This is a genomic window from Thermithiobacillus plumbiphilus, assembly GCF_038070005.1.
Lineage (GTDB): Bacteria > Pseudomonadota > Gammaproteobacteria > Acidithiobacillales > Thermithiobacillaceae > JBBPCO01.
In genome coordinates this window covers 55,374-160,548 of the sequence record NZ_JBBPCO010000007.1, presented here as the reverse complement: position 1 = coordinate 160,548, position 105,175 = coordinate 55,374, and the positions used below count along the sequence as shown (strand labels likewise).

Genomic DNA, 105,175 nt, shown 5'->3' with positions numbered 1-105,175 from the left:
ATGCCGTCGGTGCTCACCACACCCACACACTTCACTCAACCAGTTTGTTAAAGAGCCGAATCCTGTGTTGCCGTTGCATCCGCCTTTCGGCTATCGCTGCAATGTGGTGGGCATTATACGCGGCCGGAGCCCTTCGTCAACCCTTTTTCAGAATTTTTTCGAAATCTCGAAAAATACTGAAAAATCAAAGGATTAACTGATAACCAAGCGGGCGAACTGGCGCTTGCCCACCTGGGCCACCCAGGTTTCTCCCGCCTGCAGCTGCAGAGTGGTATCGGTGATCCGCTCGCCATTGAGACGCACGGCACCTTCACGGATCTTGCGGAAGGCCTCGCTGTTGCTGGCCGTCAGACCGGCCCTGGTCAGGGCCGTGGCGATGCCGAGACCGCCACCTTCCGCATCAAGGTTATATTCAGACAACTCTGAGGGTATCTGGTTCCGCTGGAAACGCGCGATGAAATCCCGCTGCGCCTCGTCTGCCTTGCCAAGGCCATGAAAGCGCTGCACGAGTTCCCAGGCCAGCAACATCTTGATGTCGCGGGGGTTGCGAACCCCGTCCTTTGCTTCCTGTTGCCACTGGTTCAGCTCAGCAGCATCGCGATCAGACAACAGGACAAAGTAGCGCCACATGAGTTCATCGGAGATCGACATCAGCTTGCCAAACATCTCCGCGGGCGCCTCATCGATCCCGATATAATTGCCGAGCGACTTCGACATCTTCTGTTTGCCGTCGGTCCCTTCGAGCAGGGGCATGGTCATGATGACCTGAGGGGCTTGTCCATACTCGCGCTGCAACTCGCGCCCCATCAGCAGGTTGAAGCGCTGGTCGGTACCCCCAAGCTCGAGGTCCGCCCTGAGGGCGACGGAGTCATAGCCCTGCACCAGGGGATAGAGAAATTCGTGAATGGCGATGGGCTGGCCACCGGTGTAACGCTTGTGAAAATCTTCGCGCTCGAGCATGCGGGCCACGGTCTGGCGGGCGGCGAGCTGAATGAGATCCGCCGAACTCATGGCATTCATCCAGGTGGAGTTGAAGGCCACGGTGGTTCTGTCGGGGTCGAGCACCTTGTAGATCTGCCGGGCATAGGTGTCGGCATTGGCCTGCACTTCCGCGCGCGTCAGGGGCTTGCGGGTGACATTCTTGCCGGTCGGGTCGCCGATCATGCCGGTGAAGTCGCCAATCAGGAAGATGACCTCGTGACCGAGCTGCTGGAACTGGCGCATTTTCTGCAGGAGCACCGTGTGCCCCAGATGCAGGTCGGGCGCGGTGGGGTCGAATCCGGCCTTTACCCGCAGGGGCCGGTTTTCGCTGAAGGAGCGCTTGAGCTTCTCCTCGAATTCCGCCTCGACGAGCACATCCACGGCGCCACGGCGCAGGATGGCGAGACTTTCTTGCAAACCCTCCATGAGCATTCCTTTGAAAGTGTGTGCGGGCCTCGAAAGGCCCTTTGGCCCGATCGGCGCTATCTTAACATGCCCGCTGTGCCGATTGGACAAGTGGAATATGGATAAAAAAAGACCCCCGATGGGAAACCGGGGGCCGAAAAGGTTGGCGGGCTAGCACGGGGAAAGACGCAGCATGGGCTGTCGAATTGCCCGCCAACTGCACTACGCGACTCTTGAAGCACGATGCGTGCCAGTCTAGAAGATAAAGTTGACCTGAGCGCTGAAGCGGTCACCAATGGCATCGGAGATGGCAAGGGCGTTCTGGCGCTGGGCCGCCTGGGTGATGGCACCGGGATTAGGGACTTCCTGGTCGCGGAACTCATAGTTCAGGGTCACGCGCGCCTTGGGGCTGAAGTGATACTGAGTACCGAGGGTCCAGGTGGTGAACTGGCGTTCCTGGGCGGCATTGTTGCTGAGCCGGTCGAAGGTGTCATAACGCAGGTCCAGTTCCAGTTTGGGCATGACGAAGTAACCGGCTTCGAGGTACCAGCCGTCGGCCTTGTTTTCCGTGCCCAGGGCCATGGTGTTCGTCGGCGACTGAACGCCATCCACGGTGGGGGTGGCATCGAAACCAGTGTCATTGAAGGGCGGGTTCAGGCCAGTAAAGATCATGCCCTTGCCGCGCATGTATTCGCCGGACACCCGCAAGGGCTTCTGCCAGTATTTGAAACCCAGCCCCTCGCGCACGCGCCGGTAACTGTTGCCGTCGAAAGTGCGGTTACCCTGCTGGCGCCAGATCCAGCCGGTCAGATCCTCGCGAAAGACACCGGCACCGCCAAAGATGTAGCTCGCCTGCAAGCGTGCGGTGATATCCCGGTCGCCATTGTTGTCCGTGGTGTTGATGCCGCTGCCATTGCTGACCATGGCGGCATAGGCATATTCCATTTTGCCCTTCGTGAACCAGTCGTATGCCTGCATGCCAATGTCACGGAATGCGCTGGAGCTGCCGACGACATTACCGCCCACGGTACCCGCAGGTGGTGCCGCGTATAAATTTCCGGCCTGACCCGGTGCGCCATTCGCCACCATGAAGCGCTCCAAGACCAGACTATCGAGCACACTGGTGAAGTTATTATAGGCGTAGACGATCGGTACGGACTGCAGGCCTTCCTCGGCATGGGCAGCTTGAACTGGCCAATCCGGATGCGGGCACCCGGAATGTAGTTGAGCGTCACCGAGGCATCGGCCAGTGCCACGGCATCCTCGCGAGTGATACCGTTCTTGCCGAATTCCGCCATGATGAAATAGTTGATCCGTTCATCGATGGGAGACATCACGCCACGCACGCCGACGCGCGCACGACGCAGGAAGAAACTCGATGTACTGGTCTGGTCGGGCGCCACCTTGTTGAAAACCGGATCGCGGCCATTGAAGTTCGCGTTTGCCGCGCCGCTGACGCCATCCCCGGTGTAATACTCGAAAGCAGGCTGCATGAAACCCCAGATCTTAACCGGGGCAGCAGTACCGGGTGCCTCATTGCCCTGCAGGGCAAACCAGTTGGTGGCCTGCGCCGCCTGCGGGACGGCAGCCAATATCACTGCTCCTCCGATGATCAGCTTTGTAATTGTTTTGTTCACTTGTTTTTCTCCTCGAGCGGTCATGTGATGTGTATTCAGGGACGAATATAGAGCCAGCCCTGTTTTTCGCGTTTCAGGATGTAGACGATGCCCGCAGGCGTGGTCTTGACCGCCGGGTTCAGGTCGGCCTTGACCTTGTTCATGGCTTTCATGGTGTTTTCACAGGCAAGGAAGTTGATTCCTTGAGCGGCGAGATCCTGGATGCGCTGCGCGTTTACATTGTCCTTGAAGAACAGTCGCAGGCCTGGCCCATAGGCGACCACGTCGATGGCGACCATGTCCGGACCAAAGTACTTGAGCAGGTTGGCAACGTTGTTGAGGATCAGGGTCTGCTTCTCGGCACTGCCATCACTGGCCTGAATCACGGTTTTGTAAGTGGCCAGGCTGTCATCGGGGGGCATGCTGTTGATGCCCTGGTCCGAAGTCTCGGCAGGGGCTTCCGTCGCGGCCTGCACGGGTCCTGTCAAAAGCAGGCCGGCACAGGCGAGCGCGGCCATTGCGCCTGATAGGAAAGACGGCTTCATGTTGTCTCCTTAAGCTGATGAAGGCTGTTGAAAGGCTCCAAGCGCTTAATACAAGAAGCATGCCGCCAGAAAGTCAGAAAAAATGCAGTCCCTTTTGTCTCAGGACTGCATTTTGCAAGTGTCGATCATCTGCCGCGGTGCAATTTGCAATCACCCGCTTTTCAGCAAACCCGAGCCTGGCGGCGTGGGGAGGTCCTTGAGCTTGCGCCAGAGGGTGGTCTTGTCGATGCCGAGAATGTCCGCAGCGCGCTTGCGTTCACCACCAACCAGCCGCAGCACATGGGCGATGTAGCGGCTTTCGAGTTCGGCGAGTGTGACCAAGGACTCTGCTGGCAGCTCGGCATTGAATCCGGGCGTGTCCGCCGGCTCGATCTCGGGCAGGTCCGCAATGTCCAGCGGACACCCGGGCTCGGCCATGATCACGGCACGCTCGATGACGTTGCGCAGTTCGCGAATATTGCCGGGCCATCTTGCCTGAGAGAGCACCTGCAGGGCGGTCGGCGTGAAGCCCGGCACATTGCGGGCATACTGCTGGGTGAGCTCGGCAAGAAAGTGTGTGGCCAGCCGGGGAATGTCCTCCACGCGCTCGCGCAAGGGCGGCAGGCGAATGTCCACGACGTTGAGGCGATGAAAGAGGTCATGTCGAAACTCGCCCTGTTTCACCATCTGTGTCAGGTCCCGGTTGGTTGCAACGATGAAGCGCACGTCGATATGCACCGGCTGCAGGCCACCGACCCGGGTGAGCTGGCCTTCCTGAATGACCCGCAACAGCTTCATCTGCATGGCGTCGGAGATATTGCAGATTTCATCCAGAAACACCGTGCCACCACTTGCGGCTTCAAGCAGGCCGCGCTTGCGGCTCACCGCGCCGGTGAAAGCCCCCTTTTCATGGCCGAACAGCTCGGATTCCAGCAGGGTATCGGACAGGGCGCCGCAGTCGATCACGACAAATGGCTTTTCCCGACGTGCGCCACTCTGATGAATGGCCTGCGCGACCAGTTCCTTGCCGGTACCGGATTCGCCGCTGATGATGACGTTACAGGCAATGTCGGCCACCTTGCGTATGCGGGCAAACACCTGCTCCATCGCCGACGACTGGCCAATCATGCCGAGATTGCTCCAGTCGGGCATCGCACGCCTGAGCAGCGCATTTTCCTGCTCAAGACGCGACTTTTCCAGGACACGCTCGATGACCAGGGCCATTTCATCGAGATCAAAGGGTTTTTTGATGAAATCCGCGGCACCCGCCTTCATGGCATGAATGGCATTATCCAGCGAGGAGTGGCCAGTCACGACCAGTATAGGCACTTCCGGATCGATGCCTTTGAGGCGGTGCAGCAGTTCAAAGCCGTCCATCCCCGGCATGCGCAGGTCGGTGACCACCAGGCAGGCGCCCTGACAGGCAAAGGCATCGAGTGCTGCCTGGGAATCCTCGAAGACTTCGCTGGGATAGGGCAACATGCGGCCAAAGCGGCGCAGCATGCTGGCGGCAACGGGATCGTCGTCAACGAAGAGGATCGGCAACTTAACCGGCATGGCGAAATACCTCCTGAAGACCAGTGACGTTCCTGACTGCTTGGCTGGCTGCTTCCTGAGCGGCCCGTGGCAGCTGAATCTTTATCCGGGCACCGCCAAGCACCGGGCTTCTGTCCATCCAGAGCTCTCCTCTGTGGCGTTTCACGATACCGAAACTCACCGACAGTCCAAGACCTGTACCCTGCCCTTGGGCCTTGGTGCTGAAAAAGGGATCGAAGATGCGCGGCAGCAGTTCTTCCGGCACGCCCGGCCCGCTATCCTCGACATGAACCCGCAGGTTCTCCGGGTCTTCGAAGGCCATGATCAATACCTGCCCCTGACTCGGGCAGGCCTGAATGGCATTCAATATGACATTGATGAGCACCTGGAGGATCTGGCCGCGGTCAGCCCTGAGCCGCAGATCGCCTGCCACCTGCAGCTCCAGACCGACACCAGCGGACTGGGCCTTGCGCCGTAGCAAGGAAACGGCTTCCTCCAGCAGGGCTTGCAGGGAAAATTCATCATAATTGGGCTGCATGCAGCGGGAAAAATTGAGCAGGCCCTGAATGATGTCGGCAGCCCGTTCGCACTCGCGGCGCATGGTGACCAGATCCTCCTGCAACCAGGCCGGCAACTGGCCGGCACCCTCCCGCTCCATCAGCTTGGCAAGGGCCAGCATGTTGTTCAGCGGATTGTTGATCTCATGGCCAAGACCTGCCGCCAATTCCCCAACCGTGGCCAGTTTGGCGGCCTGACAGGCGAGCACCTCGGCCCGATCCCGCTCCTGCGCCGTGGCATCCAGACGCTGGACCATGTAGTTGAATGCCTGGGCAAGCCTGCCCAGCTCATCCGTCCGCCGCAGTTCCAGCGGAAAGTCCCGCTCCCCATCGGCATACCCCTTCAGCTTGGCCGCCAGCAGGCGGATGGGATCAGCAAGTTGCTGGGCCAGCCAGCGCGACAGCACCAGGCTCAGGACCAGCAGCAAGGCTGCCAGCAGGAGAATACTGCGCTGCATCTCGGCAACCGGCGCGAGCAGGATGTCACGCGACACCCGGACAGCAACGATCCAGCCAGGATTTCCCACGCCACCCGGGTCGAATCGCTGGAAAAACAATCTCTCATTGCGATCCGGCAGGGAAATGACGCCTTGGCTTCGCGCACCGAGCTGCTGCCAGACAGTCTGCCCCAATACCGACTGAACCCGATAATTCCTGCCGGTCTGGTCGCCAAAGCGCAGGCGCCGATCCGGATGGTACAGGAATACCCCATCCCGCCGGGCATCCCGGGGATCCAGTTCGGCCACGAAGACCTGTCCCTTGCTGCGCCGCGCGATCCGTGCGAACAACTCGTCGAAGCGTTTGCCCCAGGTGTTTACCGCCAGAAAGGCCCTTACCTCACCATTGACGCTCAGCGGAATCATGTAGCGGATCATGGGCGGGCAGAAATCTTCCTCAGGCCCGGCCTGCCCCATCTCGAAACGGGACATGCCAAGTTCCCCGACCTTGAGATTGTCCCGCACCCAGTGAAAGAAGGGCTGATCGGCCAGGTTGCCGACATAAGCCCGCCCGTCCGCCAGGTGCAGCTTCGGTTCGACCAGCGAGCCTTCCTTTGACTTCAGGAGATTGATGCCATCCCGATCGATCACCCGGATGGCCTGTATACCGGGCTGTTCACGCTGGAAGGCCAGCATGAAGGCGGCAGTCCGGTCTGCCTGCTGCTGGTAGGCAAGCGGATCACGCCCATCCATGACCCGCACGAAATCCTCGAATACCGGCACGGTGGCCAGGGCGCGCACCATGGCCTGGTCGGAGGCCACTTCCGCACGGGCATCCTGAATGCTCTGGCGCACAGCCAGGCTGATTTCCTCCTGCACCTGGCTTTCCAGACGCTTGGCGTTCTGGGATACCACCACGCCCAGGACGACCAGCAAGGGCACAATGCTGGCAAGGGCAAGCACGACAAAGAATTTGCTTTGAAGGCGCATAGGTTGTTCCGGATGATGGACTCTGCCCAAAGACATACAAGATTCGTTCCATTTCGGAATCGATGCCTGGGTTTGACAAAATCCGCCGCTGGCCAGAAGATGCCGGCGCGGGACACAGGAGAACACATGGGCGTCGAGAGAGCCAAGAGAAGCAGCATTTCACGCGCGCATCTGGAACGCGTGCTAGAGGCCCTGGACAAGCAGGATCAGGATGCCCTGCGCGCCCTGATCGAGGATCATCACCCAGGTGATCAGTTGCTCCTGCTCAATCTGCTGTCTCCGCTGGATCGACGCGCCATCTACCCCGTGCTCGATACCGAGGAACTTGCCGAACTCCTGCCGCTGGCGGACGAGGTGATCGCGCAGGAAATGCTCGACAGCTTGCCGCAAGATCGCATTGGTGCCGCCTTGGCGCTGATGGACACCGACGATGCCGCCGACGTGCTGCAATGGGAGGACGACGAGGCCCGCCGCCAGGATCTGATCGCGTTCCTGCCCCAGGCGGATCAGGCTCATGTGCGCGAGTTGCTGAGCTATCCCGAGAACAGCGCCGGCGGCCTGATGCAGACGGAACTGTTCTCGGTGCCGGCCAAGTGGCGGGTCAGGCGGGTGCTGGAAAAGCTGCGGCGCGCGCCACTGGATCTCGAAGACATCCACGACATCTATCTCGTGGACAACCGTGGGGTGCTCAACGGCGTCATCAGCCTTTATCAGGTGCTGCGCCTGGATCCCGAGCAGCCGGTCATCGAAGGCGCCGATACCGATCCGGTCAGCGTCACCCCGGAAGTGGATCAGGAGCGCGTTGCCCATCTGTTCAAGCAGCATAATCTCGCCAGCATGCCGGTGCTCGACGAGGGCGGACACATCCTGGGACGCATCACCGCCGACGACATCTTCTACGTGCTGGAAGAGGAAGCCACGGAAGATCTCTACCGCCTGGCCAATCTCGGCGAGGCTGGCGACCTGCACGAGGCGGTCAGCCGCACCGTCGCCAAACGCTCGAGCTGGCTCATGCTGAATCTGGGCCTGTCCACGCTCACTTCCATGGTGGTCGGCATCTTCGAGGACAGCATCAGCCGCATGGCAGCCCTTGCCGTGCTGATGCCCATCATTGCCAACGTCGGTGGTGTTGGTGGCATCCAGACCTTTACCATCGTCGTGCGTGGCATCGCCCTGGGTCAGATCAACCTGAGCCTGGGGCTGCGTACCATTGGTCGCCAGGCAATCGTCGGATTGCTCAACGGTCTGATCATCGGTGCCGTGCTGGCCCTGGTGACCTGGTGGCGTTTTGACAACGCCATGCTGGGCGCCCTGATCGCCATTGCCATGCTGGTCAGCCTGATCATGGCCGGCCTGGTCGGCTCTGCATTGCCCATCGCCATGCGCCGCCTCAATCTCGATCCACCCCTTGCTTCCGGCCTGGTCACGACAGTCACGGACATGACCGCCTTTTTCACCTTCCTTGCGTTGGCCACTTTTTTCCTGATTCAATAAGCAGGGGCTGAAATATCAATTTTTGCGCATCTACAATGATTTTCATGAATCCTGTTGCGCATGCGCAACAGGATCAGCCAGCATCCAGACCAAAGTCCCGGACCGCATGGCGCTTGAACTTTGCTGCTGGATGAACTAAGGTTTCATTGATTTGGTTCGCGAAAACGCGGCTTCCCTTCCTGGATCAGGTTGCGGGACAGCTGGAGAAAACGATGAAAAAACACCATCCGGACATCCTCGATAGCATGCTTCCCACCGCCTCCGGGCCTGAAAAAACCAAATACCGGCGGAAACTCGTTCTCTCCCTTTCCATGGCAGCCATCGTATTCGGTCTGGGGTACAACCTGACCGGCAGCGCCTACAAGGCACCCACCCCGGACCTGATGGCGCTCAGTGTCAACCCGCTCACGCTACCCACCCCGCCGGATGCGAAAAACCCCCAGCTTTCCCTGCCAGACACCCAGCTCGAAATGCCCGAACTCAAGGTCCCGGAGTGGGAGCTGCTGACCCTCAAGAAGGGCGATACACTCTCGACCCTCTTCTCTCGTGCCGGGCTCGATCCGCGGGTCGCCCTGCCCATCGCGGATGCCAGCCGGTCGGTCTACTCCCTGCGCAAACTGCGTCCCGGCGACAAGCTGGAAGTACAGAAGGGGGCCGACAACACCCCGGAGAAAGTGCGGGTACATCTCAGCCCGGTGCGAACCCTGACCATTCAGGCCCAGGGCGGCCGCTACAGCGCCAGGATCGATGAAAAGCCACTTGAAACCCGGCGCCAGCGCAGCACCGTGGCGATCAAAAGCTCCCTGTTCGAGGATGGCCAGCGCGCCGGCTTGAGTGATGCCGCCATTCTCGCTGCCGCGCACATCTTCCGCTATGACGTCGACTTCGCCCGCGATCTGCATCCCGGCACCACCCTGACCCTGATCCATGATGCCCGCTACGATGGCAGCCACAAGATCAGCGATGGCAACATTCTGGCTGCCGAACTCAAGCTCGACGACAAAACCTACCGCCTGATGCGTTTCGAATACCCGGATGGCAGCATCAAATATGTGGACCCCAATGGCCGACTGACCGAAAGGGCCTTCATCCGAACCCCGGTGGCCTTCTCACGCATCAGCTCCAAGTTCACCAAGGCGCGCTACCATCCGGTGCTTGGCAAGTGGCGGTCACACAAGGGTGTCGATTATGCCGCGCCCACCGGCACCCCGGTGGTGGCCACGGCCAATGCCACGGTGGAAATGGCCGGACGGGGTGGCGGGTATGGCAACCTGATCGTATTGAAATACGACCGGCGCATCTCGATGGCCTACGGCCATCTCTCCCGATTCGCCAAGGGCATCAGACCAGGCGTCAAGGTGAAGCTCGGGCAGACCATCGGCTTTGTCGGACAGACTGGCCTGGCCACCGGCCCCCACCTGCATTATGAAATTCGCGTCAATGGCGTTGCCAAAGACCCGCTCAAGGTCGCCCTGCCCAATGCCGAGTACCTGCCTGAGAACTATCGCAAGCGCTATCGCAGTCAGGCTACCCAGTATCTTGCCCTGCTGGAGGGCAAGGAAGCCGCCTCGCAGGTTGCAATGCGTTAATATCAAATGACGATCTGGCACGCCATTGGCATCATGTCGGGCACCAGCGCCGATGGCATCGACGCCGCCCTGATCCGTCAATCAGACAAGCATATCGAACTGCTGCATCACAGTAGCCAGCTCTTCCCGGGCGCATTGCGCCAGAGCGTGCTCTCCCTGAATCAGCCCGGACCCGACGAGATCACGCACATGGGCCGCTGCGCCCGTCAGCTCGGGCGGGCCTATGCAGGTATCGTCGATACCCTGTTGCAGACCAGCGGCTTTTCCAGGGATCAGATCGACGTGATCGGCTGCCATGGCCAGACCATCCGGCATCAGCCCGCGGGCAGAGATGGCTTTACCCTGCAGATTGGCCAGGCCGAGGATATCGTCGAATCGACCGGCATCACCACGGCAGCCGATTTTCGCCCGCGCGATCTGGCCGCCGGCGGACAGGGCGCGCCCCTGGTGCCCCCCTTCCATCAGGCACTGTTTCAGACCCATCAGCCGCGCATCATCCTCAATCTCGGCGGCATGGCCAACCTCACATGGCTACCGCCGCAAGCATCCCAGGACGAGCCCGTGGCCTTCGACACCGGTCCGGGCAATGTCCTGCTGGATGCCCTGTCGCGACAGCTCAGCCAGGGCGCGAAGCACTTTGACGCGAATGGCGAGATCGCCCGGCAGGGGCAGGTGAACCAGGACATCCTCTCCGCCTGCCTGCAGGCGGACTATTTTCAGGAGCCTCCGCCCAAGAGCACGGGTCGGGAACTGTTCGGGGAAGACTATCTCAGCCAGCTACAGGAGCGATGGCATTGCCAAGGGCCGGACCTCATGGCTACCCTGGTGGCGCTCACCGCCGAATCGGTGGCGCAGGCCATCAGGCGCTGGACCGCCGTTGCACCGGAAATGCTGGTATTTGGCGGTGGTGCCGAAAATGCTGTTTTGATGCAGGCCTTGGCCAAGGCACTGCCGGAGATGCGCATCCTGCGCGGAGAAAGGGAAACCGGCATTCCGAGCCAGGCACTCGAGGCCATGGCCTTTGCCTGGCTGGCCCTGCGCAGCGTCATGGGGTTGCCCGGCAACCTGCCCGGCGTCACGGGCGCGCGCCGGGGCGTGGCACTCGGCGCCATCCATCCCGGCGACAACTGGGGCAAGTTGCTGCAGAAGGTGACCCGGGCAGGATAGACCATTCCGGGCGCAAAAGCCCGGAATGATGCCGGTCAGACTGCTTCCGGGCCCTGCTCCCGCAAGCCGAGCGGGACGTACTCGCGGCCGTGTTCGCCGGTATAGACCTGGGTCGGGCGGAAGATCCGGTTGTCGCCCAGTTGCTCGCGCCAGTGCGCCAGCCAGCCCGCGGATCGGGCCATTGCAAAGATTGGCGTAAAGAGATCCGGCTTGATGCCCATCTCGTAATACAGCACGCCCGAATAGAAATCCACGTTCGGGAATACGCCCTTAGCACCCAACCGCTGCTCGGCGGCCTTCTCCAGCGCAAGGGCCGTTTCAAAGAGCTGGCTGTGACGCAAGCCGCGCTGATCGGCCAGCCTTTGCATCAGACCCTGCAGAATGGTCGCGCGAGGATCCTTGGTCTTGTACTCGCGGTGGCCAAAGCCCCAGATCTTTTCCTTGCGCGCCAGCTTTTCATCCAGCACTTTTCCCACGTGCTTCGCGTCGCCGATCTCCGCCAGCATCTCGACCACTTTCTCGTTGGCGCCACCATGCAGAGGGCCAGACAGGGTCCCCACCGCCCCGGCAATCACGCCATAAGGGCTGGCCAGGGTCGAGCCCGCCACCAATACCGCGAAGGTCGAGGCATTGATGGTGTGCTCGGCATGCAGGATGAGACAGACATCCAGGATACGCGCCAGCAAGGGATCCGGCTGCTCGCCCTTGAGCATGTACAGGAAGTTCTCGGCGTGAGTCAGGTCGGTGCGCGGCGGGACCGGATCATTGCCGCAGCGAATGTGCTCCCACATCGTCACCAGGGTCGGCATGCGCGCGATGATGCGCACCGACATCTTGTGCACGTAATCGAGATCATTGCGCGGCCCGCCGCTCAGGAGATCATAGGCCGGATAGAACATGCCCAGGCTGGCAACGGCGGTCTGCAGCATGTCCATAGGGTGACCGGTCACGGGCATGAACTTCATCATTTCCCGCACGTTGTACTTCACCCGCCGGGCACTGCGCATGGCCTGATCGAACTCCTCCAGGGCCGCGGCTTGAGGCAGTTCGCCATCGAGCAGCAGCAAGGCCGTTTCCTCGAAGGTGCTGTGCTCCGCCAGTTGGGCGATCGGATAGCCCCGGTATTCCAGCAGGCCCGCCTGGCCGTCGATGTAGGAAATATTCGAACGTGTGGCCGGCACGCCTTCGAGGCCCGGCAAGTATTCCGGCAGTCTGTCCCGCATGATCTCTCCTCAGCCGTTTCGCAACAGCAAAAAGGGAGGCCGAGGCCTCCCTTGGGTCCTGCATGGATTTTAGCAGATCAGGCGGAAAAAGAAGAACCGCAGCCACAGGTGGTGGTGGCATTGGGATTCTTGATCACGAACTGCGCGCCTTCCAGGCCCTCGCTGAAATCGATTTCCGCGCCCGCCAGATATTGGTAGCTCATCGGATCGATCAGCAGGGTCACGCCGTGCTGGTTCACTTCGGTGTCACCTTCCTGGCCGTTCTCGTCAAAGGTGAACCCATACTGGAAGCCGGAACAGCCACCGCCCGAGACGAACACGCGCAACTTGAGATCCTGGTTGCCCTCTTCCTCGATGAGGCCCTTGACCTTGTTGGCCGCATTCTCCGTCAGGGTCAAAGCTGCCGGGATTTCTTCCACTTCCTGGGTCATCGTGCTCATATGCAGTCTCCATCAATCAAGGTTCATGTATTTCGGGCAAGCGGGTCAGCCCAATATTACCCGACTATTTTCCTCGGACATTCTATCCGGCGTCAAGTTCAAAAAATCAGGGCAGCAACGCCAATGCCCCAAGCCCGGCATCTTCCGGCAGACCAAAGAGCAGGTTCATGTTCTGCACCGCCTGCCCGGATGCCCCCTTCACCAGGTTGTCGATCACCGACAATACCACAATCTGGCCCGGACGCGGCTGATGCACCGCAATGCGGCAGACATTGCCACCGCGCACGCTGCGGGTGGCCGGATGCGAACCGGCCGGCAAGACGTCGACAAAGGGCTCGCCCTGATAGCGCGCCTCAAAGAGCGCCTGCAGTTCCGCAGTATCCATGGGGCTGCTCAAGCGGCCATAGAGCGTGGCATGAATGCCGCGGATCATGGGCGTGAGGTGCGGCACGAAGGTGAGCAGGACTTCCTGCCCGGCCCAGACTGACAGCTCCTGCTCGATCTCCGGCTGATGGCGATGCCCCGCCACGGCATAGGCGCTGAAACTGTCTCCGGCCTCGCAAAAGAGATTGGGGATCCTGGCCGTCCGCCCTGCCCCGCTCACGCCGGACTTCACATCGGCAATCAGGCCCTGGGCATCGAGCAGGCCCCTTTCCAGCAGGGGCAGGAAGCCAAGCTGCGTGGCCGTGGGATAGCAACCCGGATTGGCGACCAGCCGCGCCTCGCGGATTTCGTTGCGCCGGGTCTCGGGCAGGCCATACACCGCCTGCGCCAGCCAGTCCCGGCTGCGATGGTCCATGCCATACCAGCGGGCGAAGCTCTCAGGGTCGCGCAGGCGAAAGTCCGCCCCGAGATCGATGACCTTCACGCCGCGCTCGAGCAGTTGCGGCGCCAAGTCCATGGCCACCCCATGCGGCGTAGCGAAAAAGACGACATCACAGGCATCCGCAAGCCGCAATGGGTCAGGCTCGCTGAAGGCCAGATCATAAAAGCCGCGCAGGTTCGGAAAGAGCGCATCCACCCGCGTACCCGCCTCACCGCGCGAAGTGATTGCGGTGACGCGCGCCTGGGGATGTTGAGCGAGAATGCGCAACAGCTCGACCCCGGTATAGCCGGTGCCACCCACGATACCAACCCGGACTTTCATGTTTTACGACTCCTCAAGAACCTGACCCGGCCTAAGCTGACTGTTTCGGGATATAGCGCACGCCGGGCAGGCCCGAAAAATGCGCATCGGAACTCACCAGCTCAACGCCTGCCTGGCGGGCCGTGGCATAGATGATAGCATCCGCCATGGCGAGCCGACAGGAAGCCGCGAGATCGGCTGCCAGCAAGGCCAGGGATGTATCGAGCGGGACCACCTGCCCACGCTCCGTGACACCCAGGACCTCCAGCGCGAAACTCTCATCCCGCTCCCGGCAGATCCACTTATATAACTCATATTGCAGGACAGTGGGTACCAGCAGGACTTCCGGATCACTGAACCATGGCTGAAATGCATCGGCCAGGGCACCATCCGTCAGCCATTCGATCCAGCCGCAGGTGTCCACCAAGACCATCAGATACGATCCTGCCTGTCCCTGACATCGTCGGTATTCGCGCCACGCAAGCTGCCGCGCAGCTCGGCCATGCTGCGTTGCGGCACGAGCGCAATGGTATCGCCCCTGGTGACGAAGATGAAACGCTGGCCCGCCTTGAGATGCAAGCGCTCGCGGATGGCCTTGGGGATGCTGAGCTGAAATTTGGAAGACAAGGTGACTTCGTGCATTTTACCATCCATGGATCGATGAATAAAGAGTAAGATAACACTCGGATGACACAGCATCAACCGGATCACAAAGCCTGGGAATCGCTCTCCCACAACAAAAAAACCGCCCGGGCGAACCCGGGCGGTCAGCGCCCCGAAGGGCGGCGTACAGCCTGTTAACCGCTTCTTAGAAGGCGACCTGCAGACGGGCTGCGAGGACGTTCTCGACGGCGTCGCCAGTAACCTCAGTACCACGGCCGTCATTCAGCAGGGTAGTGGTATAACCGGCTTCCGCATCACGGATCATGTAGTTGAGCGCGACATTGGTGCCACCGCGCTTGCCCTTCCTGGCGAAATAGTACTTGGCGCCAAGATCGATGCTGTCGAACTCCGGCTCGTCACTGACCCCGGTGGCTTCAAGCTTCACGGTCTGGTAGCGGGCCATCAGATCCAGAGCGGGCATCACGGTATAGACACCCATCGCATACCAGCCCTTGGTTTTATCTTCGCCCGCAGCACCGGCATCCGCCTTGCCCTGATAATACTCGGCACGGGCCAGCAGCGGGCCGGCATCATAGGCCGCGCCCAGGGTCCAGGCGCTGCGCTCATCTTTCGCCGCGCCTCCCGTCACGTTATCGGCGCCGCGGTCGTTGTTCATATACCCGCCATTGAGCTTCACGCCCGGCATCGGCATCACGAAGAGGTTGGCGGTGTACATGAAGTTGTTGTTGCCGCCAGTGCTGATACCATTCTCATCCACTGGCGCATCACTGCCGGTCATGCCCTCACCCTGGAACACACCCAGGGCATAGCCGGCACCCATGCCGCCCATGTCCATCTTGCCGGAGAGTTGCACGCCCTTGTCGCGGAAGCCGCTGCCGGGATTGATGCCATCGGCCACGAGATTGGTGACATCGGTGCGGTCCATGAAGGGACGCACGGCAGAGGACTCGCGACCTTCGATGTCGAACTCATACTTGAACTGGCCCACGGTCACCTTGGCCAGGGGATTGAAGTTCAAAGTGGCGAACATGTCGCGGAAGATGGTATTGCTGGAGTTGTCGCCCTGGAGCGTGACACCGTAGCCGATCAGGTCATTGACCTTGCCGCTCACGCCAACACGGGCGCGACGCATATTGAACTCGTGCTCACCATACCCTTGTGCCGTGTTCGCATCATTCCCGTCACCCAGACGGTAGTCGGCCTGCACATAACCACTCACCTTGACGCTGGGCTTGCTGTCGGCAGCAAAGCTGGCGGCGGGCATCATGACAGCCGCGGCAATGGCGGCAGCAATAATTTTGTTCATGTTTACTCTCCTCAGAGTTAAAGCAGTGTTTGTACCTGCTGTGTATCTATATAGCAGCACAAAAAGCACTTTGCAACATTTCTGCAACATTTCCTGTTGCCGAACTTTGACGCGACCTTGGTCGGAGCCTGCAAAAATGGGTATATCACTTGCATTGAGGAGAGGAGACAACCTGAAAAGCAGAGTGGAGACAGTTGCGGGATATCCACAAAAAGCAAGGGCCCCGGTTTCCCGGGGCCCTGACTCGGCCGGGGCGCGGCATGGCCGCGCCCGGACTCAGGCAAAGAACACCTTACTGCGCAGCAGCAGGGCTCTCGGTGGGGGCGGCAGTGCCTTCGGCACCAGCAGCGCCCGTGCCGGCAGCGCCGGTGTCGCCACCGGTGGCAGCGGCATCACCAGCCGGGGCAGCGCCGGTCATGCCAGCATCGCCAGCCGGGGCAGCGCCGGTCATGCCAGCATCACCAGCCGGGGCAGTCTCGGTGCCGGTCATGCCAGCATCGCCAGCCGGAGCAGCGGCATCAGCCGGGGCTTCGGTGCCGGCGGGGGCTTCGGTGGATTCTTCCTTCTTGCCGCAAGCGGTCAGGACGAGCATGCCAGCAGCGATAGCAGCCAAAAGCTTCAGGTTCATTTCTATTCTCCTTGGGTCCAAAATCAAAAAGCGATTTTGTTTGCGCAAACATCATCGGCTTATTTTACTTGCCCGCCCCCATCCTGGGAGCGGATTCGGGTATTTTACATACGCGCACAATCTATACAAGTACCAGAACCCAATTCCTGCAGAAAAGTTCCGTGATGGCGGGCAGGAGACTTGAAAAGCTGCAGCCAGATGACCTAGAATAGCGCAATCGCTTGGGGGATCGTCTAGCGGTAGGACTACGGACTCTGACTCCGTCAACCTAGGTTCGAATCCTAGTCCCCCAGCCATTTCCTTCCCGAAGCACTCCCGAACTCCCCGGAAATCACAGCACCACCCTCGCGCAGGCCCGGCCTGTGGTCCAAAGCCCGGCAAACCGTCCTGGGCGACCAGAAAACAAGAAAGCCGCCCCTGGGGCGGCTTTTTGTCTGGCTGGCAACAGATCAACGCTTGGAGAACTGAGTGCTCCGACGCGCCTTGTGCTTGCCGACCTTCTTGCGCTCGACCTCACGCGCATCGCGGGTCACGAACCCCGCCTTGCGCAGGGTTCCGCGCAGGGCCTCGTCGTAAACCATGAGCGCGCGGGTGATACCGTGGCGAATGGCGCCGGCCTGGCCACTGGCGCCACCACCGGCCACATTGACCATGATGTCGAAGCGGTCGGCGTTGCCGGTCAGCTCCAGCGGCTGGCGGACGACCATGCGGGAGGTCTCGCGCCCGAAGTACTCTTCCAGGCTGCGCTTGTTGACGATGATCGCGCCCTTGCCGGGCCTGATATAGACGCGCGCCGTGGAGGTTTTCCGGCGCCCTGTTCCGTAATATTGCTGTTCGGCCATAGTCCTGTTCCGTTATATAGTCAGGTTTTGGGGCTGCTGGGCGCTGTGCTGATGCTCGGATCCGGCATAGACCTTCAGCTTTCTGTACATGGCCCGACCCAGGGGATTCTTGGGCAGCATGCCCTTGACGGCGATCTCGATGACCCGCTCCGGATGGGTGGCGATCAGCTTTTCAAAGCTGCTGGTCTTGAGATTGCCGACATAGCCAGTATGATGATGATACATCTTGTCGCGGGTCTTGTTACCCGTTACACGGACCTTTTCCGCGTTGACCACGACGATGTAATCGCCGGTATCGACATGGGGCGTGTACTCAGGCTTGTGCTTGCCACGCAGGCGCTTGGCAATTTCCACGGCGAGACGACCCAGCACCATGCCAGAGGCGTCGATGAGATACCAATCGCGCTTGACCTCGTGGGCCTTGGCGGAAAACGTTTTCATTCTGGAACTCCAAACATCTGTCGTTTGAGTAGAGGCGGAATCCTATAGGCAGCCGCACACTTTGTCAAGGCAATCCCGGCTTCAATGGCTTCGCCCCGGAAAAGCATGATCAGCCGGGCGAGCCTGCTTGATCAGTGCAGCATTTAGACATATTCTAAAATACATCGCCACCCCACAAAGACAGGAGTTTAGCATGACATACGACAAACCCTTACCCAGCGCTGGCAATTCCCGCAAGGGCGCCTTTGTGCTTGCAATGGGTGGAGCCCTGCTGCTGGGGCTCGCGGGCTGCGGCCAGCAGCAGGATCAGGATAAAGAGACCGGGAGTACGGCAAGGACCGAGAGCGTGCCGCAAGCTGACAACAAGCAGGCGAAAGCCCCTGCCGGACCGCTGGCGGGCTTCATCCTGCCTGCCAAGGCGCCGGTTCCGGCCGACAACCCGATGACCCCGGCCAAGATAGAACTCGGCAAGCAGCTCTATTTCGATCCGCGCCTGTCACGCACCGGCACGGTATCCTGCAATTCCTGCCACAACGTGATGGCCGGCGGCGATGACGCGCGCCCGACCTCGGTCGGCATCGAGGGGCAACTTGGCGAGCGCTCGGCCCCGACGGTCTGGAATGCCGCCTTCCTGAGCGTGCAGTTCTGGGATGGCCGCGCGCCCACCCTGGAAGAACAGGCCAAGGGCCCGATCACCAACCCGGTCGAGATGGGCATGCCCAAGCACGATCTGGCCGTGCAGCGGATCAAGTCGATTCCGGGTTACGGGGAGGCATTCCAGCAGGTGTTCGGCGGCCAGAACCCCGTCAACATCGACAATATCGTGAAGGCCATCGCCAGCTATGAACGCACCCTGATCACTCCCGACAGTGCCTTCGACCGTTATGCCAAGGGCGATCAGAACGCACTGAATGCCTCAGCGCAGCGCGGCCTGAAGCTGGTGCAGGAAGTCGGCTGCACGTCCTGCCACAGTGGACCGAACTTTGCCGGACCGCAATTGCCGGTGGGCCAGGGCTTCTACATGAAGTTTCCCCGCTTCCCGAATGACTATGTGCAGAAGTACGATCTGACTGCGGACCTTGGACGCTTCAATGTGACAAAGAAGGAAGAAGACCGGAACGTCTGGCGCGTGGCCCCCTGGCGCAATATCGCGCTGACCGCTCCTTATTTTCACAACGGTTCGGTGCCGACCCTGGACGAGGCGGTGCGCGTGATGGCGAAGAGCCAGCTGGACAAGACCCTGACCGATCAGCAGGTGGCCGATATCGTGACCTTCCTGAACTCTCTGACCGGTGAGTTCCCGCAGCAGACCATGCCGCGCCTGCCAGATGTGCTCAATGCGTCCCTGATTCGATAGCCGGCGCAAAGCGAGGGGCGCCCGCTCCTCGCAACAGGCACAAAAAAGGCGCGGAGGATATCCGCGCCAATAAACCACCAAAGGAGGAAGGAACAAGCTTTTCCTGACTCCTTGCGGAGCACAAGCATAAGCTAGGGATAATATTCTTATTTCAGGACGAGAAAGTCAACTATTTGACACCACTCAGACCAGCAGCCGACGACGCACCAGCACCACGGCCAGGTAGTAACCAACCCCCGCGTAAGCCAGCAGCACCCCCAGATGAACCCAGAAGTCCTGTATGCCGCCGCCGGCCAGCAAGGGTCGCAGGATCGCGACGGCATGGGTCAGGGGCAGAATCTGGGCAAGCACCTTCAGCAACGCGGGCAGCGTATCGATGGGATAGAACACCCCGGAAAAGAGAAACATGGGCGTCAGGACCAGGGTGAAGTAGTACATGAAGAAGTCATAGCTCGGCGCCAGCGCGGTCATCACCAGGGCGGGGCCGGCAAAGGCGAGACCGGTAAGAAAGATGATGGGGATGGCCCAGGGGGCAGCCGGATTCGTGACGGCACCCAGCAGGGTGGCGACGATCAGGATGGCGGCTCCACTGATCAGGCTCTTGCTGGCACACCAGAGCATCTCCCCGGCGAGGATGTCATCCACCTGCAAGGGTGTGGCCAGCATGGCGCCATAGGTCTGCTGATGGGTCATGCGGGTGAAGGCGGAATAGAGCCCTTCGAAGGTGGCCGTGTTCATGGCGCTGCTGGCGACGATGCCGGAGGCCAGGAACACGAGGTAGGGCATGCCGGCCATGCTGCCGATATAAAGACCGAGGCCATAGCCCAGGCCCAGCAGATAGAGAAAGGGATCCCCGAAGTTGCCGATCAGGCTGGGCAGCATGAGCTTGCGCCAGACCAGGGCATTGCGGCGCCAGACTGCGAGGCTGCGCAGGCGCGGTCGGGGTGGACGCCAGTCAAGCATGTTTCCTCCAGCGAGCGGTCAGCACCGGTCAATCGCGCAGGTCGCGCCCGGTCAGTTTGAGAAAGACGTCTTCCAGGGTGGCCGGACGCATCAGCGCGCTGATCCCGGGCACCTGCCTGACCGCTTCCAGCAGGGGCCCGGCCGAGTCGAGATAGAAAAAGGCGGTATCAGCAACGATTTCCCGGTCGCGGTACAGTTGCGCCGGCAGGCTGTCGAGATCCGGCAGCTCGCCGGCATGATTAGCCCGGATTTCCACGACTTCAGGCGAGACGTATTGATGGATCAGGCTCTGGGGCGAGCCCTGGGCGAGGATGCGGCCGTTGTCCATGACGATCACTTCGTCACAAAGCCGTTCCGCCTCTTCCATGTAATGCGTGGTCAGGACCAGGGTCTTGCCGGCCTGACGCAGGCTGCGCAGACGCTGCCAGATGAGGTGGCGAACCTGGGGGTCGAGACCGGTGGTCGGCTCGTCGAGCAGAATCAGCTCAGGATCGTTGATCAGGGCGCGCGCCAATGTGAGACGGCGCTTCATGCCGCCGGAGAGTGCAGCAATGGGTGAGTTGGCTCGGTCGGTCAGCTCGGCGAAATTCAGCAACTCGGGAATGCGCTGCGCGAGCTGAGGCGCGGGGATGCCGAAGTAGCGTCCATAGATGCGGAGATTTTCGTAAACGGTGAAGTCGGGGTCCAGGTTGTCTGCCTGGGGCACCACGCCAAGGCGCGCACGGATGTGTTCGGCGCGCTGGGGCATGGGCTCGCCGAAGACCTCCAGGCTGCCGCCGTCAGTCGGCGCCTGCCCCAGCATCATGCGCATGGTGGTGGTCTTGCCAGCGCCATTGGGGCCGAGAATGCCCAGGCACTGGCCAGCCGCGATGCGCAGGTCGATGCCATCGACCACGACGCGATCGCCGTAGGCCTTGCGAAGCGCCCTGGCCTGCAGGACCACCCCACCGGGTACTAGAAGCATGTCAGGGGAAGGGCTTCGGGCGCATCCTCGGCAAGCGCATCCAGCAGACCACTGCGCAGCACGTTCAACTGTCCATGGAAAAAGTGGTCGGCGTCCTTGAAGCAGAGCAGATCGGGCGCGCCATCATGGGCCCGGACCCAGCGCTCGACGTCCTCACACGGCACGATTTCGTCCCTTTGGCCCTGCACCACCAGCCAGGGGCAGTGCGGCGCGGGCGCCTCGCCAAAGTCAAAGAGATTCACCGGTGGAGCAATCGTGATCAGGCGCCGTATCTGTGGCCGGGCGCGGGCACTGCAATAGGCCACATAGGCGCCAAAGGAAAAGCCGGCGAGCCAGATGTCGAATCCAGGGCGCCTATCCAATGCCCAGTCGATCACCGCCAGCAGGTCTTCACGCTCGCCCCGGCCACCGTCATAGCTTCCTTCGCTTTGGCCCACGCCGCGAAAGTTGAATCGCAGGGAGGGGATGCCAAGTTCGTTGCAGGTGCGGCTCAGATAATGCACGACCTTGTTGTGCAGGCTACCCCCGTAGAGCGGATGCGGGTGACAGATGACCGCAACCACGCCGCGAATGTCCCCTTCAGGCGGACAGGCGGTAATGCCTTCGATCCTGCCGGCCGGACCGTCTATGCTGACCGTCTCATTGACGCAGGTGAAATCGCTTTCCAGGCCATCGTAGCGTTGCAGCTTGTCGGTGGGGAGCATGGAAGTCCTAGATTTTCAGGCGTTCAACGACCACGCCGTCCTTGAGGTGGGAGTCGACGATTTCAAGCACATCCTCGGCATCCACGTAGGTGTACCACACCCCTTCGGGATAGACGAGAGCAATGGGTCCGCTGGCGCAACGGCCCAGGCAGCCGGCCCGGTTGACCCGGACCCCGTCAGGACCATGGATGCCCAGATCCTTGGCCCGCTGCTTGGCAAGCTTCGCCATGGCATCGGCCACGCCCGAATTGTTGCAGGCCGCCTTGCCGCTTTCGCGCTGATTGGTGCAAAAGAAGATATGCCTTTGATAATAGGGTTTTTCCACAGGGACTCCTTCCGGCAGCACCGAACTGTGCCATAATAGCCAAATCGGCGGCCGCTTGCGAATCCAGCCTTGGAAGCAGACGCCATCCTGGCGGCGCTCGACCCGAACGACGGATGACTTGACCGACATGGGTGGTTTATTTTAAGTAAATTCCTCATCCGAAGCCCATCGCCAGGAGTCCAATCGTGAAAAGGATATCTGCCTTTGCCTTCGGTTTGCTTGGCACCGTGACACTCGCAAACACCGCCCTGGCCCAAACGGCCGGCAATCCGGAACGCGGCAGGCAAATCGTCCTGCAGGGAGGCAATGGCCTGCAGGCCTGCGCGACCTGTCACGGCCAGCATGGCGCAGGCCAGGATCAGGCCGGCTTTCCGCGGTTGGCGGGACTGAATCCTGAATATCTTTTCAGGCAGATCGAGAACTTCAAGACCGGACAGCGGCAAAACCCGGTCATGCAGCCCATCGCCAAGGCCCTGTCCGATCAGGATGCCCGCGACGCGCTGGCTTACTATGCCAATCAGAACCTGCAGATGACCCCTCGGCCCTATGGCAAGGATCCTGATTTCAGACTTGGCGAAAGCTTGGCGCTGAACGGTAACTGGGACAAGAAGATACCCGCCTGTGTCTCCTGCCATGGGCCACAGGCCGTAGGGGTCGGCGTCAACTTCCCCCGACTGGCGGGCCAGCAGCCCACTTATCTCGTCAACCAGATCGAGAACTGGAAGAAGGGCTCGCGCAAGAATGATCCGCAGGGGCTGATGCGAGTGGTGGCGGAGCGTCTCAGTCCCCAGGAGGCGCTGGCAGCCGCACATTATCTGTCCAGCATTCAGCCCGGCAAGGTGCCCCCGGGTCAGGCCGCGCAGGAAGGTGGCGCACCCGCGGCCGGCAAACCAGCCACACAGGGCGCGGCAAGGTAAGCGCAGCAATTGTCATTCAGGCAGAGACGATGCACACTGAAATCTTTGGGCCCCTCAGGAATTGCCATGCAACGCCACAGCTCCCCCCTGGATCGTCTCGTTGGCCAGTTTGATCATGCACTACGCACCCTGCACGGGGTGCAGCGGGGAACCGGCAAACCTTCGCCGGCTGCGGCACTGGATGACACCCTGGTCGAACCCAGCGAGCGGGTTCGCGCCGGGCGCCTGATGCGGGTAGACCATGCTGGCGAGGTGATGGCGCAGGCGCTCTATCAGGGCCAGGCCTTCATGAGCCGGGAGACGCCCTTGCGCGCGCATCTGGAACAGGCGGCCCGGGAAGAGGCCGATCATCTGCACTGGTGCGAGGAGCGGCTGCGCGAGTTCCGGATGCGCCCCAGCCTGCTCAATCCGCTCTGGTACATGGGGGGCTGGCTGATGGGCGCGAGCGCCGCCAGGCTTGGGCGCAGCACGAACCTGGGCCTGGTCGCCGAAGTGGAAAGGCAGGTGGAAGCACACATCGAGGACCACCTGCAACAGCTCCCGGCGGACGACATACGGTCCCGCGCCATCCTGAACACCATGCAGGAAGAAGAGATCCAGCATGGGCAGAACGCCATGTCTCTGGGGGGGCGCAAGCTTCCCCTGCCCGCGCGGCTTGGCATGCGCCTGCTCTCCCGTCTGATGACCCGCGGAAGTTTGTGGGTCTGAAAAACCAACTTGTAATTAATATATCGGTGTCCTATTATCCTCATTAGCCAGAAGGTAACTTCCTGGCAGGAAATGCCCTCGGAACTTAAAAGGATAAGAGGATAAGGATATGAACGATCAAACGACTGCAGTAAATCACCGCTTCCTCGGTGTCGTCATCGTGTCGCTGGTAGTACTTGGCTGGGCCAGCCTGATCTCGGTGCTGCTCGGTTAGGAATGCAGGGCTGCCGCGCCGGAAAAAGGCGCGGCAGCTGCGATCATCCGGCCAAAGGCGGGTGGTGGATCAATTGAACGGTAATGCCTGCCGGGTCCTCACAATAGAAACTGCGGGCGCCATCCCGATGGGTACGCGGTTCGGTCTTGATGCTGACTCCGGCGTCCTTCAGAAAAACAAACCAGGCATCGACATCCTCGGGACTTCGCAAGACAAAGCCGATGTGGTCCAGCTTCTGTGAGCCGGGATCGGCATATCCAGCGCCCGCCTCGACCAGTCGATGCAGGGCCAGGTTATCCCTGCCGCCAGTCAGATAGACATTGTCCGGGTCCGGGCGCCACTCCACCCGCATACCCATGAGATCGACATAGAAATGCTCCGCCGCGGCCAGGTCGGGAACGAACAAGGCCACATGATGCAGGCCAATGGGTGCTGCAGGTCTTGGCAACATTGAATTTCTCCTGGGAGACTAGCTGTTGCAGGCTTCCGCCGTCAGCCCTGCCGTGGGTAGTTGCAGGCGATAGCGCCCTTCCCTGACCGCCGCGGCCATGCTGCCGATGGTATGCTGTCCCAGCATATCCATGACCTGTGCCTTGAGCGGCTTCCAGTGGTAATGCACCGGGCAGGCGGTCTTGTCACTGCACTTCTTCAGACCCAGCACGCAACCCTCACCAAAATGACGTCCCTCGACGATTTCCAGCACATCGATGATGGGCATGTCCAGGGCTTCCGGACGCATGACGAATCCGCCCCCCCGCCCCTTATAGGAACTCAGCACATCATTTTTGGCAAGGTCCTGCAGGATCTTGGCAAGGTACTGGGCTGGCACGCCGAGATAGCTGGCGACTTCGCGGCTCAGGCGCGGCTGGCCCGGGGGCTGGGTTGCCAGATAGATGAGTGCCTGCAGTGCATATTCGCTGGTTCTCGACAGCAGCATCGAATTCTTCCTTTTTGCCTGAACAGGCAAGCTCGGTTCAGCGCCCTGGCTCGGTCAGTCCACGGGCCTTACTTCGAAGTCGTGTGTGATCTCGGCAGTCTTTTCCAGCATGATGCTGGCCGAGCAATATTTCTCGGCGGAAAGCTGAATGGCCCGTTCGACGCGGCCAGGATCAAGGTTGCGGCCGGTGACGATGTAGTGCAGGTGAATGCGGGTGAACACCTTGGGATCACTCTCTGCCCGCTCGGAATCGATCTCGACCACGCAGTCGTGAATGTCCTGGCGCGAACGCTTGAGGATCAGCACGACATCGAAGCTGCTGCAACCCCCGAGTCCCATCAGCACCAATTCCATGGGACGGGGACCGAGGTTCCGCCCGCCGGCATCCGAAGAGCCGTCCAGCACCAGGGCATGGCCACTGCCGGATTCCGCCACAAAGGCCATGCCATCCTGCCCAAGCCATTTCACTCTTGCCTTCATACCACCTCCAGATTTGAATATATCATTATGTCTCGCGAAAACCTAAACATGGTGATCATACCTTGCCGGAATGAAACAAGGACTGCAAGGCCGCACCAGGATCAGGCTGGCGCATGAAGGCCTCGCCCACCAGAAAGGCGTGAATACCGGCGGCCTGGAGCCGGGCGACGTCCGCGGCCGTGTGGATGCCACTTTCACTGACCAGCAGGCGGTCGGGGCCCAACAGGGGCAGGAGTTCCAGACTGTTTTCCAGCCGGGTCTCGAAGGTGCGCAGGTCACGATTGTTCACTCCGATCAGGGGCGTCCTGAGCTGCCGGGCCAGCGCCAGCTCCGCGGCATCATGCACTTCCACCAGCACTCCCATCCCCAGGGCGTGCGCCTGAGCCTCAAGTGCCACCAGCTGTTGCAGCGACAGCGCCGCGACGATCAAGAGGATGGCATCAGCGCCGATGGCTCGCGCCTCCCAGACCTGATAGGGATCGATGATGAACTCCTTGCGCAGCACCGGGAGATCACAGGCTTCCCGCGCAGCGGTCAGATAGGCATCGGCACCCTGGAAGAAATCGACATCCGTCAGCACGGAAAGACAGGCCGCACCATGGCTGGCATAGGAGCGGGCGATTTCGACGGGATTGAAATCCGGCCGGATGAGTCCCCTGGAGGGCGAGGCCTTCTTGATTTCGGCAATGACGGCGGGCTCGGGATGCGCGGCGCGTGCCCGTTGCCAGAGCGCACCGACGAAATCACGCGGCGGGGACGCCATGCTCACGGCGGACTGCAGGGTTTCCAACGGCTGGCGGGCCTTGCGCTCAGCCACTTCCTGGGCCTTCCGGGCGAGAATGCGGTCGAGGATATCAGACTGGCTCATGCGGGCAGTGCCTGTGTCCATTGCGCGAGCTCACGCAGCTTGGCCAAGGCCCTGCCACTGTCCAGGGCCTCGCGGGCGCGCTCGACCCCGAGCGCCAGTGTTGCGGCAAGCCCGGCGACGTAAATGGCGGCACCGGCATTGAGCAGGACCACATCCCGCCTTGGCCCCTGCCCGCCCTCCAGCACTTCCAGCATGACCCGCAAGGCGGACTGCACATCAGCCACCTGCAGCGCCGACAGGGGCGCGCATTGCAGGCCAAAGTCCTCCGGCCGGATCTGATCGCGGATGATGCGCCCATCGCGCAGTTCGGCAATCTCGGTGGGACCGCTGATCGTGATCTCATCGAGCCCGTCGCTACCATGCACCACCAGCACATGCCGGCTGCCCAGCTCCCGCAATACCTCGGCCAGGGGCGTGAGCCAGCGTTCGGCGAATACCCCGACCACCTGGTTCGGCGCACCGGCAGGGTTGGTGAGCGGCCCCAGCAGATTGAACAGGGTACGGATACCGATATCCCGCCGCGGCCCGATGGCATGCTTCATGGCGCCGTGATGGGCAGGCGCAAACAGGAACCCGGCGCCGACCATCGCCATGCAGTCCTGCGCCTGCTGCGGCGAGAGCGCCAGGCGCAGGCCGGCCGCCTCCAGCACGTCGGCACTGCCGCAGGTACTGGATACCGAGCGGTTGCCGTGCTTGGCCACCACCGCACCGGCCGCGGCCGCCACCAGCGCGGCAGTCGTGGAGATGTTGAAGGTATGGCGGCCATCACCCCCGGTGCCGCAGGTATCGACCAGGTGCGGTACATCAATATTGACCCGGCTGGCCATGGCACGCATGACCTGGGCCGCGCCCACGATTTCCTCCACCGTCTCGCCCTTCATGCGCATCCCGACCAGCAGGGCCCCAACCTGGGCGGGCGTGGCCTCGCCGGACATGATCTGCTGAAAGACCGCGCGGGCCTGCTCGCGCGACAGATCAGCGCCTTCAACGACCTGCTTGATGGCTGTCTGGATCATGCGCTGTCCGCTCCGGCAGGCTGTTGCAGGAAGTTGTTCAGCAATTCCTTGCCATGCGCGGTCATGATTGATTCGGGATGAAACTGCACGCCCTCGATGGCCAGTGACTTGTGACGCAGCCCCATGATGTCGCCCTCGGCAGTCCAGGCAGTCACCGCTAGGCAATCCGGCAGGGTCTCGCGCTCGACCACCAGGGAATGATAGCGGGTGGCCTCGAAGGGGACCGGCAATGCCCTGAACACGCCCTCCTGTTGATGCAGGATCGGGGAAGTCTTGCCATGCATGACTTCCCTGGCGTGAATGACATGGCCACCAAACACCTGGCCGATGGCCTGATGACCAAGGCAGACGCCGAGGATCGGCAGACGTCCGGCAAAGTGGCGGATGACGTCCATGGAAATTCCCGCTTCATTGGGCGTGCAGGGGCCCGGCGAGATCACGATGCGCTCAGGCGCCAGCGCCTCGATCTCGGCCAGGGTGATCCGGTCGTTGCGGTGCACGGCGACATCCGCGCCCAGTTCGCCAAAGTACTGCACGAGGTTGTAGGTGAAGCTGTCATAGTTGTCGATCATCAGGAGCATGGCCGTTCTCCTTGCTGCGTTTCGGTCAGGCCGGCCTCGGCCAGCGCGACGGCCCGGAAGGTCGCACGGCGCTTGTTCAGGGTCTCTTCCCATTCCAGCGCGGGCACGGAATCCGCCACGATGCCGCCCCCAGCCTGGATGTGCAGCATGCCTGCCTTGATGACCGCGGTGCGGATGGCAATGGCGGTATCCATGTTGCCCGTCCAGGACAGGTATCCCACCGCGCCGGCATAGATGCCCCGCTTGACCGGCTCCAGCTCGTCGATGATCTCCATGGCGCGGATCTTGGGCGCCCCTGAAACGGTGCCGGCCGGAAAGGTTGCACGCAGGACATCCATGGCATTGAGCCCCTGCTTCAGTTGCCCGGTGACATTGGACACGATGTGCATGACGTGCGAGTAGCGCTCAATGGCCATGTTCTGGGTGACCCGCACCGAGCCGGTCTCGGCTACCCGGCCCACGTCGTTGCGTGCCAAGTCGATCAGCATCAGGTGTTCGGCGCGCTCCTTGGGATCGGCCAGCAGCTCCGCCTCCAGCGCCTGATCCTCGGCCGTGGTGCTGCCGCGTGGCCGCGTCCCGGCAATGGGGCGGACCGTTACCTCGCCGTCTTCCAGGCGCGTCAGGATTTCCGGGGAGGCCCCGACGATATGAAATTCGTCGAGATCGAAGAAGAACATGTAGGGTGAGGGATTGAGCCCGCGCAAGGCACGGTAGAGGTCCAGGGGGGCGGCGGCAAAGGGAATGGACATGCGCTGGGAAGGCACCACCTGCATGACATCGCCTTCGCGGATATAGGCCTTGATCCGGTTCACCGCATTTTCATAGCCCTCGCGGCTGAAGCTGGACTGGAAGTCCGCCTCGCCGACCTCGCGGGCCTGGCCGAGCGACGCCTGCGCAGGCAAGGGCTCGCGCAATGCGGCTACGAGTTGGTCGAGCCGGGCCTGGGCGTTTTCGTAAGCCCGGGGCAAGGCGGGATCGGCATGCACGATCAGGTGCAGGCGACCACGCAGATTGTCGAAGACCACCACTTCTTCGGATAGCAGCAACAGGATGTCCGGCGTTCCCAGAGGATCAGGCTTTTGCCTGCCCTGCAGCCTGGGTTCGATGTAGCGCACGGTATCATAGCCGAAATAGCCGACCAGCCCGCCGGAAAAACGCGGCAGACTCTCTACAGGCGCCACCCGGAAACGCTGCTGGTATTCCTCGATCCACTGCAGGGGATCGATTGCCTGGTGCTGCTCGACCGTTTCGCCCGCAATTTCAAGTGTGATCTCCTGCCCGCGAACGCGCAGCAAGGTCCTGGCCGGCAGGCCAATGATGGAGTAGCGGCCCCATTTTTCACCACCCTGCACTGATTCCAGCAGGTAGGAATAAGGCCCATGTGCCAGTTTGAGATAGGCGCTCAGCGGCGTGTCGAGGTCGGCGAGGATTTCTCGCGAGAGTGGTATACGGTTATAACCTTGCGCGGCAAGGTTCTTGAACTGTTCAGGGGTCATGCGGATTCACCTAGGCTGTCAGAATGCGATCGTACGGCGGCGCTGAATGCTTCAGCGCCGCCATCGGGCCATGATTCTGATGTTTTCAGCCAAGGTGACCATGATCTGGTTTCCCGTCAAGCCAGCAGGTTGCTGAGATCCGCGAATTCGTCGATGACAGCATCCGGATTCAGTTCGCGGACGTCCTGATCGCCATTATACCCATAAGTGACACAAACGACAGGCACCCCGGCGCCAAATGCCGCCTCCGTGTCGTTGCGGGAATCGCCGACCAGCAACATGTCCTCGGCCGCAATGCCGAGCACATGACTGGCATGCAGCAGCGGCATGGGGTCAGGCTTGCGTTTGGGCAGGGTATCCCCCGACAGGATGATCTGGAAATAGTGATGCAACCCCAGCGCCTTGAGCAGAGGCTGGGTCAGCTCGTCGCGCTTGTTGGTGATGCAGCCAAGCACCCGACCTTCGCGGCGCAGGGCCTCCACGGTTTCCTGCACGCCAGGATAGGGTCGGCTGGTGTCGTGCAGGTGGTTTTTGTAATGCGCCATGTAGATGGCGAAGGCTTCATTGACCATGTCGTCCGAAGGCTCCTCGGTCAGGCGCAGGGTGCGGCGCACCAGCTCCTTGACGCCATTGCCGATGAAACCGCGAATGATCGGCAGCTCGACCGTGGGGCGTCCCAGTTCCTGCAGCATCCGGTTGGCGGCCGCCGCCAGATCACCGGCGGTGTCGATCAGGGTGCCATCCAGGTCGATGACAACGGCCTTTGCGGTAAAAGGAGGCTGAAAGCGGGGCTTCATCAGGACTGCCACGCTCATTCCCCCAAGGCGCGACGGAAGGCGTCGATGGTCGCCTTGTAGTCCGGGGTGTTGTAGATGGCGCTTCCAGCCACGAAGACATCGGCGCCGGCATCGGCCACGCGGCGCACATTGTCCACCTTGATGCCGCCATCGACTTCAAGATCGATGGCCTTGCCGGTGGCATCGATGCGCTTGCGTACCTGCTCGATCTTGGGCAGCGTGTATTCGATGAAGCTCTGGCCGCCAAAGCCGGGATTGACGCTCATCAGCAACACGAGATCCAGCTTCTCCAGCACGTAGTCCAGCACATTGATGGGGGTCGCCGGATTCAGCGATACCCCGGCCTTGCAGCCCAGGCTCTGGATGAGCTGGATGGTGCGATCCAGATGTCGGGTCGCCTCCGGATGCACGGTGATGATATTCGCGCCGGCCTTGGCGAACTCCGGGATGATGGCATCCACGGGCTCGATCATCAGGTGCACGTCCAGGGGCTTTTGGGTATGCGGGCGAATGGCGGCTGCCACCAGCGGTCCGATCGTCAGGTTCGGAACGAAGTGGTTGTCCATGACATCCACATGGATGTAGTCGGCGCCAGCCTGATCAACCGCACGGACTTCTTCACCAAGACGGGCGAAATCGGCGGACAGGATGGAAGGGGCAATCTTGAATTTGGACATGATGACCTCAAGGATAAGGTAGCTTGGCGCAGGGCAGAGCCACCCTGGGCCAAGACACCTGAATTATTCCGGCAAAAACGAGGCCCAACGGATGTTGGGCCTCGCTGGACAAGACCAGGATGGCTTAGCCGGCAGCGCGCTGGGCCTCGAGGCCCGTGACACGCGGATCCAGTTCGCCCTTCTTGTAGCGAAGGGCCATGTCGTCGAGCGCAATGACCTTGATCTTGCTGGCATTGCCGGCGGTGCCGAACTGCTCGTAGCGGGCCTTGCAGATCGCCTTGGCCGCCTTGGTGGCATCGACCAGGAACTTGCGCGGATCGAAATTGCTCTTGTTCTCGGCCAGGTGCTTGCGGATGGCGCCAGTCATGGCCATGCGCAGATCGGTGTCGATGTTGACCTTGCGCACGCCGTACTTGATGCCCTGCTGGATCTCTTCAACCGGCACGCCGTAGGTCTGCGGCATCTCGCCACCGAACTGGTTGATGATGTCCAGCCACTCCTGCGGCACGGAAGAGGAACCGTGCATCACCAGATGGGTATCGGGGATGCGGGCATGGATCTCCTTGACGCGCTCGATGGCCAGGATGTCACCGGTGGGCTTGCGGGAGAACTTGTAGGCGCCATGGCTGGTGCCGATGGCAATGGCCAGGGCGTCGACCTTGGTGGCGGCCACGAAACGGGCAGCCTCTTCGGCGTCGGTCAAAAGCTGATCGTGGCTCAGCACGCCCTCGGCGCCATGGCCGTCCTCCTTCTCGCCCATGCCGCTTTCAAGCGAGCCCAGGCAGCCGAGTTCACCTTCCACGGAAACGCCCACGGCGTGGGACATGTCCACCACCTGGCGGGTCACGGCGACATTGTAGTCATAGGTGGACGGGGTCTTGGCGTCTTCCATCAGGGAGCCGTCCATCATCACGCTGGTGAAGCCGGAACGGATGGCCTGGATGCAGACCGCCGGGCTGGCACCGTGGTCCTGGTGCATGGCAACCGGGATATTGGGATACATCTCGACGGCGGCCATGACCAGATGGCGCAGAAAGGGCTCGCCGGCGTACTTGCGGGCACCGGCGGAGCCCTGCAGGATCACGGGGCTGTCCACTTCCTGGGCCGCCTCCATGATGGCATGGATCTGCTCCATGTTGTTGACATTGAAAGCGGGAATACCGTAACCATGCTCAGCCGCATGGTCAAGCAGTTGTCGAAGCGAGATAAGCGCCATGTGCGTCTCCTAGGAATGGAATGCCAAAAAAGCGTTCAAGCGATTATAAACACAAACAAAATACATGAAAACGATTTTCATCCCCCCGGGGCTTCGGCCTCGCGTCGTGCAAGATCTCCCACGCGTACGATCTTGAGGGTATTGGTGCCCCCCGGTGCCGCCATCGGTTCGCCGATGGTGATCAGGATCAGATCGCCATCACGCACGGAGCCTCTTCGCCGCAGTTCGTCCTCCGCCGCACGCATGACCTGGCCGGGGTCATCATGCCGGTTCAGGCGGAAATTGATGGGGTACACGCCACGATAGAGCGTGACCTTGCGCCGGGTATGCACCTGCGGACTCAGGGCATAGATCGGCACATGCGTGTTGGCCCGCGACATCCAGAGCGTGGTGGCGCCGCTTTCGGTGAATGCGGCAATCGCCGCGATGGGCAGACGGCTGGCCGCAATGACACTGATCCCGGCGATGGTTTCATCCATGCGCAGCCACTGGTGCTCAGGCAGCAGATTGTCGTTTTCCCAGTGTGCCTGCCGCTCGGTCTCCCGACAGACCCGGTCCATGGCGGCCACGGCCTCCACCGGGTACTTGCCCGAAGCCGTTTCCGCCGAGAGCATCACGGCATCGGTGCCATCCAGCACGGCATTGGCAACGTCGGATACCTCGGCCCGGGTCGGGATGGGATTGGTGATCATCGACTCCATCATCTGCGTGGCCGTGATGACCACCCGGTTTCGCTCGCGGGCCATCTTGATCAGCCGCTTCTGAACCGGGGGTACGGCAGCATCGCCGATCTCCACCCCAAGATCCCCACGGGCAACCATGATGGCGTCGGAGGCGTCGATGATCTCCTCCATGGCCTCGACGGCTTCGGCACGCTCGATCTTGGCCACCAGTGCGCCATGTCCGCCTGCTGAACGCAACAGGCGACGGGCCTCGTGCATGTCCTCGGCACAGCGCGGAAAGGAAACGGCAATGTAGTCCGCCTCCAGCCGGGCAGCGGTGATGATGTCCTCGCGATCCTTGTCGGTCAGGGCCGGCGCGGTCAGGCCGCCACCGGCTCGGTTGATGCCCTTGTTGTTGGACAGCTCCCCACCCTGAACCACGCGGGTGTGCACCTCCTTGCCCATGACCTGGTCCACCCAGAGCACGATCATCCCGTCATTGAGCAGCAGCGTCGTGCCGCGAGTGACATCATGGATCAGTTCGGGATAGGTCAGGCCCACCCGGGTCTGATCACCAAGCTGACACTCGATGTCCAGGATGAAGGGATCGCCCGGATTCAGGAAGATCTTGCCATCCTTGAACTTGCCGATGCGGATCTTGGGTCCCTGGAGATCCGCGAGCACGCCCACGGCACGACCTGCGGCACGGGCACGGGCGCGCACCAGCTCCGCCCTTTGAACATGATCCTCGGCAATGCCGTGGGAGAAATTCAGACGGACGACATCCACGCCAGCCTCGATCAGGCGGTCGATGGTTTCCTGATCGGAGCTGGCAGGCCCTAGTGTAGCAACGATTTTGGTGCGTCTTTTCAAGCAAACTACTCCGCAGCACGCTGCTCAAGGATGGCCACGGCAGGCAGGACCTTCCCTTCCAGGAATTCCAGGAATGCGCCGCCACCGGTACTGATATAGGAGACCTGTTTCTCGATCCCGAACTTGTTGATGGCCGCAATGGTGTCACCGCCACCGGCGATCGAAAAGGCCGGACTTGCAGCCACTGCCCGGGCCATGGCCTCGGTGCCATTGGCAAAGGCTTCGAACTCGAACACACCTACCGGGCCATTCCAGACGATGGTGCCCGCTTTCCTGAGCATCTCGGCCAGATGGCTCGCAGTCTCGGGACCGACATCGAGGATCATCTCGTCGTCCTGCACGTCGTCAACATTCGCTACGCGATGTTCGGCGTCAGCGGCAAAGGCCTTGGCGACGACCACATCGGTCGGCACCGGCACGCTGCCGCCCTTGGCCTTGACCGCGTCCATGATGGCCTTGGCTTCGGGCACGAGGTCCGCCTCGACCAGGGACTTGCCGACTTTGTGACCCGCGGCCAGGATGAAGGTATTGGCGATGCCGCCACCCACGATCAGCTGGTCCACGCGATCGGACAGGGTCTTGAGGATGGTCAGCTTGGTGGACACCTTGGAGCCGGCGACGATGGCCACCAGCGGCCGGGCCGGACTCTCCAGGGCCTTACCCAGGGCGTCGAGCTCATTGACCAGCAGGGGGCCTGCCGCCGCGATGGTGGCAAAGCGGGCGACACCATGGGTGCTGGCCTGGGCGCGATGCGCGGTGCCAAAGGCATCCATGACGAACACATCACAAAGCTCGGCCATCTGCCGTGAAAGCGCCTCGTCGTCCTTGCCTTCGCCCTTGTTGAAGCGCACGTTTTCCAGCACCACCACTTCACCGTTCCGCAGGTTCTGCAGCTCCTGGCGACCCTCGGTCAGCCAGTTGCGGACCAGTTTCACTGGGGTTCCAAGCAGCTTGCCAAGATGCTCCGCGATGGGCCTGAGGCTGGCCTTCTCATCGAATTCGCCTTCCTTGGGGCGACCAAGGTGCGACATGAGCATGACCTTGGCGCCCGCCTTCATGGCGTGCTGGATGGTCGGCAGGCTGGCACGGATACGGGTATCGTCCGTGACATTGCCATTATCATCCTGGGGTACGTTCAGATCTTCGCGAATCAGGACCCGCTTGCCGGCAAGGTCCAGGTCGGTCATCCGGATGACTTTCATGAATTGCATTCTCCTGTAGCGCGCGGGCCTTGGCCCACACGGAATCTTCGGGGAAGAGACAGGCCGCCAGGGGAAACAGGGTGAGTCCAGCTCACCCTGTCGATTTCCCTGCTTAGCGCGGCTGGCCCATCATGGCCAGCGCGGTGTCGGCCATGCGGTTGGAGAAGCCCCATTCATTGTCATACCAGGACAGCACCTTGACCATGTTGCCCTGCATGACCTTGGTCAGCGTGGACTCGAAGATCGAGGAACGGGAATCATGGTTGAAGTCGATGGACACCAGCGGCTTGTCGTTGTAGCCCAGCACGCCCTTCATGGCGCCATCAGCAGCTTCGCGCACCGCGGCGTTGATCTCTTCCTTGCTGGTGGCGCGCTCGGCTTCGAACACCAGATCCACCACGGAGACATTGGGGGTGGGCACGCGCATGGCGAAGCCATCCAGGCGGCCGGACAACTCGGGCAGCACCAGTCCCACGGCCTTGGCGGCACCGGTGGAGGTCGGGATCATGCTCTGGGTGGCGGAACGGGCGCGACGCAGATCCTTGTGATAGACGTCCAGCAGCACCTGGTCATTGGTGTAGCTGTGCACGGTGGTCATCAGGCCGTGCTTGATGCCGACGGTCTGGTGCAGCACCTTGGCGAAGGGTGCCAGGCAGTTGGTGGTGCAGGACGCGTTGGAGACGATGACGTGCTTGTCAGGGTCCAGCTTGTCGTGGTTCACGCCATAGACGACGGTGATGTCCTCGCCATCGGCAGGCGCGGAGATCAGGACCTTCTTGGCGCCGCCTTCGAGGTGCTTGGCCGCCATGTCGCGCTTGGTGAAAAAGCCGGTGCACTCCATCACGACGTCCACGCCCAGGTCGCCCCAGGGCAGCTTGGCCGGATCGCGCTCGGCCAGCACGCGGATCTTGTCGTTGTTGACCAGCATGTAGTCGCCCTCGACGCTGACGCTGCCGGGGAAGCGACCGTGGACGGAGTCGTACTGGGTCAGGTGGGCATTGGTTTCAGCGCTGCCCAGATCATTGATGGCGACGATCTGGATCTTGTCGGTACGGTTGTTTTCATAGATCGCCCGGAGCACGTTCCGGCCGATGCGGCCATAACCATTGATCGCTACGCGAAGTACCATTTCTTTCTCCTAGTCTTGCTTGGTTGAATCGAAATCATGCCTGCCGGGCGCCAAGGAGGGCACCCGGCAGGGCTTTTATTATTTTGCCTGGAGGCCCTGGAAGATGCTCACGACATTGTCGACGGTGAAGCCGAACTTCTCGAAGAGCACGCCGGCCGGGGCCGACTCGCCAAAGCGATCCATGCCCAGCACCGCGCCCTGCAGACCCACGTACTTGTACCAGAGCCCGGTGGTGCCGGCCTCGATGGCCATGCGCCTGGTGATGCCGGCGGGCAGCACGCTTTCCTTATAGGCGGCGTCCTGCTTGTCGAACAGCTCGACGCAAGGCATCGACACCACGCGCACATGCACGCCCTGCTCGGCCAGCCTGGCCTGGGCACCCATGGCCAGCGCGACCTCGGAGCCGGTGGCGATCAGGATGCCCTGGGGCTGCCCATTGGCGGCTTCGGACAGCACATAGCCACCCTTGCGGATGCCCGCCAGGGTCTCATCCGTATGATTCTGGGCCGGCAGGTTCTGACGGGTCAGGGCCAGCACGGCAGGGCCTTCGCTGTTTTCGACCGACATGGCCCAGGCCACGGCCGTTTCAACGGCGTCGCAGGGACGCCAGACCCGCATGTTGGGGATCAGGCGCAGGCTGTTGACCTGCTCGATCGGCTGATGGGTGGGACCGTCCTCACCCAGGCCGATGGAGTCATGGGTAAAGACATAGATGACCCGCTGATGCATCAGCGCGGACATGCGCACGGCATTGCGGGCGTAGTCCGAGAAGATCAGGAAGGTGCCGCCGAAGGGCAGGAAACCGCCATAGAGGGCCATGCCGTTCATGATGGCGGACATGCCGAACTCGCGCACGCCATAGTGGATGTAGTTGCCGCTGATCACCGGTGCGACCAGTTCGCGCGCCCCCTTCCACAGGGTATTGTTGGACGGCGACAGGTCGGCGGAGCCACCGACGAACTCGGGCAGCACCGGGGCCAGGGCGGCAATGGCCTTGCCGGAGGCGACACGGGTGGCGATGTTCGGTTTTTCCTGCAGCAGGCCGTCGATATAGCCCTTGACGGTCTCCGCCCAGTTGGCCGGCAACTCGCCGCTCATGCGCCGTTCAAGCGCGGCGGCGTCTTGTGGGTAGGCGGCCTTGTAGGCCTGGAATCTTTCATTCCAGGCAGCCTGGGCGCGCTGTCCTTTCTCGCGGGCATCCCAGCCGGCATAGACTTCCTCGGGCACAGTGAAGGCTTCATGCGGCCAGCCAAGATTGTCGCGGGTCAGGCAGATTTCGTTCTCGCCCAGCGGGGCGCCGTGACAGTCATGGGTGCCGGCCAGATTGGGCGAGCCGTGACCGATGATGGTCTTGCAGACGATCATGCTCGGCTTGTCCTTGACCGAACGGGCCTCCTCGATGGCAGCCTTGATGGCATCGGGGTTATGGCCGTCCACGTCGCGTACCACGTGCCACTGATAGGCCTCGAAACGCTTCGGCGTATCGTCAGTGAACCAGGGCTCCAGGTGACCGTCGATGGAGATGCCGTTGTCATCATAGAAGCAGATGAGCTTGCCGAGCTTCCAGGTGCCGGCCAGCGAGCAGACCTCATGGGAAACCCCTTCCATCAGGCAGCCATCGCCGAGGAAGACGTAGGTGTAGTGGTCAATGATGTCGTGGCCGGGGCGGTTGAATTCGGCGCTCAGCAGGCGCTCGGCAAGGGCCATGCCCACGCCGTTGGCAAGCCCCTGGCCCAGCGGACCCGTGGTGGTTTCCACGCCCGGGGTGTAGCCGTACTCGGGGTGACCCGGGGTCCGGCTGCCCCACTGACGGAAGCGCTTAAGCTCTTCCATGGGCAGATCATAGCCAGCCAGATGCAGCAGGGAGTACTGCAGCATGGAACCGTGACCGTTGGACAACATGAAACGGTCGCGATTGAGCCAGTTGGGGTCTTTGGGATTGTGAACGAGGAAATCGTTCCAGAGCACTTCGGCGATGTCCGCCATGCCCATGGGCATGCCCGGATGGCCGGATTTGGCTGCCTGAACGGCATCCATGCTCAAGGCGCGAATGGCGTTGGCAAGATCGGTGCGGCTAACTGTCATGTACAACCTCCTGAAAGCATTTTCGCCCTGGCCAGCAGCGGATTGAAGTCAAAGAATTCCTGAAAAGAGAAACCCGCCCAGCCCAGGCATGCTTCCAGCCGGCCCCTGCCCCGCAGGATGATCCGTTTCTGGTTCGGAGACGCAGCCAGCGTTCCAGGACCTGCTGACGCACATCAGGATGGCAAACCTCAAAGGATTGCCATCCATGCGCCGGGTTTAGCTCGCGCCACCCGGGTCACGCTTCCGTTCGCCCAAGGGCGCAGCGGCAACGATCAACGGCTGGCTTCTAAAATGTTCATGGAAGGCCGGGAAAGCTCCCCGGTCGTCCGCCGCGACGAGAGCCTTATTTTTATCAGGATCGCTCTACATTTTCCAGCCTTGCTTTCAGCCCACAAGCCGAGGAGCAGGCCGGAAAAGCAGGGAAATGGGGGGTTCATGGTGAAAAGGGCCGCCCAGGACGACCCTTTCCGACCAAAGGCGGAGCAAGCCTCTCAGCCAGCACGCACCCGAGTGAAGATCCGGCGCAGGCTGGCATCCTGCCCGGCAATCACCAGGGTCTCGGTGGTGACGAGACCAGCGCCGGTGTGCACGCCAGAGAGAATGTCGCCACTGGTCAGACCACTGGCAACGAACAGGACGTCATCGCTGGACACGAGATCGTTGAGCCCCAGCCATTTGCCGGGCGTCAGGCCGGCTGCCCGCACGGCCTCGGCTTCGTCAGGCTTCTGGGGCGCGAGGCTGCCGAACATGTCGGCACCCAGGGCGCGGGCGGCGCAGGCAGTGATCACGCCTTCCGGCGTGCCGCCGATGCCCATCATGGCATCGACCTTGTCGCCCAGCGTGGCCATGATGCCGCCACTCACATCTCCGTCGGTCTGCAGGCGCACCATGGCGCCCGCGGCCTGGATCTCGGCGATCACCTGATCATGCCGGGGCTTCTTGAGGAGAAACACGACCAGTTCCGAGACATCCTTGCCCAGGGCGCGTGCCAGGGCGGCAAGCTTGTCCTTCATGGGCGCGGCGGGATCGATCTTGCCACGCGCGGCCGGCGGCACCACCAGCTTGTCCATGTAGAAAGCGGGACCCGGGCGGAACATCGCGCCCTTGGGGGCCGCCGCCAGCACGCAGATGGAGCCGGGCATGCCATTGGCGAGAAAGCTGGTGCCTTCCACCGGATCCACAGCGATGTCCACCTCCGGGCCCTGGCCGCTGCCGACTTCCTCGCCGTTGTACAGCATCGGCGCCTCGTCCTTCTCGCCTTCGCCGATCACCACCATGCCGCGCATCGGCACGGCCTGCATGGCGCTGCGCATGGCATCCACGGCGGCGCCATCGCCGGTTTCCTTCTGGCCACGGCCGATCCAGGCGCTGGCGCCGCGGGCCGCGGCCTCGGTGACGGTAACGAGGGGGAGCGTCAGATCACGAATACTGGACATGTCTTTTCCTTGAGGTTTGATGATTGAGCGGTCAGGTCCGGGCCTGCGTGCCAGTCATGGACTGCCACCGGATATTGTTGGGCAATCCTATCGTGCCGGCCTGTCGCAGACAAGCCGGACATGAGGGCACTCAACCCGGTGCCAGCCAGTCGCGCCACTCCGCAAGCAGCGCGGTGTCGAGACAGGCGAGCACGGACTGGCTGCGGAGCGCATCAAGACGCAGGGGATTGCCATCAAGGGCCTGCATGACGCCACCGGCTTCGGCAAGAATGAGGTTGCCAGCGGCGATATCCCAGAGTTTTTGACCACCATGCAGGTAGAAGTGGTAGCGACCGGCCGCCAGCCAGCACCATTCGATGACAGCCGAGCCAAAGCTGCGCTGGCTGTGGAAAGGCATTTCCGACACCAGGCGCTGGCGCATTGCCAGCGGCAGGCGCTTGAGGTCGATCACGCCGACGGCACGCTTCATCGGAACGGCGGCCCGGCCTTCCATGCGCTCATCATTCAGCCAGGCGCCCCTGCCCCGTTCGGCGAAGAACATCTCGTCCCGAACCGGATCATAGACCCAGCCCATATGCGCCTCTCCGGCCTGCAGCAGGGCCAGGGAGATGCCGAAGATCGGCAGGCTGGCGGCGAAGTTGCTCGTGCCATCCACCGGATCGAGTACCCAGATGGGCATTGTCCGGCTCTTCTCGAGCAGCTCGGCCTGCTCATCGGGCTCCATTTCCTCGCCCAGCAGGGGAATATCGGGATAGGCCTGGAAGAGGGCCTGTTGCAGAAAGGACTGGCAGTGCAGGTCGGCCTGGGTGACGATACTGCCATCCGCCTTGCGGGATGACCGGGTTTCGCTGTAATAGGGCATCACGCAGCCTGAAGCCGCCTGGCGCAGCAGGCCGGCAACAAACGCGGGGTCAGGAAGGGTAGCGATCATGAGGACGCGATCCGGTCAGGGGAAGAATTCTTGCATCGGTCTGCGGTACCGTTTTCGCCAGGGCATGCTCCAGACCATGGGCAAATTCCATGGGCAGGCGCTTGAGGGCAATTTCCGCTTCGGGCGAGTAGAGGTCAAAGAGGCAGTTCACCGGCTCTTCGAGGGAATCCCGCTCCTGGGGGCGGAAATCATGCCAGCTGCTGACGGTGAGCCGACCGCCGATGTAGTCGCAGAAAACCCACTCCTGTGGGTGCAGGATGGCCATGAGGCTGACATTGCGCAAGGGCACGAAGATGGGAGCCGGCTGCCGGGCCAGCAGCAGGTGCGCCTTGTTATAGATCCAGGAGGCCACATGGCCCTCACGACGCTCCCAGAGCGGTGGCCGGCGACACTCATCATCACGCATGTTCACTCCGCCATTTGATCGAGCAGCCCATGCTGGGCCATTGGGTTTCCGGCCCGCGGCCGGTGCGCGCCACCTGCAGCATGGCCTCAAAGAGGTCACGCGGGGCGTCCGGAGCGGTTTCCTTGCGGCTGGCATCGAGCCGGCCACGGTATTGAAGCTGATATTGTGCATTGAAGCCAAAGAAATCCGGCGTGCAGACCGCACCATAGGCCTTGGCGACCGATTGCGTTTCATCGAAGAGATAGGGGAAGGGATAGTCCTTTTCCCGGGCGCGCCGCGCCATGTTCTCGAAGCTGTCCTCGGGATAATCGGCGGGATCATTGGCGCTGATGGCCACGCTGGAAATGCCATGCTCCGCCAGCTCGCGGGCATCGCGGATGATGCGATCCTCGATGGCTTTCACGTAAGGGCAGTGATTGCAGATGAACATGACCAGCAGGCCGCGCTCCCCCATGCAATCAGCCAGCCGATAGCGCCGACCGTCCACGCCGGGCAGCTCGAATTCTGGCGCCTGCATGCCGATTTCTCCCGCCGGTGTAACCAGACTTACCATGTCTTATCCCTTCCCTTGCTGCATGCCTTGCGGAATCAATCCGCACTATGTCGATACCCCAAATCTATCCTCAAGCGGGAAAGGTCTCAAGGGATCAATGGTCTTTTGGTAGCAGACATGTGGTCTTTACTTGAAATCCGGGGTATGTGTTACATTGCACGGATGCGCGAAATCCGGATTCATACGCAAGCCCCGCTCGAACTTGGTGCCGAGACCGTGCTTGCGGTTTCGCCGAGCCGGCATCTGATCCGGGTGCTGCGTCAGGGTACCGGGGCCCGGGTGACACTCTTCAATGGCGACAACCGGGAGTATCTGGCCGAGATCACCCAGGCCGACCCGCAGGCGACCCGCCTGCGGGTACTGGAAGAGTGCGCGGTAAATCGCGAGTCCCCGCTTGCCGTGCACCTGCTGGCCGGGATTTCCAAGGGCGAACGGATGGATTTCACCGTGCAGAAGGCCGTGGAACTCGGGGTGGCCAGCATCCGGCCCGTTTTCTGTAGCGCGACCGTGGTGCGCCTGGATGCGGACAAGGCAGAGAAGCGGCGCCAGCACTGGCAGGATATCGCCATTGCCGCCTGCGAACAGTCCGGCCGCAACCGCGTGCCGATGGTGCTGCCCGCGCTGGATTTCGCCAGCGCACTGGCACAGGCCGAATGCGGTCTAAGACTGGTCCTGCACGGCGGCGCCTGCCAGGGACTACGTGATCTGGAGCATCCGCGAGGAACATCGGTCACATTACTCATCGGCCCGGAAGGTGGCCTGAGCGCAGCCGAGGTCCAGGCCGCCGCGGCGGCAGGGTTCACCGGCATCCGCCTGGGTCCGAGAATCCTGCGCACCGAAACCGCCGGCATGGCCGCGCTGGCGGCGGTGCAGACACTCTGGGGCGACTGGTAACAACATCCGAACAACCTATTTCAGGAAACTGCTCATGCCGTCAGCGTCTTTTCAGGTTCCGCATCTGACCACTGCCATGGTAGGGCCCCTGCATGCCCTGGAAGCCCGCATGCTGGAAAAGCAGGCCCAGATCGAGCACTGGTTTCGTTGTCAGTGGCAAGCCACACCGCCACCCTTTTATGCCTCGGTGGATCTGCGCAATGCCGGTTTCAAGCTGGCGCCGGTGGATACCAATCTGTTTCCGGCGGGCTTCAACAATCTGAACCCGGATTTCTATCCGCTTTGCGTGTCCGCCATCCAGAATTTCATCAACAGGCACAATCCGGGGCTCGAGCGCGTGCTGCTGATTCCGGAAAACCATACGCGCAACCTGTTTTATCTGGAGAATGTACTGCGCCTGAAGCGCCTGCTGGAGCTGGCGGGATTGCAGGTGCGCGTGGGCAGCCTGTCCCGAGATGTCCGGGAAAGCACCCGCTTTGATCTGCCCTCGGGCCAGCACCTGATGCAGGAGCCCTTGCAGCGTCAGGGTAATCGCATCGGCACGCCGGGCTTCGATCCGGAACTGTTACTGCTGAACAATGACCTGTCGGCGGGCCGGCCGGAGATCCTGGAAGGACTGGAACAGCCGATTTTTCCACCGCTGGTGGGTGGCTGGAGCACGCGGCGCAAGTCGATGCATTTCGCCCACTACCGGGCGGTCGCCAAGGAGCTTGCCAGCCTCCTCGAACTGGATGCCTGGTCGATCGATCCGGAATTTCGCAAATGCGACCAGATCGACTTCATGAAAAAAAGCGGTATGGACTGCCTGGTGCAGAACGTGAACGAGACGCTCGATGCCATTCGCGCCAAGTACGCGGAGCACGGGATCACGCGCGAGCCCTTCGTGGTGGTGAAGGCGGATGCCGGCACCTATGGCATGGGCATCATGATGGTCAAGGATGGCGAGGAGCTGCGCGACCTGAACCGCAAGGAACGCACCAAGATGGCCACGGTCAAGGAAGGCGCCCAGGTCAGCGACGTCTTCATTCAGGAAGGGGTGTTCACCTTCGAGACGGTCGACAACGCCGTGGCCGAACCCGTGGTCTACATGATCGACTCGCAGGTGGTGGGCGGCTTCTATCGGGTCCACACCGACCGCAGTGATGAGGAAAACCTCAACGCCCCCGGCATGCATTTCACGCCACTGGCCTTTGCCCAGAACTGCAACCTGCCGGACCCCGAGGGCCAGCCGGATGACTGCCCCAACCGCTTCTATGCCTATGGCGTGATCGCCCGCCTGGCCCTGGTGGCCGCCGCGCGCGAATTGGCCGAGATGCAGCGTACCCTGCCCTTCTGAGAACCCGCTATGAGATCCCTGAAAGTCGCCTTCCTGATGGACCCGATCACGGGCATCAATATCAAAAAGGACAGCACCTTCGCCATGCTGCTGGAAGCCCAGGCGCGTGGCCATGAATGCTTCTATCTGGAAATGGCGGATTTATCCGTGCGCGATGGCAGGACCCTGGGACGGCTGCGGCCGGTGCAGGTGCAAAGGGTGGAAGAGGCGCATTTCACGCTGGGAGAGGCGGAGCTGCGGCCACTGTCGGACATGGATGTGGTCCTGATGCGCAAGGACCCGCCCTTTGACATGGATTACATCTTTGCCACCTACCTGCTGGAACATGCCGGTACCTGGGTCGTCAACAACCCGGTCAGCCTGCGCAATGCCAACGAAAAGCTCTATGCCCTGCATTTCCCGGAACTGATGCCGGTCACCCGGGTCAGCCGGGATATCGGGCAGCTACGGGCCTTTCTGGAAGAGGAAGGCGAGATCGTCGTCAAGCCGCTCTATGGCCGCGGCGGCGAGGGCGTGTTCTACCTGCATGCCGGCGACCGCAATGTCGGCAGCATCCTGGAAACCGTGACCGGCGGCGGGGCGCATTACATCATGGCGCAACGCTACATTCCCGCCGTGCGCGAGGGCGACAAGCGCATCCTGATGGTCAATGGCGAACCCATGCCGGGCGGCATGCTGCGGGTGCCTGCCGCCAATGATTTCCGCGGCAACCTGGTCGCCGGCGCGACAGGCGTGGCCGCCGAACTCAGTGAGCGCGATCTGGAGATCTGCCGACGGGTGGGCCCGAGCCTGCGTGAGGCCGGGCTGATCTTTGTGGGCCTGGATGTGATCGGTGGATTTCTCACCGAGATCAACGTCACCAGCCCCACCGGCGTGCAGGAAATCGATCGCTTCTTTGGCCTGAATGTCTGCGCCAAACTCTTTGATGTCATCGAGGCAGGTATCCAGTAAGTTGATGAAAGGCTGGCCACTCGTACTCGTTTCACTGACTCTCGTCCTTGCTGTGCTGACAGGCTGTGCCAGAAAGTCCGTCCAGAGCCAGCAGTCCTTGGTGATGGGTACGCTGGCAAGCATCAGCGTCCATGCCCCCGACAATGCCCAGACGCAGGCGGCTCTGCAATCCGCTCTCAAAACTCTCGACACGCTGAACCAAACCTGGCACCCCTGGGAATCCGGCGCAGCACTCGCGCAGTTCAATGCCAGCATCCGGGGAGGAAACTGGGTGCCCGTGCCGGCGCAACTGCTGCCATTGCTGCGCACCGCGCTTCGTTATCACGCTGAAAGCCAGGGACTGTTCGACCCTGGCCTCGGCGCCCTGACCGCCCTCTGGGGATTCAAGGAGGCGCCGGACCCCGGCATTCAACATCCGCCGCCCAGCCTGTCTGCCATTGAGGAATTGCTCAAGAAGGGCGTGGGCATCGGGCATCTGCAGCTACGCCAGGATTCCAGCGGCGCCTGGATGGCGCGCTCGGACAGCCCGGCCCTGATTCTCGATTTCGGTGGCCTGGCCAAGGGATATGCCGTGGATGTGGTGATCGATGAGCTGGCCCGCTATGGCATCCATGATGCCGTGGTCAATCTGGGCGGGAATCTGCGGGTAGCCGGCAGCAAGGGGGGTGAGCCCTGGCGCATCGGCATCCGCGCACCACGCGGAGATGGGGTACTGGCCGCGCTCAGGACGGCCGAGAACATGAGCGTGCTGACTTCTGGCGACTATGAACGCTACTTCATCCATCGGGGTACCCGCTATCATCACATTCTGGACCCGCGCAGCGGTGCACCGGCGCGTGGCCTGATCTCGGTGACGGTGGTGACGCCAACCGGCCTGCGCGGCGAACTCGCCTCCAAGGCGCTTTTCATCGCCGGCCCGCGCGACTGGCCGCGCATGGCGAGCCGGCTCGGCATCGACAAGGCCCTGGTGGTCGAGGAAAACGGCCAGGTCTGGGTGACGCCGGCGATGAAGCCCCTGCTGGAGTTTGCGCCTGGCGTCAGGGCCCGGGTGCGCGCCCTGCCCTTGCCACCCACCGATTCAGGACAGGCCGCCTGATGACTGCCTGGAAATGGCTGCGTGAGGCCAGCACCCCCGCCGACCGCGTGCTGATCCTCATCCTGCTGCTGCTCCTGCCGGTGCTGCTGTGGATGAATCAGAGCCGCGCGGCGGGCAGGACGGTGCAGATCTTCGAAGGCAAGACGCTGATTGCCGAGCTGCCGCTGGATCAGGATCGACGGGTCACGGTCGAGGGACCGCTGGGGCCGACCCTGGTCGAGATCCATGACGGCCGGGCGCATGTGGTTTCCAGTCCCTGCTCGGGCAAGCAATGCATTCGCGCCGGCTGGCAGGAAAAGGCCCAGGACAGTGCCGCCTGCGTGCCCAACCATGTGCTGGTCCTGATTCCGGGTGAAGCTCCCGGGAACCAGAAACTCGATGCCATCGCCGAGTGAGGTGGACGGGGTACGCGCAATCAGTCGCGAGGACTGGCGCATTGCCAGCCTGACCGCGCTGGCGGTCTCCCTGCACATCGTCGAAAGCGCCCTGCCGCCACTGCTCCCCGGCCTGAAACCGGGGCTGGCGAACATCGTGGTCATCGTGACCCTGTGCCGTTACGGTTATCGGGATGCGGTCTGGGTCAGCCTGTTGCGGGTACTGGTGAGCGCGCTGCTGCTCGGGACCCTGTTCAGCCCGACCTTCTGGCTGAGCCTGGCCGGCGCCCTGGGCAGCCTGCTGATACTCTGGCCGGCCCGCTGGCTGCCGGGGCGCGGCTTCGGGCCCCTGGGGTTTTCCCTGCTGGCCGCGATGGCGCACATAGGCGCACAGTTTCTCATGGCCTATCTTGTATTCGTACAGCATGCAGGCGTGTTCTGGCTGCTGCCGCCCTTATTGGCCGCCAGCCTCATTTTCGGGACCTTCAACGGTTTGATCGCACATTGGATTCTGTTTCAGCTCGCCAGCCGCCCTTCGGGCCGGCCCTGATGTCCTGGCAAGCCATGTGCCAGGCGGGCGATCGCCTGTTTCCCTGGCTGCTGCTGTCGGCACTGCTGCATCTGATGCTGCTGCTGGGCGTGGGTTTCCGCCCGCATCCGGCACCCAAGCAGTTGCCGCCGCAACCGATTGAAGTGGAGCTTTCCCCTGCTCCCGTCCAGGGTCAATTGAAAGAATTTAGCGAACCCGGCGGCAAGATGGATGCCGCGCCTGAAGGCACCGAGCTGGCGCTGGACCTACCCAGCGGTCAGGAACGCTTTCTCACTGCGGATACCCGCAACAGCATTCATCAGCAGTATCTCGAAGTCTGGCGCCAGCAGGTGGAGCGCGTCGGTAACCTGAACTATCCATCCGAGGCGCGGGACCGGCACCTGCATGGCAGCCTGGTGCTGGACGTCAGCCTGCGCCCGGATGGCAGCCTGGCCGGCATTGCCATCTTGCGTTCGTCGGGAATACCGCTACTCGATGCTGCTGCTCGCCGTTTCGTGGAGATGGCGGCACCCTTTGACCCCTTCCCGCCGGAACTGAAAGGCGATACTGCGGTCCTGCATATCATCCGCACCCTGAATTTCCGCGCCGGCGAAGTGTACTGAGCAGATATTGGCCGGGCCGCACAAACGTGTTTCAATGAATTTCATAGTTGTCTGACCAGACAGGATTCTGCCCATGTCCTTTCCCTCGCTCAAGAACCAGTGCCTCATTGCCATGCCGGCGCTGGCCGCTCCGGACTTTCATCAGAGTGTCATATATATCTGCGAGCACAGCGCCGAGGGCGCCATGGGGCTCGTGGTCAACCGGGTGCTCGACCTGACCCTCGGCGACGTCTTCAGCCAGATCGGCCTGCCGGAAGGCCCCTTCAGCGTCAATATGCGCCCCGTTCACTGGGGTGGGCCGGTGCAGCCGGAACGTGGTTTCGTGCTGCACGCGCCAGTCGGGAACTGGAGTTCCTCCTTGCCGGTCAGCGATGAGATCGCGCTGAGCACTTCCAAGGACATCCTGGAGGCGCTTGCCAGCGGACATGGCGGGCCCGATCATTTTCTGCTCGCCCTGGGCTATGCCGGCTGGGATGCCGGACAACTGGAGGCCGAGCTCATGGAAAACAGCTGGCTCAATGTGCCCGCCACCGCGCAGCTCCTTTTCGACGAGGGCGTGGACCGGCGCTGGCACAGTGCCGCGAAATCCATCGGCGTGGATCTGTTGCTGCTGTCGGACGTGGCGGGACATGCCTGAACGCGTGCTGGCCTGAGGGGATGCTGCCGGACAGATTCAGACGCTTCATGGGCTTTGACTTTGGCCTGCGACGCATTGGGGTGGCCTTCGCCAGTCTGCCGGGCAACGGTGCGCAGGGCATCGCCACCGTGCGCAACGGGCCAAATGGCCTCGACTGGGATGCGCTCGATCGCCTCATGGCCGACTGGGAGCCCCATGCCCTGGTGATCGGTCTGCCCGTGAACATGGACGGCAGCCCCGGACCCATGACCCCGCGAGCCAAGCGCTTTGGCAATCGCCTGGCGGGACGATATCATCTGCAACCCTACTTCGTGGATGAGCGGCTCAGCAGTTTCGCCGCCGAAGAGGAACTGCGTGAGAGCGGCCTGCCTGCAGCCAAACGTGCTAAACTCCTCGACCAGACGGCCGCACGGATGATCCTGGACAGTTTTCTCGTGGAACAGGCAGGCAAGGGGGGAGCGGATGAGGGATGACATCGAGGCAGTACTTGATCAGATGGCGGAAAAACTGCGCTCTCGCCTGCCGGACGATGCCGCGATCATCGGCATCTATACCGGCGGGGTCTGGGTGGCCGAGGCCCTGCAGCGCCGGCTCGATCTGGAGACGGAAGCGGGCCAGGTGGACATTTCCTTTTACCGGGATGACTTCACCCGCATTGGCCTGCACCCCCAGGTGCGGGCCTCGCACATCCCCTTCGATGTCGACAACCGCCACATCCTGCTGGTGGATGACGTCCTGCATACCGGGCGCACTATCCGCGCCGCCCTGAACGAGATCTTCGATTATGGCCGCCCGGCACAGATCACCCTGGCGGTGCTGGTGGATCGCGATGGTCGCGAACTGCCCATCCAGGCGGATGTCGTCGGCATGTACCAACCCCTGCAATCTGGCGAACAGATCAAGCTGACCGGGCCCGAGCCCCTGCGTCTGGAGATCCGCCAACAGCAGGGCGCCGATAGCCCCGCATGAATCTTTTCATGTCCAACCGCCCTGGCGGCAACCCGCAGCTACGCCCGGATCGGCGTCTCGGGCACCTGCTCAGCATCGAGGGCCTGCCGGAACACCTGCTACTGGAGATTCTCAACACCGCCGAATCCTTCCTGCAGATCGGCGAGCGCGCCGTCAAGAAGACGCCCACCCTGCGCGGCAGGACCGTGGTCAACCTCTTTTTCGAGAACAGCACCCGCACCCGCACCACCTTTGAACTGGCGGCCAAGCGCCTGTCCGCCGACGTGCTCAACATCAATGTCGCCACCAGCAGCCGCAGCAAGGGCGAGTCCCTGCTCGACACCATCGACAACCTGATGGCCATGCATGTGGATGGCTTCGTGATCCGTCATCAGGACGCCGGCGCCAGCCATCTCGTGGCCCGCCACGTGGACCAGGATGCCTGGGTGATCAATGCCGGTGACGGTCGCCATGCCCACCCCACGCAAGGGTTGCTGGACGTTTTCACCATCCGCAGCTACAAGGGCCCGATCGAGAACCTGAAGGTGGCCATCGTCGGCGACATCCTGCACTCAAGAGTGGCGCGCTCGCAGATCCATGCCCTGGCCACTCTCGGCTGTCCGGATATTCGCGTGATAGCACCGAAAACCCTGCTGCCGGCCCAGGTCGAGCATCTTGGCGTACGGGTCTATCATGACCTGCGCGAGGGGCTGTATGGCGTGGATGTCATCACCATGCTGCGCCTGCAGAAAGAGCGCATGGAAGCGAGTCTCTTGCCGAGCTTCGCTGAATACTTTGCCGAATATGGCCTGAGCGAACGCAGCCTGGACTATGCCGACCCGGCTGCCATCGTGCTGCACCCAGGGCCCATGAACCGCGGCGTGGAGATCGACTCGGCGGTGGCCGACGGCCCGCGTGCCGTCATCCTGCCGCAGGTGACCCATGGCCTGGCGATCCGCATGGCCGTGCTAAGCCAGCTCGCGGGCGCGCGCGAACCACAACAGACCGGAAACCCGTCATAGCGCCATGAACAACAGGCCCATCTCTCGACGCATCATCAACGCACACCTGATCGATCCGGCCAGCGGCTTCGAGGGCCGCGAGGATCTTTTCATTGCCGCTGGGCTGATCGTCGGCCGTGGCGAGCCGCCGCAGGGCTTCCAGCCGGACGAGACCCTGGATGCCAGTGGGCTGGTGCTCTGTCCGGGACTGGTGGATCTGCGCGCGCGCCTGCGTGATCCGGGCGAGCCGCAACATGGCGATCTGCAAAGCGAACTGCGGGCAGCCGTGGCCGGTGGCATTACCAGCCTGGCCTGTCCGCCCGATACCGAGCCCGTGGCCGATGCAGCCAGCGTCATCCAGTATCAGCGCAGCCGCGCCGCAGAGCTGGGTCTGGCAAGACTTTACCCGCTGGGTGCCCTGACCCAGCAGCTCCAGGGCGAGCAGCTCGCCGAGATGGCCACCTTACGCGATGCCGGCGCCCTGGCGATGAGCAACGCTGATCATCCCATCCAGAACGCCCGGGTGCTGCGCAATGCCCTAGAATATGCCGCCAGCCTGAAAATCCCGGTGTTTCTCCACAGCGAGGATGCCACGCTCGGCAGGTGGGACATGCATGAGGGTGAGGTCAGCACCCGCCTGGGCCTGGCCGGACAGGCAACGGCCGCCGAAGTGATCGGCCTGATGCGGGACCTGAGCCTCATCGAGCTGACCGGCGCCCGCGTACACATCCAGCATCTGTCGAGTGCCGCCAGCCTGGAGCAATTCAGCCGGATGGGCAACAACCTGCCCCTCAGCGCCGACGTCAGCATCCACCACCTGCACCTGACGCATTACGACATCGGCTATTTCGACGTGCACGCCAAGACCTGCCCGCCCCTGCGCACGCATCGGGACCGTGACGCCCTGCGTAGCGCCCTGCGCGCCGGCACGCTCGCCGCCATCAGCAGCGATCACAGCCCCTGGCATGCGGACCTGAGCCGCGACACCTTCCACAGCGCGCCCTTTGGCATCAGCGGGCTCGATACCCTGCTGCCGCTGGTACTGCGTCTGGTGGATGAAGGCGTGCTGGATCTGAAGGATGCCCTGGCGCGGGTGACGACCGGCCCGGCGCGCATCCTGGGGATTTCCGCCGGCACCCTGGCCGTGGGCGCGCCGGCGGATCTTTGCCTGTTTGATCCCGAGGCGCGATTCGTCGTCGATCCCGAACGCTTCCTGTCGCGCGGCAAGAACAGCCCCTACGGCGGCTGGGAGCTGCGCGGCGTCGTGCGCCATACCTTCGTTGGCGGACGACAGGTATTTTGCCGGCCGGGCAGTTAGCCCTCACCGGGGTCCTCGCGCATGCCTATCCCTTCCCGCCCCGCCCCGACCCTCAGCGGGCCGCGCATCCAGGACCTGCAACGCCAGATCCAGACACTGCTGGCCGGGATTTCGGACGTCCCGCGCCTGGAGGCCGAACTGCTGCTGATGCAGGTACTACAAGTGGACCGGGGCTTTCTGCTGCGCGAGAGCGACCAGGCGGCAGCGCCAACAATCATTGCACGACTTGAGGAAATGATTGCCGAGCGGCTTGGTGGCCGCCCCCTGGCCTATCTTCTGGGCCACTGGGCCTTCTGGAACCTGGAGCTGGCTGTCAGCCCCGCCGTGCTCATCCCGCGTCCGGATACGGAAATTTTGGTCGAATCGGCACTTGAGCGGCTACCCCCAACTTTCAAGGGCAACATTCTCGATCTGGGCACCGGCAGTGGCGCCATTGCCCTGGCGCTGGCCCGCGAGCGCCCGCAGGCGAGGGTGTTTGCGGTGGAGCGCAGCGCCCGGGCCCTCGCAGTTGCACAAAACAATGGCCAGGCGCTTGGGCTAAGCGTGCGCTGGCTGCAGGGCGACTGGTTCGCGCCATTAGCAACTGATTTGCGTTTTGATCTGATCGTCAGCAACCCGCCCTATATCGCCGCCGACGACCCACACCTGAACGCGCTCCAGGATGAGCCCCTGGAAGCCCTGATCAGCGGCCCGGACGGTCTCGATGCCCTGCGGCATATCATCCGCACGGCCCCTGGCCATCTCGAGCCCGGCGGACATCTGCTGCTGGAGCATGGCTTCGAGCAGGGCCAGGCGGTGCGGGATCTGCTCACAAATACCGGCTATCAGCAGGTCCAGACACGCCTGGACCTGGGCGGGCGCGAGCGGGTCAGCGGCGGCCAAGTGCCACCCCAATAAAGGCCCTGCATGCCCGAACTACCTGAAGTCGAAACCACCCGCCGGGGGATCGAACCCCATCTGCTGGGGCACACCATTGCGGGTGCGATCGTGCGCAATCCCCGGCTACGCTGGCCGGTCCCCGAGGATCTCGACGCGAAGGTGCACGGCCAGCAGATACTGCAGGTGCGCCGGCGCGCCAAATATCTCATCATCGATCTGGAAAGTGGTTTCCTGCTGCTGCATCTGGGTATGTCCGGCAACCTGCGGGTAGTCCCGACCGATACTCCGCTCCGCCCGCATGATCATGTCGATCTGCTGCTCGACGATGGCTTTGTGCTGCGCCTGCATGATCCGCGCCGCTTCGGCGCCCTGCTCTGGTACCCGGCTGGCAGCGAGCCGAAGCTGCTGGCGGACATCGGTCCGGAGCCTCTGTCTCCGGCATTTGACGGCGCCTATCTCGCCGCACGCGCTCGAAACAAGCAGCAGGCCGTCAAGCAATTCATCATGGATGCCCGGGTGGTGGCCGGGGTGGGAAACATCTACGCCAACGAGGCGCTCTACCGGGCCGGAATCGATCCGGCGCGGGCAGCGGGCAGGATCAGCGGCGCGCGTCATGCGCGGCTGGCCCAGGCCATCAAGACCGTGCTGCAGGAAGCCATCGAGGCCGGCGGCACGACTTTACGTGATTTTTCCGCGCCCAGCGGCAAGCCGGGATATTTTGTTCTATCTTTGCAGGTATACGGACGCGAGGGAGCGCCCTGCGCGCTTTGCGGCAATGTCATCCGCCAAACCCGGATTGGACAGCGCAGCACCTTTCATTGCCCCAAGTGCCAGACATAAGGAAGTCCATGCAGCAACCCATTCTTGACCAACTGAATGCCTTCAATGGCTGGCGCGGGCAGGTTGCCGGCCTGATCCAGCAGCTCGAAGAACAGCTTGCCCTCACCGGCCTGCTACCGGGCAGCAGCCTGCTGCGTCTGGGCAATCTCGCCCATGCCATCGCCAATGACAGCGTCCGGGCCGCCTTTGTTGGTGAGTTTTCACGCGGCAAGTCGGAACTGATCAACGCGCTTTTCTTCAGCGAGTTCGGCGGCCGGCTGTTGCCTTCGAGTTCGGGCCAGACCACCATGTGTCCAGTGGAGATCCAGCATGCCGGGCTTGGCGTGCCGGGCCTGCGCCTGCTGCCCATTACCAGCCGCGCCCTGGATCACACCATTCAGGACCTCAAGCGCTCCCAGAGCATCTGGCGCAAATTGCCGCTTTTGCTGGACCAGCCGGCGCAGCGCAATGCAGCACTCAAGCAGCTCACCGACACGAGCTGCGTGGCCCTGGAAGAGGCACGTAAGATCGGGCTGTGTCCGCCGCTGAACCAGACACCCAGGAATCGCCAGCACAGCATCTGCCCCTCCTGCGGTCTGGGCAAGGTACAGATCCCGCGCTGGCGTCATGCCATCATCAATCTGCCCCATCCCATTCTCGCCGCCGGACTGAACATCCTCGACACGCCGGGCCTCAACGCCATTGGCGCGGAACCGGAACTGACCCTGTCCATGCTCATGGAGGCCAATGCGGTCATCTTCATCCTCAGCGCGGACACCGGCGTCACGCACTCGGATCTGGATATCTGGGAAAATTACATCGCCAGCAACCCGCGCCAGAATCATCTGGTGGTGCTCAACAAGATCGATACGCTCTGGGACGAACTGAAAGCCCCGGCCGAGATCGAGCGAGAGATCGCGGTACAAGTGGCCCGCACGGCCGAGCGGCTCGGGATCGACGCACGGCAGGTCATCGCCGTGTCCGCCCAGAAGGCCCTGATCGGGCGCGTGAAGAATCAGGCCGCACTGATCGAGCAAAGCCGCATCGAGGCCCTGGAAGACGCCATTGCCCGGCAATTGATCCCGGCTCGGCGCGAGCGCATCTGTCATGAAGTGCGCGATACCCTGGGCCGGCTGCTGTCAGAGCATCAGGTGCTGCTCAAGGGTCAGATCCATGAGCTGGAACAGAACCTTGCTTCCCTGACGGATCTGAAAAGCAATGGCGAAAGCAAGGTGCCGGCCCTGCTGGCCCAGCATCAGCGGGCCATCAGCCGCTTCGAGGATGAGCGCAGCCGCTTTGAAAAGAAGAAACGCGAGTTGCTGGAACAGGCAGGCAGCCAGCTTTTCGCGCCCCTGGATCCAGTGGGGCTGGACCTGATCATCAGCAATGCCAAGAACGAGATGCTCAGTGCCTGGACCACGGCGGGCATACAGGAGCGGCTACGGCGCTTTTTCACCGAAGCCATGGACCGATTTGATCTGGCCCTGAACGGGGTCGAGCGCCTGAGTTCACTCATGCTGGCCTGTTACAGCGACCTGGAGCAGCGCCATGGCCTGAGCCACCTGGATGCGCTGCCCTATGCCATCCTGCCGCGTCGGGCGGAACTGCAGGAAATGGCCGAGCAATACGAGCGCTTCGGCAAGCGTCTGGAGATCGCGGTGAACACCCAGAGCACCGTGGTGCGCAAGGCCTTCCTGACCGTGGCCCAGCGGACCCGCGACTTTGTGGCAGAGACCCTGGTGCAGGCGCGCACCTGGGTAGATGAGGCGATCACGATCATGGAAAGCCAGATGGAGCGTCATATGCAGCGCATCCAGCAACAGGTGCAGACCCTGCAGGACATCGAGCAGGTGCTCGACAACCTGGACACCCGGATCACGCAGGTCAGGGCCGAGATCGCGGAACGGCAGGCGCAGCAACAACGCAGCAAGCAGATTTATCTGTCGCTCAAGGCCTTGCTGGAAGATCAGGAACGGACCGAAGCGGTGCGCACCTCGGCCTGATTGCGATCAGGCCTGGCCGGTGAGCGTCAGGAATTTCTGCTGCAGGGTTTCCTTGCTCTCCTCGTGCTCGGGATTGGTCAGGATGCACTCCACCGGGCAGACATCCACGCACTGAGGCGTATCATAGTGGCCAACGCACTCGGTGCAGAGACCGGGATCGATGACGTAGTATTCCTCGCCTTGCGAAATGGCCCCGTTGGGGCATTCCGGCTCGCAGACATCACAATTGATACATTCATCGGTGATCATGAGGGCCATGGGCTTCCCCTTCTTTAATTGAATCGGAAAACGGGCATCGCCATGATGCAATACCCGATAGCTTACAACAGCTGCACTGGCCGATCAGCTGCTTCCTGATAATGACGGCTCAGGGCTCTGGCGACCTGCGGGTGCACGAAAGGGCTGACGTCCCCACCCAGGCGGCTGATCTCGCGCACCAGGCTGGAAGACAGAAAGGTATTGTGATCGCTGGTCATCAGAAACAGGGTTTCGATCTGCGCGTCCATGCGGCGGTTGATGGAGGCGAGCTGGAACTCATGCTCATAGTCGGAGATCGCCCGCAGACCGCGCAGGATGATGCGCGCCTGCTGGGCGTGAACAAAATTGACCAGCAGGCCGTGAAAGGGCAGCACCCGCACGTTGGGCAGGTCTTCCAGCACCCCCTTGACGAGCGCGACGCGCTGCTCCAGCGGAAAGACCGCGGATTTGCCGGTATCCGCCGCAACACCGACCACCACTTCCGTAAAAAGCTTGGCGCCACGGCGAACCAGATCCTCATGACCATTGGTAATGGGATCGAATGTACCCGGATACAGGACGCGTTCCATCTCAGACCTCCTCTCCAGACACCTGTCCGGGAGTTTCTGCCTCGCGTGCATAGAGATTATAACTCACGCCACCACTGATCCGCTCGCGCATCACCCGCCAGTTCGCCGGCAGGGTGGCAGGCAGGCCGGGAGCCGCAGCCGACTCGACCTCGCCATAGATCAAGGCCGCTCCGGCCAGCCAGCCGCCCGCTTCGAGCAGCTGCGCCACGCGCGGCACCCAGCCCTGGCCATAGGGCGGGTCCAGGAAGACGATATCAAAGGGGCTGGGGCTGCTCCTGAGATAGGCCAGGGCATCCACGGCATGAACAGTCGCGCCCGGCAGGCCACAAAGCGCCACGTTTTCCCGCAATATCGCCAGATGGGCCCGATCCCGCTCCACCAGCGCCGCCTCGCGCGCGCCGCGTGAGAGCGCCTCCAGCCCGAGCGCGCCACTGCCGGCAAAGAGATCCAATATCCGGGCACCGGGCAGATAGGGCGCCAGCCAGTTGAAAAGCGTTTCCCGCACCCGGTCCGGCGTGGGGCGCAGCCCAGTACCGGTGGGCGTTTTCAGGCGCCGCCCCCGGCACTGTCCGGCGATGATGCGCAAGCTCATCGGGCAGGCGTGAAGTCCGGTCCCGGTGGCTCGCTGCCGACGGCAACCACGGCCATACGCGCCGGATTCAGGTGCTGATCCATGGCGCGCCGGATCTCATCGGCCCTCACCTGTTCCACCCGCTGCTGGAAGGTGTCCAGATAATTCAGCGGCAACCCGTAAAAACCGATCAGACTCAGATATTCCAGAATCTTGGCGTTGGAATCAATGCGCAAGGGAAAACTGCCGGTGAGATTGTCCTTGGCCGCCTTGAGTTCCTGGGGAGTCGGGCCGGTCTTGGTATAACGCTCGATGCTGTCACGCATCACCGTCAGAGCGGCAGCAGCCTGCTTCGTGGAAGTCTGGAGCCCGGCCTGGAAGGGGCCCTGCTGCTGCAGGGGCATGAAATAGCTGTACACGCTATAGGAAAGGCCACGTTTCTCGCGCACCTCCTCCATCAGGCGCGAACTGAATCCACCGCCGCCCAGCGTGTAGTTGCCGACCAGCAACGGAAAATAATCCGGGCTCAGGCGCCGCATCGCGGGTTCACCCATGTAGATGGTGGTCTGGTTGACCGGCATGTGGACAAAGAGCTTTGTCGGCGCATTCAGGCGCGGCGCGGCTGGCAGTGGCGCCGGCGCGCTGCCTTGGGGCAATTGCCCGACGACCTGACGCACCCAGGCCTCGGCCTGCGGGCGGCTCAGGTCGCCGACCAGGGCCACCACCGCATTGGCGCCGACGAAGTACTGCTTATAGAAGTCGAGCAGATGCTGGCGCTGGAAACGCGGCACGCTGTCGCGGGTTCCAGAAGTCGGGTGCGCATAGGGGTGCTCGCCATAGGCGGCCTTGAAGAAAGCCTTGGACGCCACAGTGCCCGGGTCCTCGTCCTCCATGGCGATACCGGCCAGGGTGCGCTGTTTCTCGCGGGCGATGGCGTCCTCCGGGAAGTCCGGTCGGGTCAGCATGAGCGCGGCCAGCTCACCGACCTGCTGGCGCAATTGCGGATCACTGAGGGTCTTTACTTGAATGCCGGCCTGGTCGCGATCAGCAAAGGTGCTGACCTGTCCGCCAGTGCGATCAAGCTGTTCGCCGAGCTGATCCACATTCAGGCCACCGGCGCCTTCTTCGAGCAGACCTGCCGTGAAGGCCGCGAGGCCTGGCAACTGCTCGGGGTCCCGCGCCGAACCGGCATCAAAGGTCACGCGCAGGGTCGCCATCGGGATCTCGTGGCTCTCGACGAAGAGCACTTTGGCGCCATTTTCGAGCTGCCAGGTCTGGATGTCGACCGCCAGGGCCGGCAAGGGGACGAGCAGGAACAGAAAACCGAGCAGTTTAATGCGCATGGGCGGGTGCTCCCTGGGTATTCGCTTGCGGGTTGACCGGCGGCAAGGGATCGAGTTCGGCCACCGTGCGATTGCTGTCCACCAGGTACTTGCGCGCGACCGCCTGCACCTGGGCGGGGGTCACGGCGCGGATGGCCGGCACATACTGCTCGTACTGGCGCCAGTCCAGGCCCACCGTCTCATAGGTGCCCAGCTGCATGGCCTGATAGAAACCGGAATCGCGGCTGAAGGTTTCGCCGGCGGCCAATTGCGCCTTGACCTTCTCCAGTTCCGCCGGGTTCACCGGCTGTTCCTGCAGCTTGCGGATCTCTGCCTCCAGGGCCTTGCGCAGATCGGCATTGCTTTTGCCGTTCGCCGGCGTGCCACCGAGATAGAAAAGGCCCGGATCACGGCTGACCAGCTCGTATCCGGCTTCCACGCCACTCGCCACCTGGCTGCCACGCACCAGATTCTGATCCAGGCGGGCGCTCTTGCCCGAGGACAGGAGCCCCGCCAGCACCTCCAGCGCATAGGCCTCCTCGTTGGGGCCCTTGCGGGTCAGGCGTGGCACATGGTAACCCATCAGCAGATAGGGAATCTGGGCCGGGGCCCGCACCTTCACCAGCCGCTCCCCTGCCTGCTCGGGCTCGGGCCGCGGCTTGATTTCCGGGAGCGTGGACGGCTTGATGGGCCCGTAATACTTTTCCGCCAGGGCCTTGACCGCCTGCGGTTGCACGTCGCCCACCACCACCAGGGTGGCATTGTTGGGACTGTAGAAGCGCTGATACCAGGGGCGCAGGTCGCTGACCTTGAGGCTGTCGAGATCGCCCATCCAGCCGATCACCGGATGATGGTAACCACTGGCGACGAAGGCGGTTGCCATGAGCATCTCGTCGGTACGCGCCCGCGGCTGGTTCTCGGTACGCATGCGGCGCTCCTCCTTGACGACTTCCACTTCCTTCCTGAAATCCTCCTCGCGCAACAGCAGGTTCTTCATGCGGTCGGACTCGAGCGCGAAGCTGATGGGGAGCCGGTCGGCGGAGAGCTGCTGAAAATAGGCGGTGTAATCGCGGCTGGTAAAGGCATTGTCGCGCCCGCCCTGTTCGGCAATGATGCGGGAAAAGCGGCCCGGCGGGGTCTTGGGCGTGCCCTTGAACATCATGTGCTCAAGCACGTGCGAGATGCCCGTATAGCCGCTGCTCTCGTAGCTGGAGCCCACCTTGTACCAGATCTGCGAAGTCACCACTGGCGCGCGATGATCCGGTTTGACCAGCACTTTCAGGCCATTGGGCAGCTGAAATTCCGTGACCGGATCGGCCAGGGCCAGCGCGCCGGAACAGGCCCAGAGGACCAGCCCGACCGCCACGCTTGATTTTTTTCTTGATTGGATCATAGTGATTCCCGCACTCCAAATCCGACCAGCCGGAAAGGCGGTCCCGTTTGACGACCGAAGCGGCCGGGCTGACCAGAAAGCCCTGACCGGGTATATTTAGCGGAAATTCCCCTGACACTGACAACCGAGTCACGGAAACCCCAATGTTTGACTTTTTCAAGCGCAACAAAGGCAAGGAAGCCGAACCGGAAACCGGTAACGAGTCCCCGGCCGGGGATCATGATGCCATAAGGCAAGCGCCTTCCGACAGTGCCGCCACCAAGGAAAAGACATTCTTCGACATGTTCCGGCTCAGGAAGCCTGCTGAGGAGATCCCGCCCCAGCCACAGGACGACCCTGTTTCGCCGCTTGAAGATCGCGATTTCCAGCAGCCGGTCGAAGCGCCAGAAATGCCAGAAATGCCTGAGTCCGGGCCGGAAAGCACGCCAGTCGAGCAGGCTGCCGCCCCGCTTGCGGATGAAGCCCCGGCTTCCGCCCCGCAAGAGCCTGACAAGGGCGTGTTCAACTTCTTCCGCCGGGACAAGGCGCCTGAAGCCAGCGCCGAAGAATCCGGAGCCGAAGCTGCAGAAAGGCAGGGTTTTTTCGCCCGCATGAAGGCTGGGCTCACCCGCACCCGCGAAAGCTTCGTCAACGGCCTGGATCGCCTGACCCTGGGCAAGAAGCAGATCGACGATGAACTCCTGGAAGATCTCGAAGCCCTGCTGCTCAGCGCCGACATCGGCCTTGAGGCCACCACGGAAATCCTGGACAAGGTCACCGAACGGGTGCGGCGCAAGGACCTTACCGATCCCCAGGCCCTGACCCAGGCCATCCGCGACTCCCTGCTGGACATCCTGCGCCCGCGCGCCCAGCCCTGGCAGCCCAGCCGCAATGCCGGGACCAGGGTGCTGATGATGGTCGGCATCAACGGCGCCGGCAAGACCACCACCATCGGCAAACTGGCCGCGCTATGGCAGGCACAGGACATCAAGGTGGTGCTGGCGGCCGGCGATACCTTCCGCGCCGCGGCGGTCGAGCAGCTGCAGCAATGGGGCCAGCGCGTGGGGGTGCCGGTAATTGCTCAGCATAGCGGCGCGGACAGCGCCTCGGTGATCTATGACGGCTTTGCCGCCGCGCGCAGCCGCAATGCCGACCTGCTGATCGCGGATACCGCCGGGCGTCTGCATACCCAGACTAATCTGATGGAAGAACTGAAGAAGGTCAAGCGGGTATTGGGCAAGCTCGATCCCGAGGCGCCGCAGGAAATCTGGCTTGTCATCGACGCGAGTACCGGCCAGAATGCCCTGAACCAGGCAAAACAGTTCCACGAGGCCGTCGGTCTGACCGGGATCTGCGTCACCAAGCTCGACGGCACCGCCAAGGGCGGCGTCATTGCCGCCGTGGCCAAGACCCTGCCGATTCCGATCCGCTATATCGGCGTGGGCGAAAGGCCCGAGGATCTGCGCCCCTTCGATGCCGAGGCATTCGTCGATGCCCTGTTCAGTCCACCTGCCACAAAATAGCTGCTCATGATTCGTGCGAACAAGGTCTGCAAGATCTATCCGGGGCGACCTGCCGTGCTGCAGGATCTCGACTTTCACCTGCCCAGGGGCGGCATGGCATTTCTGACCGGGGCCTCCGGCGCCGGCAAGAGCACACTGCTCAAGCTGGTCACCCGCGCCGAGACGCTCACGGGCGGCTCCCTGTTCGTGGACGGACAGGACCTCGGCAAGCTAAAGGCGCGCCAGGTCCCCCGGCTGCGCCGCACAATGGGCATCGTGTTTCAGGATTATCGGCTGTTGATGGACCGCAATGTGTATGACAACGTCGCGCTCACCCTGGAAGTGGCTGGCGTACGGCATTCCCGGGTCCGCCCGCGGGTGCATGCCGCACTCGAACAGGTCGGCCTGGCAGGCCGGGCCAAGGACCGCCCGCAGCAGCTCTCGGGTGGCGAACAGCAGCGGGCGGCCATTGCGCGTGCCATCGTGCACAACCCCAAGCTGCTGATTGCCGACGAGCCCACCGGCAACCTGGACCCGGACCTGAGCCGCGAGATCATGGATCTTTTCAGCCACTTCAATCAGCTTGGCGTGACCGTGCTGATCGCCACGCATGACCTGGCCCTGATCGAGCGGATGACCTACCCGATATTCGTCCTGCAATCAGGCCAGCTCCGGCTGGAGGGGGAACGGATATGCGCCTGATGCGTCATCTCCGATCCCTGCTGGATGCCTTCCGCCGTCTGATCCACCAGCCCTTTGGCAGCCTCATGACCCTGAGTGTGCTGGCGATTGCTCTGGCATTGCCGTCCGGCTTCTATCTGCTGGTGAAGAATGCCGGGCATCTCTTCTCGGCCTGGGAGGAACAGGCCCAGGTATCCCTGTTTCTGCGCGACTGGACCACGAGTGATCAGGCCCGGGCGATGCAGGCGGATCTTCGGCGCCGCCCGGGGATTCGCGAGGTTCGCTATATCGACAAACAGGCGGCGCTGGCGGAATTCCAACAGATATCGGGTTATGCAGAGGCCCTGGAGGCCCTGGAGGGCAATCCCCTGCCAGCCTCTTTGGTGGTCGGCATCGATCCGACCTATTACCGTCCAGACCAGATTCGAAATCTGGTAAAAACCTGGTCTGCGGATCCAAGAGTGGATCTCGCCCAGTACGATCTCAACTGGGTCGCCAGACTGCAGGCCCTGCTTGATCTGGTGATGCGGGCCGTGTGGCTGTTTGCCGGCCTGCTGGCGCTCGGCGTCATGCTGATCATCGGCAACACCATCCGCCTGAGCATCCTCAGCCGCCAGGAAGAAATCGCGATATCCCGGCTGCTCGGCGCCAGCAATGGTTTCATACGATTGCCCTTCATCTATCACGGCCTGGTGCAGGGGGCGCTGGCAGGCCTGCTGGCCTGGGGCATGGTAGCAATCGGCATCGCGCTGTTGCAGGCGCCCACCACCGCGCTGGCGAACCTATATGGCGAGATTTTCCGGTTGCGCTATCTGCCGCCCGAGGAAGGCGCCCTGCTCGTGGCCGCCGGCGCGCTGCTGGGCTTGTCAGGCGCCCTGCTGGCTACCCAGCGGCATCTGAGACGGGCACAGTAGTGCTTTGCGATCAATTGCTTGGTATGTAATTAGCTTGTAAACTTTTCTTTGTCCCATGAGTCAAAACAATACAAACAGGGATCGGAGGACACCATGAGCAGTATGCCAATCACCTTAGCGCCGTCTGCCGAGGATCTCGGCAGCTACCTGCGCGCGGTAAACAGCCAGCCCATGTTGAGCGCGGAAGAAGAGGCTCAGCTGGGACGGTCACTGCGCGACAACAATGATCTGAATGCCGCCTACCGGCTCATCGCCAGTCATTTGCGCTTCGTGGTACGCATCGCCCGGGGCTACCGGGGCTATGGCCTACCGGAACCCGACCTCATTCAGGAGGGCAATATCGGGCTGATGAAGGCGGTGCGGCGATTCGACCCGGACCGGGGCGTGCGGCTGGTCTCATTTGCCGTGCACTGGATCAAGGCCGAGATCCAGGAATACATCCTGCGCAACTGGCGCATCGTCAAGATTGCCACCACCAAGGCGCAGCGCAAGCTGTTTTTCAACCTGCGCAGCAGCCGCCAGAGTCTTGGCTGGATCGGTGAGCAGGAAAGCAAGGCGCTAGCGTCGGAACTCGGCGTGACGCCCGAGGAAGTCTTCGAGATGGAGGCGCGCCTCAATGGCCGCGACCTGCCGCTGGAAAGCCCGGACGACAACGATGCCGACAGCCATCATGCCTTCATCAGCGAACTCGCGGACGAAACGGCCTCTCCCGCCGAGCAGCTCAGTGAACGCGACTGGGAGGAGCAGCAAAGTGAATCCCTGCAGGCAGCTCTGAGCAGTCTGCCTGAACGTGACCGCCTGATCATCCAAAACCGCTGGCTGCAGGAAGAACCCAAGACCCTGCAGACCCTGGGTGCCGAACTGGGCATTTCCGCGGAGCGGGTGCGTCAGCTGGAAAAACAGGCCATGGCCAAGCTGCGACAATTCCTGGGGCCGCTGGCCGAGAGCCCATAAGCGCCGATCACTCTCGCATCCAGATCCCCGCGCCAGTGCGGGGATTTTTATTTCACCATGGCCCAGCCCGATATTCAGCATCTTGCATAACATGTTCAACCAGGTCGATGGCTAGAGGTCTTGCGGTACCAATTCCTCCAAGATTGCATCCAACTCTTGCGTGTCAGTTCAAAATCCGGGACGATTCAACAAACAAAGCCATTCTTCAAGTTTTCAACTGGCGTCGTCCCAGCCTCCACCACCCAATGCCTGGTACAAAGCGGCACTATCTACGAGGCGTTGTGCCTGGGCCGCAATCAGGTTGATTCGATTCTGTTGCGCCTGCTCTTGTGCGGTGAGCAGTTGGATATAACTGGCGGCGCCTAGTGCATATTGCCTTTGCATGGATTCCAGCGAGCCCCGTGCTGCGTTATCGGCGGTGGTCAGCGCAGCCAGTGTTTGTGCATCATTGTCCAGTGCCCGCAACACGTCGGCCACGTTGCGTAGGGCTTCGAGCACGACGCTTTGGTAATTTGCCGCCGCCGCATCGAATGCGGCCAATGACGCCCGCTTTTCGGCAGGCAGCCCGGGATTGAAAAGTGGTTGGGTCAACTGCCCGATGAAACTCCATACCGCAGAGCCACTGCCGAACAATGCGCCCGTGCTTAATGCCTGCGAACCGAGGCTGGCACTGATAGTGAGTTGTGGGTACAACTTGGCGACCGCGACGCCGTATTCCGCGTTGGCGGCATGCAACAGGGCTTCCGCGGCCTGAATATCGGGGCGACGGCGCACCAATTCTGACGGCAGAACCAGCGGCAGATCAGACGGAAGGGTGAACCCCTCCAGGGTGAAGGTAGGCAAGCCTCCAGTGCCCGGCGCCCGGCCCGCGAGCACGGCCAGTAGATGTTCGTTCTGCTGGAGTTGCTTGCGCAGCAAGGGAATTCCAGCGCGGGTCTGCTCCACCTGGGTTTGCAAGGCCAGCACGTCGTCCGGCGCAGCCTGACCGAGGCGAACCCGCTCTCGGGTGAGGTGCAATTGTTCGCCCTGAGCGCCGAGGATGGCCTCCGTGGCCCGGATTTGCCCCGCGAGCCTGGCCTGGGTGATGGCGGTGGTAACAATGTTCGCCGCCAAGGTCAGGCGCGCACCTTCCAATTCGTAGCGCCGATACTCGGCGCGGGCGGCCAGCGCTTCCAGTGCGCGCCGGTTGCCTCCGGGCAAGTCGAGTTGGTACTGCACGCCGATATTGGCATTGTACAGACTGAATTCCCGCGCATCGCCGGCCTGTCCCAAGATACTTGGACTCAGGCGTTGACGCTGGGCGCCGATGCCGGCATCCACTTGAGGATAAAGCGTCGATCCCGCCTGCGCCGCATAGAATTCCTGTGCCTGCCGCAAGGTGGCCTTGGCAGAAGCCAGTGTTGGGCTGGCCTGAAAAGCCTGCTCGATCAGCGCATCGAGCTTGGATGAACCCAGACCATGCCACCACTGCGCATTCACGCTCGCACCTGCGCTGAAGTGCTGCGCATCTCCCAAGGTCGTGGGTGCGGATGCTGTTTGCGCTGGCAAAGGCGCCGCTGTGTAGCCGGGTACATCTGGGATCACCGGCCGTTTGAAATCGGGTCCGGCGGCACAGCCGGCTAGCAATCCGGCAAGAATCAATGCCGCGAGTGCGCGAGCGGAGTTGTAGTCGGTCTCCGTGCGGTGAACGCCGAGACTGTGCGTCACTTCAGCGTTGCACATGGAAATGCTCCACAAACGGTTTATGGAAGCTCTGGTGCTCCAGCTTGAACAGATTCATGCTGTCGCTCGTCAAGGTGCCCGCTCCTTTACTTTCAAAGTCAATCAAAACCTCGCCCTTCACCAGCCTCTTCATGGGTCACGCCGTCACGGATGTGGTAGATGCGCTTGAAGGTGGGGATAATCTTTTCGTCGTGGGTGACGACGATGATCGCGGTCTCGTACTTCTTCGCCATGTCGTTGAGGATGCGGATGACCGCCATGGCACGCTCGGAGTCCAGCGGCGCGGTGGGCTCGTCGGCCAGGATCACCGGCGGACGATTGACCAGCCCGCGCGCGATGGCAACCCGTTGCTGCTCGCCACCGGAGAGTTGCGAGGGCATTGCGCGAGCCCGGTGTTGTACATCCAGCGCCGTGAGCAGTTCCAGTGCCTTCGCGCGCGACTCCCCATTGGCGACGCCTGCGAGCATCGGCAGCAGCGCCACGTTGTCGGTGACATCGAGAAACGGAATCAGATAGGGCGCCTGGAATACGAAACCAATCTTGTCCCGTCGCAAGGCGCGCAGATCACGGACTCTCCAGCCATTGTCGTAGATCGCTTCATCGCCCAGCGTCATGCGACCGCCGGTCGGATCAATTACCGCGCCCAGGCATTTGAGCAGGGTGCTCTTGCCCGAACCGGAAGGGCCGATCAGGCCTACCACTTCGCCGGGCGCCACCTGCATGTTCACGCCCTTCAGGGCATCGACAGCAGTGTCGCCCTCGCCATAGCGTTTTTTCAAACCTTCGATGCGAATGCCCTTGCCACTCATATCACCCTCCAATGGCTTCGGCCGGATCGACCTTGAGTGCCATGCGAATGGCGACGATGCTGGCCAGCACGCAGATCACGAGCACGGCGAAAAAACCGGCGATTGAGTCGAACGGCATCAAGAGGACGTACTTGGGAAACAGGGGCGCTGAAAAAGTGGCTGTGATCTTGCCGACCACGAAACCGATCACGCCCAAGGCGAGCGCCTGCTGCATGATCATCGCGGCGATGGTGCGGTTGCGTGTGCCGATGAGTTTCAAGACCGCGATCTCGCGGATCTTGTCCATGGTCAGTGTGTAGATGATGAAGGCGACAATGGCCGCGCTGACGATGGCCAGAATCACCAGGAACATGCCGATCTGCTTGGCCGAGGTGGCGATCAGCTTGCCGACGAGGATGTCTTCCATCTGTGCCCGGGTGTAGACCGTCAAACGCTTCCAGCGCCGGATGGATTCGGCCACCTCTTCGGGCGCATGACCGGGCTTTAGCGTAACCAGCACGGCATTGACAAACGGGTTGGTACTTTGTGATGCGATCACCGCATCCAGCAGGCCGGGCACACCTGGCCGGTTGAGCGCCGGATTTGCCTCGGTACGACGGCGGCTTTGCCAGATGGCGTCATTGTCCTTGAGGAACTGGGCCTCTTGGGCATCCTTGAGCGGAATGAATACCATTGGGTCGCCACTGGACGATACCATACGCCGTGTCAGCCCGACGACGGTGTAATGATTGCGGCGAACGGTGAGGCGATCCCCCAGTTTGAACCCGGTGGCGATGTCGGCCACCGCCTCGTAGTGACCGCGCGTGATCTGGCGCCCAGCGACGAGATAAGGTGGCCAGCCCGGCGTCGCGCCCGTGCCGCCGGGCACGATGCCAACTACCATGGTGCGCACATCACTCTCGCCCTTGCGTGCCTGCATGGTCAGGTAGGTCACGTTCGCTGCCTGGGCGACTCCCGGCATGGCGAGGATGGCGCGGTACACATCATCGTTGAGGCTGGACGATTCCGCGTAAGGACCCAGCGTGTCCTTTTGCACGACCCAAAGGTCGGCGCCGCTGTTGTCGAGCAGCGCCTTGCCGTCGTCCACCATGCCCCGATACACCCCGGCCATGACTAGGGTGACGCCAATCAGTAGACCCAGACCGATGCCGGTGAAGACGAACTTTCCCCAGGCATGAAGAATGTCGCGGCCGGCCAAGCTGATCATTCTGAGACTCCCGGGATGCGGTCGACTACATGGACGCGGCTACGGGCCGTCAGTGCCTTTTCGCTATAGGTCACGACCTGGTCCCCATTGCTGAGCCCTTCGCGCACCTGCACGTAGCCATTGAGGTCGGAAGCGCCGAACTTGACCGGGAAAAAACGCAGATCACCATCCACGATTTTCCAGGCCCCGACTTTGTCGCCCTCACGCCGGACGGCAGCGTTGGGGATCAGCGGTGCGGCCGGGAGCGCCGGCAAGTTAACCGTGGCTTCGGCCAGTTCACCAATGGACGGCAAGGGCTCAGGAATCCTATCGAAGACTACTTTGGCCAGGATCTCCTCGGTAATGGCATCCGCCCTCGGCTCCACCCATAATACCCGGCCTTTCAAGGTCTGGCCGCCGCGCGAGCGCAGGGTGATGCGGGCGGGCAAGCCTGCGGCAAGTCCGGATGCGCTGATCTGGTCGAAGCGCACATTGACCCACAAATTCTTGGGGTCGATCACTTCCACCACGGCCTGACCTGCGATAATGGTCGTGCCAGGATCGGCATCGCGCACGGCAACTACACCGTCGACCGGCGCGATCAGGCGCAGATTGTTCCTCTGCGCAATCAGTGCTTCGCGGTCGGAGCGTGTCCGGGCAATATCTTCCCGGGCAGCGGATAGGGCGGCATCGGCAATCTGCAGCTCCTGCCGCTTGGTAGTGACGATTTCCTCGCTAGTCGAGCGCACCGCGAACAATTGCTCATAGCGGCGCGCCTGGGCTTGCGCATAGGCTTGCCGGGCCTCCGCTTCGCGCAAAGCCGCTTCCGCACGCTTGAATGCCGATGCCTGTGAACGGACCCGATCATCGAGATCGACTGGATCCATTTCACCCAGTACCTGTCCGGCCTTGACCTGGTCGCCCACATGCACTTCCAAACGTTTGATGCGCCCGGCAAACGTCGGCCCGATCTTGTAGGTGTAGCGCGCTTCCACCGTGCCGATCCCGAACAGAGCCGGCGTGACCGCCCGCGAATCGACTGTCACCACAGTCACCGAAACCGGTGCCAGCGGGCCGGATCGCAGGCCAACGTAGATGAAGAGTGCAAGCAACGGGACGATGACGGCCAAGAGCGCCAGGGTGCGACCTTGCAGTGGTAAACGTTTCATTGTGCGCTCCCGATGCCACGTCGGAAGATGGCAAAGACCCTCGGTGCATCGCGGCGGATGTTGGCAACATCGCCGGCCAACAGCGATTGCATTACCAGGCCCTGGATGGTACCGATGAAGAGGGTGGCGGCCGCCTCGGTATCCAACTCGGGGTTCAGTCCCCCTTGTGCTTTGCCCTCCTCAATCAGCCGATGCAAACGTTCACCATAATGGCGGATGAGCGTCTGCACCATGCGCTTGGGGGCAGTCTCTCCCGCACGTTGCAATTCGCCAAACATCATCCGCGGCACCCCGGGATGTTCAGCCACGAAATCAATATGGGTCATGAAGATTGCTTCCAGCGCGGCAATCGGAGACGCAGCGCACTGGGCGGCCTTGTCAACCCGTGAGAGCAGGCGTTCCGCCACCCAGGCCATGACTGCCTGCAGGATGGCGTCCTTGCTTGGGAAGTGACGAAACAGCGCGCCCTGGGTCAGGCCCATACGCTTGGCAATGGCGGAGGTGGTGATGTCGTTGGGATTCTGTTCGGCAGCCAGTTCGATCACCGCCTCAACGGTAACAGCGCGCCGCTCATCCGCGGGTAGATGTTTTACACGGGTGCTCATTGTTACGGCCCCTAAAAGTGAGTAAACTATTACTATCTTACCTGAATATACTCCCCGCGCAAGAGGCGACGCCCACGTAACTAAAGGAGCACTGTCATGAGATACCCTGAACCTCGTAGACACTCACGATTCGCAAAGTCCTTCACACGGTTGGCCACTTGAACCGGGACTGTTTACTATATTGTCAGGCTGCCTCATCCGGCCCCGGCCTGACCCATGCTCATCTTGCCTTTTTTCAGTTACTGCCTATTTATCCTTTGAAGACAAGCGCAATCCCGCCTTGGTGGTCTTCCCCGAATCATCCGGAGCAAGGTTTCGAAATGAAGTTCGGTTTCGCGATCGCAGCAATCGCACTCAATCTGTCCGCAATGTCCCTGGCCTCTGCAAGTGAATATCCCTTCAAGGTCACTTCCGAAAAATCCACTCAGGGCACCGCCATCGCCGCCGTCAATGATGGCCGTTTTCCCGTTGATCTGAGACTGCATCTGGGCAGTATCGCCGGAGAGCATGCCGAGCCCGTGAAGATCCTGATACCGGCGCATACCCGGCTGGAAGTCACGGTACTGCCGACAGCAGCGGAACAGACATCCGCCGCCAGCGCCTATCAGTACAACTGGTCGATCGGTGATCCCGCCGCCGAACAGAACGCTGAGGCGCTGTATCGTCTGCCCTTCGCCGATGGCAAGCAGTATCGCATCAGCCAGGCCCATGGCGGACCGGTGATCACTCACAATACGCCAGATTCCTATTATGCCGTGGATATCGCCATGCCGCGCGGCGCCGACATCCTGGCCGCCCGCGCAGGCGTGGTCACCGATACGGAAAGCCAGTTTGGCGATGGCGGCAAGTCCGAGGAATTCCGCAAGAAGGCCAACTACGTGCGCATCCTGCACGATGACGGCACCTGGGCGGAATACTTCCACCTCCAGAAGGATAGCGTGACGGTGCAGGCGGGCCAGCGCGTGGAGGCTGGCATGAAGATCGGTGAGGCGGGTACCAGCGGCTTTTCCGATGGCCCGCACCTGCATTTCTCGATCCAGAAGAACGTGAGCGGCAGGATCACCTCCCTGCCCTTCAGGTTCTTTACACCGGCCAGGGGTGCCTTTGCGGCCGTGGCCGGCGAGAAGATCCAGGCGGATTACACCAGTCTGGCCACGGCCCCCGTGGACCCCCTTGCACCGGATACCGGCACCGCCACCGGCAATCCGGCCCAAGACAGCGATCAGGCAGTCGGGCGCGCCGAATAAGCGCGAATCTCATAAACGCTGCGGCAGTGCCAGTCCGTGCAGCGGAAGCGCCGCAGGCGCGGATGCACATAGATCGTGCGCATGCCCAGACGCTTGGCAGTGACGAGATTGGCCAGGGTATCCTCGACCATGATGCATTGCCTGGCCGGCACACCGATGTGGCGAAGTATGCGACGGTAGGCGGCCGGGTGCGGCTTGGGCTTGTAATCCGCGGCAACCACGTCGAACACGTCCTCAAAGAGATCCGCCACTCCCAGGCGCTGCAGGACGCGCTCGGCGTGCTGCCGCAGGCTGTTGGTGAACACGAACTTGCGCCCGGGTAGATGCAGCAGCATGGCGCGCAGCCGGGCATCGGGCGCGATCTCGAGCACCAGGTCCTCGGGATGCACCCGATGGAGATAATCCAGCGGATCGACCTGGTGCAGGGCCATCAGGCCATGCAGGGTGGTACCGTAGCGGCGCCAGTATTGGTGACGCAAGCGGTCCGCAGCCTGCTCCTCCAGCGCCAGGTGCTCCATGATATAGGCATTGATATGCCCGTGCATGCGCGGAAACACGTGCAGGTTGGCGTTGAAGAGCGTGTTGTCGAGGTCGAAAAGATAGACCTGGCGGCCCACTGGGAGGCGCCGCGAGCGGGCCGAAGTGCGCCGGGGCCGGAGCGGGTTCAGCGCAGTCGCGCCGCTTCCACGGCGCCACTTTCTGCATTCACCCGCAGGTGGAAGTACCCGGTGCGCGGGATGCGCTTGCCCACCCCGCCACAGCCCAGCATCAGGATCTCCTCGAAGCGGATCTCACAGTCCACATCCAGATGATCGCCCTGCGCATCCACCCGCTCAAGGTTCAATAGGAGTTCGCGGGTATCCGGCCAGCCGCCGCGCTCGCAAAGTTCAGCGACCAGACGGGTGTTGTCGAAGTACTGCCGCAGGCTGCTTTCCAGTTGCATGATGTCTCCCAGGATAAAACAAGATGCTCGACCAGGGCTTCAGGCCTCGCCACCGATCAGGGTGCCCACACCCTCGTCGGTGAAGACCTCCAGCAGCAGGGCGTGTTCCACCCGGCCATCGATGATGTGCGCGGTCCTGACCCCGTGCTGCACGGCCGACAGGCAACAAGCGATCTTGGGCAGCATGCCGCCATGGATGGTACCGTCGGCAATCAGGCCCTCCACCCGCTCGGGGCTGAGTCCGGTCATCAGCGTGCCTGATTTGTCCAGCAATCCGGCAACGTTGGTCATCAGGATGAATTTCTCCGCCTTGAGCGTCTCGGCCAGCTTGCCGGCCACCAGATCGGCATTGATGTTGTAGGTCTCGCCCGCAGGCCCGACGCCAATCGGCGCGATCACCGGGATCATGTCCTGCTCGGCTATCAGATGAATCAGATCGGGCTCGATGCGCTCCACCTCGCCCACCTGACCGACATCGACCAGATCGTCCGGATTTGCGCTGGCCCTGTCGCGCACCAGCAGCTTGCGCGCCCGGATCAGGCAGGCATCCTTGCCGGTCAGCCCCACCGCCCGGCCGCCCGCCTGATTGATCAGATTGACGATTTCCTTGTTGACCTGACCACCCAGCACCATTTCGACCACCTGCATGGTCTGGGCGTCGGTCACGCGCATGCCGGCAATGAATTCGCTGGTCACGCCCATGCGCGTCAGGGTCTCGCCGATCTGCGGGCCACCGCCGTGAACCACCACGGGATTCATGCCCACCAGCTTCATCAGGACCACGTCACGCGCGAAGTCCTGTTTCAAATGCTCGTCAGTCATGGCGTTGCCGCCATACTTGATGACGATGGTCTTGCCGCGAAAACGCTGGATATAAGGCAGGGCCTCGGTGAGGATGGCGGCTTTTTGCTGGGCGCTGGCATTGACGGACATAAACGGGAAAGGCTCCGGAAATACGAAATTCCCAAAAGATAGCATGGCGCATGAGCGGGCGCATCCGTTGCAGAGTCATCCCGCCTTGGGGGGATTTCCCCGGGCCTCGGCAGCGGCTACATCTGTCACATTGGCAAGAATGGGATTTAAGCATGCAAACCAGGCAGGACATCGTCATCTTCGATATCGACGGCACCCTGGCCGATGTCTCGGCGCGCCTGCATCATCTGGAAAAGCGCCCGAAGAACTGGAAGGCCTTCTTCTCCGGCATTGCCGAGGACCCCGCCATCGCGCCCATGGTGCAGCTCTGCAACACGCTGTTCGATGCCGGCTTTCACATCATTCTCTGTACCGGGCGGCCCGACAACCTGCGCGGCGTCACCAAGGCCTGGCTGGCCCGGGAAGGCGTGCAATACCATGAACTCTACATGCGGCCGGTGCAGGACCGGCGCAGCGATGTCGAGGTCAAGCGCGAGCTGCTGGCGCATGTGGACAGGTCACGCGTGGCCTTTGTGGTGGAAGACCGGGACCGGGTGGTGGAGATGTGGCGCCAGGAGGGACTGATGTGCCTGCAGTGCGCATCCGGTAACTTCTGAGCACCGCAGCCCCTGCCGCCCCGGTTCAAAGAATGTAGCGCGACAGATCCTGATCCTGCACCAGGTTGCCTAGATGCGCGCCGACGTACTCGGCATCGACCGTCACGCTCTGTCCTGCCTGGTCGGAAGCCTCGAAGGAGATTTCTTCCAGCAGACGCTCCATCACCGTATGCAGGCGGCGCGCGCCGATGTTCTCCACCCGCTCGTTCACCTGCTGGGCGATCTCGGCCAGCCGGCGCACGCCATCCTCGGTGAAGCTGAGCGTCACGCCCTCGGTCGCCATCAGGGCCTGGTACTGGCGCGTGAGCGCGGCCTCCGGCTCGGTGAGAATCCGCACCAGGTCCTCCACGTCCAGGCTCTTGAGCTCCACCCGGATGGGCAAGCGGCCCTGCAGCTCCGGAATGAGGTCGGCGGGCTTGGAGAGATGAAAGGCGCCCGAGGCGATGAAGAGGATGTGGTCGGTCTTGACCATGCCATGCTTGGTGCTGACCGTGCTGCCCTCCACCAGTGGCAGCAGGTCGCGCTGCACGCCCTCGCGCGAGATGTCCGGGCCGCGCGATTCGCCACCCTTTGATGCCACCTTGTCGATTTCATCGATGAAGACGATGCCGTGGGACTGCACCCGCTCCAGGGCGCGCTGCTTGATCTCGTCCTCGTTGACCAGTTTCGCCGCTTCCTCCTCGGCCAGGAGCTTCAGCGCGTCCCGCACGGAGACGCTGCGCGTCTTGGTGCGCTGCGGGCCCATGTTGGAGAACATTTCCTGCAACTGGCTGGTCATCTCCTCCATGCCGGGCGGCGCCATGATCTCCACACCGACCTTGGGCGCCCTCAGCTCGACCTCGATGATCTTGCTGTCGAGCTGGCCTTCGCGCAGCATCTTGCGAAATTTCTGGCGGGTGCCGCTCTCGTCCTGGCGCGGCGCATAGGGATCCCGCGGCCCCGGCAACAGAATGTCGAGCACCCGCTCCTCGGCCTGCTCCTCGGCCTGCTGGCGCACCCGCACGGTCTCCTCGCCACGGGTCATGTTGATCGCCAGATCCACCAGATCGCGAATGATGGATTCCACGTCACGCCCGACATAACCCACTTCGGTGAACTTAGTGGCATCGACCTTGATGAAAGGTGCCCGGGCCAGGCTGGCCAAGCGGCGGGCAATCTCGGTCTTGCCCACCCCGGTGGGCCCGATCATCAGGATGTTCTTGGGCGTGATCTCCTCGCGCAGGCCCAGGGCCACCTGGGAACGCCGCCAGCGGTTGCGCAGCGCGATGGCCACGGCCCGCTTGGCCTCCGCCTGGCCGACAATGAATTTGTCCAGCTCCTGGACGATCTCGCGGGGGGTCATTTCGGACATGGTGAGGTCTCTCGTGATACAGGGAGGATGGCTGATTGCGCAGGGGTGTCCCTGCCGGACTCACAGCTCCTCGATGGTATGGTTCTGATTGGTATAGATGCAGATGTCGCCGGCGATTTTCAAGCCCTGCTCGACGATGGCGCGGGCCGGCAGATCGGTGTTCTCGTAGAGGGCGCGGGCAGCCGACAGGGCAAAGGGCCCGCCCGAACCGATGGCGATGATGCCCTGCTCGGGCTCCAGCACATCGCCATTGCCGGTGATGATCAGCGAGCTTTCATGGTCCGCCACCGCCAGCAGGGCCTCCAGGCGGCGCAGCACGCGATCGGTGCGCCAGTCCTTGGTCAGTTCCACGGCCGCCCGGGTCAGATTGCCGCGATACTGCTCCAGCTTGGCCTCGAAGCGCTCGAACAGCGTGAAGGCATCCGCCGTGGCACCGGCGAAACCCGCCAGCACCTTGCCGTTGTGCAGACGGCGAACCTTGCGCGCATTGGCCTTCATCACCGTATTGCCGAGGCTCACCTGCCCATCGCCGCCCAGCGCCACCTGTCCACCGCGCCGCACGGACAGGATTGTGGTGCCATGCAGGGGTGCCGTCCATTCCGTGGCCATCGCTGTCTCCTGATGCAATCGCAAAAGGAAAATAGTGGCACAGCTTGCGCGGCCCTGCCAAGGGGCATTCCCGGGATGCCGGCAAGCCGGTTACCGGAAATGCCCGAAAGCAGATCCGTCAGGGTGTCCTGCCCCGCCTTGGGGCGACTTGACGTTCAGGCAGCCTGGCGCAGCCATTTGGCAATGCCCGCCGTGGCCAGTTCGCCGAGCCGGCCCAGCACCAGGGTACCGGATTTCGGACTGTAGCGTTCCGGATCCCGGCTGCCCAGGGCAATGATTCCCAGGGGAGAACCGGCATGCAGGGGCAGGATGGCCAGGGAATGGACCAGTTGCGCTGCCCGCCCGAAGAGCAGTTCCTTCCTGGCATCATCGAGCATCACCGCCACCTTGGGCCGTCCCAGCGGCAGGAGGTCTAGAAAAGGCGCAAGCTGGTCCTGAGCCAGCCATTCCTGACGTGTGGGCTCACTCATCCACGCTGGCTTGAGCAAACGCATGGAGACATACTCCACCCGGAAGTCTTCCGACAGCCGGGTCAGGATGGCGTCGATGCTGGCATCGAGATCATCGGCTTCCAGCAGTCCCTGGGCGAAGTGGTGCATGCGCTCGCTCAGGCGGTCATTCTCCCGGGCCACTTCCAGCAGGGATTGCAACTGGGTTTCCAGTTGCGCGTTGCGCTCCCGCAGGAGCGCGACCTGCCGTTCGATCAGGGATACCGCCCCTTCCCGCCCCACATGGGGCAGGTTCAGATCGAGCAGGACTTCGGGATGTTGCTGAAAGAAATCCCGGTGGATCTGTAGAAATTCCAGTACTTTCGCATCTTCAACTGCTTCCCCTTCCACCCGCAAAGTCAATCGTCCTCCCAATGTCTGTCGGTATATATTTCCGGCCGGCAGTGCAGACTCACCTGGGCCAGATGTTGCGCGAGGATGTTGCCCTCCTCGTCGCTGAGCTTATTCAGGAATTCGAGTTCTCCCTGCGGCACCTGCAGCAATTCGTGAATCCGGGTCAGCATTTCCTGTCGCATGCATTCTCCTTGCGGTATCCGTGCGCCATGTCCCTTCGAAGACGGTGACCGCGGGCCCGGTCATCCAGACCGGCTGGCCCGGCCCTTCCCAGCGGATGAGAAGGTCTCCACCGGGCAGACTGACACGCACCTTGGAGGCCAGCAGGGACCAGAGCCGGCCTACCACCACGGCCGCGCAGGCATTGGTGCCACAGGCCAGGGTTTCACCGGCGCCGCGCTCCCAGACCCGCAGACGAATATGATCCGGGGCGACGCGTTCCATGAATCCGACATTCACCCTTTCCGGGAAGTCGGCATGGCGCTCGATGATCGGCCCCCAGGATTGCACGGGCGCCTGCGCTACTCCTTCGACCAGCAAAACCGCGTGGGGGTTGCCCATCGACACCGCGCCGATTTCAATGAGCTGATCTGCGATTTTCAATGGATAGCGCAGGGCCTGCCCGGCCGCGCGAAACGGAATGCGGGCGGGCTCCAGGATTGGCGCGCCCATGTCCACCCGCACCTGCCCGTCCTGTTGAACATGCAGGGTGATCAGGCCCGACAGCGTCTCCACCGGGATGGCATCCTTGCGGGTCAGGCCCTGGTCCCGCACGAAGCGCGCGAAACAGCGGGCGCCATTGCCGCATTGCTGCACCTCACCGCCATCGGCGTTGAAGATGCGATAGCGGAAATCCGCCCGCGGATCCTGGCTCGCCTCCACCAGCAACACCTGATCGCAACCAACGCCAAAGCGCCGGTCGGCCAGCAGGCGGATGTCATCCGCGCTGAGTCGAACCTGCTGGCGCAGGCCATCGATGACGACGAAATCGTTGCCAAGCCCGTGCATCTTGCTGAAGCGCAATCCTGTCAGGCTCAATGCATGTACTCGCAAAGGGAGTGATGGTATTCCATGTTCCTGCTCTTGTGGCTGGCTTGAAGGAGGATTTGGGCAGATTTCCAGGAAGCGCCAAGGAACCTGTGTGCATGAAAGTATAGTCCGGGCAGGCCTTCGCTGCCAGAAGGGCTAGAAGGCAGGATCAAGGGATCTGCCCGGCAGGCAATCCGGCCGGGCGGTTGGGAGAGCTGATCCAGACACAGCATCAGACCGGTAGAGATTCGCTGCAGAGATCAACCCGGATCAGAGGCTGCGATCAACACCCGGCACGTGGGTCTCGATGTCCCTGGCGTAGCGGCCGATGAGCTGGGTATAGCCGATCACATGCCCGAGTTCATGCCATTCCCAGGCCATGGCATCCTGCCCCGGTCCCGGCGTTTCATTGTCGCCGCGCTTGTAGGCCTCGGCATTGTTGACGCCTTCGCGGGGCTTGCGCAGCTTTTCCCGGACTTCATGCCAGCTCGCCCCTTCGGGCAGGCCCAGCGTCGGCAGGTCAGTGGCATAAAGCGTGAAGATGTAGTGCACCAAGTGGTGGTCGGGTGTGTGGCAGACCGGCCGGTAGGCCATCTCGCCGAAGTCGTTGCGTCCGACCTTGGCCCCCTCGGGCAGCATGCCGCCTTCGTGGATGATGTTGGGCATCACCGGCAGATCGTAAAGCAGCCAGTGCACCTGCTGGTCCTCGGGCGCCTCGCGCTGGCGCATGACGAGCACCAGGCTCTTGGTCTGGGGGGGCACGTGAATCCAGCGGAAGGACGGAATGACACCGCCGCCATCGCAGCTATGCCGGTAAGGAATCGTGTCATTGTAAACAAAGGCCATGCTCTCGAGCACCATGCCTGGCTGCATCCCACACCTCCTCTTTATTGAGCGATTCAGCGCGGCAACATCTCCTCCGGACCGAACAGATCCTCCAGGGTCTCGCGACGGCGGACGACATGAAACTGCTCGCCATCCACCATCACCTCCGGCACCCGCGGACGGGTATTGTAATTGCTGCTCATGACAAAGCCGTAGGCCCCGGCGCTCATCACGGCGAGCAACTCGCCTTCCGCCAGCTCCGGAAGCCTGCGGCCCTTGGCCAGGAAGTCGCCGCTTTCGCAAATGGGTCCAACCACATCGTATTGCCGCTGCTCGCCATCAGACTGCCGCAGGGGCAGAATGTCGTGATAGGCGTCATAAAGCGTTGGCCGCATCAGGTCATTCATGGCGGCGTCCACGACACAGAAGTGCCTGTCCTCGCCCTGCTTGAGATACTCGATGCGCGTCAACAGCAGCCCGGCATTTCCTACCAGCGCGCGCCCCAGTTCAAACACCCGGGCATGCGGCATGTCGCCAAGCGCGGCATGCACCATCCCGGCATAGTCCTCGGGGCTCGGTGGCACTTCATCACGATAGCGGATTCCCACCCCGCCACCGAGGTCCAAATGTTGGACTTCGATCCCCTCTCCCGCCAAGGTCTGATTCAGGAGCAGCAGGCGCTGCGCGGCATCACGAATCGGCGAGAGATCGAGCAGTTGCGAACCGATGTGACAGGCAATGCCACGAATCCCGATATGGGGCAGCCTCGCCGCCCGGCGATAGACATCGGCCGCCACCGCAATCGGGATGCCGAACTTGTTTTCCGAAAGCCCGGTGGAGATGTAGGGATGGGTCTTGGGATCGACATCGGGATTGACGCGCAGGGCAATCGGCGCGATCTTGCCGAGCTGCCCGGCAATGGCATCGATGCGCAGGAGCTCGGCCTCGGATTCCACATTGAAGCAGAAGATGCCAGCCTCCAGCGCGGCGCGGATCTCGGCATCGGACTTGCCCACGCCGGAGAATACCACCTTGCCCGGATCACCGCCGGCACGCAGCACCCGCGCCAGTTCGCCCCCGGAAACGATGTCAAAGCCCGCGCCCTGGACCGCCAATACCTGCAGCACCGCCAGATTGGAGTTGGCCTTGACTGCGAAACAGACCAGGGCATTGGGGCCGAGCGCATCGGCAAAGGCCCGGTAGCGCTCAACGATAGCCGCCCGGGAATAGACATAGACTGGCGTGCCCACGGCCTCGGCGATGGCGGACAAGGGTATGCCCTCGGCGTGCAGCACACCCTGGCGATAGGAAAATGCATTCATATGAGCATCACTTCAGGGAGGATTGGAAAACGGCGTGGCGCCCGGTGATGTTGCCGGTGCTGTCGGGGGCGGCGTATCCGCCGGCGCGCCTGGCGACAGCTCTGGCGCAGGGCCAGATTCGCTGCGGGTCGAGGCGGTCGGGGCAGCAACGGGCCCGATCAGATGGCTGTCGGAGGACTGTTGCCGATCCGCCTCATCAGGCAGATAAAGCGCGCCCTTCTTGCCACAGGCCGCAAGGCTCAGGGGAACCAGTAAAAACAGCGCAAAGCGAGAGATACGCATCAGGCCTCCAGTCCGGCCAGGCGCTGCCGGGCACGGTCTATGGCGGCGCGCACCTGGGCGGGAGCCGTACCGCCGATGTGATTACGGGCATTCACCGAGCCTTCCAAGGTGAGCACGTCCTGCACATCGGCCTCGATCAGCGGTGAAAAGCCCCGCAAGGTCTCCAGCGGCAGGTCTTCAAGGTTGCAACCGGCCTCTATGGCATGGCGCACCGCCTTGCCCACCACCTCGTGAGCGGCGCGAAAGGGCAAGCCCTTGCGCACCAGGTAGTCCGCCAGATCCGTGGCCGTGGCAAAGCCCTTGAGGGCCGCCGCGCGCATGTTCTCGCGGCGCACCGTCATCTCCGGCAACATCTCGGCAAAGACCTTGAGGCTGCCGCGCGCGGTGTCCAGGGCATCGAAGAGCGGCTCCTTGTCTTCCTGATTGTCCTTGTTGTAGGCCAGAGGCTGCCCCTTCATCAGTACCAGCAGGGTCTGCAGGGCCCCGATCACGCGCGCGCTCTTGCCCCGCACCAGCTCGGGCACGTCCGGATTCTTTTTCTGCGGCATGATGCTCGAACCGGTGCAAAAACTGTCGGACAACTCGATGAAGCCAAACTGCGGCGAGGACCAGAGGATGAGTTCCTCGGCGAAACGCGACAGATGCACCATCAACAATGACAGGGCAAACACGGTCTCGATGGCAAAGTCGCGGTCGGACACGGCATCCAGGCTGTTTTCAGCCACGGCCTCGAAACCAAGCTCGCGGGCCACGAACTCACGATCAATCGGGAAGGTGGTGCCGGCCAGCGCCGCGGCCCCGAGCGGCAGCACGTTCACGCGCCGGCGGGTATCGACAAGGCGCTGGGCATCGCGGTGCAGCATCTCGAAGTAGGCCAGCAGGTGATGTCCGAAGGTAACGGGCTGGGCGACCTGCAGGTGGGTGAAACCGGGCAGGATGGTATCGGCCTCGCGCTCGGCGAGACCCAGCAGGGCCTGTTCCAGACGGACGATGCCCGCCAGAATGGCGTCGATGGACTCGCGGGTATAAAGGCGCACATCGGTGGCCACCTGATCGTTACGGGAACGCCCGGTATGCAGTTTCTTGCCGACATCGCCGATCAGCTCGGTCAGGCGCGTCTCCACATGCATGTGGATGTCTTCCAGGGACATCTGAAAGCGCATCTGGCCGGCCTCGATTTCAGCCTGCACCTGCGCCAGGCCCACCGTGATCTGCTCCGCTTCCTGCGGGCTCAGCACCCCGACCTGCCCCAGCATGCGGGCATGCGCCATCGAGCCGCGGATATCCTGGGCATAGAGGCGCTTGTCAAAATCAATGGAAGCGGTGAAAGCTTCGACGAAGGCATCGGTGGGTGCCGTGAAGCGGCCGGTCCAGGGCTTGGACGTTTCGGCTGATCCTGCTGTCGGGGAGGATTTCTGGTCTCCGGTCATTGCTGCATCCTGCACAAGAAATAGTGCAACTATACCGGAAAAGACACAGCCTGTGCAGCAAGGCCGCACAGGCAGTTGGTGAAAGGCTCAGTCGTCGTGGTGATGACGGTAGTGCTTACGCTTGTAGTGGCCACGATGGCGGCCGTTGTCATGCCAGTCATTGCGATAGGTGCGGTAACCCGTCGGTACATATCTATCGCGATAGCGCCCCTGGTCAACCGAGCTGCCCACCGCAGCCCCGGCCGCACCGCCGATCGCACCGCCCAGGATGGCGCCATTGCGGCCATCCACATTAGAGCCGATGGCCGCGCCCGCAGCCCCGCCAATGCCGCCGCCCAGGATGGTGCCCAGTTGCGGATGGTCGGCATAGGCCGTTCCCGTCAGCGCCGTCAGTCCCAGAATACCCACCACTTGCCAGATCTTCATGATGCCTCCGTATTGGTATGCCAACTTATGGCTACAACGTGGATTCCGGCTAGTGGTTGACAGGTGAATCCAGCTTACCCCCGAGTCTTTTCAACCCCGGCGTCGATGGCCTTGTCCAGATAGAAGCCATAATAGTCGGGGTTGCTGAACCCGACCAGGGGATCGCTGGCCGGCTTGCCGTCCGGGGTGAAGACGATCACTGTCGGGGTCAGGCGGGCGCGATAGGTGCGGGCGAAATCGGCCGGCGTGGTCTTTCGACCCTGAAAATCCGTCAGAGGCGCCTGGCTGCCAGTATCGAGCCGCACGATGCGTACTTTCTTTCGATACTCGGCGTTTTTCGCCATCGGCTCCAGATATTCGCGCATGACCCGCTCGCAATAGGGGCAACCTTCGGCCTCGAAAAGTACGACGATCGACTTCTTCTCGCTGGCCGCCTGGCTGGCCAGGGTCTGTAGATTGGCGGGTTCGGGAATGATGCTCTGCGACGAGACAGCCACAGGCATGGCAGCCACGCCAAGACAAAACAGCATGCCAGTCAGGAATTTTTTGAGACAAACCATGATTCCACCTCCTGTGGAATTAGACCCACCGACCGAAGCAAGATTCATTCCCAAACCATAAGTTATTGAATATGTTTCGGATAGTTGCAAGGCTCACAAAAAGATTTCATACCTCTGAGCCACTTGATCCAGTAACTGTCCCAAGTGGGCCAACCAGAAAGAGCAAATTGCATTCTGCCGGGCATGGGCATAAATTATGAGCTTTTTCAAAGAGGAAAAGCCGTTGGCGGATGCTTTGCTTCGAATCGGTACCCGGACCAGCCAGCTTGCCCTCTGGCAGGCAGAGCACGTAAAAACGCTGCTGGAACGCTACAATCCCGACCTGCGCGTGGAACTCGTCAGGATCGTCACCTCGGGTGACAAGATTCTCGATACGCCGCTGGCCAAGATCGGCGGCAAGGGATTGTTCGTGAAGGAAATCGAGGAGGCCATGTTCCGTGGCGAGGTGGACATCGCCGTGCACTCGATGAAGGACGTGCCGGTGCAACTGCCCGCGCCGCTGCACCTGCCGATCATCCTGGAGCGCGAGGACCCACGCGATGCCTTCGTCTCCAACACCCATGCCCGGCTCGAAGACCTGCCCGAGGGCGCGCGGGTGGGCACCTCCAGCCTGCGCCGCCAGGCCCAGATCCGCATGCACTTCCCGCACCTGCGGTTGTTGGACCTGCGCGGCAACGTCAACACTCGCCTGGCCAAGCTCGATGCCGGCCAATACGACGCCATCATCCTTGCCGCCGCCGGCCTGATCCGGCTGGGCTTTCAGTCACGCATCACGCAACTGCTGCCGATCACCTACAGCCTGCCGGCCATCGGTCAGGGGGCGATCGGCATCGAGCTGCGCCGCGACGATCCCGCAACCCTGGCGCGGGTGGAACCGCTGCGCGATCTGAACACCCACATCTGCGTCACTGCAGAGCGCGCCATGAACCAGCGTCTGGAAGGCGGCTGCCAGGTCCCCATCGGCGGGCACGCCGTGCTGACCGAAAACGGTGCCGTGCACCTGCGCGGCCTGGTCGCCAGCCCCGATGGCAAGACCGTCATCCAGCATGAGGATTTTGCCCCCGCAGGCGATGCCGAACTGCTGGGAGTGCGAGTCGCGGACCATCTGCTCGCCCAGGGCGCGGACCAGATCCTGCAGGCACTGTATGAGCGCTGACATGCTCGCCACCCTCAAGGACAAGGGCATCGTCGTCACCCGGCCCAGGGCCCAGGCCGGCGATCTCATCAGCCTGCTGGAAGCGCGTGGCGCCAAGCCCATCCTGTTCCCGGCCATCCGCATCGAGCGCCCGGAGAACTGGCATGACTTTGACAAGGCCGTGCAGCAGGGCGCAAAGGCGCAATGGGCCATCTTCGTGTCGCGCAATGCCGTGAGCGAGGGCATCGCCCGGTTCAAGGCACTGGGCCTGGAATGGCCTGCCGGCATCCGGGTCGCCGCCATCGGCCGCGAGACCGCCAAGGAACTGCAGACGCTCGGGATCAAGGTCGATCTGGTGCCCAAGACCTTCAATGCCGAATCGATGCTGGCCGAAGCCGCCCTGCAGGACGTGAGGGATCAGGACATCGTGATCTTCGCCGGCGACGCCGGGCGCGAGCAACTGCCCACCGAACTGGCCGCGCGCGGCGCGCGCGTGCACATGGCGCTTTGCTATCAGCGCGTGCGACCCACGCTCAATCCCACCCCACTCCTGTACAAATGGGCGCGGGGCGAACTGCACGCCGTGACCGTCACCAGCCCGGAGATCTTCAACAATCTCTATGACATGGTCGGCAATCTCGGCCAGCGCTGGCTGAAAAAGACGCCCATCATCGCCATCAGCCCGCTGACCGCCGCCGCCGTCGAGGCCGCCGGCCTGCCGGCCCCCATCATCGCCCCCGAGGCCTCCAGCGCCGGCCTGATCGCCGCACTCGAGGCCTGGGCCTCTGGAGAGACCGCATGAACCCGATCCTCAACCCCCGTGTCCACAGCCCGCGCCGTCTGCGCCGGGGCGCCAGTCTGCGCGCCCTGGTGCGCGAGCATCAGCTGAGCCCCGCCGACTTCATCCTGCCCTTGTTCGTGGTGGCCGGAGAAGGCCTGCGCACCGAAGTATCTTCCATGCCCGGGGTCTATCAGACTTCGGTGGACGAGACGGTGAAGATTGCCCGCGAGGCCGCCGACCTCGGCATCCCCGGCCTGATGCTGTTTGGCGTGGTGGACAGCTGCCACAAGGATGCCGCCGGCAGCCGCGCCTGGGACCCCGAGGGCGAGGTGCAGCAGGCCCTGCGCGCCATCCGCCGCGAGGTGCCGCAACTGGTGCTCATGGCCGACGCCTGCTTTTGCGAATACACCGAGCACGGCCACTGCGGCGTGCTCGATCAGCATCAGGATCGCGACGAGGCTGCCACGCTCGACAACCTCCAGCGCCTGGCCATCTCCTACGCCGAGGCCGGTGCCGACGTGGTCGCGCCCTCGGGCATGGTCGACGGCATGGTCGCCGCCATCCGCGAGGCCCTGGACGCCAGCGCCCACCCCGGGGTAGCGGTGATGTCCTATGCCATCAAGTACGCCAGCGCCTATTACGGCCCTTTCCGTGACGCCGCCGACAGCGCGCCGCAGTTCGGCGACCGCAAGAGCTATCAGATGGACCCGGCCAATCGCCGCGAGGCCATGCGCGAGCTGGCGCTCGATCTCGCCGAGGGCGCCGATATCGTCATGGTCAAGCCGGCCCTGGCCTACATGGACCTGATCCGCGACGTGCGCGAGCGCACCGATACCCCGGTGGCCGCCTACAACGTCTCCGGTGAATACAGCATGGTCAAGGCCGCCGCCCGGAACGGCTGGATCGACGAACGCGCCGTGGTGCTCGAAACCCTGCTCGGCTTCAAGCGCGCCGGGGCGGACATGATACTGACCTATCATGCGCTGGACGCTGCGCGGTGGTTGCAAGCCTAGGCTGTATACTTGGCTCGGGCTTGCCGGAACGGGACGCCGAAGCAGATACCGACAAGGCCTTAGCGCTCCTGGAGGACATCCGCGCGGACCGGCTCGAAGTCCTGCAAGCCCCGCAATTTTCGCCAACCTTCAGGATTTCAGCTTCTCTAGATCACGGTCGAAACTGAACACCTCCCAGTCCCTCGCCCGAGCAGTGGTCACCACCAGGGCATCCACGATATCCACATTGCGGCTGCCGAATAGCCTGAGTGCCTCCGCGAAGCACGCCAGCGCGTCACCCACCATGCCGCGATAGGACAGAAGCGCTGCAAGCTTGTCGGCGACCTCCCTGCGCGGCACCCCATACACCTTGAGCAGTACGTACACACACTCCACCAGCGCCCCTTCGGGCACATGCGCGGTGGCGTCCCCGCTCTTGACCTGATTCAGGAACCCGGCGGCAGCCTCATAATGGGCCGCATGGTCGGCAAGCAGATAACGGAGAATGACGTTGGCATCAAGTACGCGGGTTCTGCTCACGGACCACCTCGCTCCACGCCTGCTCACGAGCCTCTTCGAAAGGTTGGTAACGCGCCGCGTAGGCCTTCAGACTCCCACCTACATCCGGCACGGCTTCCAGGCGTATATTGCCATCCTCAACCACGATCCGCACCAGGTCCGACTTGAGCATGGCGCGTACAGCACTGGGTAAGGTGATCTGACCCTTGCTGGAGATTTTTGAAGTCTTTACAATTATCATTTCCTTTACCTCTAAGAACTACCCTTACCTTATTACAACATGGACGCGCCAGTGGAGCAACCCGCCTTAAGAATTCGGACAAATCCCACCCAAACTGCATGACTATCCTTGTGCAGGCAAGGAAGTCTGAGTCCGCGCATCGTGCTCCGACAAAGAAAAAGGGCGGCTTGCGCCGCCCTGAATCATGCAAAACACAATTACTGCCTGTGCATGAACACTTACAAACCGATGTACATGCTGTACTTGCGTCCGTAGACATCGCGAGCATCCAGATACATATAACCCGACATTGCGATACCGGTCAGATTGGTTTTGAACTCTTTCGAGGTTGCATTGGCATTGAGGCCGATGTCCCCTGAGCTGTAATTATTCCCGTTGGCATCCGCTATGAACATACCAATATCGTTGGCTTTGAGGTTGTATGGCATGGTCCAGTCCATGGTAAACGTACCATACGAATTGTAATCAAAGTTTTTGATGGCATTGTCCGTCAACATCGGGAATGAAGTTCTGGCATCCAGTGTCGACGCCTTCACCGGTACCTTGGGCAGGTTCAAGGTATAGCTGTCAATCACGTTACTGGTTCCATCATACAGCGTGATGGTATATCCGGTGTTATCGGAAAGGGTATCAATCGCTGCGTCGGTCAGATCGACGACATTGTCTCCCGTGCCATTCAAGCCAAGATGATTGCTGGTCGAGGACTTCGTCAAAGTGACATCTACGCCCGCACCTTGCACGGTGGCATGATCAAGACCCTTCGCAATGGCTGCCGGGCTATCCATGCCAATGAAAAAGTTGATTCCACTACGTACACCATTAGAGCTCAGCGTACCATTGCTGGGCGGGAACCAAGATGAAACCGCCATCGCCTGCACGACTATATCGGAAATCATCTGGTCGCCGATGATGCGCCACGTGCCATCAGCGCCCTTCTCCACCCAGAGGCCGAAATTTGAATCCTGGCCACCGGACTGCATGAGCAGGAAAGATACCCAGGCCCTGGGCGGCGTACCCGTTTCTGTCACATATTTCTGGACAGATACATTGTCAAAGCTGATCGCCTCACCGGTTTCTGCCCGATGCGTGAACAGCATCCCCAGGAAACCATCCAGCTTCTCACCCATGGAAAGAAAGCTATTTGCATTGAACAAGGCGCGCAGGCTGGCATCATTGGCGTCCGTTGCAGCCGCGAATTTTGCCGATGCGTCCTCGATCAGCTTCACGATGGCCTCGTTATCACTCTTGACGGCCGTTACAGCATCGGCTGATGTTGATACTGATTGTTTATCAGAGGTCGTGCTCAGGTCATCCAACATGGTCGCGTTAACACCCTTGACCGTTATCGTCGCAGTGTTACCGCTCACCGACACATCCAGCAGGTCCAGCGCGGCGTCAATACCCGTGTGATTTGCCGCGAAGGCGCCATTCATCAGGTCGGTGTTCGCCGATCCAGTGGCCTGCAGCACGGGAGCCAGCCGCGTCTTCAGAATATTTTCGGCAGCATCCAGATTGGCGTCGGTCAGTTTGCTGAAATCAGCGGCTTCGAAAGCCGTACTGGCTGCACCACCAGCGGCATTGGCCACCACGAGATCCGTCAGCGGAGTGACGTTAACCGTGCCGGCGGCGGTGGCGGCGGAGTAAATGGTGTAGCTGCGGTCGCCGACAGTGCCGGCCGCCTGCAGCATAAAGGGCGCCTTGAGGCCGGACACATCGACATTGAAGCTGCCATCGGCTTTGATGTCTACAATCTTGTCGGGCGTATTGGTATCGCTGTCGCGCACAGTCACGGTGCCGGAGATCGGCGCGCCGGCGGCGGCAGTACCACTCAGGGTAGTGGCTGCAGGTGCCGGATTCGGCGTCGAGGAATCATCGCCCCCACCACAGCCCGCCAGGGCCAGGGCAATCAGGAGTGGCAGGGAGGTTTTCAGTTTCGCGTTGTTGCCTTGCATCACGTTTCTTTCCCATTTTTATACTGTCGGCGGAAGTGCCGATGGGAAGAATAGGACGGTGCGCAACCTTTGTAAATGTGTCAATATTTTGACTTTCCGAGCAAATTGCTCGGGAATTGCAAGTTTTCCTCGCCCAACTCAGGCCATGCCCAGCCATAGGGCCAGGGTGCGATTGACCTCCAGCATGACGGAGTCATCAAGATGCCCGATAGCCCCAGCGCCTTGGGGCGAGGAATGGTCACAATCTTGTCTATCTGGATCTGGGAGCGTTGCTACAGGCCGTTTGCAGAACTGGGCTCGACGGGCAGGCGCATGAGTGGCGCGTCCTGCAGGGCCGTAGTGAGCAGCGAGGTGTCAATATTATTCCACCCCGCCCACCAGCTTGGGTTGGCCCGCGAAGGTGAAGGCGTCGGAGAAGATGTGCTCGCCGGGCAGCCCCTTGGCCTGCATGCGCCGGGCGCCTTCGGCGACCATTTCGGGGTGGCCGCAGAGATAGGCTTCAAAGGCGCTCAGGTCCTCGAAATCCTGCACGATGGCGTCGGTGATGTAGCCCGTGCGCCCGGTCCAGGATTCCGTGGGGCGGGAAACCACCGGAATGAAGGTGAAGTTGGGATGCGCCGCCTTCCAGGATTCGATCATATCCAGACGATAGAAATCCTGCTCGTAGCGCACGCCCCAGTAGAGATGCACGGGCCGGTTCAGGCCTTCGGCAAAGCCATATTCGAGCATGCCCTTGATCGGCGCAAAGCCGGTGCCGGTGGCCATCATGACCATCGGCCGCTCGGACTCCAGGCGCAGATAAAAGCTGCCCAGCGGGCCTTCGAAACGCCAGATGTCCTTCTCTTTCAGGGTGGTAAAGACGTGTTCGGTGAATTCACCGCCCTTTACCCGCTTTATGTGCAATTCCAGCAATTCGTCATCCAAGGGCGAATTGGCCAGCGAAAAGCCGCGGCGCTTGCCATCCTTGAGGAGGATGTCGATGTACTGGCCTGCCAGGAACTGCAGGCGCTCGGTGGCGGGCGGCTTCAAGAACACGGCGCGCACGTCGGGCGCGAGATCCTCGATCTTTGCCACCCGGCTGGGCAGGATCTTCACGGGAATGTCCTTGGCAGCCCCGATCTCGCGCACTTCCACCACCAGATTGCTCTTGGGGGTGGCGCGGCAGAACAGGGCCATGCCGACGTCCTTTTCCTCTTCGGTCAGGGCATAGGCCTGATAGGTGCCATAATCGACCTCGCCGGCAACGATCTTGCCCTTGCAGGAGGCGCAGGAGCCGTTGCGGCAACTGTAGGGGAAGTTCATCCCCTGCCGAAGCGCGGCCTCGATGAGGGTCTCTCCGGCTTCCACCTGCATTTCATGGCCACTGGGCTCGATACGTACCGTGTAAGTCATAAGCAATCCTTGGTCAGGCTGGCGCGGATGGGGCATTCCCCAGGCCAGGTGATATAGTTCTCATTATCTTACAAGGATTGGCTGGACAGAGAAACATGAATACGCCCTTTTTGATCATCGGTTGCGGCTATGTCGGCCGGCATCTGGCCGCGAGGCTGCCGCGTGGACAGGTCATGGCGCTGGCGCGCGGCGAGCAGCAGGCGAAAGAACTGGCATCGATGCACATTGCCCCGGTCCGGGGCGATCTCGATGATTTCGACAGCCTGAGGCGACTGCCGCCTGCCAGGGTGGTGTTCCACCTGGCCCCGCCCAACCCGGATGATGAACAGGACCGACGCACCCGGCGCCTGCTGGCGCATCTGGCAGTGGCCGCTAAGCGCCCGCACCGGATCGTCTACGTCAGCACCACCGGCGTCTATGGCAACCGCGCGGGTGACTGGCTGGATGAAACCAGCGCGATCCAGCCACAGACAGCGCGCGCGCGGCGACGGGCGGACGCCGAAGCGCAATTGCGCGCCTTCGGGCAACGCTATGGCGCCCAGGTCAGCGTCCTGCGCGTGCCCGGCATCTATGGCCCTGGCCGCCTGCCTCTGGAGAAACTGCGCCAGGGTCAGGCCGTGGTGGATTACGACCCGCCACATTACAGCAACCGTATCCACGTGGATGACCTGGTCAGCGCCTTGCTGGCGGCTGCCTGGCGGGGACGAGCCAATCGCGTGTATCAGGCCTGTGATGGCGCTCCCAGCACCCAGGCCGGGTTTCTGGATGCGCTGGCCGAAATCTCGGGCCTGCCCAAACCACCGCACATCAGACCAGAACAAGCCCCGGAACAGTTATCCGCCTTGACGCGTTCCTTTCTGGAAGAGTCCCGACGCCTTGGCAATCGGCGCCTGCGCGAAGAATTGGGCCTGCGACTGCGTCATGCGGATTTCCGGGATGGCATCCGCGCCAGCCTGACTCAGGACTGATCGACGGCCTTGGCCTGCGGACGAAACTGCGCATCCCAGCGATTGACGATGTTGCAGAACAGCTCGGCGGTGCGCTCGGCATCATAGATGGCCGAATGCGCCTGCTCGTTGTCCCAGGCAATGCCGGCCGCCCGGGCGGCCTTGGCCAGCACGGTTTCGCCGTAGGCAAGTCCCGCAAGGCTCACGGTATCGAAGGTGCTGAAGGGGTGAAAAGGGTTGCGCTTGATACCGCTGCGCTCGACGGCGGCATTGAGAAAACCAAGATCGAAGGCGGCATTGTGGCCCACCAGGATGGCGCGCTTGCAACTGGCGGCCTTGACCGCCGCGCGGATGGGCCGGAACAGCTCGTGCAGGGCCTCACGCTCGGGCAGGGCACCCCGGAAAGGGTGATGCGGGTCTATACCGGTGAAAGCCAGGGCGGCCGGGTCCAGCACCGCGCCTTCGAAGGGTTCGACATGATAGGCATGCATGGATTGCGGGTAGATCCGCCCGGCCTCATCCAGGCCTATCACCACGGCGGCCACTTCCAGCAGGGCATGGCGACTGGCATCGAAGCCGCCGGTTTCGACATCCACCACCACCGGCAGAAAGCCGCGAAAACGCTGGCAGAGTGGCAGGCAGGCCGGCGCTTCTTCAAAGGGATTATCAGGGTTCATGGACACAAGGATAAGGGCTTGGAGCGGGCAAAGCGAGCCTTAGGCCGGGTTTTCCTCGCCGCCAAAGCGCAGGGCCAGCGGGCCGGCCAGCAGCACGGCGCTGAAGGTGGCCAGCGCGGTCACGGCGGTCAGCATGAACATCACCAGCAACTGCATGCCCACTGCCTTGAGCGGCGGACTGCCGGCCAGGATCATGCCGGCGGTGATGCCGGGTATGTGAATCAGGCCCACGCTCTTGAGGCTGTCGATGGTCGGGATGAGCGCGCTGCGGGTGACCTGCGGATAGATCTCGGCCAGCATCTGGCGGGCATTGGCGCCCAGGGCGGCCATGGCCAGCAGGATGGCCTCCTGATTGCGGATCTCCGCGCGCAGGCGGTCCAGTGCCAGGGATACCGCATTCATGGCATTGCCGATGAGCATGCCGCCCAAGGGGATCAGTACCCGGCCCTCAAAGGCGATCAGACCGCTGCCGAGCATCCAGGCCAGCAGCAAGGTAGTACTCAGGCCGATGCTGGCGACCCCGATCCAGTAGGCATGGCGGATGCCCTTGCCGCGTTTGGCATTGAAGCCACCGGCCATCAGCACCATCAGAATCAGGAACAGGAGCAGCACCAAGGGTTGGTGCAGGGCAAACAGCCAGGTCAGCACAAAGCCCATGCCGCCCAGTTGCAGGGTGGCGCGCAGGGCCGACCAGGCCAGCTCCCGGCCCACGCCCAGACGCTGCCAGGCGGAGAAGATCCAGGTGATGCTCAGCAGGCCGAACAGGCCCAGCAGAATCTGAATATCGAAATGCGTGAAGAGATCCGCGGCCACTACCCCACCCTGCCCTGGCCGGGGCAGCAGGCCGCACCGGCACGTTCATGTTTTTCTGTGATCGGGAACCGCTTGCCAGTTCCCGGCGATCCAGCCTTCCAGGGGCTGGTACTGGGTCTTGTAAGCCATCTTGTCGCATTCTGCAATCCAGTAGCCCAGATAGACGTAGGGCAGCCCGAGTTCACGCGCCCGCTGCACCTGCCAGAGCACGGCGTGCACGCCCAGACCTCTGTGCTGCTCTTCCGGATCATAGAAGGTGTAGACCGCGGACATGCCCTGGGGCAGGACATCGACCACGCTGACCGCCAATAGACGTTCGCTCGTCCTGAAGCTGACCAGCCAGGTCTCCACCGGGGAATCCAGCACGAAGCGCTCATAGTCTTCTAAGGAATCGGTATCCATGCCGCCACCGGCATGGCGGCCGTGCTGATATTTCTGGTAGAGCTGCCAGTGCGCGATATGAAAGTGCGGCGTTTCGACTTGCACCTGCAGGTCCTGATTGCGCTGCCAGATGCGGCGCTGGCCCCGGCGCGGCCTGAAATCGAGCACCGGAATCCGCACCGAGACGCAGGCGTCGCAGCCGCGACAGTGCGGACGATAGAAGTTTCCACCGCTGCGCCGAAAACCCTGGTCCATCAGTACGGCATATTCCATGGTGCTGATGGGATGAGCGGGATCGGTCACGATCGCGGTATTTTCCCGCCCGGCCAGATAGCTGCAGGGCTGGGGAAAGGTCTCGTAGAGGCGAAGATACTCAGAAGACATCCTGGCCCTCTATTTCCATCTGCCATGCGCCCGAGCGCCCGGGCAACTGCAGGGCCGCAGTCAGCAGATCCAGAAAGAACGTGCGCGACAGTTCGCGAGCCCCCATGCTGGCAAGATGTGCCGTCAGGAACTGGGTGTCGATCAGGACGAAGCCCCAGGCGCTCAACTGGCGCGCCAGCATCACCAAAGCAAATTTCGAGCCATTGGGAATGCGGCTGAACATGGATTCGCCAAAGAACACGCCGCCCAGCGCCACGCCATAGAGCCCACCGACGAGCGCTTCCGCCTGCCAGACCTCAATGCTGTGCGCATGTCCCAGCACATGCAGACGGGCATAGGCGCGCTGCATCTCGGGCGTGATCCAGGTGCCCTGGGCATCGGCGCGCGGCGCCGCACAGGCGGCCACCACGGCATCAAAGGCGGTATCGAAACGGAAGGCAAGATCCGGATTGCGGCGAAAATGCCGGCGCAGGCTGCGGGAAAGGTGGACCTCCTCCGGGAGCAACACGCCGCGCGGGTCCGGGGACCACCAGAGTACTGGATCGCCGGGATTGAACCAGGGAAAGATGCCCTGACGGTAGGCCTGCAACAGGCGATCGGGCCGCAGATCACCGCCGATGGCAACCAGGCCATCCACGGCCGTGCGCGGATCGGGAAAGGTCCTGTCTTTCAGGAATTGGGAAGCAGACATAGCGACCTGTCATGACGGAGCCAGTGGCGCAATTCAGCTTTACTGTCCCAGTTTTTCGACCAAAAAACCAGCCACCCCGGTCTGAGGCAGGATGGTCCAAAAACAGCGAGCGGCATAGCCGCTCGTGTTGGACCACATTGCCCAGGGCCTAGCCCCAGGGATTATCCTTGGAAGACCAGACATCATTACCCTGGCCCTTGTTCTGGGTCACCCGGAAATTACCACCCTGGCCGGATTCACGTGCCCACTCCTGCAAGGCACTGACCCGGGCCTCGAGGCTGGGATGAGTGGCAAACAGTCCCTGCCAGTCACCGCCAATCTTGAAGGTCGCCAAGGCATCGCGGTTCACGGTCTCATGCTGCAGCATGTCCGCGGCGCGGTGATGGATGCGTTCCAGTGCCGCAATCATGGCCGGTGCCCCGTACTGCTGCGCGGCGAAACGGTCGGCGCGGAATTCCCGCCGGCGCGAGAACCAGGTGATCGGGATCAGGGCCAGGAAGGACAAGGCGATCTGCAGCACCATCGAGATCATGAACGACATGAAGGTCGGATTGCCGTTTTCGTCGTAGAACCAGCGCGAGACCAGCATGCTGATCCAGTAGACGAAAGTGTTCATCAGGCCCTGCAGCAGCGTCATGGCCAGCATGTCGCCATTCTGGATGTGACCCATTTCATGGGCCAGCACCGCCCGCACCTCGTCGTCATTGAGGCTCATCACCAGCCCGGAACTGACCGCCACCATGCTGTTGTTGCGGGTGGGGCCGGTGGCAAAGGCATTGGGCTCGTCGCTCCAGTACACCCAGACCTCCGGCATCTTGATGCCGATGCTTCGGGCCTGCTCGGCCACGGTGTTGTAGACCAGTTGCTCCTTCGGGGTTTGCGGCACATCGATGCGCTGCATCTGCATGCCCATGCGCGCCAGCTGCTTGGAAAACAGCAGACTGATGAAAGCGCCACCAAAGCCCAGCACCAGGGCCCAGAGCAACTGGTTGGCGTTCACCGACCCCCGGATGTCGATGCCAAACAGCGGCAGGACGAAATTGGTCAGGATCTGGAAGGTAATGAACAGTGACGCAAATATCAGCAGGTTGGTAATGATCAGTAAGGCAATGCCCTTGAAAGCTCTCATAATGTCTCCCGCCATACGCAAGCCAAGTCACGAGTGAACCCATTCAGCGCATGTTGCGCCTCTCCCACGCTCTCTGCAAGCGCTCAGACAAGTATCCAGACGAAAGATCCTGCCAGGGGAAATCTGGAGTTATATTGAAAATGAGGGCGGTTCAGTGGAAATTCAAGGCTTGGGCGCGGCAAGCACTACGCAATGAGCAGCCAGCTACCGGCCCAGGTGCTCCAGGGCCGGACTCATCAGCAGACCACCCCTATTATGCAGCACTCCAGATCAGGTGAGTCAATACCCGCAGAATCACCAGGCCGACCAGGCCGGCAATGAAGATGGCCCCGCTCAGGAGTGGCGCCTGACCTTCATCCTCGGGCCGCAGGATTTGCGGCACCAGGCGGAAGATCAGCACACCCGTAGCCACGACCGCCAGGGAGAAAACCAGAATGTAGAAACTCACGCTCGGCACGAACAGAAACAGTGATGCCAGCCAGAGCGGTGTCGGGGCTAGCGCGGCAATGGCAAACGCCTCGCGGTAGCTGATCACGGCGTCAATCACATCCCCCAAACGCTGGATCAAAAAGGCCATCAAGGGTACTCCCAGCAGTTGCACCATCCAGAACGTCGCCAGAATGGTCAGCAACTGCGAGTGCGTTACTGTTGTGAACAAAAACTGGACGAGCCCCGCATCCCCTGTTTTCAACAGGTAAAGCACTGCAACCGGAATGAAGGAAAAAGGCAGGACGTGAAATGAAAAGAGTCGCAGAGCCGATGGCTGGGCATGGCCAGGATCGCGCCAGCGGGCAGGCGAGAGATACAAGGAATGCGACAAATTAGCGAAAGAGTCCATGATGCGCCCCCTGAAGATGTCAATGACCCGACAAAGTGCCACTTGAGCAAGATGAAGCTGGACCAGCTAAACCTTAGACCATCTGCCAGGCACAATGTCCCATGCATCGGCATGGGGATGCATATCAGCCAGGTCAGGCCGACAGAAGCTGTGAGGCGCGCAAGCCGGGAAACTCCAGCTCGATGGGTCGCGGGCCATGAATGGCAGGCCCCTGGGCGTAGTCCACCTTCAAGGCCCGCAGTTTCAGCAGGATGGCATCATCCTTGACGAATTCGGCAATGGTCTGGATGCCCAAGACCTGCGCCAACTGATGTATGGCCGTGACCATGGCGCAGTCGATCGGATCTTCAATCATGTCACGGTGGAGGGTGCCCGATCTCCACGTCCGCGCCGGTTTCCGGATCAGCCCTTGAACTTGACCAGGCGACTGACCTGGATATCGGAGATGAACACCACGCCGGTGTGCTTGTTGAAAAACGGCGCGAAGCCTTCGAGGATGGGTTCGACCAGTTCTCCGGGGACGGCCACGATGATCATGATCAGGACCGCGTCCTCGTTGAACATCAGGTGGCCCTCATGAAAACCGTGCCGCCCCTTGCCGGACAGATTGCCGACTATGGTGTAGCCCGTAACACCAGCGCGATCGAGCAGATCAGTGGCAAACTCCTGGTGAGCGCCCTCGATGATGATCTCGAGCTTCTTGACGGGACTGAGATTGAGATTGTTCATGCCGCACTCTCCTTCGCTTCGACGGTACTGCCGGATGTACGCGACACGCGTTGTCGCCATTCGCCATCTTCGAAAATATGGAATATGTGGCTATCAGGATCCACGATGACCATGCGGATCCAGCCTTTATAAACCAGGTTCTTGACCGTGGATACATTCTCGATGGCGCGTCTGGCATGTTCGAATGGCGCCTCGATCACGGTGATCAGCCGCAGTGGCTCATGATAGGGCTGCCCATCCTTGAGCACGGTCTGCGAGGGTAGCCCGGTGCGCAGGTCGCTCAAATTGCCGGTCATGACGCCAAAACGGCCCGCGATGTTATGGTAGACCTTGCTGCCGCTGCCGTAGTGCTCGTTATCGACCGCCGAGAAATAGTGCTCCATGTTGATCCACTGACCGACCACCACCGGCCCGGCCAGGATGTTTTCCAGCAGGCGACCCTTGGGATCGCAGCGATAATCATAGGAGTTCAGGAAGCTGCGGGCATCGAGATCCATCTGCTCAGTGATCTGACGCCGGCCGATGATGAAGGCGGCATTGCGCGACAGGCCCCACTCGGGCCGCACCTGCGACCAGTCCATGGCGTTGCGCCGGGCGTTGCGATAAGCCTTTTCCGGATCCTCGCCGGCATCGGCGGGGTCCAGAGTCGCCAACCGCTCCGCCGCGCTCAGGCGTGCTGCCGCCCGCAGCCCATTGGTCAGCCGCTCCAGGTACACCAGATGGCTGGGCGGCAGCAGATCGAGATCATGCAGCCGCAGTTCATCGGTCGTGGTGTTGTGGAAGGCGGGGATGAACCAGGCGTCATCGGCAATATCGAGCCCCTGGGCGCGCAGGCGCTCGCGCACCGCCGGCTTGTTGGCCATCTGCGCGAACACGCGGGCATTGACGAGACCGTGATTGCCGCCGCATGCGCCGCAATCGAGCGCGGATTCGTAGGGATTGTTCTCCGAGGTGCTGCCGTGACCGGTCAGCAATACGAAACGCGAGAAGTCCCTGGTCAGGCCAATGGAACGTAGCGCCTGGCTGACGAAAAGCACCTGCTCGTCCAGGGTGAAGCCGATGCGCCCCAGTCGTTCGAGCTGGATTTGCGCGTAACCGCGATTGATACGGTAGACCTGGCGCAGACACTCGATGAAATGCTGCTCGGCCTGGGCATCCAGACCGAACTGGCGCGCAAATCCGGTCGATCCCGCCTGATTGCCCAGCGCCGTCTCGCGCAGATCGCGGATCATTTCGTCGGTGATCTCCTCGCGCTCGATGCCAAGCTCGCGATGGATGGCCTTGACGATCATGACCCTTTGCAGGGAGCGGATGATCGAGTCCGCCTGTTCGCGGCTCAGTTTGTCCAGCAACAGGCGGCTACCGGGCTTCCTGGGATTCAGGCGGCTGCGCCAGCGATTATAGGCCAGCGGCGCGAAGCTCTTGCCGAACATGTCCAGGCCAAACAGCAGGCCGATCGCTTCCACGGTCACAAAGGGGGAGAGCACGGTGGCCTTCATGTCGTGGAGCACGTGCTCCAGCACGGAAACGAAATCATCCTCTTCGGTACTGCGCGCGGTGCTCAGCTCCAGCACGATGTTCTTCGGCGTGACCACCACGGGGCAGAGATGCGTTTCATTGCCGCTCTCAAGGCCGATGAAACTTACCGGCACGCCGAAAAAGCCGGCGATGCCGTATGTCTGATAATCACCGACCTGCTCCAGCTTGCGGCGGATGCGCTCGGAACGGACATCGATGCAGAACATGAGCTGCGCAAAGGGGCGCTTGTCACGGGGCGGGGGGGGGACCAGATTCAGGCCGCCCAGCAACTGTTCCATATGGCAGGATTCCTGTGCCTTGAGCCACAACTGACCTTCTTCCCGCTCCAGGCGAGCGAGCAGATCCAGCAGGCGGCCAATATCTTGCGCGCCAAGCTGGCCAAGTGCAGTACTGAGTCCGGCGCGCCCGGCCAGCTCACGCAGGGCTGCCGCCTGCTGGCGAGCCTCGTCAGCGCGCTTGCGCTCGACATATTCGGGCAGCAGCTTGCTGATACGCTTGCCGGCCCCGCTGCCGATGGCATCCTCGACCGCGTGTGCCATGGCCGGCAACACACGGCCACTGTACAGCTCGCGTCGCAGATAGGCCTTCTCCGGGTGCTCGTCGACAAATCGCACCAGTTCCAGGTAGTTTGCCGGGGTGCGCATGCGCTGGGCATGTTCGCGCAGCAGGGCCAGCCCAAGGACCAGGCGGATGGCCAGATAATCAACCAGGTCAGCCGGGTGGGTCTGGTTCCAGTAATAGTGCTTGGCGCCCGAGCGCCAGCGGATGAAGCCGGCCCAGCCGTGCAAGCGCGTGAGTTCGGCGGTGAAATAATCCATCCATTCGTCTTCGGGAATGCGCAACTCGCTCATCACATAGCTGATGATGCCTTCCGGGCTGTCCGCGGATTCAAGAATCTGCTTGATATGCAGTCCGCGAATGAAAAGACGCAGGTTGCGCCGCGCCAGCGCGCTCCAGGCGACAAACAGGCCCTGTTCCCGCCCCGGCATTTGCCAGGCTGATTGCCCCTCGTCAAAGAAATCGAGACAGCTCTTGATGACCAGCTCGTCCAGGGTGGCGCCGATCTCGGTGCCAAAGAGCTCATCCACCAGGGTATGCACCGGGCGGCTGGGCGGCATGCTGGCGCTTACCTGCGCCGCCAGGGACGCAGGATCGGTCCTGGGTGGCGCCAAGGCGGTGCCGGCGAGCACGGCATGGACATCCCGCCCATCCGCCAGCGTGGATTTCCATCCCTGTTGGGGCCTGATCTCGCTCAACAGGGTCATCAGCAGTTCATGCAGATCCAGGCCATCGATGGCTGGCTGCCCGGCAAGGAACCGCTCGACCTGCGCCGACAGTGCCGCCCGGTCCACCTTGCCACGCACCAGATATTCCTGATACGTGGATCGCGGCAGATATCCCTGTGCGTGGAATAGCCGTCTGCCTTCCGCCACAGCCTCGGAAAACGGCATGTGCTCCAGCCCGTGCAGGGGGTTGTGGTGGATGAAGGTGCGCATCGGCCAGAAGAAAGGGATCGGTTCGCCGGCTACATGGACCATGGCGCGAATCTTGAGTTGCCTCCCGAGTGCAAGCGTCATAGCGCGCCTCCTAGCAAGTAGAGTCCGAGCACCGTGAAAGCGAAGAGCAGAATGCCAAATGCCACGATAGCGGGCTGGCCAATGTCCGCAACGGCAACCTGGGGAGTGTCACCTACCATGAAGCCCTGCACGAGCCTGATCGCCGCCCAGCTCCAGATCAGCCAGATCAGCAGGCTGCCCAGCACGATTTCCGGACTGAGGCCCTGCCACAGCGCCAGCATCCCGAAAAACGCCGGGAAGGGCGGCGTGGCGATGGCCGCCAGCGCGGCAATGATCAGCAAGCCGGACAGGCGCGGCATGACACCCGCAAGGCCGCCAGGCAACCCGGCGTAGGCCGCACCGAAGCGATCGGTCAAGGGACCGGCAAGCAGGGCCAGCAACGCTGCAGGCAGACTGAACCCGAATGCGAAAAGCTGCAGTTCAAGCATGCTGCCCCCCCCGGCGGCCAGCACCCAGCCCAGTGCCAGTGAGGATGAGGCCAGGAAGCCCGCCCACATGCCGAGATCCCGCACGCTCAGCAGCCGCAACGCATAGAATCCCGAACTCAGCAGAGCCCAGACCAGGAAGAATTCCGGAATTGCGGAGCCGGCGATCTGAAGCACCAACAGGCCAATCTGTGGCCAGACCAGGATCAGCAATGCCCGGACATATGGCATGCGCAACCGGCCGAGCGCGCCATTGAACACCATGCTCAATGGAAACAGGGGCAGGAACACCGCAGCAAGAAGCAATAGCATCATGTCACACCCACCTCAGCAAGCCGTTGAGACGTCTGGACAGGCTGAGCACGGTCTGCGTCAACCAGGTATAGACATCAGCGACATAGAATTCGCGGGAAATCAGCGAATAGAATGCCAGCCTCAGGCCTGAAGCCTTGCCATCACTGGTCCGGCCCTTGGCGGCCGTGTAGTAGGCCGCCAGCCAGCCCAGGACGATGCCGGCCGTCAGTACCACGATGAGGATATCGAAAGTCGCCCAGGGGATGCTGGCCGCCGCATAGAGGCGCTCGCTCAGATGATGGTCCGGGAACAGGAACTCACTGAAGGCGTGCTCAACCAGAGTATATCCGAGCACCACGATGACCAGCGACATGATGATCATGCCCATCAGCCGCCAGGGACTCTCGGCATGCAGGCGATAGGTCGCAAACAGCAACTGCGCGCCCGTGACCCAGCCAAAGAACAGCATGATGATGCCCCCCTGCTGGCCGACGAAATCGCCGCCCACCAGCCAGTGAGACAGGCCAAGGATCACAAAGGGAACCACCACGGTAATGACGGCCGCGGTTACCCAGGGCAGCCTGGAAGCCACCGGCTTGCGCTCGACCACGAAGGTATAGACTTCGTCCTGCGGTACGCCGTCATGCCTGCGCGCATCGCCGATCACCCCACCTGCACCGAGAAAAAGCGTGCCCTTGAAGAGCCCATGCGCGATCAGGTGATAGATCGCCAGCGAGAAGGCGCCCACGCCGATCTCGACGAACATGAATCCCATCTGTCCCATGGTGGAATAGCCGAGAGACTTCTTGATGTCGTTCTGGGTCAGCATCAGCACCGAGCCAAGGATGGCCGTGATCAGGCCAACCGCGAACACCAGATGCAGCACCTCGCCGGCATGCACGAATACCGGGGCGAAACGCGTGATGATGAAGCCACCGGCATTGACGATGCCTGCATGCATCAGGGCCGAGACCGGGGTCGGACCCTCCATGGTGTAGGGGAGCCAGGTATGCAGCGGAAACTGCGCCGAACGCGCAAAGGCGGCAAGCGCCACCAGCAGGGCGACCGTCGAGCTCAGCGGCAGCCCGAACATGGTCTGGGTATCCGGGGCGGCGGCGATCTGTTCGAACAGCGCCGGCAGGGACAGGGTGCCGAAGGCCTGGTACAGCAGGGCCGCCGCGAGAACCAGCGGCAGATCGCCCAGTCGATAGGTGAAGAAGGTCCAGAAGGCATAGCGTTGTGCGGTGGAGCGCTGCAGGTCATGGCCGAGCAGGAAATAGAGCAGCACCCCGACCAGATGCCAGGCGATCAGCAGGGTAATGAGGTCTCCCGCAGCCACCATCAGCAGGATGATGGCTGTCATCAGGTCGAGCAGCACGAAAAAGCGCACATAGCCCCGCTCCTCGGCCATGTAGCGCACGGAATAGACATGCACCACCATGCTGATGCCCGCAACGACAAGGGACATGATGCTGCTCAGGGGATCGAAGAACAGGCTGCCCCAGCCCGGTCCGAATAATAACCAGTGGCTGTCGCGCGCGCTCAGGTACAGGCCCAGCGATACCGCAGCGAGCCCGAAGGTGAGCACCGTAAAGGCGACACTCAGTCGGGCCAGCCCCCGCTGCGACCTGCCGGAAAAAAGCGTGATCAACACGGCCGAGAACAAGGGTATGGCCGGAAGCAAGACGATCAGCTTGTCCATTGCGTCAATTTCCCCGTATGGAAGTGGTGTTCAGGCATGCCGCGGCACGGACAAGCAAAAGGGCGCAACACCTGCATGCAACAGTTGCTGCGCCCCAGCCGGCTTCAGGAGCCGCAAAGCCTGCTCAGAAGAAGGTGGTCACCGCGGCGTCAAGCGCATCACGCATATCGGGATCATCGGTGATGGGTCGCACCAGGGCCACGCGGCTGGCAGCCGTAGGACTCACCCCCGTGGCAATCAGTGATCCGGCATATACCAGCATGCGGGTGGAGATGCCTTCATCCAGGCCGTGGCCCTTGAGGTTGCGGGCGCGCTCGGCAATCGACACCAGCTTGTCGGCGGTGGACCGGTCCACCCCGGATTCGTGGGCCACGATCTCGACTTCGATATCATGCTGGGGATAATTGAAGTCCAGCGCACCGAAACGCTGCTTGGTGGACTGCTTCAGATCCTTCATCAGGCTCTGATAGCCCGGATTGTAGGAAATCACCAGTTGAAAATCCGGATGGGCATGCACCAGCTCGCCCTTCTTTTCCAGGGGCAGCACACGGCGATTGTCGGTCAGCGGATGAATCACCACGGTCGTGTCCTGACGCGCCTCCACCACTTCGTCCAGATAGCAGATTGCGCCGTTGCGGGCGGCGATAGTCAAGGGGCCGTCCTGCCAGCGGGTGCCGTTGACGTCGAGCAGGAAACGACCGACCAGGTCACTGGCGGTCATGTCCTCGTTGCAGGCCACGGTGATGAGCGGCTTGCCGAGTTTCCAGGCGATGTACTCGACGAAACGCGTCTTGCCGCAGCCCGTCGGGCCCTTGAGCATCATCGGCATGCGCACGGAGTAGGCCGCTTCGTAGAGTTCCACCTCATCGGCCACCGGGCGGTAATAGGGTTGCTGCTTGATGAAATACTGGTCCAGGTTCATCGTCATTCTCCAAAGTGATTATCTGCTTTATCCATCTGCAAATTCGCAGCATGGATCATGATCCGGCTTCAGCGCGTCAGTCCCAGATACAGGGTGGAAAGCTTCTCCGGCAGGCGCGAGACATGATCCAGGACCATGTAGTTCTTGGCCCCAAAGATGCGCGACACATATTCATCGGCATAAGGATCGAGACTCAGGCAGTAAGTGTGAATGCCGCTCTTGGTCAATTCCTCCACCGCCCGCTTCGCGTCGAAACGCAGATATTGCGGATCACGCACGTCATTGTCGGCCGGTTCGCCGTCGGTCAGCACCAGCAGCAGCTTCTTGTGGCTGTGCTGACGGCGCAGGACGCTGCCGGCATGGCGAAGCGCGGTACCCATGCGGGTGGAGAGCTGCCCGCTCATGCCGGCCAGCCTGGCCTTGACCTTGTCATCGTAAGACTCGTCGAAGTCCTTGAAGCGGTAATACTCCACGTCATGCCGGCCGTTGGAATCGAAACCATGGATGGCAAAGGGATCGCCGATCTTGGCCAGGGCTTCCGCCAGCAGGGTCGCCGCCTCGCGCGCGAGGTCCAGCACCGTGACATCGGCATTGGCGTCGCGCACCTTGTCATTGGTGGATTCGGACAGATCGATGAGCAACAGCACGCTCAGATCGCGCACATTCAGCGTCGTACGAATGCCGATGCGTGGATCCGGCATCATGCCCATGCGGATATCGATCATGGCGCGAATGGCCGCATCAAGGTCGATCTCGTCGCCATCCTCCTGCTTGCGCTGCCGCACCAGACCCTGCGGCTGCATGGACTCGATCAGGTTCTTGATGCGACGCACGATCGGCTTGAATTTTTCGAGAATGTCCTCGACCACTTCAAGATTGCCGCTCCTGGGCCGCTTCTCCAGCAGGGTGCTCCACTGCGGGCGCTCCAACTGGGTCTGATAATCCCACTCCGAGTAATGAAAGGGTGAGGATACCGGCTCCTTGCCTTCACGCTCGTTCCAGGTGGTGCCGTCGTCATCATAAAGCGGCGTGGGCAACACCCAGATTTCCTGCGCATCATCCCCGGCCGTTTCCACATCCAGGGTGTTGATCATCTGCATGATGCTGACGTACTTGCGGACCTGGGCCGACTGGCCGGGCAGGAGGACGGTATCGCCGTTCTCGCCCGGCTCCTGCCAGAGAAGGCGATTGTCGTCGCGGTAGGGATTGCTGGGCAGATCGGTGCGCGGGTTGTAGGAAAGTCCGAGTGCACGGGCCTCCTCAGCCAGTACCAGGCCGATCTCGCGCGCCATATCGGGCTCGCTCAGACGCGTCAGAGCCGCGTTGAGGAGCTCTCGCGCATTGCGTACCAAGGGATGATTGTCGCGGTACTCCTCGTCCGCCAGGGCCCGCGCAATCCGGTCCAGCAGAGAGCCGAAACCTTCATCCTGAGCCGGATCCGCGGGCAGCAGCTTCAGCCAGAGCTGCTTCAGACCAGGCAGGGCGCGCATGGCCAGTGCCTCGACCCGGGCATCCTCGATCAGCCCGATCATGGCTCGCTGCAACGGCGTGGTGGTTTCGGCCTGCGGGTCGTAGCGGGAATGCACCATGTGGGCAGCGGCATGGGCAGCGGCGGCGCGATAGACCTCCAGGCCGGGAACCTTTTCGGCATCTTCATCCAGACCCGGCTGGGCATAGTCGTCGAAGGCATCCGGCAGATGGATGAAGTACTGCTCGATATAGGGGCGGTAGCCCTCGCGGCTTTCGAAGTCGCCCGAGGTCGGGCGCAGAAAGAAGTCTCTGCCCCACAGGGCGCGCAGGTACATGATCAGCCGACGCTGCACGTCGACGAACAGCACGCCGCGCTGCTCCTTTTTCATGACCGCGAGCGAATCCTCGCTCTCCAGCCCGAAGTACTTCACCTGGGCCTCGAAATCCATGCGGTGCGCTGACGCGCCCCACATGGCCCAGCGGCGCAAGCCACCGAGGGTGAGGTGACCGAGCAGCACGTCGAGATTTTCCAGCATCGGCCGGATAGCGCGTGGCACCTGCGACAACAGGTTGTCCAGCAGGCTGAGATAATCCGTGAAGAGTTCGAGCTCGCCCAGGCGTGCAGCCGCGGTCGGCGCAGTCGAAAACAGCTGGATGATGACGCTGACGCTGGTTTTCGAGTACATCCGGATCGCGCTGGAGAGCAGTTCTGAAACAGCCTGTTCCCCGATTTCCCGAGCAACCTGCGGCGCGCTTTCAATGAAGGAAATGACCAGGTCGGTACCCCGCCCCAGAGCCTTCAGGCCGGCCGCGCCCTTGATATAGGCATCCAGTCCCCGTGGGCTGAATACCCGGGCAGCCTCATTCCAGGAGGCCTTGAGCACATCGCCGGCTTGATCACCCAGTTCGTCGAGGAGATCTTGGTATTCGGCCAGTTGAATCGACATAGACTTACTCCGAGCAATGCCCTCAGTCCGGCCAGACGCGCTTTGGGTGCAGTGGCTGGGTCTGGCCATTCAGATCAGGCGTAGCGGCAGCTGGCTTTTCCTTGGACTGTTGCCGAGATGCCGGACGTTCTGCCGCAGGCTGCTGTTCCGCTGGCTTGCTGGCCGTACTCTGGTGCTCGCCGGCAGCCTTGGAAACCTCAGCATCAGAAGATTTCGCCTTCGGGGAGGATTTCGGCCGTGCAGGCTTGATACTGGCGGCCAGCTTGTCTTCCAGGTTCTTCATGGGCGCAACACCTCTTCCAGAATCCATTCGATTTCCCGCACCGCATCACGGCCACGGGCATTCAGTTGGTAAACGCTCTTGCCTTCCAGCATGGCCAGGCGATATGCCGCTCGCCGGCGCACACCTTCGCGTAGCACGGGCAGATCGAGATTGGCCAGAGCCTGCGACATCGCACGGGACAGGGCACTGCCCGGCTCGACCTGATTCAGCACCAGCCAGGGGCGCAATCCGGGATTCACTTCCCGCGCCTTGCGCACAGATTCCACCGTACCCGCGCTGGCCCACAGATCAAGGGGTGAAGGCAGTACCGGAATCAGCACCGTATCGACCTTCTCCAGCAGTTCGCCCGTGAGATTCATATCCAGAGATGGCGGGCAGTCGACCACGACATACGCGTGAGTTTTTGCGGCCTGCGCCAGCTTTTCCAGCGGGTCTCCAGAAAAGACACTGATTTGCGAATCGCCTTCCATGGGCGACCAGTCCGACCAGTGCTGCAGGGCTCCCTGGGGATCGGCATCGACGAGTGCGACCTTGCCCCGCCGGGTCAATCCGGCTGCAAGATTCAGGGCGAGCGTGGATTTGCCGCAGCCGCCTTTCAGGTTGGCGAGGGCGATCAGCCGACCGGACACGGTTTAGGACTGCCCCTGTGGCTGCCCAGCAAGGGCATCGACCTGAGAGGCAAAATCAAGCTCTTCCTGGTCCAGTGAGTCGCCACGCGCAGCAATGCTGACGTTCACATGCGTCTTGCCGAAATTCAGATTGGGAAAATAACCCGTGCGCTCGGACAACTCGGCGAGTTGGTCGAGAAACACCCGGGTTTCACTATAAGAGGAGAAATCCAGTCGACGGGTCATCTGCGCCGGGCGCTTTTGTACCTGCCAGCCAGCGGCGGATGCCTGTTCAATAAGCATGGCTTTGCTCCGTGTCAAGAAAGGGCAGCCAACATGCTGTCCAGCTCGCCCAGATGAGATTCCTCATCATGCATCAGTGCTTCGAACAGATGCGCGGATTCCCCATCGCCAAAGCGGGCGCAATATGCAGCCGCATCATGGTAGAGGCGTACCGCGTCCAGTTCGAGTTGCCGGTCCAGTACCAGCATTTCCGCCAGAGTACGACCCGGCCGGACAGGCGCAAGCTGGGTGGCGTTGGGTGCAACACCGAGTATCAGCATGCGTTGTATCAGCCGGTTCGCATGGACCAGTTCTTCATTTGCTTCGTTACGGAAACTCGCGGCCTCTGCCGACATGCCCCACAGCTCACAGAGGCTTGACTGGGTCAGGTAGTGCTGCACCGCGCTCATCTCGTGGTGCAGCGCCTGCGTCAGATAGCCGATCACACGTGGATTAGCCAGCATGAAGGCTAGACTCAACCATTCTGCGCGATGATCTCGCCGTCACGTCCGCCCCCGATCTGGGGAGCCCTGGGCAGGATGTTCTCTACTTCAGAGTGGACGCGGGCAATGATGTGCGCAGCAACCAGGCCGTCGCCAACGCGTTCGCAGGCATCAGCGCCAGCGCGAACCGCGGCATTCACGGCACCGGTTTCGCCACGTACC

Annotated in this window: 113 protein-coding genes and 1 tRNA gene (1 of these 114 running past the window's edge); 32 read left to right on the top strand and 82 right to left on the bottom strand. The window is 62.0% G+C overall.

Annotated features, from left to right (window positions below; genetic code table 11):
- Window positions 1-192 precede the first annotated feature (192 nt).
- From tyrS to WOB96_RS08635, 5 genes are all read right to left on the bottom strand, one after another.
- Window positions 193-1,407: a tyrosine--tRNA ligase gene (gene tyrS / locus WOB96_RS08655; RefSeq protein ID WP_341370896.1), complete on the bottom strand. Its 1,215-nt coding sequence runs from the start codon at window positions 1,405-1,407 to the stop codon at window positions 193-195.
- A gap of 234 nt (window positions 1,408-1,641) precedes the next feature.
- A complete protein-coding gene (locus WOB96_RS08650; RefSeq protein ID WP_341370895.1) occupies window positions 1,642-2,505 on the bottom strand; it encodes a hypothetical protein in 864 nt (287 codons plus the stop codon).
- Window positions 2,506-3,058: 553 nt separating this feature from the next.
- On the bottom strand, window positions 3,059-3,547 hold the full coding sequence (locus WOB96_RS08645; RefSeq protein ID WP_341370894.1) for a DsrE family protein: 489 nt from the start codon (window positions 3,545-3,547) through the stop codon (window positions 3,059-3,061).
- Between the two features lie 150 nt (window positions 3,548-3,697).
- Window positions 3,698-5,083: a sigma-54-dependent transcriptional regulator gene (locus WOB96_RS08640; RefSeq protein ID WP_341370893.1), complete on the bottom strand. Its 1,386-nt coding sequence runs from the start codon at window positions 5,081-5,083 to the stop codon at window positions 3,698-3,700.
- Window positions 5,073-7,046 carry a sensor histidine kinase gene (locus WOB96_RS08635; RefSeq protein ID WP_341370892.1) on the bottom strand — a complete coding sequence of 658 codons (1,974 nt, stop codon included), beginning with the start codon at window positions 7,044-7,046 and terminating at the stop codon, window positions 5,073-5,075. The genes WOB96_RS08640 and WOB96_RS08635 overlap by 11 nt, the downstream gene beginning before the upstream one ends.
- A 126-nt stretch (window positions 7,047-7,172) precedes the next feature.
- On the opposite strand from WOB96_RS08635, the gene mgtE reads away from it, so the two are divergent.
- The 3 genes from mgtE to WOB96_RS08620 all read left to right on the top strand — a co-directional run bounded on the left by mgtE (window position 7,173) and on the right by WOB96_RS08620 (window position 11,296).
- Entirely contained in the window at window positions 7,173-8,540 is a 1,368-nt protein-coding gene (mgtE, locus tag WOB96_RS08630) for a magnesium transporter (RefSeq protein WP_341370891.1), read from the top strand.
- Window positions 8,541-8,752: 212 nt separating this feature from the next.
- A complete protein-coding gene (locus tag WOB96_RS08625) occupies window positions 8,753-10,129 on the top strand; it encodes a M23 family metallopeptidase (protein WP_341370890.1) in 1,377 nt (458 codons plus the stop codon).
- A 6-nt stretch (window positions 10,130-10,135) separates the two neighbouring features.
- A complete protein-coding gene (locus WOB96_RS08620) occupies window positions 10,136-11,296 on the top strand; it encodes an anhydro-N-acetylmuramic acid kinase (protein ID WP_341370889.1) in 1,161 nt (386 codons plus the stop codon).
- Window positions 11,297-11,331: 35 nt separating this feature from the next.
- Here the strand turns inward: WOB96_RS08620 and WOB96_RS08615 are convergent, their stop codons facing one another.
- The 7 genes from WOB96_RS08615 to WOB96_RS08585 form a co-directional block, all read right to left on the bottom strand.
- Entirely contained in the window at window positions 11,332-12,519 is a 1,188-nt protein-coding gene (locus WOB96_RS08615; RefSeq protein ID WP_341370888.1) for a citrate synthase, read from the bottom strand.
- A gap of 77 nt (window positions 12,520-12,596) precedes the next feature.
- Window positions 12,597-12,959: an iron-sulfur cluster insertion protein ErpA gene (erpA, locus tag WOB96_RS08610; protein ID WP_341370887.1), complete on the bottom strand. Its 363-nt coding sequence runs from the start codon at window positions 12,957-12,959 to the stop codon at window positions 12,597-12,599.
- Window positions 12,960-13,065: 106 nt separating this feature from the next.
- On the bottom strand, window positions 13,066-14,106 hold the full coding sequence (gene argC / locus WOB96_RS08605; protein WP_341370886.1) for an N-acetyl-gamma-glutamyl-phosphate reductase: 1,041 nt from the start codon (window positions 14,104-14,106) through the stop codon (window positions 13,066-13,068).
- A 31-nt stretch (window positions 14,107-14,137) separates the two neighbouring features.
- Window positions 14,138-14,518, bottom strand: a complete 381-nt coding sequence (locus WOB96_RS08600) for a type II toxin-antitoxin system VapC family toxin (protein ID WP_341370885.1) — start codon at window positions 14,516-14,518, stop codon at window positions 14,138-14,140.
- On the bottom strand, window positions 14,518-14,727 hold the full coding sequence (locus WOB96_RS08595) for an AbrB/MazE/SpoVT family DNA-binding domain-containing protein (protein ID WP_341370884.1): 210 nt from the start codon (window positions 14,725-14,727) through the stop codon (window positions 14,518-14,520). Before WOB96_RS08595 ends, WOB96_RS08600 begins: the two co-directional genes overlap by 1 nt.
- A gap of 166 nt (window positions 14,728-14,893) precedes the next feature.
- Window positions 14,894-16,015: a porin gene (locus tag WOB96_RS08590; RefSeq protein WP_341370883.1), complete on the bottom strand. Its 1,122-nt coding sequence runs from the start codon at window positions 16,013-16,015 to the stop codon at window positions 14,894-14,896.
- A 292-nt stretch (window positions 16,016-16,307) separates the two neighbouring features.
- Entirely contained in the window at window positions 16,308-16,643 is a 336-nt protein-coding gene (locus WOB96_RS08585) for a hypothetical protein (protein ID WP_341370882.1), read from the bottom strand.
- A gap of 222 nt (window positions 16,644-16,865) precedes the next feature.
- Between WOB96_RS08585 and WOB96_RS08580 the strand changes: the two genes are divergently transcribed.
- Window positions 16,866-16,939 (top strand) — tRNA-Gln (locus WOB96_RS08580).
- Between the two features lie 153 nt (window positions 16,940-17,092).
- Here the strand turns inward: WOB96_RS08580 and rpsI are convergent.
- Both rpsI and rplM read right to left on the bottom strand, forming a co-directional pair.
- Entirely contained in the window at window positions 17,093-17,485 is a 393-nt protein-coding gene (gene rpsI, locus WOB96_RS08575) for a 30S ribosomal protein S9 (RefSeq protein WP_341370881.1), read from the bottom strand.
- A gap of 12 nt (window positions 17,486-17,497) precedes the next feature.
- Window positions 17,498-17,926 carry a 50S ribosomal protein L13 gene (rplM, locus tag WOB96_RS08570; protein ID WP_341370880.1) on the bottom strand — a complete coding sequence of 143 codons (429 nt, stop codon included), beginning with the start codon at window positions 17,924-17,926 and terminating at the stop codon, window positions 17,498-17,500.
- A 193-nt stretch (window positions 17,927-18,119) separates the two neighbouring features.
- Between rplM and WOB96_RS08565 the strand changes: the two genes are divergently transcribed.
- Window positions 18,120-19,283, top strand: a complete 1,164-nt coding sequence (locus tag WOB96_RS08565) for a cytochrome-c peroxidase (RefSeq protein WP_341370879.1) — start codon at window positions 18,120-18,122, stop codon at window positions 19,281-19,283.
- Window positions 19,284-19,466: 183 nt separating this feature from the next.
- Here the strand turns inward: WOB96_RS08565 and WOB96_RS08560 are convergent, their stop codons facing one another.
- From WOB96_RS08560 to WOB96_RS08545, 4 genes are read right to left on the bottom strand one after another with little or no spacing between them, the layout of a single operon-like run.
- Window positions 19,467-20,246: an ABC transporter permease gene (locus tag WOB96_RS08560; protein WP_341370878.1), complete on the bottom strand. Its 780-nt coding sequence runs from the start codon at window positions 20,244-20,246 to the stop codon at window positions 19,467-19,469.
- Between the two features lie 28 nt (window positions 20,247-20,274).
- Window positions 20,275-21,210 (bottom strand): ATP-binding cassette domain-containing protein, encoded by a 936-nt coding sequence (locus WOB96_RS08555; RefSeq protein ID WP_341370877.1) that lies wholly within the window; start codon window positions 21,208-21,210, stop codon window positions 20,275-20,277.
- Window positions 21,201-21,914 carry an alpha/beta hydrolase gene (locus tag WOB96_RS08550; RefSeq protein ID WP_341370876.1) on the bottom strand — a complete coding sequence of 238 codons (714 nt, stop codon included), beginning with the start codon at window positions 21,912-21,914 and terminating at the stop codon, window positions 21,201-21,203. The genes WOB96_RS08555 and WOB96_RS08550 overlap by 10 nt, the downstream gene beginning before the upstream one ends.
- A gap of 7 nt (window positions 21,915-21,921) precedes the next feature.
- Window positions 21,922-22,368 (bottom strand): (2Fe-2S) ferredoxin domain-containing protein, encoded by a 447-nt coding sequence (locus WOB96_RS08545; RefSeq protein WP_341370875.1) that lies wholly within the window; start codon window positions 22,366-22,368, stop codon window positions 21,922-21,924.
- A 56-nt stretch (window positions 22,369-22,424) separates the two neighbouring features.
- Between WOB96_RS08545 and WOB96_RS08540 the strand changes: the two genes are divergently transcribed.
- Both WOB96_RS08540 and coq7 read left to right on the top strand, forming a co-directional pair.
- Complete coding sequence (locus WOB96_RS08540; protein WP_341370874.1) at window positions 22,425-23,156, top strand: c-type cytochrome; 732 nt, start codon at window positions 22,425-22,427, stop codon at window positions 23,154-23,156.
- A 66-nt stretch (window positions 23,157-23,222) separates the two neighbouring features.
- Window positions 23,223-23,864, top strand: coding sequence for a 2-polyprenyl-3-methyl-6-methoxy-1,4-benzoquinone monooxygenase (coq7, locus tag WOB96_RS08535; protein ID WP_341370873.1), 642 nt, complete (start codon window positions 23,223-23,225; stop codon window positions 23,862-23,864).
- Between the two features lie 257 nt (window positions 23,865-24,121).
- On the opposite strand, the gene WOB96_RS08530 is transcribed toward coq7, so the two are convergent.
- The 18 genes from WOB96_RS08530 to WOB96_RS08445 all read right to left on the bottom strand — a co-directional run bounded on the left by WOB96_RS08530 (window position 24,122) and on the right by WOB96_RS08445 (window position 41,423).
- Window positions 24,122-24,529, bottom strand: coding sequence for a VOC family protein (locus WOB96_RS08530; RefSeq protein ID WP_341370872.1), 408 nt, complete (start codon window positions 24,527-24,529; stop codon window positions 24,122-24,124).
- 18 nt (window positions 24,530-24,547) lie between these two features.
- The gene (locus WOB96_RS08525) at window positions 24,548-25,015 is read right to left on the bottom strand and encodes an RrF2 family transcriptional regulator (RefSeq protein ID WP_341370871.1); all 468 of its coding nucleotides are present in this window, start codon (window positions 25,013-25,015) and stop codon (window positions 24,548-24,550) included.
- A gap of 54 nt (window positions 25,016-25,069) precedes the next feature.
- On the bottom strand, window positions 25,070-25,495 hold the full coding sequence (locus tag WOB96_RS08520; protein ID WP_341370870.1) for an OsmC family protein: 426 nt from the start codon (window positions 25,493-25,495) through the stop codon (window positions 25,070-25,072).
- A gap of 55 nt (window positions 25,496-25,550) precedes the next feature.
- Window positions 25,551-26,363: an indole-3-glycerol phosphate synthase TrpC gene (trpC, locus tag WOB96_RS08515; protein ID WP_341370869.1), complete on the bottom strand. Its 813-nt coding sequence runs from the start codon at window positions 26,361-26,363 to the stop codon at window positions 25,551-25,553.
- Window positions 26,360-27,379 carry an anthranilate phosphoribosyltransferase gene (gene trpD / locus WOB96_RS08510; protein ID WP_341370868.1) on the bottom strand — a complete coding sequence of 340 codons (1,020 nt, stop codon included), beginning with the start codon at window positions 27,377-27,379 and terminating at the stop codon, window positions 26,360-26,362. Before trpD ends, trpC begins: the two co-directional genes overlap by 4 nt.
- Entirely contained in the window at window positions 27,376-27,960 is a 585-nt protein-coding gene (gene pabA / locus WOB96_RS08505) for an aminodeoxychorismate/anthranilate synthase component II (RefSeq protein WP_341370867.1), read from the bottom strand. The genes trpD and pabA overlap by 4 nt, the downstream gene beginning before the upstream one ends.
- Window positions 27,951-29,456, bottom strand: a complete 1,506-nt coding sequence (gene trpE, locus WOB96_RS08500) for an anthranilate synthase component I (RefSeq protein WP_341370866.1) — start codon at window positions 29,454-29,456, stop codon at window positions 27,951-27,953. The genes pabA and trpE overlap by 10 nt, the downstream gene beginning before the upstream one ends.
- A gap of 116 nt (window positions 29,457-29,572) precedes the next feature.
- Window positions 29,573-30,265 carry a phosphoglycolate phosphatase gene (locus WOB96_RS08495; RefSeq protein WP_341370865.1) on the bottom strand — a complete coding sequence of 231 codons (693 nt, stop codon included), beginning with the start codon at window positions 30,263-30,265 and terminating at the stop codon, window positions 29,573-29,575.
- Window positions 30,266-30,267: 2 nt separating this feature from the next.
- Window positions 30,268-30,930, bottom strand: coding sequence for a ribulose-phosphate 3-epimerase (rpe, locus tag WOB96_RS08490; protein ID WP_341370864.1), 663 nt, complete (start codon window positions 30,928-30,930; stop codon window positions 30,268-30,270).
- Window positions 30,931-31,054: 124 nt separating this feature from the next.
- Window positions 31,055-32,146, bottom strand: a complete 1,092-nt coding sequence (gene fba / locus WOB96_RS08485; protein WP_341370863.1) for a class II fructose-bisphosphate aldolase — start codon at window positions 32,144-32,146, stop codon at window positions 31,055-31,057.
- A 77-nt stretch (window positions 32,147-32,223) separates the two neighbouring features.
- Entirely contained in the window at window positions 32,224-33,681 is a 1,458-nt protein-coding gene (gene pyk / locus WOB96_RS08480; RefSeq protein ID WP_341370862.1) for a pyruvate kinase, read from the bottom strand.
- A gap of 5 nt (window positions 33,682-33,686) precedes the next feature.
- Window positions 33,687-34,883, bottom strand: coding sequence for a phosphoglycerate kinase (locus tag WOB96_RS08475; RefSeq protein WP_341370861.1), 1,197 nt, complete (start codon window positions 34,881-34,883; stop codon window positions 33,687-33,689).
- A gap of 112 nt (window positions 34,884-34,995) precedes the next feature.
- Window positions 34,996-36,012 (bottom strand): type I glyceraldehyde-3-phosphate dehydrogenase, encoded by a 1,017-nt coding sequence (gene gap / locus WOB96_RS08470; protein ID WP_341370860.1) that lies wholly within the window; start codon window positions 36,010-36,012, stop codon window positions 34,996-34,998.
- A 78-nt stretch (window positions 36,013-36,090) separates the two neighbouring features.
- On the bottom strand, window positions 36,091-38,097 hold the full coding sequence (gene tkt, locus WOB96_RS08465; RefSeq protein ID WP_341370859.1) for a transketolase: 2,007 nt from the start codon (window positions 38,095-38,097) through the stop codon (window positions 36,091-36,093).
- Window positions 38,098-38,588: 491 nt separating this feature from the next.
- Entirely contained in the window at window positions 38,589-39,533 is a 945-nt protein-coding gene (gene glpX, locus WOB96_RS08460; RefSeq protein ID WP_341370858.1) for a class II fructose-bisphosphatase, read from the bottom strand.
- Window positions 39,534-39,663: 130 nt separating this feature from the next.
- The gene (locus WOB96_RS08455) at window positions 39,664-40,464 is read right to left on the bottom strand and encodes an inositol monophosphatase family protein (RefSeq protein ID WP_341370857.1); all 801 of its coding nucleotides are present in this window, start codon (window positions 40,462-40,464) and stop codon (window positions 39,664-39,666) included.
- Window positions 40,445-40,870 (bottom strand): hypothetical protein, encoded by a 426-nt coding sequence (locus tag WOB96_RS08450; RefSeq protein WP_341370856.1) that lies wholly within the window; start codon window positions 40,868-40,870, stop codon window positions 40,445-40,447. The genes WOB96_RS08455 and WOB96_RS08450 overlap by 20 nt, the downstream gene beginning before the upstream one ends.
- Entirely contained in the window at window positions 40,863-41,423 is a 561-nt protein-coding gene (locus tag WOB96_RS08445) for a thioredoxin family protein (RefSeq protein ID WP_341370855.1), read from the bottom strand. The genes WOB96_RS08450 and WOB96_RS08445 overlap by 8 nt, the downstream gene beginning before the upstream one ends.
- Window positions 41,424-41,567: 144 nt before the next feature.
- On the opposite strand from WOB96_RS08445, the gene WOB96_RS08440 reads away from it, so the two are divergent.
- From WOB96_RS08440 to WOB96_RS08370, 15 genes are all read left to right on the top strand, one after another.
- Window positions 41,568-42,317, top strand: coding sequence for a 16S rRNA (uracil(1498)-N(3))-methyltransferase (locus WOB96_RS08440; RefSeq protein ID WP_341370854.1), 750 nt, complete (start codon window positions 41,568-41,570; stop codon window positions 42,315-42,317).
- 34 nt (window positions 42,318-42,351) lie between these two features.
- On the top strand, window positions 42,352-43,653 hold the full coding sequence (gshA, locus tag WOB96_RS08435; protein WP_341370853.1) for a glutamate--cysteine ligase: 1,302 nt from the start codon (window positions 42,352-42,354) through the stop codon (window positions 43,651-43,653).
- Between the two features lie 9 nt (window positions 43,654-43,662).
- A complete protein-coding gene (gshB, locus tag WOB96_RS08430; protein ID WP_341370852.1) occupies window positions 43,663-44,604 on the top strand; it encodes a glutathione synthase in 942 nt (313 codons plus the stop codon).
- 103 nt (window positions 44,605-44,707) lie between these two features.
- Window positions 44,708-45,700: an FAD:protein FMN transferase gene (locus WOB96_RS08425; protein ID WP_341370851.1), complete on the top strand. Its 993-nt coding sequence runs from the start codon at window positions 44,708-44,710 to the stop codon at window positions 45,698-45,700.
- On the top strand, window positions 45,700-46,095 hold the full coding sequence (locus tag WOB96_RS08420; RefSeq protein ID WP_341370850.1) for a NusG domain II-containing protein: 396 nt from the start codon (window positions 45,700-45,702) through the stop codon (window positions 46,093-46,095). The genes WOB96_RS08425 and WOB96_RS08420 overlap by 1 nt, the downstream gene beginning before the upstream one ends.
- Window positions 46,079-46,624, top strand: a complete 546-nt coding sequence (locus tag WOB96_RS08415) for a Gx transporter family protein (RefSeq protein WP_341370849.1) — start codon at window positions 46,079-46,081, stop codon at window positions 46,622-46,624. The genes WOB96_RS08420 and WOB96_RS08415 overlap by 17 nt, the downstream gene beginning before the upstream one ends.
- The gene (locus WOB96_RS08410) at window positions 46,579-47,226 is read left to right on the top strand and encodes an energy transducer TonB (RefSeq protein ID WP_341370848.1); all 648 of its coding nucleotides are present in this window, start codon (window positions 46,579-46,581) and stop codon (window positions 47,224-47,226) included. Before WOB96_RS08415 ends, WOB96_RS08410 begins: the two co-directional genes overlap by 46 nt.
- 73 nt (window positions 47,227-47,299) lie before the next feature.
- A complete protein-coding gene (locus WOB96_RS08405) occupies window positions 47,300-47,863 on the top strand; it encodes a YqgE/AlgH family protein (RefSeq protein ID WP_341370847.1) in 564 nt (187 codons plus the stop codon).
- 47 nt (window positions 47,864-47,910) lie between these two features.
- The gene (gene ruvX, locus WOB96_RS08400) at window positions 47,911-48,336 is read left to right on the top strand and encodes a Holliday junction resolvase RuvX (RefSeq protein ID WP_341370846.1); all 426 of its coding nucleotides are present in this window, start codon (window positions 47,911-47,913) and stop codon (window positions 48,334-48,336) included.
- Window positions 48,326-48,832, top strand: a complete 507-nt coding sequence (gene pyrR, locus WOB96_RS08395; RefSeq protein WP_341370845.1) for a bifunctional pyr operon transcriptional regulator/uracil phosphoribosyltransferase PyrR — start codon at window positions 48,326-48,328, stop codon at window positions 48,830-48,832. The genes ruvX and pyrR overlap by 11 nt, the downstream gene beginning before the upstream one ends.
- Before the next feature lie 8 nt (window positions 48,833-48,840).
- On the top strand, window positions 48,841-49,833 hold the full coding sequence (locus WOB96_RS08390; RefSeq protein WP_341370844.1) for an aspartate carbamoyltransferase catalytic subunit: 993 nt from the start codon (window positions 48,841-48,843) through the stop codon (window positions 49,831-49,833).
- A gap of 4 nt (window positions 49,834-49,837) precedes the next feature.
- Window positions 49,838-51,130 (top strand): dihydroorotase, encoded by a 1,293-nt coding sequence (locus WOB96_RS08385; RefSeq protein WP_341370843.1) that lies wholly within the window; start codon window positions 49,838-49,840, stop codon window positions 51,128-51,130.
- A gap of 21 nt (window positions 51,131-51,151) precedes the next feature.
- Window positions 51,152-52,027, top strand: a complete 876-nt coding sequence (gene prmC, locus WOB96_RS08380) for a peptide chain release factor N(5)-glutamine methyltransferase (RefSeq protein WP_341370842.1) — start codon at window positions 51,152-51,154, stop codon at window positions 52,025-52,027.
- A 9-nt stretch (window positions 52,028-52,036) separates the two neighbouring features.
- The gene (gene mutM / locus WOB96_RS08375) at window positions 52,037-52,849 is read left to right on the top strand and encodes a bifunctional DNA-formamidopyrimidine glycosylase/DNA-(apurinic or apyrimidinic site) lyase (RefSeq protein ID WP_341370841.1); all 813 of its coding nucleotides are present in this window, start codon (window positions 52,037-52,039) and stop codon (window positions 52,847-52,849) included.
- A gap of 8 nt (window positions 52,850-52,857) precedes the next feature.
- Window positions 52,858-54,831 (top strand): dynamin family protein, encoded by a 1,974-nt coding sequence (locus WOB96_RS08370; RefSeq protein ID WP_341370840.1) that lies wholly within the window; start codon window positions 52,858-52,860, stop codon window positions 54,829-54,831.
- A 6-nt stretch (window positions 54,832-54,837) separates the two neighbouring features.
- On the opposite strand, the gene WOB96_RS08365 is transcribed toward WOB96_RS08370, so the two are convergent.
- From WOB96_RS08365 to WOB96_RS08345, 5 genes are all read right to left on the bottom strand, one after another.
- Window positions 54,838-55,089, bottom strand: a complete 252-nt coding sequence (locus WOB96_RS08365; protein ID WP_341370839.1) for a YfhL family 4Fe-4S dicluster ferredoxin — start codon at window positions 55,087-55,089, stop codon at window positions 54,838-54,840.
- 62 nt (window positions 55,090-55,151) lie between these two features.
- Window positions 55,152-55,658 carry a pantetheine-phosphate adenylyltransferase gene (gene coaD / locus WOB96_RS08360; RefSeq protein WP_341370838.1) on the bottom strand — a complete coding sequence of 169 codons (507 nt, stop codon included), beginning with the start codon at window positions 55,656-55,658 and terminating at the stop codon, window positions 55,152-55,154.
- Between the two features lies 1 nt (window position 55,659).
- Entirely contained in the window at window positions 55,660-56,250 is a 591-nt protein-coding gene (rsmD, locus tag WOB96_RS08355) for a 16S rRNA (guanine(966)-N(2))-methyltransferase RsmD (protein WP_341370837.1), read from the bottom strand.
- Window positions 56,247-57,572 (bottom strand): M16 family metallopeptidase, encoded by a 1,326-nt coding sequence (locus WOB96_RS08350; RefSeq protein ID WP_341370836.1) that lies wholly within the window; start codon window positions 57,570-57,572, stop codon window positions 56,247-56,249. Before WOB96_RS08350 ends, rsmD begins: the two co-directional genes overlap by 4 nt.
- Window positions 57,562-58,917: a M16 family metallopeptidase gene (locus WOB96_RS08345; protein ID WP_341370835.1), complete on the bottom strand. Its 1,356-nt coding sequence runs from the start codon at window positions 58,915-58,917 to the stop codon at window positions 57,562-57,564. Before WOB96_RS08345 ends, WOB96_RS08350 begins: the two co-directional genes overlap by 11 nt.
- Window positions 58,918-59,087: 170 nt before the next feature.
- On the opposite strand from WOB96_RS08345, the gene ftsY reads away from it, so the two are divergent.
- From ftsY to rpoH, 4 genes are all read left to right on the top strand, one after another.
- The gene (ftsY, locus tag WOB96_RS08340; RefSeq protein ID WP_341370834.1) at window positions 59,088-60,446 is read left to right on the top strand and encodes a signal recognition particle-docking protein FtsY; all 1,359 of its coding nucleotides are present in this window, start codon (window positions 59,088-59,090) and stop codon (window positions 60,444-60,446) included.
- A 6-nt stretch (window positions 60,447-60,452) separates the two neighbouring features.
- Complete coding sequence (gene ftsE / locus WOB96_RS08335; protein ID WP_341370833.1) at window positions 60,453-61,127, top strand: cell division ATP-binding protein FtsE; 675 nt, start codon at window positions 60,453-60,455, stop codon at window positions 61,125-61,127.
- Window positions 61,118-62,020: a permease-like cell division protein FtsX gene (gene ftsX, locus WOB96_RS08330; RefSeq protein ID WP_341370832.1), complete on the top strand. Its 903-nt coding sequence runs from the start codon at window positions 61,118-61,120 to the stop codon at window positions 62,018-62,020. The genes ftsE and ftsX overlap by 10 nt, the downstream gene beginning before the upstream one ends.
- A 93-nt stretch (window positions 62,021-62,113) precedes the next feature.
- A complete protein-coding gene (rpoH, locus tag WOB96_RS08325; protein WP_341370831.1) occupies window positions 62,114-62,974 on the top strand; it encodes an RNA polymerase sigma factor RpoH in 861 nt (286 codons plus the stop codon).
- 213 nt (window positions 62,975-63,187) lie between these two features.
- Here the strand turns inward: rpoH and WOB96_RS08320 are convergent, their stop codons facing one another.
- From WOB96_RS08320 to WOB96_RS08300, 5 genes are all read right to left on the bottom strand, one after another.
- Window positions 63,188-64,696 (bottom strand): efflux transporter outer membrane subunit, encoded by a 1,509-nt coding sequence (locus WOB96_RS08320; protein ID WP_341370830.1) that lies wholly within the window; start codon window positions 64,694-64,696, stop codon window positions 63,188-63,190.
- A 98-nt stretch (window positions 64,697-64,794) separates the two neighbouring features.
- The gene (locus WOB96_RS08315; RefSeq protein ID WP_341370829.1) at window positions 64,795-65,505 is read right to left on the bottom strand and encodes an ABC transporter ATP-binding protein; all 711 of its coding nucleotides are present in this window, start codon (window positions 65,503-65,505) and stop codon (window positions 64,795-64,797) included.
- A 1-nt stretch (window position 65,506) separates the two neighbouring features.
- Window positions 65,507-66,712 carry an ABC transporter permease gene (locus WOB96_RS08310; protein WP_341370828.1) on the bottom strand — a complete coding sequence of 402 codons (1,206 nt, stop codon included), beginning with the start codon at window positions 66,710-66,712 and terminating at the stop codon, window positions 65,507-65,509.
- Window positions 66,709-67,860, bottom strand: coding sequence for an efflux RND transporter periplasmic adaptor subunit (locus WOB96_RS08305; RefSeq protein ID WP_341370827.1), 1,152 nt, complete (start codon window positions 67,858-67,860; stop codon window positions 66,709-66,711). Before WOB96_RS08305 ends, WOB96_RS08310 begins: the two co-directional genes overlap by 4 nt.
- Window positions 67,857-68,465: a TetR/AcrR family transcriptional regulator gene (locus WOB96_RS08300; RefSeq protein ID WP_341370826.1), complete on the bottom strand. Its 609-nt coding sequence runs from the start codon at window positions 68,463-68,465 to the stop codon at window positions 67,857-67,859. Before WOB96_RS08300 ends, WOB96_RS08305 begins: the two co-directional genes overlap by 4 nt.
- 320 nt (window positions 68,466-68,785) lie before the next feature.
- Here WOB96_RS08300 and WOB96_RS08295 point away from each other — a divergent pair, with 320 nt between their 5' ends.
- Window positions 68,786-69,712, top strand: coding sequence for a M23 family metallopeptidase (locus WOB96_RS08295; RefSeq protein ID WP_341370825.1), 927 nt, complete (start codon window positions 68,786-68,788; stop codon window positions 69,710-69,712).
- Here WOB96_RS08295 and WOB96_RS08290 read toward each other — a convergent pair.
- The 3 genes from WOB96_RS08290 to argB are packed head-to-tail and all read right to left on the bottom strand — an operon-like array spanning window position 69,688 to window position 71,588.
- Window positions 69,688-70,329, bottom strand: coding sequence for a pyrimidine 5'-nucleotidase (locus tag WOB96_RS08290; RefSeq protein ID WP_341370824.1), 642 nt, complete (start codon window positions 70,327-70,329; stop codon window positions 69,688-69,690). The two genes, WOB96_RS08295 and WOB96_RS08290, sit on opposite strands and share 25 nt — an antisense overlap.
- Before the next feature lie 47 nt (window positions 70,330-70,376).
- Window positions 70,377-70,655, bottom strand: coding sequence for a hypothetical protein (locus tag WOB96_RS08285; protein ID WP_341370823.1), 279 nt, complete (start codon window positions 70,653-70,655; stop codon window positions 70,377-70,379).
- Between the two features lie 39 nt (window positions 70,656-70,694).
- Window positions 70,695-71,588 (bottom strand): acetylglutamate kinase, encoded by an 894-nt coding sequence (gene argB / locus WOB96_RS08280; RefSeq protein WP_341370822.1) that lies wholly within the window; start codon window positions 71,586-71,588, stop codon window positions 70,695-70,697.
- 152 nt (window positions 71,589-71,740) lie between these two features.
- On the opposite strand from argB, the gene WOB96_RS08275 reads away from it, so the two are divergent.
- Window positions 71,741-72,184: a phosphatase domain-containing protein gene (locus tag WOB96_RS08275; protein ID WP_341370821.1), complete on the top strand. Its 444-nt coding sequence runs from the start codon at window positions 71,741-71,743 to the stop codon at window positions 72,182-72,184.
- A gap of 25 nt (window positions 72,185-72,209) precedes the next feature.
- On the opposite strand, the gene hslU is transcribed toward WOB96_RS08275, so the two are convergent.
- From hslU to WOB96_RS08220, 11 genes are all read right to left on the bottom strand, one after another.
- Window positions 72,210-73,535: an ATP-dependent protease ATPase subunit HslU gene (gene hslU, locus WOB96_RS08270; protein WP_341370820.1), complete on the bottom strand. Its 1,326-nt coding sequence runs from the start codon at window positions 73,533-73,535 to the stop codon at window positions 72,210-72,212.
- Between the two features lie 60 nt (window positions 73,536-73,595).
- Window positions 73,596-74,144 (bottom strand): ATP-dependent protease subunit HslV, encoded by a 549-nt coding sequence (hslV, locus tag WOB96_RS08265; protein WP_341370819.1) that lies wholly within the window; start codon window positions 74,142-74,144, stop codon window positions 73,596-73,598.
- Between the two features lie 155 nt (window positions 74,145-74,299).
- Window positions 74,300-74,995: a DUF484 family protein gene (locus WOB96_RS08260; RefSeq protein WP_341370818.1), complete on the bottom strand. Its 696-nt coding sequence runs from the start codon at window positions 74,993-74,995 to the stop codon at window positions 74,300-74,302.
- On the bottom strand, window positions 74,992-75,168 hold the full coding sequence (locus WOB96_RS08255; protein WP_341370817.1) for a hypothetical protein: 177 nt from the start codon (window positions 75,166-75,168) through the stop codon (window positions 74,992-74,994). The genes WOB96_RS08260 and WOB96_RS08255 overlap by 4 nt, the downstream gene beginning before the upstream one ends.
- Window positions 75,095-76,024 (bottom strand): diaminopimelate epimerase, encoded by a 930-nt coding sequence (gene dapF / locus WOB96_RS08250; RefSeq protein WP_423229729.1) that lies wholly within the window; start codon window positions 76,022-76,024, stop codon window positions 75,095-75,097. Before dapF ends, WOB96_RS08255 begins: the two co-directional genes overlap by 74 nt.
- A 261-nt stretch (window positions 76,025-76,285) precedes the next feature.
- The gene (locus WOB96_RS08245; RefSeq protein ID WP_341370816.1) at window positions 76,286-76,888 is read right to left on the bottom strand and encodes a YbhB/YbcL family Raf kinase inhibitor-like protein; all 603 of its coding nucleotides are present in this window, start codon (window positions 76,886-76,888) and stop codon (window positions 76,286-76,288) included.
- Window positions 76,889-76,914: 26 nt separating this feature from the next.
- The gene (lysA, locus tag WOB96_RS08240) at window positions 76,915-78,162 is read right to left on the bottom strand and encodes a diaminopimelate decarboxylase (RefSeq protein ID WP_341370815.1); all 1,248 of its coding nucleotides are present in this window, start codon (window positions 78,160-78,162) and stop codon (window positions 76,915-76,917) included.
- 12 nt (window positions 78,163-78,174) lie between these two features.
- Window positions 78,175-78,444, bottom strand: coding sequence for an LPS translocon maturation chaperone LptM (gene lptM, locus WOB96_RS08235; RefSeq protein WP_341370814.1), 270 nt, complete (start codon window positions 78,442-78,444; stop codon window positions 78,175-78,177).
- Entirely contained in the window at window positions 78,444-79,874 is a 1,431-nt protein-coding gene (gene argH / locus WOB96_RS08230; protein WP_341370813.1) for an argininosuccinate lyase, read from the bottom strand. Before argH ends, lptM begins: the two co-directional genes overlap by 1 nt.
- A gap of 87 nt (window positions 79,875-79,961) precedes the next feature.
- Window positions 79,962-80,300: a glycine zipper domain-containing protein gene (locus WOB96_RS08225; protein WP_341370812.1), complete on the bottom strand. Its 339-nt coding sequence runs from the start codon at window positions 80,298-80,300 to the stop codon at window positions 79,962-79,964.
- A gap of 74 nt (window positions 80,301-80,374) precedes the next feature.
- Window positions 80,375-80,860, bottom strand: coding sequence for a SoxW family protein (locus WOB96_RS08220; protein ID WP_341370811.1), 486 nt, complete (start codon window positions 80,858-80,860; stop codon window positions 80,375-80,377).
- A gap of 196 nt (window positions 80,861-81,056) precedes the next feature.
- On the opposite strand from WOB96_RS08220, the gene hemC reads away from it, so the two are divergent.
- The 3 genes from hemC to hemB are packed head-to-tail and all read left to right on the top strand — an operon-like array spanning window position 81,057 to window position 83,789.
- A complete protein-coding gene (gene hemC, locus WOB96_RS08215) occupies window positions 81,057-82,016 on the top strand; it encodes a hydroxymethylbilane synthase (RefSeq protein WP_341370810.1) in 960 nt (319 codons plus the stop codon).
- On the top strand, window positions 82,006-82,797 hold the full coding sequence (locus WOB96_RS08210) for a uroporphyrinogen-III synthase (RefSeq protein WP_341370809.1): 792 nt from the start codon (window positions 82,006-82,008) through the stop codon (window positions 82,795-82,797). The genes hemC and WOB96_RS08210 overlap by 11 nt, the downstream gene beginning before the upstream one ends.
- Complete coding sequence (gene hemB / locus WOB96_RS08205; protein ID WP_341370808.1) at window positions 82,794-83,789, top strand: porphobilinogen synthase; 996 nt, start codon at window positions 82,794-82,796, stop codon at window positions 83,787-83,789. The genes WOB96_RS08210 and hemB overlap by 4 nt, the downstream gene beginning before the upstream one ends.
- A gap of 129 nt (window positions 83,790-83,918) precedes the next feature.
- Here hemB and WOB96_RS08200 read toward each other — a convergent pair whose 3' ends face one another.
- From WOB96_RS08200 to WOB96_RS08185, 4 genes are all read right to left on the bottom strand, one after another.
- A complete protein-coding gene (locus tag WOB96_RS08200; RefSeq protein WP_341370807.1) occupies window positions 83,919-84,308 on the bottom strand; it encodes a PIN domain-containing protein in 390 nt (129 codons plus the stop codon).
- Window positions 84,286-84,528, bottom strand: a complete 243-nt coding sequence (locus tag WOB96_RS08195) for an AbrB/MazE/SpoVT family DNA-binding domain-containing protein (protein WP_341370806.1) — start codon at window positions 84,526-84,528, stop codon at window positions 84,286-84,288. Before WOB96_RS08195 ends, WOB96_RS08200 begins: the two co-directional genes overlap by 23 nt.
- A gap of 218 nt (window positions 84,529-84,746) precedes the next feature.
- Entirely contained in the window at window positions 84,747-86,483 is a 1,737-nt protein-coding gene (locus tag WOB96_RS08190) for a hypothetical protein (protein WP_341370805.1), read from the bottom strand.
- 357 nt (window positions 86,484-86,840) lie between these two features.
- Window positions 86,841-87,872 carry a CDP-6-deoxy-delta-3,4-glucoseen reductase gene (locus tag WOB96_RS08185; protein ID WP_341370804.1) on the bottom strand — a complete coding sequence of 344 codons (1,032 nt, stop codon included), beginning with the start codon at window positions 87,870-87,872 and terminating at the stop codon, window positions 86,841-86,843.
- A 95-nt stretch (window positions 87,873-87,967) separates the two neighbouring features.
- Between WOB96_RS08185 and WOB96_RS08180 the strand changes: the two genes are divergently transcribed.
- On the top strand, window positions 87,968-88,840 hold the full coding sequence (locus WOB96_RS08180) for an NAD-dependent epimerase/dehydratase family protein (protein WP_341370803.1): 873 nt from the start codon (window positions 87,968-87,970) through the stop codon (window positions 88,838-88,840).
- Here WOB96_RS08180 and rnt read toward each other — a convergent pair.
- From rnt to csoS1, 18 genes are all read right to left on the bottom strand, one after another.
- Window positions 88,831-89,496, bottom strand: coding sequence for a ribonuclease T (rnt, locus tag WOB96_RS08175; RefSeq protein ID WP_341370802.1), 666 nt, complete (start codon window positions 89,494-89,496; stop codon window positions 88,831-88,833). The genes WOB96_RS08180 and rnt overlap by 10 nt on opposite strands.
- Window positions 89,497-89,535: 39 nt before the next feature.
- Entirely contained in the window at window positions 89,536-90,309 is a 774-nt protein-coding gene (locus tag WOB96_RS08170; protein WP_341370801.1) for an ABC transporter permease, read from the bottom strand.
- 45 nt (window positions 90,310-90,354) lie between these two features.
- The gene (locus tag WOB96_RS08165) at window positions 90,355-91,074 is read right to left on the bottom strand and encodes an arginyltransferase (RefSeq protein WP_341370800.1); all 720 of its coding nucleotides are present in this window, start codon (window positions 91,072-91,074) and stop codon (window positions 90,355-90,357) included.
- Complete coding sequence (gene aat / locus WOB96_RS08160) at window positions 91,064-91,765, bottom strand: leucyl/phenylalanyl-tRNA--protein transferase (RefSeq protein ID WP_341370799.1); 702 nt, start codon at window positions 91,763-91,765, stop codon at window positions 91,064-91,066. Before aat ends, WOB96_RS08165 begins: the two co-directional genes overlap by 11 nt.
- A gap of 148 nt (window positions 91,766-91,913) precedes the next feature.
- Window positions 91,914-92,894, bottom strand: a complete 981-nt coding sequence (gene htpX / locus WOB96_RS08155; protein WP_341370798.1) for a protease HtpX — start codon at window positions 92,892-92,894, stop codon at window positions 91,914-91,916.
- A gap of 253 nt (window positions 92,895-93,147) precedes the next feature.
- A complete protein-coding gene (locus WOB96_RS08150) occupies window positions 93,148-93,732 on the bottom strand; it encodes a YIP1 family protein (RefSeq protein ID WP_341370797.1) in 585 nt (194 codons plus the stop codon).
- A 133-nt stretch (window positions 93,733-93,865) separates the two neighbouring features.
- Window positions 93,866-94,087 (bottom strand): EAL domain-containing protein, encoded by a 222-nt coding sequence (locus WOB96_RS08145; protein WP_341370796.1) that lies wholly within the window; start codon window positions 94,085-94,087, stop codon window positions 93,866-93,868.
- Window positions 94,088-94,134: 47 nt separating this feature from the next.
- Entirely contained in the window at window positions 94,135-94,461 is a 327-nt protein-coding gene (locus WOB96_RS08140; protein WP_341370795.1) for a P-II family nitrogen regulator, read from the bottom strand.
- A complete protein-coding gene (locus tag WOB96_RS08135) occupies window positions 94,458-97,577 on the bottom strand; it encodes a DUF2309 domain-containing protein (RefSeq protein WP_341370794.1) in 3,120 nt (1,039 codons plus the stop codon). Before WOB96_RS08135 ends, WOB96_RS08140 begins: the two co-directional genes overlap by 4 nt.
- The gene (locus WOB96_RS08130) at window positions 97,574-98,317 is read right to left on the bottom strand and encodes a hypothetical protein (RefSeq protein ID WP_341370793.1); all 744 of its coding nucleotides are present in this window, start codon (window positions 98,315-98,317) and stop codon (window positions 97,574-97,576) included. Before WOB96_RS08130 ends, WOB96_RS08135 begins: the two co-directional genes overlap by 4 nt.
- Before the next feature lies 1 nt (window position 98,318).
- A complete protein-coding gene (locus WOB96_RS08125; protein ID WP_341370792.1) occupies window positions 98,319-99,998 on the bottom strand; it encodes an NADH-quinone oxidoreductase subunit 5 family protein in 1,680 nt (559 codons plus the stop codon).
- Between the two features lie 124 nt (window positions 99,999-100,122).
- The gene (locus WOB96_RS08120) at window positions 100,123-100,926 is read right to left on the bottom strand and encodes a CbbQ/NirQ/NorQ/GpvN family protein (RefSeq protein ID WP_341370791.1); all 804 of its coding nucleotides are present in this window, start codon (window positions 100,924-100,926) and stop codon (window positions 100,123-100,125) included.
- Window positions 100,927-100,988: 62 nt separating this feature from the next.
- On the bottom strand, window positions 100,989-103,337 hold the full coding sequence (locus tag WOB96_RS08115; protein WP_341370790.1) for a nitric oxide reductase activation protein NorD: 2,349 nt from the start codon (window positions 103,335-103,337) through the stop codon (window positions 100,989-100,991).
- A 22-nt stretch (window positions 103,338-103,359) separates the two neighbouring features.
- Window positions 103,360-103,620 carry a hypothetical protein gene (locus WOB96_RS08110; protein WP_341370789.1) on the bottom strand — a complete coding sequence of 87 codons (261 nt, stop codon included), beginning with the start codon at window positions 103,618-103,620 and terminating at the stop codon, window positions 103,360-103,362.
- Window positions 103,617-104,249, bottom strand: coding sequence for a ParA family partition ATPase (gene parA, locus WOB96_RS08105; RefSeq protein WP_341370788.1), 633 nt, complete (start codon window positions 104,247-104,249; stop codon window positions 103,617-103,619). The genes WOB96_RS08110 and parA overlap by 4 nt, the downstream gene beginning before the upstream one ends.
- Before the next feature lie 3 nt (window positions 104,250-104,252).
- Window positions 104,253-104,531 carry a 4a-hydroxytetrahydrobiopterin dehydratase gene (locus WOB96_RS08100; RefSeq protein WP_341370787.1) on the bottom strand — a complete coding sequence of 93 codons (279 nt, stop codon included), beginning with the start codon at window positions 104,529-104,531 and terminating at the stop codon, window positions 104,253-104,255.
- Window positions 104,532-104,545: 14 nt separating this feature from the next.
- Window positions 104,546-104,956: a ferritin-like domain-containing protein gene (locus tag WOB96_RS08095; protein ID WP_341370786.1), complete on the bottom strand. Its 411-nt coding sequence runs from the start codon at window positions 104,954-104,956 to the stop codon at window positions 104,546-104,548.
- A gap of 29 nt (window positions 104,957-104,985) precedes the next feature.
- Window positions 104,986-105,175, bottom strand: the 3' portion of a protein-coding gene (gene csoS1, locus WOB96_RS08090; RefSeq protein WP_341370785.1) for an alpha-carboxysome major shell protein CsoS1. 146 nt of this gene lie beyond the right edge of the window; only the last 190 of its 336 coding nucleotides appear in the window; the start codon falls outside the window, past its right edge — the gene reads right to left on this strand; its stop codon occupies window positions 104,986-104,988.

What these genes read in the sequence shown, in the direction of transcription:
- tyrS (WP_341370896.1), bottom strand. Translation starts at nt 1,407, where the DNA reads ATGGAGGGTTTGCAAGAAAGTCTCGCCATCCTGCGCCGTGGCGCCGTG.
- WOB96_RS08645 (WP_341370894.1), bottom strand. Translation starts at nt 3,547, where the DNA reads ATGAAGCCGTCTTTCCTATCAGGCGCAATGGCCGCGCTCGCCTGTGCC.
- WOB96_RS08640 (WP_341370893.1), bottom strand. Translation starts at nt 5,083, where the DNA reads ATGCCGGTTAAGTTGCCGATCCTCTTCGTTGACGACGATCCCGTTGCC.
- WOB96_RS08635 (WP_341370892.1), bottom strand. Translation starts at nt 7,046, where the DNA reads ATGCGCCTTCAAAGCAAATTCTTTGTCGTGCTTGCCCTTGCCAGCATT.
- mgtE (WP_341370891.1), top strand. Translation starts at nt 7,173, where the DNA reads ATGGGCGTCGAGAGAGCCAAGAGAAGCAGCATTTCACGCGCGCATCTG.
- WOB96_RS08625 (WP_341370890.1), top strand. Translation starts at nt 8,753, where the DNA reads ATGAAAAAACACCATCCGGACATCCTCGATAGCATGCTTCCCACCGCC.
- WOB96_RS08620 (WP_341370889.1), top strand. Translation starts at nt 10,136, where the DNA reads ATGACGATCTGGCACGCCATTGGCATCATGTCGGGCACCAGCGCCGAT.
- WOB96_RS08615 (WP_341370888.1), bottom strand. Translation starts at nt 12,519, where the DNA reads ATGCGGGACAGACTGCCGGAATACTTGCCGGGCCTCGAAGGCGTGCCG.
- erpA (WP_341370887.1), bottom strand. Translation starts at nt 12,959, where the DNA reads ATGAGCACGATGACCCAGGAAGTGGAAGAAATCCCGGCAGCTTTGACC.
- argC (WP_341370886.1), bottom strand. Translation starts at nt 14,106, where the DNA reads ATGAAAGTCCGGGTTGGTATCGTGGGTGGCACCGGCTATACCGGGGTC.
- WOB96_RS08600 (WP_341370885.1), bottom strand. Translation starts at nt 14,518, where the DNA reads ATGGTCTTGGTGGACACCTGCGGCTGGATCGAATGGCTGACGGATGGT.
- WOB96_RS08595 (WP_341370884.1), bottom strand. Translation starts at nt 14,727, where the DNA reads ATGCACGAAGTCACCTTGTCTTCCAAATTTCAGCTCAGCATCCCCAAG.
- WOB96_RS08590 (WP_341370883.1), bottom strand. Translation starts at nt 16,015, where the DNA reads ATGAACAAAATTATTGCTGCCGCCATTGCCGCGGCTGTCATGATGCCC.
- WOB96_RS08585 (WP_341370882.1), bottom strand. Translation starts at nt 16,643, where the DNA reads ATGAACCTGAAGCTTTTGGCTGCTATCGCTGCTGGCATGCTCGTCCTG.
- rpsI (WP_341370881.1), bottom strand. Translation starts at nt 17,485, where the DNA reads ATGGCCGAACAGCAATATTACGGAACAGGGCGCCGGAAAACCTCCACG.
- rplM (WP_341370880.1), bottom strand. Translation starts at nt 17,926, where the DNA reads ATGAAAACGTTTTCCGCCAAGGCCCACGAGGTCAAGCGCGATTGGTAT.
- WOB96_RS08565 (WP_341370879.1), top strand. Translation starts at nt 18,120, where the DNA reads ATGACATACGACAAACCCTTACCCAGCGCTGGCAATTCCCGCAAGGGC.
- WOB96_RS08560 (WP_341370878.1), bottom strand. Translation starts at nt 20,246, where the DNA reads ATGCTTGACTGGCGTCCACCCCGACCGCGCCTGCGCAGCCTCGCAGTC.
- WOB96_RS08555 (WP_341370877.1), bottom strand. Translation starts at nt 21,210, where the DNA reads ATGCTTCTAGTACCCGGTGGGGTGGTCCTGCAGGCCAGGGCGCTTCGC.
- WOB96_RS08550 (WP_341370876.1), bottom strand. Translation starts at nt 21,914, where the DNA reads ATGCTCCCCACCGACAAGCTGCAACGCTACGATGGCCTGGAAAGCGAT.
- WOB96_RS08545 (WP_341370875.1), bottom strand. Translation starts at nt 22,368, where the DNA reads ATGTCGGTCAAGTCATCCGTCGTTCGGGTCGAGCGCCGCCAGGATGGC.
- coq7 (WP_341370873.1), top strand. Translation starts at nt 23,223, where the DNA reads ATGCAACGCCACAGCTCCCCCCTGGATCGTCTCGTTGGCCAGTTTGAT.
- WOB96_RS08530 (WP_341370872.1), bottom strand. Translation starts at nt 24,529, where the DNA reads ATGTTGCCAAGACCTGCAGCACCCATTGGCCTGCATCATGTGGCCTTG.
- WOB96_RS08525 (WP_341370871.1), bottom strand. Translation starts at nt 25,015, where the DNA reads ATGCTGCTGTCGAGAACCAGCGAATATGCACTGCAGGCACTCATCTAT.
- WOB96_RS08520 (WP_341370870.1), bottom strand. Translation starts at nt 25,495, where the DNA reads ATGAAGGCAAGAGTGAAATGGCTTGGGCAGGATGGCATGGCCTTTGTG.
- trpC (WP_341370869.1), bottom strand. Translation starts at nt 26,363, where the DNA reads ATGAGCCAGTCTGATATCCTCGACCGCATTCTCGCCCGGAAGGCCCAG.
- trpD (WP_341370868.1), bottom strand. Translation starts at nt 27,379, where the DNA reads ATGATCCAGACAGCCATCAAGCAGGTCGTTGAAGGCGCTGATCTGTCG.
- pabA (WP_341370867.1), bottom strand. Translation starts at nt 27,960, where the DNA reads ATGCTCCTGATGATCGACAACTATGACAGCTTCACCTACAACCTCGTG.
- trpE (WP_341370866.1), bottom strand. Translation starts at nt 29,456, where the DNA reads ATGACCCCTGAACAGTTCAAGAACCTTGCCGCGCAAGGTTATAACCGT.
- rpe (WP_341370864.1), bottom strand. Translation starts at nt 30,930, where the DNA reads ATGTCCAAATTCAAGATTGCCCCTTCCATCCTGTCCGCCGATTTCGCC.
- fba (WP_341370863.1), bottom strand. Translation starts at nt 32,146, where the DNA reads ATGGCGCTTATCTCGCTTCGACAACTGCTTGACCATGCGGCTGAGCAT.
- WOB96_RS08475 (WP_341370861.1), bottom strand. Translation starts at nt 34,883, where the DNA reads ATGAAAGTCATCCGGATGACCGACCTGGACCTTGCCGGCAAGCGGGTC.
- gap (WP_341370860.1), bottom strand. Translation starts at nt 36,012, where the DNA reads ATGGTACTTCGCGTAGCGATCAATGGTTATGGCCGCATCGGCCGGAAC.
- tkt (WP_341370859.1), bottom strand. Translation starts at nt 38,097, where the DNA reads ATGACAGTTAGCCGCACCGATCTTGCCAACGCCATTCGCGCCTTGAGC.
- glpX (WP_341370858.1), bottom strand. Translation starts at nt 39,533, where the DNA reads ATGTCCAGTATTCGTGATCTGACGCTCCCCCTCGTTACCGTCACCGAG.
- WOB96_RS08455 (WP_341370857.1), bottom strand. Translation starts at nt 40,464, where the DNA reads ATGATCGCTACCCTTCCTGACCCCGCGTTTGTTGCCGGCCTGCTGCGC.
- WOB96_RS08450 (WP_341370856.1), bottom strand. Translation starts at nt 40,870, where the DNA reads ATGCGTGATGATGAGTGTCGCCGGCCACCGCTCTGGGAGCGTCGTGAG.
- WOB96_RS08445 (WP_341370855.1), bottom strand. Translation starts at nt 41,423, where the DNA reads ATGGTAAGTCTGGTTACACCGGCGGGAGAAATCGGCATGCAGGCGCCA.
- WOB96_RS08440 (WP_341370854.1), top strand. Translation starts at nt 41,568, where the DNA reads ATGTGTTACATTGCACGGATGCGCGAAATCCGGATTCATACGCAAGCC.
- gshA (WP_341370853.1), top strand. Translation starts at nt 42,352, where the DNA reads ATGCCGTCAGCGTCTTTTCAGGTTCCGCATCTGACCACTGCCATGGTA.
- gshB (WP_341370852.1), top strand. Translation starts at nt 43,663, where the DNA reads ATGAGATCCCTGAAAGTCGCCTTCCTGATGGACCCGATCACGGGCATC.
- WOB96_RS08425 (WP_341370851.1), top strand. Translation starts at nt 44,708, where the DNA reads ATGGGTACGCTGGCAAGCATCAGCGTCCATGCCCCCGACAATGCCCAG.
- WOB96_RS08420 (WP_341370850.1), top strand. Translation starts at nt 45,700, where the DNA reads ATGACTGCCTGGAAATGGCTGCGTGAGGCCAGCACCCCCGCCGACCGC.
- WOB96_RS08415 (WP_341370849.1), top strand. Translation starts at nt 46,079, where the DNA reads ATGCCATCGCCGAGTGAGGTGGACGGGGTACGCGCAATCAGTCGCGAG.
- WOB96_RS08405 (WP_341370847.1), top strand. Translation starts at nt 47,300, where the DNA reads ATGTCCTTTCCCTCGCTCAAGAACCAGTGCCTCATTGCCATGCCGGCG.
- ruvX (WP_341370846.1), top strand. Translation starts at nt 47,911, where the DNA reads ATGGGCTTTGACTTTGGCCTGCGACGCATTGGGGTGGCCTTCGCCAGT.
- pyrR (WP_341370845.1), top strand. Translation starts at nt 48,326, where the DNA reads ATGAGGGATGACATCGAGGCAGTACTTGATCAGATGGCGGAAAAACTG.
- WOB96_RS08390 (WP_341370844.1), top strand. Translation starts at nt 48,841, where the DNA reads ATGTCCAACCGCCCTGGCGGCAACCCGCAGCTACGCCCGGATCGGCGT.
- WOB96_RS08385 (WP_341370843.1), top strand. Translation starts at nt 49,838, where the DNA reads ATGAACAACAGGCCCATCTCTCGACGCATCATCAACGCACACCTGATC.
- prmC (WP_341370842.1), top strand. Translation starts at nt 51,152, where the DNA reads ATGCCTATCCCTTCCCGCCCCGCCCCGACCCTCAGCGGGCCGCGCATC.
- mutM (WP_341370841.1), top strand. Translation starts at nt 52,037, where the DNA reads ATGCCCGAACTACCTGAAGTCGAAACCACCCGCCGGGGGATCGAACCC.
- WOB96_RS08370 (WP_341370840.1), top strand. Translation starts at nt 52,858, where the DNA reads ATGCAGCAACCCATTCTTGACCAACTGAATGCCTTCAATGGCTGGCGC.
- WOB96_RS08365 (WP_341370839.1), bottom strand. Translation starts at nt 55,089, where the DNA reads ATGGCCCTCATGATCACCGATGAATGTATCAATTGTGATGTCTGCGAG.
- coaD (WP_341370838.1), bottom strand. Translation starts at nt 55,658, where the DNA reads ATGGAACGCGTCCTGTATCCGGGTACATTCGATCCCATTACCAATGGT.
- rsmD (WP_341370837.1), bottom strand. Translation starts at nt 56,250, where the DNA reads ATGAGCTTGCGCATCATCGCCGGACAGTGCCGGGGGCGGCGCCTGAAA.
- WOB96_RS08350 (WP_341370836.1), bottom strand. Translation starts at nt 57,572, where the DNA reads ATGCGCATTAAACTGCTCGGTTTTCTGTTCCTGCTCGTCCCCTTGCCG.
- ftsY (WP_341370834.1), top strand. Translation starts at nt 59,088, where the DNA reads ATGTTTGACTTTTTCAAGCGCAACAAAGGCAAGGAAGCCGAACCGGAA.
- ftsE (WP_341370833.1), top strand. Translation starts at nt 60,453, where the DNA reads ATGATTCGTGCGAACAAGGTCTGCAAGATCTATCCGGGGCGACCTGCC.
- ftsX (WP_341370832.1), top strand. Translation starts at nt 61,118, where the DNA reads ATGCGCCTGATGCGTCATCTCCGATCCCTGCTGGATGCCTTCCGCCGT.
- rpoH (WP_341370831.1), top strand. Translation starts at nt 62,114, where the DNA reads ATGAGCAGTATGCCAATCACCTTAGCGCCGTCTGCCGAGGATCTCGGC.
- WOB96_RS08320 (WP_341370830.1), bottom strand. Translation starts at nt 64,696, where the DNA reads ATGTGCAACGCTGAAGTGACGCACAGTCTCGGCGTTCACCGCACGGAG.
- WOB96_RS08315 (WP_341370829.1), bottom strand. Translation starts at nt 65,505, where the DNA reads ATGAGTGGCAAGGGCATTCGCATCGAAGGTTTGAAAAAACGCTATGGC.
- WOB96_RS08310 (WP_341370828.1), bottom strand. Translation starts at nt 66,712, where the DNA reads ATGATCAGCTTGGCCGGCCGCGACATTCTTCATGCCTGGGGAAAGTTC.
- WOB96_RS08305 (WP_341370827.1), bottom strand. Translation starts at nt 67,860, where the DNA reads ATGAAACGTTTACCACTGCAAGGTCGCACCCTGGCGCTCTTGGCCGTC.
- WOB96_RS08300 (WP_341370826.1), bottom strand. Translation starts at nt 68,465, where the DNA reads ATGAGCACCCGTGTAAAACATCTACCCGCGGATGAGCGGCGCGCTGTT.
- WOB96_RS08295 (WP_341370825.1), top strand. Translation starts at nt 68,786, where the DNA reads ATGAAGTTCGGTTTCGCGATCGCAGCAATCGCACTCAATCTGTCCGCA.
- WOB96_RS08285 (WP_341370823.1), bottom strand. Translation starts at nt 70,655, where the DNA reads ATGCAACTGGAAAGCAGCCTGCGGCAGTACTTCGACAACACCCGTCTG.
- argB (WP_341370822.1), bottom strand. Translation starts at nt 71,588, where the DNA reads ATGTCCGTCAATGCCAGCGCCCAGCAAAAAGCCGCCATCCTCACCGAG.
- WOB96_RS08275 (WP_341370821.1), top strand. Translation starts at nt 71,741, where the DNA reads ATGCAAACCAGGCAGGACATCGTCATCTTCGATATCGACGGCACCCTG.
- hslU (WP_341370820.1), bottom strand. Translation starts at nt 73,535, where the DNA reads ATGTCCGAAATGACCCCCCGCGAGATCGTCCAGGAGCTGGACAAATTC.
- hslV (WP_341370819.1), bottom strand. Translation starts at nt 74,144, where the DNA reads ATGGCCACGGAATGGACGGCACCCCTGCATGGCACCACAATCCTGTCC.
- WOB96_RS08255 (WP_341370817.1), bottom strand. Translation starts at nt 75,168, where the DNA reads ATGCGACAGGAAATGCTGACCCGGATTCACGAATTGCTGCAGGTGCCG.
- WOB96_RS08245 (WP_341370816.1), bottom strand. Translation starts at nt 76,888, where the DNA reads ATGCAGCCAGGCATGGTGCTCGAGAGCATGGCCTTTGTTTACAATGAC.
- lysA (WP_341370815.1), bottom strand. Translation starts at nt 78,162, where the DNA reads ATGAATGCATTTTCCTATCGCCAGGGTGTGCTGCACGCCGAGGGCATA.
- lptM (WP_341370814.1), bottom strand. Translation starts at nt 78,444, where the DNA reads ATGCGTATCTCTCGCTTTGCGCTGTTTTTACTGGTTCCCCTGAGCCTT.
- argH (WP_341370813.1), bottom strand. Translation starts at nt 79,874, where the DNA reads ATGACCGGAGACCAGAAATCCTCCCCGACAGCAGGATCAGCCGAAACG.
- WOB96_RS08225 (WP_341370812.1), bottom strand. Translation starts at nt 80,300, where the DNA reads ATGAAGATCTGGCAAGTGGTGGGTATTCTGGGACTGACGGCGCTGACG.
- WOB96_RS08220 (WP_341370811.1), bottom strand. Translation starts at nt 80,860, where the DNA reads ATGGTTTGTCTCAAAAAATTCCTGACTGGCATGCTGTTTTGTCTTGGC.
- hemC (WP_341370810.1), top strand. Translation starts at nt 81,057, where the DNA reads ATGAGCTTTTTCAAAGAGGAAAAGCCGTTGGCGGATGCTTTGCTTCGA.
- WOB96_RS08210 (WP_341370809.1), top strand. Translation starts at nt 82,006, where the DNA reads ATGAGCGCTGACATGCTCGCCACCCTCAAGGACAAGGGCATCGTCGTC.
- hemB (WP_341370808.1), top strand. Translation starts at nt 82,794, where the DNA reads ATGAACCCGATCCTCAACCCCCGTGTCCACAGCCCGCGCCGTCTGCGC.
- WOB96_RS08195 (WP_341370806.1), bottom strand. Translation starts at nt 84,528, where the DNA reads ATGATAATTGTAAAGACTTCAAAAATCTCCAGCAAGGGTCAGATCACC.
- WOB96_RS08185 (WP_341370804.1), bottom strand. Translation starts at nt 87,872, where the DNA reads ATGACTTACACGGTACGTATCGAGCCCAGTGGCCATGAAATGCAGGTG.
- WOB96_RS08180 (WP_341370803.1), top strand. Translation starts at nt 87,968, where the DNA reads ATGAATACGCCCTTTTTGATCATCGGTTGCGGCTATGTCGGCCGGCAT.
- rnt (WP_341370802.1), bottom strand. Translation starts at nt 89,496, where the DNA reads ATGAACCCTGATAATCCCTTTGAAGAAGCGCCGGCCTGCCTGCCACTC.
- WOB96_RS08165 (WP_341370800.1), bottom strand. Translation starts at nt 91,074, where the DNA reads ATGTCTTCTGAGTATCTTCGCCTCTACGAGACCTTTCCCCAGCCCTGC.
- aat (WP_341370799.1), bottom strand. Translation starts at nt 91,765, where the DNA reads ATGTCTGCTTCCCAATTCCTGAAAGACAGGACCTTTCCCGATCCGCGC.
- htpX (WP_341370798.1), bottom strand. Translation starts at nt 92,894, where the DNA reads ATGAGAGCTTTCAAGGGCATTGCCTTACTGATCATTACCAACCTGCTG.
- WOB96_RS08150 (WP_341370797.1), bottom strand. Translation starts at nt 93,732, where the DNA reads ATGGACTCTTTCGCTAATTTGTCGCATTCCTTGTATCTCTCGCCTGCC.
- WOB96_RS08145 (WP_341370796.1), bottom strand. Translation starts at nt 94,087, where the DNA reads ATGATTGAAGATCCGATCGACTGCGCCATGGTCACGGCCATACATCAG.
- WOB96_RS08140 (WP_341370795.1), bottom strand. Translation starts at nt 94,461, where the DNA reads ATGAACAATCTCAATCTCAGTCCCGTCAAGAAGCTCGAGATCATCATC.
- WOB96_RS08135 (WP_341370794.1), bottom strand. Translation starts at nt 97,577, where the DNA reads ATGACGCTTGCACTCGGGAGGCAACTCAAGATTCGCGCCATGGTCCAT.
- WOB96_RS08130 (WP_341370793.1), bottom strand. Translation starts at nt 98,317, where the DNA reads ATGATGCTATTGCTTCTTGCTGCGGTGTTCCTGCCCCTGTTTCCATTG.
- WOB96_RS08125 (WP_341370792.1), bottom strand. Translation starts at nt 99,998, where the DNA reads ATGGACAAGCTGATCGTCTTGCTTCCGGCCATACCCTTGTTCTCGGCC.
- WOB96_RS08120 (WP_341370791.1), bottom strand. Translation starts at nt 100,926, where the DNA reads ATGACGATGAACCTGGACCAGTATTTCATCAAGCAGCAACCCTATTAC.
- WOB96_RS08115 (WP_341370790.1), bottom strand. Translation starts at nt 103,337, where the DNA reads ATGTCGATTCAACTGGCCGAATACCAAGATCTCCTCGACGAACTGGGT.
- WOB96_RS08110 (WP_341370789.1), bottom strand. Translation starts at nt 103,620, where the DNA reads ATGAAGAACCTGGAAGACAAGCTGGCCGCCAGTATCAAGCCTGCACGG.
- WOB96_RS08100 (WP_341370787.1), bottom strand. Translation starts at nt 104,531, where the DNA reads ATGCTTATTGAACAGGCATCCGCCGCTGGCTGGCAGGTACAAAAGCGC.